At 68.9% G+C, this 115,343-nt stretch carries 92 protein-coding genes (2 of these 92 running past the window's edge); 43 read left to right on the forward strand and 49 right to left on the reverse strand.

The genetic code is table 11. The annotated features are described in order from the left end of the window. A protein-coding gene (locus tag FHS74_RS12655) for an amidohydrolase family protein (RefSeq protein WP_184800927.1) crosses the window boundary here: on the reverse strand, window positions 1-216 show its beginning. 1,179 nt of this gene lie to the left of the window's left edge; 216 of the gene's 1,395 nt are visible here — the first part of the coding sequence; the start codon lies at window positions 214-216; its stop codon lies off the left edge, out of view. Next, entirely contained in the window at window positions 216-1,517 is a 1,302-nt protein-coding gene (locus tag FHS74_RS12660) for a zinc-binding metallopeptidase family protein (protein ID WP_184800929.1), read from the reverse strand. Before FHS74_RS12660 ends, FHS74_RS12655 begins: the two co-directional genes overlap by 1 nt. Window positions 1,518-1,777: 260 nt before the next feature. Here FHS74_RS12660 and FHS74_RS12665 point away from each other — a divergent pair, with 260 nt between their 5' ends. The 4 genes from FHS74_RS12665 to FHS74_RS12680 all read left to right on the forward strand — a co-directional run bounded on the left by FHS74_RS12665 (window position 1,778) and on the right by FHS74_RS12680 (window position 5,931). Further along, window positions 1,778-2,857, forward strand: coding sequence for an acetamidase/formamidase family protein (locus FHS74_RS12665; RefSeq protein ID WP_184800931.1), 1,080 nt, complete (start codon window positions 1,778-1,780; stop codon window positions 2,855-2,857). A gap of 102 nt (window positions 2,858-2,959) precedes the next feature. After that, window positions 2,960-4,162, forward strand: a complete 1,203-nt coding sequence (locus FHS74_RS12670) for an aromatic ring-hydroxylating oxygenase subunit alpha (RefSeq protein ID WP_184800933.1) — start codon at window positions 2,960-2,962, stop codon at window positions 4,160-4,162. 2 nt (window positions 4,163-4,164) lie between these two features. Further along, window positions 4,165-4,953 (forward strand): 4,5-DOPA-extradiol-dioxygenase, encoded by a 789-nt coding sequence (ygiD, locus tag FHS74_RS12675; protein ID WP_211106261.1) that lies wholly within the window; start codon window positions 4,165-4,167, stop codon window positions 4,951-4,953. Window positions 4,954-4,968: 15 nt separating this feature from the next. After that, entirely contained in the window at window positions 4,969-5,931 is a 963-nt protein-coding gene (locus tag FHS74_RS12680) for a PDR/VanB family oxidoreductase (protein ID WP_184800936.1), read from the forward strand. A gap of 82 nt (window positions 5,932-6,013) precedes the next feature. Here FHS74_RS12680 and FHS74_RS12685 read toward each other — a convergent pair whose 3' ends face one another. From FHS74_RS12685 to FHS74_RS12745, 13 genes are all read right to left on the reverse strand, one after another. Continuing rightward, complete coding sequence (locus FHS74_RS12685) at window positions 6,014-7,045, reverse strand: AraC family transcriptional regulator (protein ID WP_184800938.1); 1,032 nt, start codon at window positions 7,043-7,045, stop codon at window positions 6,014-6,016. A 129-nt stretch (window positions 7,046-7,174) separates the two neighbouring features. Continuing rightward, the gene (locus FHS74_RS12690; protein ID WP_184800940.1) at window positions 7,175-7,948 is read right to left on the reverse strand and encodes a prepilin peptidase; all 774 of its coding nucleotides are present in this window, start codon (window positions 7,946-7,948) and stop codon (window positions 7,175-7,177) included. Then, window positions 7,948-8,805 carry a hypothetical protein gene (locus tag FHS74_RS12695; RefSeq protein ID WP_184800942.1) on the reverse strand — a complete coding sequence of 286 codons (858 nt, stop codon included), beginning with the start codon at window positions 8,803-8,805 and terminating at the stop codon, window positions 7,948-7,950. The genes FHS74_RS12690 and FHS74_RS12695 overlap by 1 nt, the downstream gene beginning before the upstream one ends. Continuing rightward, the gene (gspD, locus tag FHS74_RS12700) at window positions 8,802-11,051 is read right to left on the reverse strand and encodes a type II secretion system secretin GspD (RefSeq protein WP_184800944.1); all 2,250 of its coding nucleotides are present in this window, start codon (window positions 11,049-11,051) and stop codon (window positions 8,802-8,804) included. Before gspD ends, FHS74_RS12695 begins: the two co-directional genes overlap by 4 nt. After that, window positions 11,048-11,731: a hypothetical protein gene (locus tag FHS74_RS12705; RefSeq protein WP_184800946.1), complete on the reverse strand. Its 684-nt coding sequence runs from the start codon at window positions 11,729-11,731 to the stop codon at window positions 11,048-11,050. The genes gspD and FHS74_RS12705 overlap by 4 nt, the downstream gene beginning before the upstream one ends. Further along, window positions 11,709-12,314: a GspMb/PilO family protein gene (locus FHS74_RS12710; RefSeq protein WP_184800948.1), complete on the reverse strand. Its 606-nt coding sequence runs from the start codon at window positions 12,312-12,314 to the stop codon at window positions 11,709-11,711. The genes FHS74_RS12705 and FHS74_RS12710 overlap by 23 nt, the downstream gene beginning before the upstream one ends. Before the next feature lies 1 nt (window position 12,315). Next, on the reverse strand, window positions 12,316-13,314 hold the full coding sequence (locus FHS74_RS12715) for a PilN domain-containing protein (RefSeq protein ID WP_184800950.1): 999 nt from the start codon (window positions 13,312-13,314) through the stop codon (window positions 12,316-12,318). Beyond that, entirely contained in the window at window positions 13,311-13,979 is a 669-nt protein-coding gene (locus tag FHS74_RS12720) for a prepilin-type N-terminal cleavage/methylation domain-containing protein (protein ID WP_184800951.1), read from the reverse strand. Before FHS74_RS12720 ends, FHS74_RS12715 begins: the two co-directional genes overlap by 4 nt. Further along, window positions 13,976-14,383: a type II secretion system protein gene (locus FHS74_RS12725; RefSeq protein WP_184800953.1), complete on the reverse strand. Its 408-nt coding sequence runs from the start codon at window positions 14,381-14,383 to the stop codon at window positions 13,976-13,978. Before FHS74_RS12725 ends, FHS74_RS12720 begins: the two co-directional genes overlap by 4 nt. 12 nt (window positions 14,384-14,395) lie before the next feature. After that, complete coding sequence (locus tag FHS74_RS12730) at window positions 14,396-14,854, reverse strand: prepilin-type N-terminal cleavage/methylation domain-containing protein (protein WP_184800955.1); 459 nt, start codon at window positions 14,852-14,854, stop codon at window positions 14,396-14,398. 6 nt (window positions 14,855-14,860) lie between these two features. Further along, window positions 14,861-15,337: a type II secretion system major pseudopilin GspG gene (gspG, locus tag FHS74_RS12735; RefSeq protein WP_184800957.1), complete on the reverse strand. Its 477-nt coding sequence runs from the start codon at window positions 15,335-15,337 to the stop codon at window positions 14,861-14,863. Beyond that, a complete protein-coding gene (locus FHS74_RS12740; RefSeq protein WP_184800959.1) occupies window positions 15,321-16,529 on the reverse strand; it encodes a type II secretion system F family protein in 1,209 nt (402 codons plus the stop codon). The genes gspG and FHS74_RS12740 overlap by 17 nt, the downstream gene beginning before the upstream one ends. 65 nt (window positions 16,530-16,594) lie before the next feature. Then, entirely contained in the window at window positions 16,595-18,238 is a 1,644-nt protein-coding gene (locus tag FHS74_RS12745) for a GspE/PulE family protein (RefSeq protein WP_184800961.1), read from the reverse strand. A gap of 763 nt (window positions 18,239-19,001) precedes the next feature. Between FHS74_RS12745 and FHS74_RS12750 the strand changes: the two genes are divergently transcribed. From FHS74_RS12750 to FHS74_RS12800, 11 genes are all read left to right on the forward strand, one after another. After that, window positions 19,002-20,798 carry a hypothetical protein gene (locus FHS74_RS12750; RefSeq protein ID WP_184800963.1) on the forward strand — a complete coding sequence of 599 codons (1,797 nt, stop codon included), beginning with the start codon at window positions 19,002-19,004 and terminating at the stop codon, window positions 20,796-20,798. Window positions 20,799-20,933: 135 nt separating this feature from the next. After that, on the forward strand, window positions 20,934-21,407 hold the full coding sequence (locus tag FHS74_RS12755) for an ester cyclase (RefSeq protein WP_184800965.1): 474 nt from the start codon (window positions 20,934-20,936) through the stop codon (window positions 21,405-21,407). Next, window positions 21,404-23,029, forward strand: a complete 1,626-nt coding sequence (locus FHS74_RS12760) for an MFS transporter (protein ID WP_246463093.1) — start codon at window positions 21,404-21,406, stop codon at window positions 23,027-23,029. The genes FHS74_RS12755 and FHS74_RS12760 overlap by 4 nt, the downstream gene beginning before the upstream one ends. Next, window positions 23,026-24,111 (forward strand): HlyD family secretion protein, encoded by a 1,086-nt coding sequence (locus FHS74_RS12765; RefSeq protein WP_184800967.1) that lies wholly within the window; start codon window positions 23,026-23,028, stop codon window positions 24,109-24,111. Before FHS74_RS12760 ends, FHS74_RS12765 begins: the two co-directional genes overlap by 4 nt. Further along, window positions 24,108-25,481: an efflux transporter outer membrane subunit gene (locus FHS74_RS12770; RefSeq protein WP_184800969.1), complete on the forward strand. Its 1,374-nt coding sequence runs from the start codon at window positions 24,108-24,110 to the stop codon at window positions 25,479-25,481. Before FHS74_RS12765 ends, FHS74_RS12770 begins: the two co-directional genes overlap by 4 nt. 374 nt (window positions 25,482-25,855) lie before the next feature. Continuing rightward, complete coding sequence (locus tag FHS74_RS12775; RefSeq protein WP_184800971.1) at window positions 25,856-28,114, forward strand: DUF3141 domain-containing protein; 2,259 nt, start codon at window positions 25,856-25,858, stop codon at window positions 28,112-28,114. Window positions 28,115-28,144: 30 nt separating this feature from the next. Further along, entirely contained in the window at window positions 28,145-29,128 is a 984-nt protein-coding gene (locus FHS74_RS12780; protein WP_184800973.1) for a phosphate acetyltransferase, read from the forward strand. Window positions 29,129-29,132: 4 nt separating this feature from the next. After that, entirely contained in the window at window positions 29,133-30,350 is a 1,218-nt protein-coding gene (locus FHS74_RS12785) for an acetate/propionate family kinase (RefSeq protein ID WP_184800975.1), read from the forward strand. Then, on the forward strand, window positions 30,347-31,138 hold the full coding sequence (gene fabI, locus FHS74_RS12790; protein ID WP_184800977.1) for an enoyl-ACP reductase FabI: 792 nt from the start codon (window positions 30,347-30,349) through the stop codon (window positions 31,136-31,138). Before FHS74_RS12785 ends, fabI begins: the two co-directional genes overlap by 4 nt. A gap of 207 nt (window positions 31,139-31,345) precedes the next feature. Further along, window positions 31,346-32,764 carry a pyruvate kinase gene (gene pyk / locus FHS74_RS12795; RefSeq protein WP_184800979.1) on the forward strand — a complete coding sequence of 473 codons (1,419 nt, stop codon included), beginning with the start codon at window positions 31,346-31,348 and terminating at the stop codon, window positions 32,762-32,764. Window positions 32,765-33,051: 287 nt separating this feature from the next. After that, the gene (locus FHS74_RS12800; protein ID WP_184800981.1) at window positions 33,052-34,371 is read left to right on the forward strand and encodes a lipase family alpha/beta hydrolase; all 1,320 of its coding nucleotides are present in this window, start codon (window positions 33,052-33,054) and stop codon (window positions 34,369-34,371) included. A gap of 69 nt (window positions 34,372-34,440) precedes the next feature. On the opposite strand, the gene FHS74_RS12805 is transcribed toward FHS74_RS12800, so the two are convergent. After that, window positions 34,441-34,824 carry a VOC family protein gene (locus tag FHS74_RS12805; RefSeq protein ID WP_184800983.1) on the reverse strand — a complete coding sequence of 128 codons (384 nt, stop codon included), beginning with the start codon at window positions 34,822-34,824 and terminating at the stop codon, window positions 34,441-34,443. Between the two features lie 137 nt (window positions 34,825-34,961). After that, window positions 34,962-36,512 carry a M81 family metallopeptidase gene (locus tag FHS74_RS12810; protein ID WP_211106262.1) on the reverse strand — a complete coding sequence of 517 codons (1,551 nt, stop codon included), beginning with the start codon at window positions 36,510-36,512 and terminating at the stop codon, window positions 34,962-34,964. Window positions 36,513-36,784: 272 nt separating this feature from the next. Between FHS74_RS12810 and FHS74_RS12815 the strand changes: the two genes are divergently transcribed. The 6 genes from FHS74_RS12815 to FHS74_RS12840 all read left to right on the forward strand — a co-directional run bounded on the left by FHS74_RS12815 (window position 36,785) and on the right by FHS74_RS12840 (window position 44,470). Beyond that, window positions 36,785-37,942, forward strand: coding sequence for an NAD(P)/FAD-dependent oxidoreductase (locus tag FHS74_RS12815; RefSeq protein ID WP_246463094.1), 1,158 nt, complete (start codon window positions 36,785-36,787; stop codon window positions 37,940-37,942). A 20-nt stretch (window positions 37,943-37,962) separates the two neighbouring features. Further along, complete coding sequence (locus FHS74_RS12820; RefSeq protein WP_211106263.1) at window positions 37,963-38,625, forward strand: helix-turn-helix domain-containing protein; 663 nt, start codon at window positions 37,963-37,965, stop codon at window positions 38,623-38,625. 110 nt (window positions 38,626-38,735) lie between these two features. After that, window positions 38,736-39,371, forward strand: coding sequence for a TetR/AcrR family transcriptional regulator (locus FHS74_RS12825; protein WP_184800987.1), 636 nt, complete (start codon window positions 38,736-38,738; stop codon window positions 39,369-39,371). A 97-nt stretch (window positions 39,372-39,468) separates the two neighbouring features. After that, window positions 39,469-40,602, forward strand: coding sequence for an efflux RND transporter periplasmic adaptor subunit (locus FHS74_RS12830; RefSeq protein ID WP_184800989.1), 1,134 nt, complete (start codon window positions 39,469-39,471; stop codon window positions 40,600-40,602). Further along, the gene (locus FHS74_RS12835) at window positions 40,599-43,709 is read left to right on the forward strand and encodes an efflux RND transporter permease subunit (protein ID WP_184800991.1); all 3,111 of its coding nucleotides are present in this window, start codon (window positions 40,599-40,601) and stop codon (window positions 43,707-43,709) included. Before FHS74_RS12830 ends, FHS74_RS12835 begins: the two co-directional genes overlap by 4 nt. Window positions 43,710-43,969: 260 nt before the next feature. Next, a complete protein-coding gene (locus tag FHS74_RS12840) occupies window positions 43,970-44,470 on the forward strand; it encodes a hypothetical protein (protein ID WP_184800993.1) in 501 nt (166 codons plus the stop codon). A gap of 72 nt (window positions 44,471-44,542) precedes the next feature. Here the strand turns inward: FHS74_RS12840 and FHS74_RS12845 are convergent, their stop codons facing one another. The 4 genes from FHS74_RS12845 to FHS74_RS12860 form a co-directional block, all read right to left on the reverse strand. Then, window positions 44,543-46,645, reverse strand: coding sequence for a S9 family peptidase (locus tag FHS74_RS12845; RefSeq protein ID WP_246463095.1), 2,103 nt, complete (start codon window positions 46,643-46,645; stop codon window positions 44,543-44,545). Between the two features lie 108 nt (window positions 46,646-46,753). Then, entirely contained in the window at window positions 46,754-48,835 is a 2,082-nt protein-coding gene (locus FHS74_RS12850) for a methyl-accepting chemotaxis protein (protein ID WP_184800994.1), read from the reverse strand. A 104-nt stretch (window positions 48,836-48,939) separates the two neighbouring features. Next, window positions 48,940-50,913 carry a methyl-accepting chemotaxis protein gene (locus FHS74_RS12855; protein WP_343066909.1) on the reverse strand — a complete coding sequence of 658 codons (1,974 nt, stop codon included), beginning with the start codon at window positions 50,911-50,913 and terminating at the stop codon, window positions 48,940-48,942. 255 nt (window positions 50,914-51,168) lie between these two features. Next, window positions 51,169-52,134 (reverse strand): GlxA family transcriptional regulator, encoded by a 966-nt coding sequence (locus tag FHS74_RS12860; RefSeq protein ID WP_184800998.1) that lies wholly within the window; start codon window positions 52,132-52,134, stop codon window positions 51,169-51,171. A 106-nt stretch (window positions 52,135-52,240) separates the two neighbouring features. Here FHS74_RS12860 and FHS74_RS12865 point away from each other — a divergent pair, with 106 nt between their 5' ends. Continuing rightward, on the forward strand, window positions 52,241-52,936 hold the full coding sequence (locus FHS74_RS12865; RefSeq protein WP_246463097.1) for a DJ-1/PfpI family protein: 696 nt from the start codon (window positions 52,241-52,243) through the stop codon (window positions 52,934-52,936). 9 nt (window positions 52,937-52,945) lie between these two features. Here FHS74_RS12865 and FHS74_RS12870 read toward each other — a convergent pair whose 3' ends face one another. From FHS74_RS12870 to FHS74_RS12890, 5 genes are read right to left on the reverse strand one after another with little or no spacing between them, the layout of a single operon-like run. Then, on the reverse strand, window positions 52,946-54,313 hold the full coding sequence (locus tag FHS74_RS12870; protein WP_184801000.1) for a sensor histidine kinase: 1,368 nt from the start codon (window positions 54,311-54,313) through the stop codon (window positions 52,946-52,948). A 1-nt stretch (window position 54,314) separates the two neighbouring features. After that, entirely contained in the window at window positions 54,315-54,998 is a 684-nt protein-coding gene (locus FHS74_RS12875; protein WP_184801256.1) for a response regulator transcription factor, read from the reverse strand. A 22-nt stretch (window positions 54,999-55,020) separates the two neighbouring features. Beyond that, a complete protein-coding gene (locus FHS74_RS12880; RefSeq protein WP_184801002.1) occupies window positions 55,021-58,152 on the reverse strand; it encodes a multidrug efflux RND transporter permease subunit in 3,132 nt (1,043 codons plus the stop codon). After that, a complete protein-coding gene (locus tag FHS74_RS12885) occupies window positions 58,149-59,366 on the reverse strand; it encodes an efflux RND transporter periplasmic adaptor subunit (RefSeq protein ID WP_246463098.1) in 1,218 nt (405 codons plus the stop codon). Before FHS74_RS12885 ends, FHS74_RS12880 begins: the two co-directional genes overlap by 4 nt. A 4-nt stretch (window positions 59,367-59,370) precedes the next feature. Continuing rightward, window positions 59,371-60,774, reverse strand: a complete 1,404-nt coding sequence (locus FHS74_RS12890; protein WP_184801004.1) for an efflux transporter outer membrane subunit — start codon at window positions 60,772-60,774, stop codon at window positions 59,371-59,373. Between the two features lie 300 nt (window positions 60,775-61,074). Between FHS74_RS12890 and FHS74_RS12895 the strand changes: the two genes are divergently transcribed. Genes FHS74_RS12895 through FHS74_RS12910 form a run of 4 tightly spaced genes read left to right on the forward strand, consistent with a single transcriptional unit; the run spans window position 61,075 to window position 64,651 of the window. Further along, entirely contained in the window at window positions 61,075-62,085 is a 1,011-nt protein-coding gene (locus FHS74_RS12895) for an ABC transporter substrate-binding protein (RefSeq protein WP_211106264.1), read from the forward strand. Window positions 62,086-62,089: 4 nt separating this feature from the next. Further along, entirely contained in the window at window positions 62,090-62,914 is an 825-nt protein-coding gene (locus tag FHS74_RS12900; RefSeq protein WP_184801006.1) for an ABC transporter ATP-binding protein, read from the forward strand. Further along, complete coding sequence (locus FHS74_RS12905) at window positions 62,907-63,746, forward strand: ABC transporter permease (RefSeq protein ID WP_184801008.1); 840 nt, start codon at window positions 62,907-62,909, stop codon at window positions 63,744-63,746. The genes FHS74_RS12900 and FHS74_RS12905 overlap by 8 nt, the downstream gene beginning before the upstream one ends. After that, on the forward strand, window positions 63,743-64,651 hold the full coding sequence (locus FHS74_RS12910; RefSeq protein WP_184801010.1) for a TauD/TfdA dioxygenase family protein: 909 nt from the start codon (window positions 63,743-63,745) through the stop codon (window positions 64,649-64,651). The genes FHS74_RS12905 and FHS74_RS12910 overlap by 4 nt, the downstream gene beginning before the upstream one ends. A 20-nt stretch (window positions 64,652-64,671) precedes the next feature. On the opposite strand, the gene FHS74_RS12915 is transcribed toward FHS74_RS12910, so the two are convergent. The 5 genes from FHS74_RS12915 to FHS74_RS12935 form a co-directional block, all read right to left on the reverse strand. Next, window positions 64,672-65,595 carry a DUF2268 domain-containing putative Zn-dependent protease gene (locus FHS74_RS12915; RefSeq protein ID WP_211106265.1) on the reverse strand — a complete coding sequence of 308 codons (924 nt, stop codon included), beginning with the start codon at window positions 65,593-65,595 and terminating at the stop codon, window positions 64,672-64,674. A gap of 107 nt (window positions 65,596-65,702) precedes the next feature. Continuing rightward, window positions 65,703-66,365, reverse strand: a complete 663-nt coding sequence (locus FHS74_RS12920) for a glutathione S-transferase family protein (RefSeq protein WP_211106266.1) — start codon at window positions 66,363-66,365, stop codon at window positions 65,703-65,705. Window positions 66,366-66,500: 135 nt separating this feature from the next. Beyond that, a complete protein-coding gene (locus tag FHS74_RS12925; protein WP_184801014.1) occupies window positions 66,501-67,469 on the reverse strand; it encodes a sugar phosphate isomerase/epimerase family protein in 969 nt (322 codons plus the stop codon). Window positions 67,470-67,500: 31 nt separating this feature from the next. After that, window positions 67,501-68,556, reverse strand: a complete 1,056-nt coding sequence (locus FHS74_RS12930) for a sugar phosphate isomerase/epimerase family protein (RefSeq protein ID WP_184801016.1) — start codon at window positions 68,554-68,556, stop codon at window positions 67,501-67,503. A gap of 11 nt (window positions 68,557-68,567) precedes the next feature. Continuing rightward, entirely contained in the window at window positions 68,568-69,707 is a 1,140-nt protein-coding gene (locus FHS74_RS12935; protein WP_184801018.1) for a Gfo/Idh/MocA family protein, read from the reverse strand. A gap of 163 nt (window positions 69,708-69,870) precedes the next feature. On the opposite strand from FHS74_RS12935, the gene FHS74_RS12940 reads away from it, so the two are divergent. Beyond that, the gene (locus tag FHS74_RS12940; RefSeq protein WP_184801020.1) at window positions 69,871-70,878 is read left to right on the forward strand and encodes a LacI family DNA-binding transcriptional regulator; all 1,008 of its coding nucleotides are present in this window, start codon (window positions 69,871-69,873) and stop codon (window positions 70,876-70,878) included. Here FHS74_RS12940 and FHS74_RS12945 read toward each other — a convergent pair. From FHS74_RS12945 to FHS74_RS12975, 7 genes are all read right to left on the reverse strand, one after another. Continuing rightward, window positions 70,875-71,351 carry a hypothetical protein gene (locus tag FHS74_RS12945; RefSeq protein WP_184801022.1) on the reverse strand — a complete coding sequence of 159 codons (477 nt, stop codon included), beginning with the start codon at window positions 71,349-71,351 and terminating at the stop codon, window positions 70,875-70,877. The two genes, FHS74_RS12940 and FHS74_RS12945, sit on opposite strands and share 4 nt — an antisense overlap. After that, complete coding sequence (locus tag FHS74_RS12950) at window positions 71,348-72,199, reverse strand: FAD:protein FMN transferase (protein ID WP_184801024.1); 852 nt, start codon at window positions 72,197-72,199, stop codon at window positions 71,348-71,350. Before FHS74_RS12950 ends, FHS74_RS12945 begins: the two co-directional genes overlap by 4 nt. After that, window positions 72,180-72,701 (reverse strand): FMN-binding protein, encoded by a 522-nt coding sequence (locus FHS74_RS12955; RefSeq protein WP_184801026.1) that lies wholly within the window; start codon window positions 72,699-72,701, stop codon window positions 72,180-72,182. Before FHS74_RS12955 ends, FHS74_RS12950 begins: the two co-directional genes overlap by 20 nt. An 86-nt stretch (window positions 72,702-72,787) precedes the next feature. Beyond that, window positions 72,788-73,738 carry a DUF6662 family protein gene (locus FHS74_RS12960; protein ID WP_211106267.1) on the reverse strand — a complete coding sequence of 317 codons (951 nt, stop codon included), beginning with the start codon at window positions 73,736-73,738 and terminating at the stop codon, window positions 72,788-72,790. 361 nt (window positions 73,739-74,099) lie between these two features. Next, window positions 74,100-77,075, reverse strand: a complete 2,976-nt coding sequence (locus FHS74_RS30975) for an ATP-binding protein (protein ID WP_184801028.1) — start codon at window positions 77,073-77,075, stop codon at window positions 74,100-74,102. 122 nt (window positions 77,076-77,197) lie between these two features. Further along, window positions 77,198-77,785: a helix-turn-helix domain-containing protein gene (locus FHS74_RS12970; RefSeq protein ID WP_184801030.1), complete on the reverse strand. Its 588-nt coding sequence runs from the start codon at window positions 77,783-77,785 to the stop codon at window positions 77,198-77,200. A gap of 86 nt (window positions 77,786-77,871) precedes the next feature. Then, window positions 77,872-80,694 (reverse strand): ATP-binding protein, encoded by a 2,823-nt coding sequence (locus tag FHS74_RS12975; protein ID WP_184801032.1) that lies wholly within the window; start codon window positions 80,692-80,694, stop codon window positions 77,872-77,874. A gap of 338 nt (window positions 80,695-81,032) precedes the next feature. On the opposite strand from FHS74_RS12975, the gene FHS74_RS12980 reads away from it, so the two are divergent. The 15 genes from FHS74_RS12980 (at window position 81,033) to FHS74_RS13050 (ending at window position 100,871) form a co-directional block, all read left to right on the forward strand. Then, the gene (locus FHS74_RS12980; RefSeq protein ID WP_184801034.1) at window positions 81,033-82,313 is read left to right on the forward strand and encodes a cytochrome c; all 1,281 of its coding nucleotides are present in this window, start codon (window positions 81,033-81,035) and stop codon (window positions 82,311-82,313) included. Beyond that, window positions 82,310-82,798 carry a (2Fe-2S)-binding protein gene (locus FHS74_RS12985; protein ID WP_184801036.1) on the forward strand — a complete coding sequence of 163 codons (489 nt, stop codon included), beginning with the start codon at window positions 82,310-82,312 and terminating at the stop codon, window positions 82,796-82,798. Before FHS74_RS12980 ends, FHS74_RS12985 begins: the two co-directional genes overlap by 4 nt. Continuing rightward, the gene (locus tag FHS74_RS12990) at window positions 82,795-85,095 is read left to right on the forward strand and encodes a xanthine dehydrogenase family protein molybdopterin-binding subunit (protein WP_184801038.1); all 2,301 of its coding nucleotides are present in this window, start codon (window positions 82,795-82,797) and stop codon (window positions 85,093-85,095) included. The genes FHS74_RS12985 and FHS74_RS12990 overlap by 4 nt, the downstream gene beginning before the upstream one ends. Before the next feature lie 24 nt (window positions 85,096-85,119). Beyond that, window positions 85,120-86,349 carry an MFS transporter gene (locus FHS74_RS12995; RefSeq protein WP_246463099.1) on the forward strand — a complete coding sequence of 410 codons (1,230 nt, stop codon included), beginning with the start codon at window positions 85,120-85,122 and terminating at the stop codon, window positions 86,347-86,349. Between the two features lie 3 nt (window positions 86,350-86,352). Continuing rightward, window positions 86,353-87,468 carry an FAD binding domain-containing protein gene (locus tag FHS74_RS13000; RefSeq protein WP_184801040.1) on the forward strand — a complete coding sequence of 372 codons (1,116 nt, stop codon included), beginning with the start codon at window positions 86,353-86,355 and terminating at the stop codon, window positions 87,466-87,468. Between the two features lie 5 nt (window positions 87,469-87,473). Beyond that, complete coding sequence (locus tag FHS74_RS13005; RefSeq protein WP_184801042.1) at window positions 87,474-88,556, forward strand: HlyD family secretion protein; 1,083 nt, start codon at window positions 87,474-87,476, stop codon at window positions 88,554-88,556. Continuing rightward, window positions 88,553-90,142, forward strand: coding sequence for an MFS transporter (locus FHS74_RS13010; RefSeq protein ID WP_211106268.1), 1,590 nt, complete (start codon window positions 88,553-88,555; stop codon window positions 90,140-90,142). The genes FHS74_RS13005 and FHS74_RS13010 overlap by 4 nt, the downstream gene beginning before the upstream one ends. Before the next feature lie 48 nt (window positions 90,143-90,190). After that, entirely contained in the window at window positions 90,191-92,695 is a 2,505-nt protein-coding gene (locus FHS74_RS13015; protein ID WP_184801044.1) for an ATP-binding protein, read from the forward strand. Window positions 92,696-92,821: 126 nt separating this feature from the next. Then, window positions 92,822-93,370, forward strand: coding sequence for a helix-turn-helix domain-containing protein (locus FHS74_RS13020; protein WP_184801046.1), 549 nt, complete (start codon window positions 92,822-92,824; stop codon window positions 93,368-93,370). A gap of 31 nt (window positions 93,371-93,401) precedes the next feature. After that, window positions 93,402-94,355, forward strand: coding sequence for an alpha/beta hydrolase (locus tag FHS74_RS13025; protein WP_184801048.1), 954 nt, complete (start codon window positions 93,402-93,404; stop codon window positions 94,353-94,355). 25 nt (window positions 94,356-94,380) lie between these two features. Next, window positions 94,381-94,575 (forward strand): hypothetical protein, encoded by a 195-nt coding sequence (locus FHS74_RS13030; RefSeq protein WP_184801050.1) that lies wholly within the window; start codon window positions 94,381-94,383, stop codon window positions 94,573-94,575. A gap of 192 nt (window positions 94,576-94,767) precedes the next feature. Next, entirely contained in the window at window positions 94,768-96,504 is a 1,737-nt protein-coding gene (poxB, locus tag FHS74_RS13035) for a ubiquinone-dependent pyruvate dehydrogenase (protein ID WP_184801052.1), read from the forward strand. 120 nt (window positions 96,505-96,624) lie between these two features. Beyond that, entirely contained in the window at window positions 96,625-96,855 is a 231-nt protein-coding gene (locus FHS74_RS13040) for a tautomerase family protein (RefSeq protein ID WP_184801054.1), read from the forward strand. Between the two features lie 111 nt (window positions 96,856-96,966). Further along, window positions 96,967-99,555, forward strand: coding sequence for an excinuclease ABC subunit UvrA (locus tag FHS74_RS13045; RefSeq protein ID WP_184801056.1), 2,589 nt, complete (start codon window positions 96,967-96,969; stop codon window positions 99,553-99,555). Window positions 99,556-99,644: 89 nt separating this feature from the next. Continuing rightward, on the forward strand, window positions 99,645-100,871 hold the full coding sequence (locus FHS74_RS13050; RefSeq protein ID WP_184801058.1) for an MFS transporter: 1,227 nt from the start codon (window positions 99,645-99,647) through the stop codon (window positions 100,869-100,871). A 39-nt stretch (window positions 100,872-100,910) separates the two neighbouring features. Here FHS74_RS13050 and FHS74_RS13055 read toward each other — a convergent pair whose 3' ends face one another. From FHS74_RS13055 to FHS74_RS13110, 11 genes are all read right to left on the reverse strand, one after another. After that, window positions 100,911-101,351: a hypothetical protein gene (locus tag FHS74_RS13055; protein WP_184801060.1), complete on the reverse strand. Its 441-nt coding sequence runs from the start codon at window positions 101,349-101,351 to the stop codon at window positions 100,911-100,913. A gap of 131 nt (window positions 101,352-101,482) precedes the next feature. Continuing rightward, window positions 101,483-102,673 carry an extracellular catalytic domain type 1 short-chain-length polyhydroxyalkanoate depolymerase gene (locus FHS74_RS13060; RefSeq protein ID WP_184801062.1) on the reverse strand — a complete coding sequence of 397 codons (1,191 nt, stop codon included), beginning with the start codon at window positions 102,671-102,673 and terminating at the stop codon, window positions 101,483-101,485. A gap of 51 nt (window positions 102,674-102,724) precedes the next feature. Next, complete coding sequence (locus tag FHS74_RS13065) at window positions 102,725-103,144, reverse strand: CopG family transcriptional regulator (RefSeq protein WP_184801064.1); 420 nt, start codon at window positions 103,142-103,144, stop codon at window positions 102,725-102,727. Between the two features lie 398 nt (window positions 103,145-103,542). Then, a complete protein-coding gene (locus tag FHS74_RS13070; RefSeq protein ID WP_184801066.1) occupies window positions 103,543-104,055 on the reverse strand; it encodes a YciE/YciF ferroxidase family protein in 513 nt (170 codons plus the stop codon). A gap of 99 nt (window positions 104,056-104,154) precedes the next feature. Then, window positions 104,155-105,036, reverse strand: coding sequence for a manganese catalase family protein (locus FHS74_RS13075; protein WP_246463100.1), 882 nt, complete (start codon window positions 105,034-105,036; stop codon window positions 104,155-104,157). Window positions 105,037-105,562: 526 nt separating this feature from the next. Continuing rightward, window positions 105,563-106,129 (reverse strand): nitroreductase family protein, encoded by a 567-nt coding sequence (locus FHS74_RS13085; protein WP_184801073.1) that lies wholly within the window; start codon window positions 106,127-106,129, stop codon window positions 105,563-105,565. A 126-nt stretch (window positions 106,130-106,255) separates the two neighbouring features. After that, window positions 106,256-108,532 (reverse strand): exo-beta-N-acetylmuramidase NamZ domain-containing protein, encoded by a 2,277-nt coding sequence (locus tag FHS74_RS13090; protein ID WP_343066910.1) that lies wholly within the window; start codon window positions 108,530-108,532, stop codon window positions 106,256-106,258. Beyond that, on the reverse strand, window positions 108,529-109,803 hold the full coding sequence (locus FHS74_RS13095; protein WP_184801077.1) for a putative glycoside hydrolase: 1,275 nt from the start codon (window positions 109,801-109,803) through the stop codon (window positions 108,529-108,531). The genes FHS74_RS13090 and FHS74_RS13095 overlap by 4 nt, the downstream gene beginning before the upstream one ends. Further along, window positions 109,804-110,619 carry a polysaccharide deacetylase family protein gene (locus FHS74_RS13100; protein ID WP_343066911.1) on the reverse strand — a complete coding sequence of 272 codons (816 nt, stop codon included), beginning with the start codon at window positions 110,617-110,619 and terminating at the stop codon, window positions 109,804-109,806. It lies immediately after the preceding gene. Window positions 110,620-110,625: 6 nt separating this feature from the next. Further along, window positions 110,626-111,801, reverse strand: coding sequence for a patatin-like phospholipase family protein (locus FHS74_RS13105; protein WP_184801079.1), 1,176 nt, complete (start codon window positions 111,799-111,801; stop codon window positions 110,626-110,628). 284 nt (window positions 111,802-112,085) lie between these two features. Further along, window positions 112,086-112,778 (reverse strand): cyclic nucleotide-binding domain-containing protein, encoded by a 693-nt coding sequence (locus FHS74_RS13110; RefSeq protein WP_184801081.1) that lies wholly within the window; start codon window positions 112,776-112,778, stop codon window positions 112,086-112,088. Window positions 112,779-113,024: 246 nt separating this feature from the next. Here FHS74_RS13110 and FHS74_RS13115 point away from each other — a divergent pair, with 246 nt between their 5' ends. After that, a protein-coding gene (locus tag FHS74_RS13115) for a nitrate/nitrite transporter (protein WP_184801083.1) crosses the window boundary here: on the forward strand, window positions 113,025-115,343 show its 5' portion. The gene runs 432 nt beyond the window's last position; 2,319 of the gene's 2,751 nt are visible here — the first part of the coding sequence; its start codon is at window positions 113,025-113,027; its stop codon lies beyond the right edge, outside the window.

Here is a 115,343-nt window from a genome sequence, read left to right on the forward strand (position 1 = left end):
CAGCCCGGGGGTGATCAGTCCGCCCTCCGCCTCCAGCACCGGCACCTGGGGCCAGCGCGCCCGCAGGGTCGCCGCCTTGTCCACGGCGACGATGGCCCCGCCGGCGACGGCCACGCCGCCCTGGCGCCATACCGTGCGGCTGGCATCCATGGTGACGACATCGCCACCCAGTACCAGAAGGTCGGGGACAAGAAGGTCGGGCGTCGGCGCCGACATCAACCGGCCCGGCCGCACAGCGCCAGGGCCGCCATGGCATAGAGGCGGGTGCAGTCCACCAAATCATCGATGCTGGGCCGCCACCGGCGGGGGCCCATGGTCACCGAAGGGATGCGGTGCATGTTGAAGACGTTGTGGTCGCGCCACATGCTGGAATAGACGGAATCGCTGATGGGCTGCGGCCCCCCGCGCACCCGGCCGTGGGCATGGTCCAGCGCCGCCTGCAGCGGCTTCACCGCCACCGGGTCGGCGGTGAAGCCGTGGCGCACGGTGTAGGGCTGGATTTTGACATCACCGAACCCGGCCTCGCGGAAGGCGCGCTTCAGGTCGCGGTCCACGGCGGCGATGGTCTGCGCCGGGGTCAGGGCCACCTGGACATAGATGTTACACACCTCGCTGGCGGCACCCATGGCCTGGGGCGTGCCGCCCCGGATGGCGCCGATCTGGACCTTGGGCACGGCGGTGCCGCCCGGCCCCTCGTAGCGGTGCTTCACCTCATACTCCCGCGCCCAACGTTGGATGATCTCGATGGCGGGGGCCACCTTGACCAGGGGGCTGGGATGATCGGCCAGGGCCTCAGGATGGGTCAGCAGCGGCGTGAAAACCCCCTGGCCATAGATCGTGATGCGGAAATCGGCATAGCCGCAGGCCGTCCAGTTGATGCCGAAGTCCGTGCCCTCGGCCGAGATCACATAGTCGGGCGCCACGCCGCCATGGGACATCAGGTAACAGGCGCCCAGTTCCTTGCCCAGATAGTCGACGCCACCCCGCTCCTCCGCCGGTTCCGGCCCGATTTCCCCCGGGCAGGCGGTCAGATACATGAGGCCGCTGAGGTCGATTCCCGCCTTTTTCAGGGCCTTGGCCGCCATCAGGAAGCAGGCCATGGGCCCCCGGTCATTGCCCACCGCATGGCCGAAGAACGTCTCGCCCTCCAGCCAGGCGCCCAGCCATTGCGGGTCCGCCACCGTTTCCGGGCGATAGGTGTACTGGTCCGTCTCATCATAAAACGGGCTCTCGGTATCGAGATGGCTGGTGAACAGCAGGTTGGGGCCATCGCCCTTGCCGCCATAGCTGCCGATGACGTTGAAGCGGTGTTCCACCAGCCCGGCCTTGCGCGGTGAAAAGCCGTTCTCCGCCATCCAACCGTGGACGAACTCCCCCGCCCGGCGTTCCTGGCGCATGGGCGAGGGGATGCCGCACAGGTCCAGCACCAGCTTCACCAGCTCATCCCGGTCGATGGCGGCGGTGATAGCGGCGGCGTCCTCATCGGAAACCGCCAGTGTCCCGTCATGCATCGTCATTCACCACCCCTGCCCCATCTGTTCATGTCCCGCCGTCGCGGGCGTGTGCTTCTCGAGAGGATGATAGGGGCTGCCCCATCCCCCGCTCTTGCCGATTAACGCATGAAAGCTTGCACGCTGGGAACGGGCCGGCGGGGGCGTCGCCCCTGCGAAAGCGGCCATGCGCGTGCAGGCAAGATCGCGGCCGGCGCCGGCCCTAAGGTTTTCCCCATGAAGACGCGCCCCATCGGGCCGTCCCGGACTGTCAACCAGGGGGAAGAATGACCGTTCAATTGGATCGCGCCGCCGCGGCGGAACGGCATAGGATCCGGCCAACGCTGCACCTGCTGCCGGCCACGCCGCGCACCGTGCACTGGGGCTATTTCAACCCCACCCAGGCGCCAGCCCTGACGGTCAAGAGCGGCGACATCATCCAGGCCGAGGCCATCACCCACCATGCCGGCGACGCGCCGGACCTGATGATGGATGAGGCGGTGACCCGCATCTTCACGGAAATCCCCGAGGCCGACCGCAACCCCGGCGTCCACATCATGACCGGCCCCATCCATGTCGAGGGCGCCCAGCCTGGCGACATGCTGGAGGTGCACTACCTGCAAATGACGCCCCGCACCCGCTACGGCTCCAACCTGGCGGCCAACTGGGGCCATCTGTTCAAGGAAATGGGCGAGAAGGAGCGGGTGACGATCTATGAGATCGACGCCATGAGCCAGCAGGCCCACGCCCTCTATGCCTACGACTTCCCCGGCCGCTACGACGTGCCGGGCAAGATCACCAACTGCCCGGAATGCGACCGGCAGCCGGCCTTGTCGGGTGTCCGGGTGCCGGTGCGCCCCCACCTGGGCACGGCCGGCGTGGCGCCCGACGTGGCCGGCCGGGTCAGCACCATCCCGCCAGGCCTGCACGGCGGCAACATCGACAACTGGCGCATCGGCGCCGGGGCCACGATGTACTATCCGGTCCAGGTCGATGGCGCCCTGTTCTCCATCGGCGACCCGCACGTCTCGCAGGGCGACGGGGAACTGAGCGGCACCGCCATCGAGGCGTCGCTGAACGTCATGTTCCAAATCTACCTGCGCAAGGACTTCCGCTTCCCGTCGCCCCTGCTGGAAACGCCGGACTGCTGGATCGTCCACGGCTTCCATGAGGACCTGAACGTCGCCATGCGCAACGCCTCGGTCGACATGCTGAAGCTGTTGACCGAGCAGCAGAACCTGAGCCGCGACGACGCCTATTCGCTGATGAGCATCGCCGCCGACTTCGGCGTCACCCAGGTGGTGGACGGCACACAGGGCATCCATGTGCGCATCCCCCGCGGCGTCTTCCCGCCGCGCAAGGACTGACACGGCAACAAGCAGACAAACGAGGGGCCGGGGCGGCCCCCGGGCAGCAGAGCCCGGGGCGGCCCGCATGGGGCCCAGGGGCATGGCGTGGGGGTTCAAACGATGAAGCACTCTTTCCTGAATGACGGTTTTTTCAACGGCCTGGACAGTTCGGCCCTGGGCGTGGAGGCGGCCGAAACCCTGCCGCCGCTGTGCTACACCGACCGCGACTTCTATGAGTTCGAGAAAGAGGCGCTGTTCAATCACGAATGGCTGTGCGTCGGCCGCGAATCCTGGGTGAAGGAGGCGGGCGACTACTTCACCACCAGCATCATCGACGAACCCATCGTGGTGGCCCGTGGCCGGGATGGCGCCATCCGCGCCATGTCCAGCGTCTGCCAGCACCGGGCCATGCTGGTGGCGGAGGGCCAGGGCAACACCCGCGCCTTCCTGTGCCCCTATCACCACTGGTCCTATGGCCTGGACGGGCAACTGATCGGCGCGCCGGCCATGGAGAAGACCTGTAATTTCGACAAGAAGGACATCAAGCTTCCCCAGTTCAAGGTGGAGATCTGGCACGGCTTCATCTTCGTGAACTTCGATCTGGACGCCGCCCCCCTGGCCCCGCGCCTGGCGGCGCTGGAGGGGGTGATGGCCCCCTATGCCATGGCCGGCCTGAACGGCCCGGCGCCGGACCGGGACATCAAGTTCCCCTGGAACTGGAAGGTGATGTTCGAGAACAACAACGACGGCTACCACGCCAACCGCCTGCACGGCGGCGCCCTGCACGATTTCGTGCCGTCGCGCCTGGCGGCCTTCCCGGACGATCTGCCGGCGGACACGGCCGGCTACTACCGCACCAACGGCACCCTGCACGCCGACGCCAGCTTCAACCCCACGCAGAAGGCCATCCTGCCCATCTTCCCGGCGCTGGGCGAGGTGGAGCGCAACCGCATGCTGTTCGTAAACGTGCCGCCCACCCTGTCCCTGGTCATCACCAGCGACATGGTGATCTATCTGATCCTGCGGGCGGACGGGGCGGAGACGCACCTGATGGACCAGGGTTACCTGGTGGCGCCGGGCGCCCTGGAGGACCCGCTGTTCGACGACAAGCTGGCCATGAACAAGCACTCGACATCCGCCATCATCGCCCAGGATCTGCATGTGGATGAGATGGTGCAGGTCGGCCTGCGCTCCCGCCATGCCATCCGCGGCCGCTATTCCTGGCAGGAACAGGCGCAGCGCGAATTCAACGGCTGGCTGGTGCGCCGCTACAAGGATACCTGGGACCGCGTGAAGCCGCCGCCCGGCGTTGGAGGGAATTGATAATGACCAACCGCCTGCCCACCATCTTCTTCGGCCATGGCAGCCCCATGAACGCCCTGGAGGACAACATCTGCACCCGGGAATGGGCGCGCCTGGGGACCAAGCTGGGGGCGCCTGAGGCCATCCTGGTCATCTCCGCCCACTGGTACACCAGGGGCACGGCGGTGACGGCCATGGAACGGCCGCCCACCATCCACGACTTCGGCGCCTTCCCCCAGGCCCTGTTCGACGTGCGCTATCCGGCACCCGGCAGCCCGGCACTGGCGAAGCGGGTGGCGGAGGTGCTGGCCCCCCTGCCGGTGATCCAGGACCAGAAATGGGGCCTGGACCACGGCACCTGGTCGGTGCTGGTCAAGGCCTTTCCCAAGGCAGACGTCCCGGTGGTGCAGCTGAGCATGGACGGGACCCAGCCGGCCGCCCACCATTTCGAGGTGGGGCGGCGGCTCGCGGCCTTGCGCGATGAGGGCGTGCTGATCGTGGGCACGGGCAATGTGGTCCACAATCTGGGCCGCATGAACTGGGACCCCAGCACGCCGCCCTATCCCTGGGCCGCGCGCTTCAACGACCTGGTGAAGCACTGCATCACCACCGACACGCCCCAGCCGCTGATCGATTTCCAGAAGGCGGGGCCGGACGCGGCGGCCAGCATCCCCTCGCCCGACCACTACCTGCCGCTGCTGTACGTGCTGGGCACCCGCCAGCCGGGCGATGCCGTCACCCTGGTCAATGACCGGGTGGAACATGGCTCGCTCAGCATGCTGACCGTGGCCTTCGGCGACTTGGCCGCCTGAGGAGGAGCCTAGAGCATGACCGGCGCCGATGACTGGTTCCCCGTGCGCGTCGCCGCCAAGGTGCGGGACGGCGGGGACGTCTTCCTGTTCGACCTGGCCGATCCGGCGGGCGGCCCCCTGCCCACCTTCCAGCCCGGGGCCCACATCGACGTGGCGGTGGGGAGCCTGACCCGTCAATACTCCCTCTACGGCGCGCCGACCGAAACCGGCCGCTACAGCATCGCCGTGCAGCGGGAATCCCAAGGCCGGGGCGGGTCCAAGGCGCTCTGCGACGGCCTGGGGGTGGGCGACACGCTGCGTATCCGCCGCCCCCGCGCCCTGTTCACCCTGGCGGACGGGGCGGCAGCGCATGTCATGATCGCCGGCGGCATCGGCATCACGCCGCTGCTGTCCATGGCGGCGCACCTGGGGAACCGTGGCGGCGTCACCTTGCACTATCTGGTGCGCAGCCGCGACCGCACCGCCCTGCTGGACGCGGCATCCCAGGCCGTGGGGCAAGAGAACCTGCACCTGCACGTGACCGCCGAGACGGGGCGTCCGGATCTGGGCGCCCTGATCGGCGCGCCGGCGCCCGACCGCCACCTCTATCTCTGCGGCCCCGCCGCCCTGCTGGATGCGGCGACGTCCACGGCGCTGGGACTGGGCTGGGCCGCCAGCCATGTCCACCTGGAACGCTTCGCCGCCGAACCGATGGCCGAGGCCGGCGCCAACCGGCCCTTCCTGCTGCGCCTGCGCTCCACCGGCGCCGTCATCCCGGTGATGGCCGACCAGACGGCGGCCGACGCCCTGGCCGCCGCCAAGGTGGAGCTGCCCATTTCCTGCGCCGAGGGCGTGTGCGGCGCCTGCATCACCGGTGTGCTGGACGGCACGCCGGAGCATCGCGACTGCGTCCTGACGGATGCCGAGCATGCCGGCAACCGACTGTTCACCCCCTGCTGTTCGCGGGCGGTCAGCGAGATGCTGGTGCTGGATTTATAGGCGCCTGCCCCCACCCGCGATTTTCCGGTCCTTACAGAAAAGCCGCCCCGGTCCCCCGGGGCGGCTTTTTCGCGTCTGGATCCTATTCCGCGAACTGGCGGGTGGCGGCGACAGCTTCCGCCGTCACGCCGGGCGGCACCAGGAAATCGCCGTTGTCATTGTCCGCCAGGCCGGCGGATTGGCGGTAAGCGCGGGGCGTGGTGCCGTAGCGGTCACGGAAGGCGCGGCTGAAATGTGCCGCCTCGTTGAAGCCCCAGCGGAAGCAGATCTGGGAAATGCCCAGATGGGCGAAGGTGGGGTTGATCAGATCGTGGCGGCAACGTTCCAGCCGGCGGTTGCGGACATAGCCGCTGAAGGTCTGGTCGACCTCCTTGAACAGCTTCTGCAGATAGCGGGCGGAGCCGCCATATTCGTTGGCCACATCCTCCAGCGTCAGGTCGGGATCGCAGAGCCGCGTCTCGATGATCTGGCAGATGCGCTGCAGGGCCATGGAGCGGATGCCGGCGGCGCCGCGCGCCGTCTGCACATGCGGATTGTCGGCCAGCGCCGTCATCAGGAATTCCGACAGCGCCATGTCGATGGGCCGCAGCGGCCCCTCCTCGGTTAGGGTGCCGAATGTTTCTGCCAAAGCCTTGAGCATTCCCGCAAGCACGTGCCCAATTCCTGACCGCCCCGGCAAATGCAGAACACCAAAGGACAGCGGCGTTATCAATCTTGGGTTGACCGCAGACTTGGGAATTAAAGCGTAAAGCACCTGGAATTTGGTGCTGAAAGACAGCGAGGCGGGAATTCCCGTCTGGCCATAGATGATATCCTGCGGCGCCAACTCCAGCTTGCCGCCGGGATGGGTCAAGGTGGCGCCGCCTTCGATCAAGACGATCAGCCACACCGCGTCCACCTTCTTCATCAACCGGCCGGATATTTCCTGCGGTGAGGAAGTGATACGGGCGAATTCGATGCCCAAAGGCGACTTCAGGCACGATAATTTGGCGAAGAAATCTTCATCTTCCGGCAGATGGTCCAGCGGAAGCTTCAGCTTCTCCAGCGCGTCGCGCCATACGTCCCGACGTTGTTCGACGGGGAACTGATCGGTGATCAAGTGCCATGCGGTCATCGGAACCCTCGCGCCCCCGTGTTTGTCAGGCGACAGGCCGCCCCTGTTCGGCGGCCGCGACTACCGGAATAAGCGCAAACTCCGTACCATTAAGAATCAAAATCATTTACCCGCCAGGACTTGGCGGCCTCACAGGCTGAAGCAGGCCAAGGCGTAAAGGGCCAGCGCGATCGCGGGGCCGAACGGCATCTCAGCCGGGTCCCCCTCATCGGCGCGATTTCGTCGCACCAATCCCCACAGCGGATAGGCGGCCAACCCCAGGCCGGCCGACAGCAGCACCAGCCAGGGCATGCCCTGCACCCCGATCCACCACCCCGCCGCCGCGAACAGCTTCACGTCGCCCAGGCCCAAGGCCGCCCGATGCAGGCGGCGGCTGAGCGCCCAGCGCACCACCAGCAGCATCCCAGCGACCAGCAGGGCCGCCACCAGCCCCTGGAGGGGCGGCACCGTCCAGCCGGCCAGGCTGCACCCCAGGCCCAGGACGGCCGCGCCCAGGGTCAGGCCGTCAGGCAGGTAACGGTGGCGCAGGTCGACGACAGCGCTGGCCAGCAACAGCGTCGCCAGCAGGAACAGGGCCGCCGTTTCCGGCACCCAGTCCAGCCGCGCCACCGCCGCCATGAAGGCCAGGGCGGCCAGCGCCTCCCCCGCCGGATAGGCGGCCGAAATGCGGGCGCCGCAGCAGCGCGCCCGTCCGCCCAGCACTAGCCAGGAAAACACCGGCACCATGGTCAGCGGGGCCAGCGGCGTGCCGCAGGCGGGGCAGCGGGAGCGGTCGAGCGCCCAGGGCACCCCACGGGGCAGGCGCCACGCCAACGCCATGGCGAAACTGCCGGCCACCAGGCCCAGCAGGGCCGCCGCCATCAGCGAGATCCCCATCCACAGGCTGTCGCCCCGCATATCCATCAACCCGCCTCTCCAGCCGTCACCGTGCAGGCATCCCGCCCCGCCAGAACCGGCCGCTGCCATTCCAGGGGCAGCCAAGGTGTCTCCACCCCACTGCCGGCCCCCGCCGCCTGCCGCCCCACGCCGCGATAGAGCAGGACGCTGCGCCGCACCTGGCTGCGCCCCTCCTCCGCCACCACCACCCGTAGCATGCCGCCGGCCACCAGGCCCAGGGGACCGTTCCCGCCTTCCGCCGTTGGCCCGGCTCCCGGCCGGCGAGTCAGGGGCGCCAAGCCCCGGAAGGGACCGCGGGCGTAGACGGTGCCCCAGCGGCGCAGGCAGGCGGCGATGTCTGGGTCCAAGCCGGGGATGACATCCAGATCCTCCAGCGACCACAGGGCGCGCAGGGGGTCGATGACAAGGTCCAGGCCGTTGGCGCCCGGCGGGTCCATGCCGCGCCACGACGCGATGGCGTCGGCCGCCTTCACCGACTGGCTTTCGGCAAAGCCCAGGGCATGGATGGCCTGGGTCAAGGCCTTGCGCGACAAGCCGTTCAGGTCGATGCGGCCACTTTCGGGCAGCGCGGTGACGGTCACCGCCTGGCCGTCCATCACCAGGCGGCGGGGCGGCGGCAGGTCCGTCCCCCCCTCCTCAAGCAAGGCGTCCAGGGCCACCCAGGTGGCGGCGGCGGCCCGTTGGTCCTGGCCGGCGGCGACGGAGGCGACGCGCGCCAGCCTGCGGGCGGTCAGGCCGTTGCCCATGACAACCAGTCCCACCGCCGTGGCCATGGCCAACAGGAACAACACCAGCAGCAGGGCATAGCCCTCCCGGCCCCGCCGCTGGGGGCCGGACAGACCGCCGGTGGACGCCCGCCTCATTGCCCCTGCGGCCGGGGGGGGCCGGCGGGCGGCGGGCTCAGGGCGCCGCCGGTGGCGCCGGCGAAGATTTCCAGCCGCCCCATGCTGGCGCGCAGCGCCTCCGTCACCTCGCGCGCCCGGGTGGCGTCACGCACGATGACGGGCCGCAGGAAGACCAGCAGTTCCGTCCGGCCCTTGGAATGGCTGTCGGTGCCGAACAGCTTGCCCAGCACGGGGATGTCGCGCAGATAGGGGATGCCGGAGCCATTGCGGCTGGACGTGTCGCTGATCAACCCGCCCAGGGCCACCGTCTCCCCATCCTGCACATTCACCACGCTGGTGATTTTGCGCTGCTGGATGGTGGGGCTGTCGATGCCCGAGGTGGTGGTGGTGGTCACGGAACTGACCTCCTGGTTGACGTCCAGCACCACCGCACCGCTGCGGTTGATGCGGGGCGTCACCTCCAGGATCACGCCGGTGTCGTGATATTCGACGGAGTTGACCACGGCGCTGTCGCTGGTCAGGGTGCTGGTGGCCGATTGCACCACCACCGGCACCTCGTCACCCACCTGCAATCGCGCCGTTTCATTGTTCAGCACCATCAGGCGGGGGGCCGACAACACCTGCACGTCCGTCACGCTGGCCAACGCGCTCAGCACCACCCGCGTGCTGGGCGTGAGGAAGGTGTAGTTGAAGTTGGGATACGTGGCCCCCACCGTGGCGCCATTGGTGGTGGAGAAGCCGGCCGTGCTGCTGCCCCGGTCCAGGAACCATTGGACCCCGAAGTTCAGATCGTCGTTCAGCGTCACCTCGGCGATCGTCGCCTCGATCAACACCTGTTCGCGCGGCGCGTCCAGGCGGGTCAGCACCTGCTCCAACAAGGCGTATTGCGCGCCGGAGCCGAAGATCAGCAGGGCGTTGCGCCGTTCATCCGCCACCACCCGCACGCCCTTTAGTTCCGACAGGCCGTCATCAGCCGCCCCCTCCCCGCCACCACCCGAAAGTGGAAGGTTGGCGCCGGTGTCAGCCGGGCTAAGCGGCGCGCTGGCGGCGGAGCCGGAGGCGCCCGTGGCGGCCCCGCCGCCGGCCGGGGTGCCGCCCGTGCCCGACGCGCTGGTCCCCCGGCTGGCGGTGGACATCGCGGTTGAGCGACCGGTCCGGCCACCCCGCTGCTGGTCCGCCGGCCGTTGTTGATCCGCCCCGGTGGAGCGTCCGACCAGGCGGTTCAGCGCGGTGGCCAGTTCCACCGCCGACCCGTTCTGCACCTCATAGAAATGCACGACCTTGCCGCCATCCGGGCCCGGCCGGTCCAGCCGCTCGATCCAGGTGCCAACGGTGGGCAACAGTTCGGGGCGTTTGGCCACCACCAGCAGGGCGTTCAGGCGGCTGATGGGCACGAAGTCGATCATGCCCTGCAAGGGGCCGCTGTCCAGTTGCAGCACGCGGCGCAGCTCCGCCTCCAGCCGGGCCGGGTCCACCGCCTGCAAGGTGTGAAGGGAGAAGGACAAGCCGGCCAGCCAATCGACGTCGAAACTGGCCACCAGTTGGGTGAAGGAGTCGATCTCATGCGCCGTGCCGTTGACGATGAAGATGTTACGGCCGGCGTCCGCCGCCTGGATGAAGCCCTGGCGGGTCAAAGGATGGACGATCTTGTCCAGTTCCGCCGCCGAGACATGGCGCACCGGCACGATGGCCGTGCTGAACCCGGCCGCCCGTTCCGCCGCGGCCGTGGTCTGCAGGGGCGCCTGGCCGGCCGCCTCGGTCGCCGGAATCACCTGATAGAAGCCGTCGCCACCGACGATGGCGAAGCCCTGGGTGCGCAGGGCCGCGTCCACCGCCGCCAGGGCCTGGGCACGGGGCAACGGCCGGGTGGTGCGGATGGTGACCTGGCCCTGGACCTTGGGATCAATGGTGTAGGTCAGGCCCAGCATGCCGCCCAGCACCGCATCCAGGACGGAGCGGACGTCGGCGTTGACGAAATTCATCTCCACCGGCTCCCCACCACCCTCACCCGCCGCCGGCGCCATGCCGGTCACCGCTCGGGCGGGGCGCACCAGCTGACCGGTGCCGGGCAGGGTCTGCGCCGCCGCGCGCGCGGGCGGGACGCCGGGGCCGATGACACTGCTGGCCGGGGCCGGCGTCGCCGATGGTGTCATCGGCAAGGGCGTGCCCGGCCCATGCGTCACCGCGCTTTCCGAACAGCCGCCAAGGACCAGGCAGCCCGTGACCAGCAAACGGAAGGGGGCATTGGGACGGTGGTGTTTCATGGCGGGGGCCTGGGGGGGCGAGAGGGCGGATGACTGGGCGGGGGTTCCAATTGCTGGGGATCCACCTGCTGCGGGGCCGCCTGCTGGGGGGGCGCCTGTTGGGGGGCCAGCGGGGGCGGATTTGGCGGTGACTGAACCGGCGACGCCCGGCTGGGCACGGGGCTGCTGGAGGGGGAAGGTGCGGACGGCATGAGGGGTGCGCCCACGGTGGGCGGCGGCGGCAGGGAAAGGGAATAGTCCCGCACGGCCGCCCCCCGGCGCAGGCGCAGGGTGGCGCGGCCGACGCTTTCCACCGTCCACCCTTGCAGGTCGTCACCCAGGCGCACGCTGAAGGGCTTCTGCGCCCTGCGGTCCAGGCCGGTGGCGGCCCCGCCGCCCGGGCCGGTGACCACGCCCGTCACCTGCAGATCCGGCCCGTCCGGCGCGCCCTGTCCCCCGGTGCTCGGCGGTGGCCGCCGGTCGGGCGTGAACAACGGGCGGCGGACCGCCTCCCCCGGTTCGGCGGAGAGGCCCATGGGCGTCGGCCCGGCCAGAGGCGGCAGCGACGGCAAGGGTGCCAGCGCGCGCGCCGGCTGGTCGGACGCGGCGAGCGCGACGGCGAGTGCCAGGCCGGTACCGGCCACCAGCCCGGCCGCCGCCAGCGCCAGGGCGGAGCGCTCAGGAAGCGGCCAGGGCGGCATAGACGTCGATCTCCAACTCCAGGGTGGCCGATGCGGCCGGCGCGGCGCCCAGGTCACCACGAGCGGCCCGGCCGAAAGACGGGCCGCCGGGGCCGGACGCCGGCGGCCCGGCGGCGTGCACCCGCACCAGGCGCAACAGCAACCGGGGGCGGACGGCATCCAGCGCCGCGACGGCGTTGGTCACGGCGACGGCGTCGCCCGCGGCATGGGCCGTGAGGTGGATACGGCGATAGGAGCCCTGCCCGGGTCCCGCCTCGGCCTTGAGGTCCAGGATGCTGGCACCCGCCTGTTGCAGGGCATGGCGCACGTCATCCTCGGCCGCCGCCTGCACCGCCGCGACGTCCGCCCCCATCCGCAACAGGGTTGGGACACCCAGGGCCTGATCGACCGTCGCGGCCCGGCGGCTGAGATCGTCCCGCTGCGCCAGCAGGGCGCGCGCCGCCTCCAGTTGCGTGAGGCGGGCGACCCGTCGGGCCGCCGCCGCCTCCACCGTGTCCATCAGCGGCGACAGGTAGAGGTAGGGCGGCAGGGCCAGCAGGCATAGGGCGATGGCCAGGATGAAGGCCGGACGCGGGGCCGTCATGTCATGGCCGTCCCACGGCCAACACCGCCGTCAGCGTGAAGTCCCGCGCCGTGCCGTTGGGTGGGGGGATGTCGGACGGCGCGGTGAAGCGCACGTCGATGAAGGGGCCGGCGGCGCGGACACGGGCCAGGACGTCGGCCAGATCAGGGCCCCGGCCCTGCAGGACCACCGCCTCGGGCATCAGGGACACGTCAGTCAACCAGACGGTATCGGGAAAGGCCAGCGCCAGCTCATCCAGCACCTGGCCCCGGCCAGGCTGGGCCAGAAGCACGGCCGTGCCGGAAGCGTCGACGCTGAGGAAGAGGATGCGGTCGCGCATGTCCTGGACGGCCCGCGCCTCCTTGACCAGGGCGGCCAGCTCCCGCTCCACATTGGCGGTCTGCTGGTCCAGGACCCAGATGGCGATGGCGAACGGGATGGGCAGAGCCAGCCAGAACAGGCCGGCGGCCACCGCCATGCCCATGGCCCGGCGCCGTACCCGGCCGGGATCGAAGCGCAGGAATTCCGGGGCCGGCCCCTGGCCGGGCGCCACCGCCACGGTGATGCCGGTCAGGCTCAGCCCCGCCTGGGCGGCGGTGGCGAGGGCGGCCGACAGCACCGTCCGGCGGACCATGTAGACGCGGGCCGCGGCGGGGGCCGTCCCCGCCCCCTCGGCGCCTGTCAGCGTCACCACATCCCATGCCAGCAAATCGGGGCGCAACGGCATGAAGCGATGGGCCTGCATCTCCACGAAGCCGCGGGCATCCACCATGCCGCCCAGCAGCGCCCCTTTCGGCAGGGGCACGTCCACGGTGTGCACATCCACCGGAGAAAGTGCCAGGCGGACGGGCCCCCGCCCCACCGCCCCCACCAGGCCGCCGCCACCCGGCGGCAGGGCCAAGACCGGTACCCGCAGCCCCAAGGGCCGGTGCCAACGTCGGGGCAGGACGGCGGCGACCCCATTGGCGAGGCCGTCCAGGGCCAGGATGGCCAGCCGCGCGAGGCGGCGGGCGGGGGTCATCCGGCACCGCCGGGGCGGCAACCGCCGCGCAGCGGATCGAAGGCGCACAAGACCCCGCCCCGCACCAGAGGTGCCGCGATCATGGGCGGCCAAGGATCCTGCCCCGGCAAGGCCACCTCCAGACGCACCAGGGCCGGCGCCGTGGCGCCATCCGCCCAGCGGTCGGTCCACGCGTGGACCTTGCCGTCGAAATAGGACCAGGCGATGTGCGACGCCCCCTCGATCAGCACCCCATCGGCGGGCGCCGGCCCATCCGGACGCAGGGGCGCCACGTGCAGGCGGAGTGACAGATGGCCGGCCGGCCCCTCCACCGTCAACGCCATGCGATAGAGCCCCCCTTTACCCAATCCGGCCGGCAGGGGCGCCAGCACGTCAAAATGGCGGGCGTCACGTTCCAGGGGCGCCATGTCGCCCGCCGCCGCGCCCAGATCGTCGAGGGTCAACGCCGCGACGACGATGGCGCGGGTGAAATCATGGACGCGACCGACATCGGCGGCGGCGCGTTGCAGGGCGCCGCTGCGGTCGGCCGTACGGTTCATCAGGGGCAAGAGGCCTACGGCGGCGACAGCCAGCATGCCCAGCAGGGCCAGCGCCACCAGGGCCTCCACCAGGGTCATGCCCCGGCACGGATACGGTGCCGCCATGGACCGGATGGCTATGGTCATCGCGTGTCTTCCGCCAGGGAGCGGTTGGTGACGGCCGCCAGCACGGGGCCCTCCGTCCCCCGCGCCATCCCGGGCGCACCTGTATCGGCAGTCTCGGGGGCCATGCCGCGGACTTCTACCCGATAGTCCCGGTCGCCGGTCGGGGAAACGGCCAGCGGCACAATTTTGACACGGTAGGGCAGGCCCTGGACCGGCATGTCCACCGCGCGGTCGGCCAACGGCACGGCCACGCCGGCCTCCGCCGCCACCGACTGGGCCAGACGCAGGGCCACCGTCTCGCCCCACGCCTGCCGTGCCGCCCAGGCACCCGACCAGGCCGACTGCATCAGCAGGGCCGTGCCCAGCCCGAAGATCGCCAGCGCGATCAACATTTCCAACAGGGTGAATCCGGCGGTGCTGCGCATGGAGTCCCTCCCCTAATCCAGATGAACGGTGCCCAGCGGCCAGTCGACCCGGAGGGTGACGGCACGCGCCCCCTCGCTAAGGCGGATCCGGGCCCCCGGCGACCAGCCGCCGGGAAGGAAGATCACGGCCTCCGGCTGATAGGGGTCGGCGCCAGCGATCGCCAAATCCACCGCCGCGATACGCCGCAGCCGCCGGCCGGCGGCGCCGGCCCGGGGATTCCTGAGGTCAGCGAGCGAGAAAGCCACCGGCTGACCGGTGACCATCGCCTCCACCTGCCGGCCCCGCAGCTCATCCTCCAGCGCGGCGACGGCAGCACTGAGGCGTAGGCCCGGCAGCCGGTTCTGGATGCCCACCGCCAAGGCCGTTCCCAGGATTCCCAGGATGACCAGCACCACCAGCATCTCGACCAGGGTGAAGCCCGCCCCATGCCGCGAAATGGGGTCCCGGATGGGAGGTCCGGCGGGGGACATGGTGGCCTACCAGCTGGTGACGTCGCGGGCGTCACCCTCGCCGCCCGGGGCGTTGTCGCTGCCGAAGGAGAAGATGTCATAGGCGCCGTGGTCCCCCGGGGCCTTGTAATGGTAGGCGTTGCCCCAGGGGTCGATCAGGGCCTGGCGTTTGCGCAAATAGGGGCCGCGCCAGTTGGCGTCGCCGGCGGGTGCCGCCAACAGCCCCTCCAGCCCCTCCTGGCTGGAGGGGTAGCGGCCGACATCGACGTAGAACAGGTCCACCGCCGCCACCAGGGTGTTGATCTGCGCCTGGGCCGCCTCGCCCTTGGCCTTTCCCAGGCGGGCCACCAGGTTGGGCGCGACCAGCAGGCCCAGCAGGCCGATGATCACCAGCACCACCAACACCTCGACCAGGGTGAAGCCCGCCTGCGCACGCCCCCCCGGCCCGCCGCGTCGATAACGGTGGGAAGGCACCCGGTCCCGGCTGTCAGATGGCGATGTCATTCAGGCTGAGGATCCCCGCGATGAGGGCGGCGAAAATGCCACCGACCATGCCGCCGAGAACAAGGGTTAGGACGGGCGTCACCAAAGACAAGGCCCTATCCAGCGCTACGCCCCTTTCGCGCTCCAGAACTTTGGACAGATCCAGCAGCCCCTGGGGCAGGCTGGCCGTCTGTTCCGCCAGGGCCAGCATGCGCGACAGGCGGCGGGGGAACAGGGGTTCGGCCTGGATCGCGCGGCTGAGGTCCGACCCACCGCGCACGGCGACGCGGACCCGGTCGGCCGCGCCCGCCAGCGCCCGGTTGGCCAGACAGCCGCCGGCCGTGGTCAGCGCCGCGGCCAGGGGCACGCCACCGCTGAGCAGGCTGGCCAGGGTGCGGGTGTAGAGCACCAGCTGGGCGTCACCGATCAGCCGGCCCAAGGGGCCGGTGGCCACCAAAAGCGCGCGGTCCATGCGCAGCCGCAGGTCGGGCTGGCGGTAGGCGCGCAGGATGGCCAGGACGGCCAAGCCGCCACCGGCGAGGACACCAGGGCCGAACCGGCCCAGGAAATCGCCGATGGCCAGCACGGCCGCGGTGGCGGCGGGCAGCTTGGCCTTGCTGCCGGCGAACAGGTCCTGGAACTGGGGCAGGACATAGCCGGCCATGAGGGCGAGCGCGGCCAGGGTCAGCAACGCGATCAGCGCCGGATAGGTCATGGCGCTAATCAGGCGCTGACGGAAGCGGGCACGATCTTCCTCCAGCGCCGCCAGGTGGCCGAGTGCTACGGCCAGGGACCCGCCCTGCTCCCCCGCCGCGACCAGGCCGACGAATTCCGGCGGGAACAGGGCCCCTTGCGCCGCCAGGGCCGCCGCCAGGCTGTCGCCGGCGCGCACCCGGGCACGGACGCGGCCCACCAAGGCACCGGCGGCCGCGCGCTGCATCTGGTCGCCCACCAGGCCCAAGGCCGGTTCCAGGGCGAAGCCGGCGGAGACGAGGTTGGCCAGATCGCGGATGAAGGACAGACGCTCCGGCGCCTTGAAGCCGCCGGCCCGGCCCCCACCGGCTCCGCGCTTGCCCCCCTCCTCCCGCACCGACAGCGGCGTCAGGCCGCGCTGCATCAGCTGGTCCACGGCGGCGCGGCGGTCGGCCGCCTCAATGGTGCCGCGGCTGGCGCGACCATCGGCATCGACGGATCGGTAAGAAAAATTGGTCATGGCCATGGTCGTCACTGTTCAATCCCCCGTCTCACGTCGCCGTCCCGGCGTCCCAATCCGTGTGGTCAGTCCGCCTTCGTCACGCGCAGGATTTCCTCCGGCGTGGTGATGCCCTCCAGCACCCGCCGCAACCCGTCCCGGTACAGCGGCACCATGCCGCCCATTTCCACCGCCGCCGCCTCGATCTCCGCAGACGACGCCCCCTGGCGCACCAGCGCCCGTATCGGGTCGTTGATGGGCAGCCACTCGGCGATGGCCTGGCGGCCGCGATATCCCGTGCCGTTGCAGGCGGGGCAGCCCACGGCACGGTAAACGGTGGTGGGATGGGCCGGCAGGCCCAGGGCCGCCGCCGCGTCCGCCGCCAACTCGTAGGGCTGGCGGCAGTGGGGGCACAGCGTGCGCACCAGGCGCTGCGCCAACACGCCGTTGAGGGTGGAGGCCAACAGATAGGGATCCACCCCCATGTCCATCAGGCGCGGCACGGCACCGGCGGCGTCGTTGGTGTGCAGGGTGGACAGCACCAGATGACCGGTCAGGGCCGCCTGCACCGCCACCTTGGTGGTCTCGCCATCCCGCATCTCGCCCACCAGGATGACGTCCGGGTCCTGGCGCAGGAAGCTGCGCAGCGCATGGGCGAAGGTCAGGCCGATGCCCGGCTTCACCTGCGTCTGGTTGACGCCGTCCAGCAAATATTCCACCGGATCCTCGACGGTGAGGATCTTGCGGCGGGCGGCGTCCATGCCGCGCAGGCCGGCGTAGAGGGTGGTGGTCTTGCCGCTGCCGGTGGGGCCGGTGACCAACACGATGCCGTGCGGCCGCTCCAACTCGGCGGCCAAGGGCTCCGCCACCCAGGCGGGCAGGCCCAGGCTGTCCAGCGTGCCGCCCGCCGTTTCCTGGTCCAGGATGCGCATCACCACATCCTCACCATGCACCGTGGGCGTGGTGGAAACACGGAAGTCGATCTCCCGGCCCTGCAGGGTCTGGCGGATGCGCCCGTCCTGGGGCAGACGCCGCTCACCGATGTCCAGCCCCGCCATGACCTTGACGCGGGTGACGAAGCCGGCCGTCATGCGGCGGGGCAGAACCTCCGCCTCGCGCAGGATGCCGTCGACGCGGTGACGGATGACCAGGCGGTCGGCCATGGGCTCGACATGGATGTCGGTGGCGCCGGCCGCCAGCGCCGACTGGATGGCGTTGGTGACCAGGCGCACCACCGGCCCCTCGCTGGCCAAATCCCGCAGGCGCTCGGCATCGCCTTCCAGCAGGTCCGGCATCTCATCCTGATTGGCGGCGGGCGGGGCGATTTCATAAAGGCGATCCAGCGCCGCGGCGATGGCGGTGCCGGTCATGACCACGGGGCGCACCGGCCGCCCGGCCAGGAAGGCGGCGGCGCCCAGCGACCGGGCATCCAGCGGGTCGGCCATGGCGAACACCGCCTGGGCGCCGTCATTGCTCAAGGGCAGCATCAGCTTGGACTTGAGGAAGGCCAGATTGGCCGTGTCCATCATCACCGGCGCCTCGGGCAGGTGGTCGGCCGGCCACAGCGCCAGGCCCAGCGCCCGGGCGTAGGCCGCGGCCATATGCTCTTCCGACACCAGGCCCAGATCCACCAGCCGCCGGTCCACCCGACCGCCCGCCGCCTGCGCCCGCCCCAGTGCGCCGTTGGCCAACTGTCCCTGGGCCGATAGGGCCGCCAGGACACGGGTCAATCCATCCTCGCCCTGAAAGATGGGATCGGTAACAACGCGGATAGCTGAGTGATGATCGGGCGTCACGGAGTGTACCCTCTAAAACTTGAGTGCCGACTATGTTGAGTGCGTCCCTTGGAATAGTTCTAGGCCGTAAAGGTTAATATATCGCGAATTGCCTAGTGCACATTGTCTATCTCTGAAGAGTTAAGCCATACCCACCTCATCGTTCAACAGACGTTTAATCCATTGAATTATATGAATGTTCAACCGGTGACGACCGGCAATCGGGTCTGGAGAGGGGACAATTCGCCGACTGGCCTACCCCTTTCATCTAGTCACGGCCTATGCCTGGGCAAGGGAACACACCCATCAAGAATAAGTCAATACTGCTAAAATTTTATATTTATTTATCAACAGATCATCCTGATATTATTTGTCAACGACCTGATACCCAACAGTTTTTCTTTAAAAGACCAGTTTTCACCTGCACCAATACAGGGAAAGCCGGACCGCAATAGACAACGAAACGTCGATGCCACCCGCCCCAGGAAGACCACCCCTGAGCCGGACGCATTGCGGAACGCGACGGGGCGCGGTTCTGAGGACATCCGCAACGACATTGGCCTGCCTGGAAAGGTGTCGGCGATGGCGATGCGCGTACGCCGTTAGCGGCGGATCGCTAACCGTTATGCCAACCTGTGACACCGCCCCCTCTCCTTGACCCAACCCGGCGCAGACCCGCATAAATTGCGGGACACCCACCCTTTGAGGAACCATCCGCGTGGCTTCCGCCTCAACGCCTTCGCCCTGGGCCGTGCGTGAACAGGTCGACCGGCTAGGGGCCAGCCCCCGGTTCGCCGGGTCGGAACGACTGCTGGCCTTCCTGCATTTCATCGTGGAGGAGACGCTGGCGGGTCGCGGTGCCACGTTGAAGGAGGCGGTGATCGGCAACGCCGTCTACGGGCGGGAGCCACCCTACGATCCCCGTATCGACAGCACCGTGCGCGTGGAGGCGCGGCGCCTGCGCCGCAAGCTGGAAGACCATTATGCCGGGCCTGGGCGGCAAGATCCTGTGATCATCACTTTGCCCACCGGTGGCTATGTCCCGCTGTTCACCCCGGCCCCGATCCCGACGGAACCGGCGGAACCGGACGCGGAAGCGGGGGATGGCGCCCTCTTCACCCAGGGTTTCGGTGCCGCGGTGGCGGTCATGCCCTTCCGCGCCCTGAACCGGGATGGCGACGACGAAAGCTTCGCGGATGGCCTCACGGATGAGCTGATCTACGCCCTGGGCCGGGCGCAGGGCATGCGCGTCACCTCGCGCAGTGTCGCCTTCCAGTACAAGGACCGGGGCTGGCCCGTGCCGACGCTGGCGCGGGAACTGGGTGTGGACGTCGTGCTACAGGGTACGGTACGCCGCCAGGACGGCCTGCTGCGCGTGACGGTGGAGCTGTCGGACCCCCAGGGCTTCGTCCTCTGGTCCGACCGCATCGATGCCCCCGACCATGAGCGCCTGCGCCTGCAGGAACGGATCGCCGCCACGGTGCTGAGCCGCGCGCGTCTGGACAACAGCGGGGTCCGCGCCTCCCGCCTCAGCCCGGGGCCGGTGGCGCTGGAAGCCCATGCCCGCATCTACCGCGCCCGGCAATTGATGGGCCAGCAGACGCCGCGGGCCCTGCGTGAGGCGCAGGAGCTTTTCCAACGGGTGGCCAGCGCCGCGCCTGACTATGCCCGCGGCCATTCCGGCATCGCCGATTGCCAGTGCGACCTGTTCCGCCTGGGCATGGTCGACCATGCCACGGCCGAAGCGGTGGCCAAGCCGGCCGTGCGGCGGGCGCTGGAGATCGATCCCCAGTCGGTGGAGGCGCACACGTCCCGCGCCACCATCGCCGCCTGGCTGGACCGCGATGCCGTCGCGGCGGAAGCCGACTTCGGCCACGCCCTGCGCCTGGGCGGCCACGCCCGCGCCGCCCGCCTGTACGGCGTCTTCCTCACCATCTTCGAACGGCATGAGGAGGCGGAACGCCTGTTCCGCGAGGCCCGCGCCATCGAGCCCTTCTCCGCCCAGCAGGACATCGCGGAGGCCACCTGCCACTATCAGGCGCGGCGCTTCGCCCTGCTGACCGGGCAGCTGGACGCGGCAGGGGATGATGCCATGCCCGCCGAAGTGCTGGTCTACCGCGCCCTGTCCCACGTTTTCGCCAGGGAGCCTGATGCCGCCCGCGCCCTGGTCGGCCCCGTGGAGCGGGCCACGGGCACGCATCGCGACCTGGCCTATGCCCGGGCGGAAATCGAGGCCTGGCTGGGCGCGCCAGAGCGGGGCTGGCGCTTGCTGGCCACGGCGGATGCCATCCCGGCCACAGCCTTCGCCCGCGCCACCCTGGCGGCGGCCCTGAATGACGAGGCCAGCGGCCTGGCGGCATTGGAACGCGCCATCGATAGGCGGGAGCTGTCCACCGTCTGGCTGCCCACCGACCCCCGCTTTGACGCTTGGCGCGGCCGGCCTGGATTCCAGGCGCTGCTGGACCGGCTGCGCCCGTCCCGAGCGCCAGCGTCGACCGACGCCCAGGCCGGCTAACGGTAAGCGCCAGCCCGCTCACTCCATCCCCATCACCCCCTGCCCTAGGCTCCATCTCCCAGACGACGGGCCGATTGGCGGGGACAAGGATGGAGCGGGAACTTGGGGCACCACAGCGCAGTCCGCGGGTTTGACATGGCCGTGCGCCGCACCCTGGACCGGATGCGCGCCCTGGACCGCGCCTGGAACGATAGGCGCTGGCACGACTATGCCGAATTCCTGGACGACGGCATGATGGCCCATGGCGATGGCGGCACAGCCCCGCAGGACAAGGGGAGCCACATCGAGCAGGCCCTGCGCTTCTGCGCCGCCTTCCCCGACGCCCATGTCCACACCAACCCCTATGTGGAACTGTTCGCCAGCCATGATGGGCGGCACAGCTGCTCCGTCGCCCATCTGAGCGGCACCGCCACCGGCGGCTTGACCCTGCCGGCCGGCCTGCCGGGCATCGAGGACGCGGTCCCGTTGCGCCGCGCCTTCAATGTCTTGCGCTTGGCCGTCTGCCGATGGGAACGGGGCTGGATCGTCGACTACCGGGTGCACCTCGATACCGCCCTCATGGTGCGGCAATTGCACGATCCCCTGTCCTCAGGCGGCGTCCCGACATGACCGCATCGACACAAGACGGGTACGAATTCAAGCCGGAAGAACGGCCAACCTTCCCCGGATCGCCGGCCGCCCCCACTCATCCCTGGGGCCGCCGCCTGGGCTATGCCGCCGTGGCCGTGCTGGTGGGCGTGGCCTCCACCCTGGGCAACGCCCTGGTCAATGTGAACCTGGCCAGCCTGGCCGGCGCGCTGGGCGTCTACATCGACCAGGCCAGCTGGCTGCCGGCCCTGTACGTCGCCTTCAACGCCGGCGCCAACCTGATGCTGGTGAAGGCCCGCATCCAGTTCGGCATTCCGGCCGTCACCGGCGGATTGCTGGTGGCCTACCTGCTGGCGGGGCTGCTGCAGTTCGTCCATCCCGGCTTCGCCGCCGCCGTGGTCATCCGGGCCGTCAGCGGCATGACGGCGGCGGGCCTGACCACCATGACCGTCTACAACCTGCTGCAGGTCTTCCCCGGCCGCCTGCGGCCCCTGGCGCTGGTCATCGGCATCGGCCTGACCCAGCTGGGCACGCCGCTGGCCCGCCTGGTGCCGGTGGAGATGCTGGCACTGGGCGAATGGCAGGGCCTGCATCTGATGGAGATCGGCATCGCGCTGGCGGTGCTGGCGGCCATCACCGCCCTGCCGCTGCCACCGAGCCAGCGCGGCCCCGCCTTCCAGCCGCTGGATTTCGTCGTCATCGGCCTGATGCTGCCCTGCCTGGTGCTGGTCTGTGGCGTGCTGGGCCAGGGCCGCCTGCTGTGGTGGGTGGACACGCCCTGGCTGGGCGGCGCCCTGGCGGCGGCCATACCATTGTTCGCCCTGGCCTGGCTGATCGAGCGGCATCGGGCCCGACCGCTGATGCAGGTGCGCTGGCTGACCACCCTGGACATGGCGCGCTTCGCCGCCGCAGCCCTGCTGGTGCGCGTATCGCTGGCAGAACAGACTTATGGCGCCGTGGGCCTGCTGACGGCCGGCGGCCTGATCAACGACCAGCTGCGCATGCTGTTCGCCCTGGTCCTCCTGGCCATGGTGGGCGGCACCCTGACGGCGGCGGCGACCCTGTCGGAAAAGCGCCTGCCCTTCCAGGTCATGGTGGCATCACTGCTGATCGCCGCCGGCGCCTGGCTTGACAGCGACGCCACCAGCCTGGTCCGCCCCCCGCAATTGTACATCAGCCAGATGCTGATCGCCTTCGGCACCACCCTGTTCATCGGGCCGGCCCTGGTGCTGGGATTCCTGCGCATGGTGGCCAAGGGGCCGGACCATCTGGTCACCTTCATGGTGCTGTTCAGCATCACCCAGAATGTGGGCGGGCTGGCGGGATCGGCCCTGCTGGGCAGCCTGCAGGTGGCCTCGACCCACGGGCATCTCCAGACTTTGTCGGAGCATCTGGTCGCGGCCGACCCGCTGGTGGCGCAACGGCTGCAGGCCGGCGGCGGCGCCGTCGCGGGCACCATCCTGGACCCCGTGCTACGTGCGGCGCAGGGCGGCGGCCTGCTGGGCCAGACCATGGCGCGCGAGGCCACCGTCCTGGCCTTCAACGATGTCTTCCGGTTCGTGGCCGGACTGGCGCTGATGACGGCGCTGTATGTCGGCTACCTCGTCCTGTTCAACCACTTACACCGGAGACGCGGCCCATGAGCGCCCCCGACAGCCTTCCCCATCACTGGCATCCCCCGCGCCATGGATGGCTTGCCCTTGTGGCCATCGTGGGGATGGCCGTGGCCGCCCTCCTGGCCCTGCTGGCGGCCTGGCGGCTGCCGCCCTTCGCCGGAACGCTCCAGGCGACGGAGAACGCCTACGTCCGGGGCCGCACCACGGTGATCGCCCCGCAGGTCAGCGGCTATGTCGTGGCCGTGGAGGTCGGCGACTATGCCCATGTCAAGGCCGGCCAGGTGCTGGTCCGTATCGACGACCGCCTCTACCGCGCCCGGGTGGATCAGGCCAGGGCCGCCCTGGCGGCTCAACACGCGGCGCTGGCCAACAGCCAGCAGGCCCACGCCGCCCGCAGTGCCAGCCTGGCCGGCCAGATGGCCAACCTGGCCAACGCCCGCGCCCAGCTGGCCCGCGCCAAAGCCGACATGGCGCGCGTGACCGATCTGGTGCGCGACGGCTCCGTCTCCATCCGCGAGCGCGACCAGACCATGGCGGCGCTGGCCCAAGCGGAAGCCCAGGTGCGCCAGGCGGAATCGGGCGGGGAGATCGCCCGCCAGGACATCCGCACCGTGGATGTGGGCCGCGACGGCCTGCAGGCCCAGGTCGAGGCGGCGGAGGCGCAGCTGACCCTGGCGGAGATCGACCTGGAACACACGGTGATCCATGCCCCGGAAGACGGCCAGGTGGGCGAGGTCGGCGTGCGCCTGGGCCAGTACGTCACCAATGGCACCCAGTTCCTGTCCCTGGTGCCGGAGGAACGCTGGATCATCGCCAACTATAAGGAAGCGCAAACCGCCCGCATGGCCCCGGGCCAACCGGCGCGCTTCACCGTCGACGCCCTGGACGGGGCGGAGCTGACGGGCACGGTGGAGACGCTGTCGCCGGCCGCCGGGTCGGAATTCGCCGTGCTGAAGCCCGACAACGCCACCGGCAACTTCATCAAGGTGCCCCAGCGCATCGGCGTGCGCATCGCCATCACCACCGGCCAGCCCCTGGCCGACCGCCTGCGGCCCGGCATGTCGGTGGAAACGCGCGTGGACACCGCCGGCGGCGGGGCCAAGCCATGAGGCGGCTGATCGGCCCCGTCCTTCTGGTCACGCTCGCCGCCTGCACCGGACCCCGGCCGGAAGCGCCGCTGACCGCCGCCGTGGAGCCGCCGCCCGCATGGCGGGGCGCCGGGGCGCCAGGGCACGCTGCCGATGCCGTCTGGTGGCAGGCCTTCGGCGACACGGCCCTCACCCGCATCGTCGACCGCGCATTGGCCAACAACACCGACATCATGGTCGCGGCGGCCCGCGTGGCCGAGGCCCGCGCCCAGTACCGGCTGGCGGAGGCCCAGCGCCTGCCCAACGTCATGGCCGCCGCTGGCGGCGGCCGGCAGCGCGATGTCAGCCCCTTCGGCCAGCCGCGCCAGCAGACGGCGGGACAGTGGCAGGCCACCGCCTCCTATGACCTGGACCTGTTCGGCCGCCTGGCCGACACCAGCGAGGCCGCCCGCGCGGCCCTGCTGGCGACGGAGGCCGCGCGCGATAATGTCCGCCTGGCGGTCGCGGCCTCAGCCGCCGCCGGCTATATCGGCTTGCGCGCGCTGGACGCCCGGCTGGAGGTGGTCAAGCGCACGCTGGCGGCGCGCGAGGCCTCGCTGCACTTGGCCCGCCGCCGGGCGGAGACGGGCTATGCCGCCCAGCTGGACCTGGCCCAGGCCCAGGCGGAGTACGAGGCCACCGCCCAGCTGATCCCCGCCACCCTGCTGGCCATCACCCGGCAGGAGAACGGCCTGAGTCTGCTGCTGGGCGAAAACCCACGCGCCATCGAGCGGGGGGCGGAACTGGCCGACATCGCGCCGCCGGCCGTGCCCGCGGGCCTGCCGGCCGATCTGCTGCGCCGACGGCCCGACATCGCCCAGGCGGAACAGCAGGTGGCGGCGGCGGATCATGGCCTGGACGCGGCCCGCGCCGCCTTCATGCCCGATGTGCAACTGAGTGCCGCTGGCGGCACCGTCGTCTCCAGCCTGATCGACCCGGTCAACGTCTTCAGCCTGGGCGGCAGCATCCTGGCCCCCCTGTTTGACAGTGGGCGCCTGCGGGCCCAGCAGGACGCGGCGACGGCCCGGCGGGACGCGGCCGCCTTCGGCTATCGCAAGGCGGCCCTGACCGCCTTGCGCGAGGTGGAGGACGGGCTGGCCACCGTGCAGCGTAGCGCGGAACAGGAAGAGGCGCTGCTGCGCCAACGCGACGCCCTGGCCCGCACGCTGGCCATCGCCACCAGCCGCTATCGCGCCGGATACTCCCCCTACCTGGAACAGCTGGATGCGGAGCGTGGCCTGCTGTCCGTGGAACTGGCCCTGGTGCAGTCGCGCGCCGACCGTCTGGCCACCGCCATCAGCCTGGTGCAGGCCCTGGGCGGAGGTTGGTCTCCGCCCGCCGGCCCACCGTGAACGATCGTCCCGCCGATGAGGGCTGAAGGTGCGAACGCAGCCACACGTTGATGGATGTGGAGCCAGAAGCCCGTATGTCGTCAGCGATGGAAACTTCCCGCCAGGACGCTGATATGTTTCGAAAATACACTATCGCCGCAGGCTCGCGGCCGTAGCCTGCATGGTGAATATTACCGAACATAAACCAATCTATACTGCGAATATTGACTGATATACGGCTTGGCGCCAGGCAACAAGACCAGTAACAAGGGCACGCCACAATGATTTTCCCGGCGAACTAACGGATAGGATCGAATAATTCACTTATTTTTTACGCCTCCCACCTATAAATGCTGCCCTGCAGCATTTACCGGAAAATGAGGATCGTCATGGATATGGCAAGGGCAGTCGCCGGGGTCGAACCTTCCAGGCCGGGGGCGGCGTCCCCCGCCGCGTCGCCGTTCGCGACCCTGCCCTGGTTGGCGCCGTGGGCGTCAGCCCTGGCCTTGGCGCGGAAGGCGCAGGAATATTATGTGGATGCGGGCCAGCGCTCACTGATGTTCCTCGATGTCCTGCGGCAGCGGGGCAATGACCATTTCCGGCATATGGCGGATCCCTGGCCCAACGTCCTGAGCTTCCCCTATGAACTGGTGATGGATGGACGCGCGCTGGACCGTCCCGTCAACTACTGCCTGGTCCGCATCCTGCCGCCGGCCGGCACCCCCACCGATCCGCGCCAGCGACCCTTCGTCGTGTTCGATCCCCGCGCCGGCCACGGCCCCGGCATAGGCGGCATGAAGCACGACAGCGAGATCGGCGTGGCCCTGGATGAGGGGCATCCCTGCTATTTCGTCGGCTTCCTGCCCACGCCGGTGCCAGGCCAGACGGTGGAGGATGTCTGCCGCGCGGAGGTCACCTTCGTGGAGAGGGTGGCGGCCCTGCACCCCGAGGCTGACGGCAAGCCCTGCCTCATCGGCAATTGCCAGGCGGGCTGGCAGGTCATGATGATGGCGGCCATCCGGCCGGATCTGGTGGGGCCCATCGTGCTGGCGGGCGCGCCGCTGTCCTATTGGGCCGGGGTGCATGAGAAGAACCCACTGCGCTATCTGGGGGGCCTGCTGGGCGGCACCTGGTTGACGACACTCAGCGGGGATCTGGGCCACGGCATCTTCGACGGCGCCGCCCTGATCGCCAATTTCGAAAACATGAATCCCGCCAACACCCTGTGGAAAAAGAACTACGCCGTCTATTCCAAGGTGGACACCGAAGCCCAGCGCTTCCTGGAGTTCGAGCGCTGGTGGGGCAGCCCCATCCTGCTGAACGCGGAGGAGATGCAGTACATCACCGACGAGCTGTTCCTGGGCAACCGGCTATCGCACGGCGGCATGGCGCTGTCGGACGGAACCCGGGTGGACCTGCGCTCGGTCACCTCGCCCATCGTCGTCTTCTGTTCCTGGGGCGACGACATCACCCCGCCGCAGCAGGCGCTGGACTGGATCCTGGACCTGTACGCCAGCGATGAGGCCCTGGCCGCCAGTGGCCAGACCATCGTCTACACCCTGCACCCGAGCGTCGGGCACCTGGGCATCTTCGTCTCCGCCAAGGTGGCGACCAAGGAACATGACGAATTCGCCCGGACCATGGACCTGATCGACGTCCTGCCACCGGGACTGTATGAAGCCGTGTTCACGGAGAAGGCCGGGGTGGCCCATGCCGACCTGGTTTCCGGCCAATACCTGACCCGGTTCGAGCGGCGCGGCCTGGCCGACATCCGGGCGCTGGGCGGCAATGATTCCCGCGACGACCGCCGCTTCGCCACCGTTGCCCGCGTGTCGGACCTCAACCGGGATCTGTACCGCGCCACCGCACGACCGGTGGTCCAGCGCCTCGCAACCAAGGAAAGCGCCGAATGGCTGCGCCGGCTACATCCCAACCGCCTGCGATTCGAGGTCTTTTCCGACAAGAACCCGCTGATGCGACCCATCGCCGGGCTGGCGGAGGCGGCACGGGCGCACCGCCAGCCGGCCGATCCCGACAATCCCTTCCTGAAGGTGCAGGACGCGGTGTCGGACAGCATCGTCCACATGCTGGACACCTGGCGGGATCTGCGTGACCAGGCGACCGAATCCCTTTTCCTGACGGTCTACGGATCCGCGTTGCTGCAGGCCGCCGTTGGCGTGGATGGCCCCACACCGGCGCCGCTGACGCCGACAGACGGCGGCGATGCCAATACGGCCCCTGAGGACGACGTCGCCAGCCGCCTGCGCCGGGGCGGACCGGCGGCGGCCCTGACCCGTGCCCTGCTGTACATCGCCGATGCCGACGCGCGGACCGTGGCGGACGAGCGGCGCTTCGCCGTGCTGCGCCGCCTGCGTGACCAGGCCCCGCCGGAGGAGCGCCTGACCCTGGCGCAATTCAAGGCCATGGTGCGGGAACAGTCCGACCTGCTGCACAGGGATGAGGCCGCGACCCTGGCCACCCTGCCCGACCTGCTGCCGGCCGGTGCGACGGCGCGCGCGCGCATGGCCGACGCCCTGCGCCAGATCATGGCGGCGGGTGACCCGCCCACCCCTACAATGGCGGCGCGGCTGGAACGGACGATACTGCTCATACAGCCACCAGCCCCTGCAACTCCCCCCGGCGCCACCGCCTGACACACCCCACCCGGATCGACAGAGACAGCCATGGACAGCCCCACCGCCGCCGCCCCGCCCACGGTCTCGGCCGACATCGCCCGGCATAAGAAGTATCAGCGCCTGATCGCCGCCGCGCACCTGGCCGGACCGCCGCCCACCGCCGTGGCCCACCCCTGCGACCAGAGTTCATTGGAAGGCGCGGTGGACGCCGCCAGGCTGGGCCTGATCAACCCCATCCTGGTGGGACCGGAGGCCCGCATCCGCGCCGTCGCCGCCCAGGCCGGCCTGGACATCAGCGCCCTGCCCATCATCGATACACCCCACAGCGTGGCCTCGGCCCAGCGGGCGGTGGAACTGGTGCGCGAGGGCAAGGCGGAAGCCCTGATGAAGGGTAGCCTGCACACCGATGAACTGATGGGCGCGGTGGTCAAGACGGACACGGGCCTGCGCACCGCCCGGCGCCTCAGCCATTGTTTCGTCATGGATATCCCCGGCCACGACGACCCCCTGATCATCACTGACGCCGCCGTCAATATCACCCCCACCCTGGCGGAGAAGGTGGACATCGTGCAGAACGCCATCGACCTGGCCCTGATCCTGGGCTTCGGCGAGGTGCGGGTGGCCATCCTGTCGGCGGTGGAAACGGTGAACCCCAAGATCCCCTCCACCATCGAGGCGGCGGCGCTGTGCAAAATGGCGGAGCGTGGACAGATCACCGGCGCCATCCTGGACGGCCCCCTGGCCCTGGACAACGCCATCAGCCCGGAAGCCGCCACCATCAAGCACCTGACCTCCCCCGTCGCGGGACACGCCAACGTCATCCTGGTGCCAGACCTGGAGGCCGGCAACATGCTGGCCAAGAGCCTGACCTTCCTGGCGGGCGCCGACGCGGCCGGCATCGTGCTGGGCGCCCGGGTGCCCATCATCCTGACCAGCAGGGCCGACAGCGTGCCCGCCCGTCTGGCCTCCTGCGCGGTGGCGGCGCTGATCGCCCAGCACCGCCGCACCGTCGCCGCCAAGGCCGTGGGGTGAGCGCATGCGCCGGAGAAAAATCAGCAACGCGATCATCGTCATCAACGCCGGCTCCTCCAGCATCAAGTTCTCGCTGTTCGCGGATGAAACCCGGCAGCTGGAACTGTTCCTGAAGGGGCAGATCGAGGGACTGCGGACCGACAACGCCCACTTCATCGCCCGGCACCCTGCCGGCGACGTGGTGGGTGAACGGCATTGGACCGGCCCGGAGGCCGGCGCCTTCGACCACGACGCCGCCACGCGCTTCCTGATGGCGTTCATCAACACGCATCTGGAAGGCCATGTGGTGGAGGCGGTGGGCCATCGCATCGTCCACGGCGGCGGCGACTTCACCGCCCCGGCGGCGCTCAACGCCGCCGCGCTGGACCGGCTGGCGACCCTGGTGCCCCTGGCCCCCTTGCACCAGGCGCACAACCTGGCCCCGGCGCGCAGCATCCTGGCCACCACGCCCGGCCTGTTCCAGGTAGGCTGCTTCGACACCGCCTTCCACGCCACCCAGCCACCGTTGGCCCAGGCCTTCGCCCTGCCGGCGGAGATCACGGACCGGGGCGTGCGCCGCTACGGTTTCCACGGCCTGTCCTACGAATACATCGCCAGTCAGCTGCCCACGCTGGGCCTGGGCGACGCCAAGGTCATCGTCGCCCACCTGGGCAACGGCGCCAGCCTGTGCGCCATGGACCATGGCCGCAGCATGGCCAGCACCATGGGATTCACCGCGGTTGAGGGGCTGCCCATGGGCACCCGCAGCGGCACCCTGGATCCCGGCGTGCTGCTGTACCTGATGGATGAGATGCACATGGGCCCGCGTGACCTGGAGAAGCTGCTCTACCAGCGCTCCGGCCTGCTGGGCGTATCGGGCATTTCCAGCGACATGCGCACCCTGGAAACCAGCGGGGAGCCCCGCGCCCGGCTGGCTGTGGACCTGTTCACCTACCGCATCGGGCGCGAGATCGGATCGCTGGCGGCGGCGATGGGCGGGCTGGACGCCCTGGTCTTCACCGCCGGCATCGGCGAGAACAGCGCCGGCGTGCGCGCCGCCGTTTGCGGCCATGCCGCCTGGCTGGGGCTGGAGATGGACGACGGGGCCAACGCCCACCCGCAACCGGGCGCGCACCGCCTCAGCACGCCATCCAGCCGGGTATCCGCCTGGATCGTGCCCACGGACGAGGAACTGATGATCGCCCGCCACACGCGGCGCCTGCTGACGGGAGCGACCCCATGACCGAGACCCCGCTGCCTCCCCCCCACCGCATCCTGGCCGGACGCCGCGCGCTGGTGGTGGGCATCGCCAACGACCAGTCCATCGCCTATGGCTGCGCCAAGGCCTTTCACGAGGTCGGGGCGGAGTTGGCCCTGACCTATCTGAACGACAAGGCCAAGCCGCACGTCGAGCCGCTGGCGGAACAGCTGGGCGCCCAGCTGTTCCTGCCGCTGGACGTCAGCGCCCCCGGCCAGCTGGACGCGGTGTTCGATGCCGTGCGCGAGCGGTGGGGCGGGCTGGATATCCTGGTCCACTCCATCGCCTACGCCCCCAAGGAGGATTTGAAGGGCGGCCTGCTGGACTGTTCGGCCGAGGGCTTCGCCCGGGCCATGGACATCTCCTGCCATTCCTTCATCCGCATGGCCAAGCTGGCGGCACCCTTGATGGCCCACGGCGGAGCCATGTTCGCCATGAGCTATCACGGGGCCGATCGCGTGGTACCCAATTACAACGTCATGGGGCCGGTCAAGGCGGCGCTGGAAGCGGCTTGCCGTTATCTGGCCTATGAGCTGGGTCCCCAGCACATCCGGGTGCACGCCCTGTCGCCCGGCCCGCTGATGACCCGGGCGGCGTCCGGCCTCAAGGACTTCGACCGCCTGTTGAATGACGCCATAAGCCGCGCGCCGGTTGGGGAATTGGTCGACATCATGGATGTGGGCTACACCTGCGCCTATCTGGCCAGTCCCTTCGCCCGCCGGCTGACCGGCAGTACCCTCTACATCGACGGCGGCATGAACATCGTGGCCTGAGCCGCCGCCGCTTCAGGCCTGCCATGTAGTAAAATTACCGTCCTTAACGGGAATTTCGCATATCCCCATGTTGTTGTCGGCGGGCGAAGCGGTTACCATCGCCGCCAACCGGGCCCGGAACCGTTGGCGGTGCCGACGGTTCCCCCGGGCACCGATTTCCGACCGGCTTTCACTTCTGGGGCGGCCCGTCAGGGGCCGAAAACAACAATGCGTCGCCACCGTCGTGCCAAGATCGTCGCCACCGTCGGCCCCGCCAGCAACTCTCCGGAGATGCTGAAGGCGCTGTTCCTGGCGGGCGTCGATACCTTTCGCCTGAACTTCAGCCATGGCACCCATGAGGACCATGCCAAGGTCCACGCCGCGATCCGCGCGCTGGAGAAGGAGGTGGGCCGCCCCATCGGCATCCTGCAGGATCTGCAGGGCCCCAAGATCCGCGTCGGCACCATCAAGGACGGCAAGATCACGGTGGCCAAGGGCGACACCATCCGCTTCGTGCTGAAGGGCCAGGATGGCGACCGCGACGCCATTCCCCTGCCCCATCCGGAGATTTTCGCCGCCGTCCTGCCCGGCCACCACCTGCTGATCGATGATGGCCGGGTGCGGGTGAAGGTCACCAGCCTGGGCGACGACGTCATGACCGCCGAGGTCGTGGTGGGGGGCGTCATCTCCAACCGCAAGGGCGTGAACCTGCCGGGCACGCTGCTGAACATGTCGCCGCTGACCGCCAAGGACCGCGCCGACCTGGAATTCGGCCTCAGCCTGGGCATGGACTGGGTGGCCCTGTCCTTCGTGCAGAAGCCCAGCGACATGATCGAGGCGCGCGGCCTGATCGGCGACCGCGCCGGGCTGATGGCCAAGATCGAAAAGCCGCAGGCGCTGGAACAGATCGACGACATCATCCGCCTGTCGGACGGCATCATGGTGGCCCGTGGCGACCTGGGCGTAGAAATCCCCCAGGAAGAGGTGCCCGGCCGTCAGAAGGAACTGGTACGCGCCTGCCGCCTGGCGGTGAAGCCGGTCATCGTCGCCACCCAGATGCTGGATAGCATGGTGTCCGCCCCCACCCCCACCCGGGCCGAGGCGTCGGACGTGGCCACCGCCATCTATGACGGCGCCGACGCCGTCATGCTGTCGGCCGAATCGGCCAGTGGTTCCTATCCGCTGGAAGCGGTGTCGATGATGGACCGCATCATCGGCACCACCGAACGGCACAAGCTGTACCACTCCCTCATCCGCGCCTCGGATCCGGCCGAGGAGCAGACCCCGCCGCACGCCGTGGCCGCGGCGGCCGCCGACCTGGCGGAGGCCGTGCGCGCGCCGGTGATCGTGGCCTTCACCTCCAGCGGCACCACCGCCGCCCGTATCGCCCGCAAGCGGCCGGAGGTCGCCATCCTGGCCATCACCGCCGACCAGACGGTGTCGCGCCGCCTGTGCCTGTTGTGGGGCACCCACAGCATCCTGTCGGAAGACATCCATTCCTACGAGCAGATGGTGCAGGTGGCCTCCACCGTGTCGCAAAGTGCCGAGTTCGCCAAGCTGCACGACCAGATCATCGTCGTGGCCGGCATCCCCTTCGCCCAGGCCGGCACCACCAACAACCTGCGCATGCTGCAGATCGGCGGTTGATCCTTGAATCGCGGGACCGACCACCGCGGGACCGAACCGTAGATTTGGTGTCATTCCGGCGTTTCACCGCATACCGGATTGTCGCCAGCATCCCTGTTCTTTCGCCAGAAAGCCCCGCCGTACCCCGGCGGGGCTTTTTGCTGCCAGCGGCGGACATTGGCACGACTTCAGCGTTTAGAATACTTTGTGATTAACCCCTGAGAGTAGTATCATACAGTTGTATGAGTCAGGCGCTCATGCAATTTCGTCAAGCAAGATGATCATCGATACGAATGGGGGTAACAGCCATGGGTTCAAACCACGCCATCATCGTGCTGCCCGGCACCACCGGCACCAGCCTGGTCAAGTCCCAGGACAAAGAGACGTCAACGACGCCACTCTGGGAATATTGGGCACTGCGCGAGGCCATCGCGCCATTCTCCGCCGACACGGTCGCGACGGAACTGTCGCAGCCCCTCTATGCCGGCCGCCCCGGGGGCTTCGCCAAGGGCACAGGCTATATCGCGCTGATCAACACGCTGGTCACCCAGGCAAACCTCAAGTACGGCGCCGGCACATACCAGGCCGCTTACACCAACTGGCCCACCAACGACCCGGCCTCGGTCAACATCGATACCTCGCTGGCCTGGCTCAGCACCGACCTGACGGGGAACGCCGTCATCGGCTGGGGTTATGACTGGCGCCAGGACAACGTGATCAGCGGCACGATGCTGCAAAACTTCATCAGCTATCTGGTGAAGAGCCAGGGCATCGGGAAGATCACGCTGATCGGTCACAGCATGGGCGGCTTGGTGTCGCGCAGCTACCTGGAATATGTCGGCCCCAACACTCAGGACGCCAACGTGGCCTTGGTGGACCAGTTGATCACCCTGGGCACACCGCATCTGGGGGCCCCCCTCGCGCTGGCACCCATGACCTCAACCATGAAGATCAACGTCGCCGGTAAAGGCAACAGCAACTGGTTCATCAAGGAACTGGACGATCTGCTGGTAGACCCGCTGAAGCAGGCGGCCGTCGACAACGTGCTGGCCATGATTCACGACGTCGTCAACCGGCCGGCCGGCGCCAGCACTTACCAGTTGCTGCCACCGGCGCTACTGACCCAATCGACCGACGCGACGGTCCAAGCCTATGCCAGTTTCATCAAGGACACGAAGACGGACAAATCCTTCAACATCGACCCGACGGACAGCTTGCCGACAGACCTGAATGCCTTGCTTCAACAACAGAATTTCAGCGCCGCCAACCTTCAGCTGGCCGACACGTTCTTCAAACACCTGAGCTACACGGCCAATCCGAACCCCGCCATCCCGTACAACTGCATTTACGGGGTGGTCAGCACCCAAACACCCAGCGCCGCCATCTCCCAGACAACGACCACGACCGGCTTCACCTACACGCCGTCGGCCTCGGAACCGCTGGTCACCGTCGATACCGACGGCGGTGGCGACACGGTGGTGCCAATCCCCAGCGCCATGTTCGCCGGCAATAGCAGCGTGCAGACCTTCGAGGTGCCAGGCGCCGACCATTTGTCGATGGCGTCGAACCCCGACATCTGGGCAGCCGTCCTGCCGCTGCTGGGCCTGCCGCTTCCCGCCGCGGGCTGACCCCATGGGAAAAGGGGGGCGCCCAACGGCACCCCCCGATCCTGGATCAACGTTCCTGGCAAGAACGAACTATTCGGGCTTGAAGCAATAGGCCGCGAGCTTATTGCCATCCAGGTCGCGGGCATACGCCGCATAGGCGTTGGGCGCCCAGCCACGGGGGCCGGGCTTGCCCTCGCACACACCACCCTTGGCCAGCGCCTCGGCATGGAACGCGTCAACGGCGGCGCGGTTGGGCGCCTCAAAACTGACGGTGACACCGTTGCCCACCGTGGCGGGCTGACCGTTGGCCGGCTTCAGCACGAAGAAGGACGGCTTGTCCTGCCCCCAGATGGAGCCGTTGTCGCCCAGGTCGGCAACCCGCTTCAGGCCCAGCTTGCCCAGCACATCGTCATAAAAGCCACGCGCCTTGGCCAGATCGTTGGTGCCAACGGTAACATGGGTATAGATCGCCATGGTCATCCTCCCCTTCAAGTTCTTCGGAATCGGGTGTGGCTGACTATAAGCGGGTGGCAAACAACAACAATGCTGCCATATGACGATTGACTTTTGCCGCTGAAAAACAATTCAGAGGGTTACCGGCGGCCGGCCGCTCACGGCCCCGTCACGTCGTCAATGGGATCCAACGGCCAGATGGGCCGACGCAGGTCGCGGTACGGCAGGGCGGCCAAGTTCAGGTTCAGGGAACCGGGCGCGTCGCAATAAACCGTCGCCTTGGCGATGGTGTCGAAGGTGGCGCGGAAATGCTGGGTTGACTTGACCACCACCAGCGCCTTGCCCGTCAGGTCTATGCCCAGCTCCGTGAAGCAATCAGGTGAGAAGGTCTGCTGCCGGATGCTGTTCAGCACGATGTCGACACCACCGGCCCGCACGGCCACGGCCAAGCCGATGGGATCGCCGCCTTCCGTCGACAGTCCCCGCTGACGGATATCCTCGCGCACCGCCAGCACCGTCACGTCCAGGTCCACCGGGTCACCCGACAAGGGCCCCACCTTGCCACCGATACGCAACGGCAGCTGGGCGCCGACGCCGGCGTCGGCGGCGATCAGGGCCGCCTGCGGATCCCAGATCATGCCCAGCGCCACATCCTGGACACCGCGATCCAACAGCGCGCGCAACACGAAGGTGCTGTCGCAGGCCGCGCCGCCGCCGGGGTTGTCGGAGCTGTCGGCCAGCACGACGGGCCCACCCAGCGCGGCCAGGGACAGCGCGCGATCCACCGCCTGATCCAGCGGCAGACGGCTTTGCAACGGCGTGCCGGTGACGATCGCCCGGAAATCGGCGGCGATGGCCGCCAGCGTCCGCTCCAACGCCACCGGATCACCACCGTCCGACACCGCCAGGACGGACGCCCCGGTGTGTTCGGTGTCGGACCAGATGAAGCCGTGCATCATGGAGACGGACAGCACGCCGTCCCGCCCCTCATAGCCGGCCAGCCGGTCGACGAAGCCGCGCATCGGCTGTTCGGTGGTGCCGAACAGGCCCATGACCGGCACCTTGCGCAGATGGGTGCGGGCCTTCAGGGCACCGCGCGCCATCGCCGACAGGATGACATACAGTTCCCCCATCCGTGCCAGGAAGTCGGTGTGGGGATATTCCTTGCAGGCGATGATGATCGCGCCGCTGTCCACCATGGCGGGGCTGGCGTTGCCATGCAGATCCAGCATCGCCCCCAGCGGCATGTACGGCCCCACCAGCGCCCGCACATGGGTCAGCAGGTCGCCCTCGCAATCGGGATAGTCCCGCGCCACCATGGCCCCGTGCAGAGCCAGCACCACCATGTCCACCGGCCCCGCCGCCATGGCCGCCGCCAAATCCGCCAGCAGCTCGTCGCGCAGCGCCTCGTATACCCGGCGCGGCACGGGACCCGAGGGCTGAGCCTCCGCGGCCGGGCCGTCGAGCACCCTGTCGCCATGATCCTCCGCCACGGTGAACAGGTCGCCATAGGCCGGCAGCTGGCGCGCCCGGTCCAGGGTCGCGGGGTCGCCCGCCCGATGCCGCTGGTCGTTGGTGAAGGAGCGCAGGCTGGTCGGCAGGGGGGAGAAGCTGTTGGTCTCATGCACCAGCCCGGCGACGAAGACCGTCAGCGGACCCGTCTTCCCGGCCGAGCGCCCTTGCCCGCCCACCCCCATGTCCGGCCCCATCGCAACCCTCCCAGCTTTTGTTTTCCGCTTGAGGGACATTCCCCACCGGGCGGCATTTCCCGTCAAGGAAAAATTTCTCTAAATCCTAGGTTAGTCCTTGATATCAGGCGGAGATTTGACATTAATAAATTGATATATAACGGAATATAATGTTTCTTTCCATGAAACATCAACGTTTGCAGAGCGAAAAAAGGACGCTTTTGCGCTCGATGCGCGGGAGATCGTGTGGAATAATTTCTCTAATTAGAGAACTGTGTCTCTGGGAGTGGAAATTGGATCGGTACGACGTCATCGTCATTGGCGCTGGCATGGCGGGAGCCGCCATCGCGGCGGAGCTGGCGGCCCATATGCGGGTGTTGGTGCTGGAGGCGGAGGCGCGGCCCGGCCTGCACTCCACCGGCCGATCCGCCGCCCTCTACGCCGCAGCCTATGGCGGACCGGACGTGCGGGCCTTGACCCGGGCCAGCCGCGCCTTTTTCGATGCCCCGCCGCCAGGCTTCACCGACCATGCCCTTCTGTCGCCCCGTGGCCTCTTGTATATCGCCACGGCGGAGCAGGCGCCCCGGCTGGCGGAATTCCTGGACGTGATCGGGGACGGCGTGCGGCCGGTGGACGTGGCCACCGCCATCGCGCTGGTCCCCATCCTGCGGCCGGCCTATGTGGCGACCTGCGCCCTGGCCCGGGACGGCAGCGCCATGGACATCGACGTCGACGCCCTGCACCAGGGCTATCTGCGGCTGGCCCGGCGACAGGGTGCCAGCCTGCTGACCGACGCGCCCGCAACCGATCCGCGCCGGGCGGGCGATCTATGGGTTCTGGACGCGGGTGGGCGGGAGGTGGCGGCGCCCGTCGTGGTGAACGCCGCCGGCGCCTGGGCGGAACGGGTGGGACGGGCCTTCGGCGCCGCCGCCCTGGGCCTTGCCCCGCTGCGACGCACCGCCCTGCTGGTGGACCCGCCCCCGGGCCACGATACCGACCGCTGGCCCGGCGTTTTTGACATCGACGAGGAATTCTATGTGAAGCCCGATGCCGGCAAGCTGCTGCTGTCCCCGGCGGACGAGACCCCCAGCGAACCCTGCGACGCCCAGCCGGAGGAGTTGGACGTGGCCATCGCCGTCGACCGCGTGCAGCGGGCGATGGCCCTGCCCGTGCGCCGGGTCAGCCACAGCTGGGCGGGCCTGCGCACCTTCGTGCCCGACCGCCAGCCGGTCGTGGGCTTCGACGCCGCCGTGCCGGGCCTGTTCTGGTGCGCGGGCCAGGGAGGGTATGGCATCCAGATGGCGCCGGCCCTGGCCCGGCTGGCGGCGGCCCTGATACGGGGCCAAGCCGTCCCGGAAGACATCCTGGAGGAAGGTCTGGCGCTGGCCAACGTCCTGCCCGGCCGCTTGTCCGCCGCCACCGCTTGCGCCCCGGCGGCACCGCTGAAATAAAGAGGCGGAGCCGACGCCGCATGGACAGCAGGATGAAGAAGAACGCCACCTTGGGCCAGTTGATCGGCGCGCTGCGTCGGCGCAACGGCTGGACCCTGAAGCAGATGAGCGACACGGTGGGCATTCCGCTGTCCACCCTGGCCAAGGTGGAAGGCGACAAGCTGTCGCTGAGCTATGACAAGCTGGAGCGGTTCACCGCCCGCCTAGGCTTGAGCATGGCCGAGTTCCTGGCCCAGGGAGAGGGGCCGGGCGGCACGCCCGGCGACGGCCCGCCCGTCATCACCGGCCGGCGTAGCCTGACCAGCGACAGCAATTCCGTCCGCATCCATACCGGCAGCTACGACTACGAATATCTATGCACCGACCTGCGGCGGAAGCGCATGGTGCCGATACTGACCCACGTGCTGGCCCACACCCTGGAGGAATTCGGCGATCTGGTGCGCCATGCGGGGGAGGAATTCATCTACGTGGTGCAGGGCACCATCGAGGTGCATCTGGAGTTCTACGCCCCCGTGACCCTGCGCCAGGGCCAGGGCATCTACATCGACAGCATGATGGGCCACGCCTATCTGGCCAAGGAGGGCGAGCGCGCCCTGGTGCTGGGCGTTTGTTCCAGTGATGACACCAATCTGCAGGGCGATCTGATCCATCTGGCGGAGGAATCGGCCGAGCGCCCGGCCTGAGACGTTCGCGCGCACCCCATCCCCGTGGTGACGATATTGTTAATTCATCACCTGAGGGCTACCTTGCAGGGTGACGCGTATGTCGCCCCTTGCCCACAGGTATCATCGAAATGACCGCCCCCGCAGTCCGCCCCATCACCGCCACCACCGGCGCCGGCCAGCGCGGCCCGGTGGATCATGAGCGCCGTGCCCAGATCATCGCCGCCGCCGATCAGCATTTCCGCCACTATGGCTTCAACAAGACCACGGTGGCCGATCTGGCCAAGGCCATCGGCCTGTCCACCGCCTACATCTACAAGTTCTTCGACAGCAAGAAAGCCATTGGCGAAGCCATTTGCACCCGGTGCCTGGATGCCATTTCCGAGCAATTGCGCATCATCGTGGCGGAGCCCACCTCCGCCGCCGACCGCCTGCGCCGCATCTACCCCACCCTGGCCCGGGCGGGCGCTGAACTGTTCTTCGAGGAGCGCAAGCTGCACGACATCGTCGTGACCGCCGTGGCCGAGAATTGGCATTCCGGCACCAATTATGAAGAGGAATTACGCCGCGTCGTCCGCGAACTGGTGGTCAGCGGTCGTGAGGCGGGTGAGTTCGAGACGGAGACCCCGCTGGAGGAGGTCTGCCTGGGCATCGAGGAGACGCTATGGCCCTTCGCCCATCCCCTGATGCTGGAGGAAAAACTGGACAAGCTGGACACGGCGACAGCCGCCGTGGCCGGTCTGGTGCTGCGCAGCCTGCGCCCCTGATATGTGACGAGTGATGGATGGTGTGTAACGAGTGACGGATTGACTATTTCGTCACCACGCCATAAAGTCGGGGCTCCTCTCGGGATGGAGTTCCCCCATGCGGCTGATCGCGTCTTCCCGCCTGCTGGCCTTGGCCCTGCTGGCCGGCACCACCCTTACCGCCTGCGACAAGGCGGCCCCCGACCCGCGCACGGCCGAACGCCTGGTGCGGGCGACCACGGCCCAACCGGCCACCCAGGGGGAGCGCGCCTTCGTCGGCGTCATCACCGCCCGGGTGCAGAGCGGCCTGGGCTTCCGCGTGGCCGGCAAGGTCACGCAGCGCCTGGTGGATCCGGGCCAGACGGTAAAGGCCGGCCAGCCGCTGATGCGGATGGACAACACCGATTACCTGCACGCCATCACCACCCAGCAGGGCCAGGTGGCCATGGCCAAGGCCACGCTGACCCAGGCCCGGGCGGACGAGGCGCGCTACCGCGCCCTGGTCGGCAGCGGTGCCGTATCCCCCTCCGCCTACGATCAGAAGAAGGCCGCCGCTGACAGCGCCCAGGCCCAGTTGGATGCCGCGCAGGCCCAGTTGCGGGTGGCGCAGGACGACAGCGCCTATACCACGCTGGTGGCGGATGCCGATGGCACGGTCATGGATACCCTGGCCGAACCGGGCCAAGTGGTCGCCGCCGGCCAGATCGTGGTGCACCTGGCCCATGCCGGCCCGCGCGAGGCGGCGGTGAACCTGCCGGAAACGATGCGCCCCGCCGTGGGCTCCACCGCCAGCGCCACGCTGTACGGCGGCACGGCGCGGGTCAAGGCGACCCTGCGCCAACTGTCGGACGCGGCCGATACCCAGACCCGAACCTATGAGGCCCGATACGTCCTGGACGGTCCCGCCGCGCTGGCCCCGCTGGGCGCCACGGTGACGGTGCGCCTGGCCCAGGGGAGCGATGACACGGCGCCCGTTTCCATACCGCTGGGCGCCCTGGTTGACGAGGGGAAGGGCCCCGGCGTCTGGGTGCTGGTGCCGGAGGCCGGTGGCGACCACGCCAGCGGTGAACGGGCCACCCTCGCCTTCCGCCCGGTCAAGGTTGGCCAATTGGGCGCCGAGGATGCCACCCTGCTGGGCGGCGTGACGGCGGGTGAGCGGGTGGTGGCCCTGGGCGGCCATTTCCTGCATGAGGGCGAGACGGTGCGCGTGGCCCAGACCAGCGGGGCTTCGGCCCAGGCGGTGTTGAAATGAGCGGCTTCAATCTCTCCGCCCTGGCGGTGCGCGAGCGGGCCATCACCCTGTTCCTGCTGGTGGCCATCACCCTGTCCGGCGTCTATGCCTTCCTGAAGCTGGGGCGGGCGGAAGACCCGGCCTTCACCATCAAGGTGCTGACGGTCAGCGCCGTCTGGCCCGGCGCCACGGCGCGGGAGATGCAGGACCTGGTGGCCGAACCCCTGGAAAAGCGGCTGCAGGAACTGCGCTGGTACGACAAGGTGGAGACCTTCACCCGTCCGGGCCAGGTGCTGATGACCCTGTCCCTGCAAGATAAGACCCCACCCTCGGCCGTGGCCGACCAGTTCTACCAGGCGCGCAAGAAGCTGGGGGACCAGGCCCGCAGCCTGCCGTCAGGCGCGCTCGGCCCCTTCGTCAACGATGAATATGCCGACACCGACTTCGCCGTGTACGCGGTGAAGGCGCCGGGCATGCCGGCCCGCCAGTTGACCCGCGAAGCGGAAGCCCTGCGCCAGCGCCTGCTGCATGTGCCGGGCGTGAAGAAGGTGGACATCCTGGGCGAAAGGCCGGAACGCATCTTCGTCGACTTCACCTACGCCCGCCTGGCCACCCTGGGCGTCAGCGCCCGCGACATCTTCGACGCCCTGGCGCGGCAGAACACGGTGACGCCCGCCGGATCCATCGACACCGACGGCCCGCAGGTCTTCATTCGCCTGGATGGCGCCTATGACGACCTGGAAAAGATCCGCGAAACCCCCGTCGTCGCCAACGGCCGCACCTTCAAGCTGTCGGACGTGGCGGACGTGAAGCGCGGGTATGAGGACCCGCCCACCTACCTGATCCGCCATGACGGCGACCCGGCGCTGGCCCTGGGTGTCGTCATGCAGGACGGCTGGAACGGGCTGGAACTGGGCAAGGCCCTGGACAATGAGGAGAAGAAGATCGCCGCCGAGCTGCCGGTGGGCCTGACGCTCAGCAAGGTCAGTGACCAGGCGGTCAACATCCACGAGTCGGTGGATGAGTTCATGCTGAAGTTCTTCGTCGCCCTGGGCGTGGTCATGTTCGTCAGCCTGGCCAGCCTGGGCTGGCGCGTGGGCATCGTCGTGGCCGCCGCCGTGCCCCTGACGCTGGCCGCCGTCTTCGTCATCATGCAGCTGACGGGGCGCGCCTTCGACCGCGTGACCCTGGGCGCGCTGATCATCTCGCTGGGCCTGCTGGTCGACGACGCCATCATCGCCATCGAGATCATGGTGGTGAAGCTGGAGGAAGGCTACGACCGGCTGAAGGCCGCCGCCTATGCCTGGAGCCACACGGCGGCCCCCATGCTGTCCGGCACGCTGGTCACCATCATCGGCTTCACGCCGGTGGGTTTCGCCAAGTCCACCGCCGGCGAATACGCCGGCAACATCTTCTGGATCGTCGGCTTCGCCCTGATCACCTCCTGGGTGGTGGCCGTCGTCTTCACCCCCTATCTAGGCGTGAAGCTGCTGCCCGCCATCCGGCCGGTGGCGGGCGGGCATGCCGCCATCTACGCGACACCGCGCTATCGGCAACTGCGCCGGCTGATCACCTGGGCGGTGGACCATCGCGGCCGGGTGGCCCTGGCCGTGGTCGGCGTCTTCCTGTTGGCGGGCGTCGGCATGGGCTTCGTCAAGCAGCAGTTCTTCCCCACCTCCGACCGGCCGGAGATCATGGCCGAGGTGCAGATGCCCGAGGGCACCAGCATCGAGGCCACCAGCGCCGCCGCCAAGACGGTGGAGGACTGGCTGCGCCGCCAGCCCGAGGCGAAGATCGTCTCCACCTATGTCGGCCAGGGGGCGCCGCGCTTCTTCCTGTCCTACAACCCCGAACTGCCCGACCCGTCCTTCGCCAAGCTGATCGTCCTGACCCCGGACGCCGGGGCGCGCGACCGGCTGAAGCAGAACCTGCGCCAGGCGATCGCCGACGGCCTGGCGCCGGAGGCCCGGGTGCGCGTCTCACAACTGGTGTTCGGCCCGCCCTCGCGCTTCCCCGTCATGTTCCGCGTAACAGGCCCCGACGTCGACGTGCTGCGCGGCATCGCCGACCAAGTGCAGGCCGTCATGCGCGCCAACCCCGACACCCGGCAGGTGAGCCAGGATTGGGGCGAACGGGCACCCACCCTGCACTTCGTGCTGGACCAGGACCGCCTGCGCCTGATCGGCCTGAACCCCAGCGACGCGGCACAGCAGCTGCAATTCCTGCTGACCGGCGCCCCGGTGACCGAGGTGCGCGAGGACATCCGCGTGGTGCAGGTGACGGCGCGCAGCGCCGGCCCCGACCGCCTGGACCCCGCCCGCCTGGGGGACATGACCCTGACCAGCGCCGATGGCCGCCTGGTGCCCCTGAGCCAGATCGGCCACGTGGAAGTGCGGGCGGAGGATCCCATCCTGCGCCGTCGCGACCGGGTACCCACCATCACCGTGCAGGCCGACATCGATGACGCGCTGCAGCCGCCCCAGGTGTCGACCGCCATCCAGAAGGCGCTGGCCCCGGTCATCGCCGCACTGCCGGCCGGCTATCGCATCGACATGGGCGGCAATATCGAGGAAGCGGGCAAGGCCAACGCGGCCCTGGCCCCCATCTTCCCGGTCATGGCGGCCCTGATCCTGCTGGTGCTGGTGGTGCAGACCCGGTCCCTGTCGGCCATGGCCATGGTGTTCCTGACGGGGCCGCTGGGCCTGGTGGGGGCGGTGCCCGTGCTGCTGATCTTCCACCAGCCCTTCGGCTTCAACGCCATCTTAGGGTTGATCGGCCTGTCCGGCATCCTGATGCGCAACACCCTGATCCTGATCGGCCAGATCCATACCAACCAGGAGGAAGGCCTGTCGCCCTACCACGCGGTGATCGAGGCCACGGTGCAGCGGGCGCGGCCCGTCATCCTGACGGCGCTGGCCGCCGTGCTGGCCTTCATCCCGCTCACCCAGTCGGTGTTCTGGGGCTCCATGGCCTACGTGCTGATCGGTGGCACCGCCGTGGGCACGGTGCTGATCCTGGTGTTCCTGCCGGCGCTGTACGCCCTGTGGTTCCGGGTGAAGGCCGGAGACCAGACGGCGGCGCGAGACGAAACGCCGCCCCGCTATCCCCGGGCGGTACTGGCGGAGTGAGTTGATATCCCACACTACGTAATACCATCAATAGTTCTGAATTCAGACGCTCTCCTAGCTCACTAGGAGAGCGTTTCTTTTGAGTGTCTTAAACGTCAACACCCAAGCGCTATCACCGCAGCAGAGTTTGGACAGGCCGGTTAAAATACACCTCTATGAGATGCAATACGCTTGCTTTGTCACCTTTTAGAGTTCAACAGTCCCGTGAGGCAGCTTAAAAGCATCGCCGAGGCTGAAGCGCTTCTGGAAGCGAGACGTCAGTGGCTCATCCCGTCTTTACCAAACACTCAATTATCATTGTTGCATTCTTTTTTGCAGTGCCAAGCTGTGGCTTCGCCGCCATCCGCTCCGATGAACCTCCTCCGACCAAATGTGTTCCCATTGAAGGAGCCGAGTATGTCTTCGGCACCAATGGGCATATTCAAGACAATAAAGGTCGACTAAGCCCTCCAAAAGCACACTCGCCCACAAAGCCAAAAATAGAGCTTCGAATTACCGAAAGCGGCACACCCGATTTATTATTCGATGATGGATACGAAACATATAGCACTCAAGAGAGAGACGAGGACACCAAAATAGCCAATTACATTCCTGGAACTCGCATGTTTAATGTGATTCTAAAATCCAGCTACGAGAACATATCTATTCTTACATTTCAATTAGACAAAAACGGAAATGGCGCCATGACGATTTTCAACGCGGTCACGGGCGAAAGCCAACAAAGAACGTCTCTGCAAACCTATCTGTGCCAGGGGACCTAGCCGCCCGCCACCTCTGCCAAAGAAGCCCCGGCCAGAGCGAGCTGGCCGGGATTTCGCGTTGTGTATTGTGTCCTACTTCGCCTCAGCATCCGTGCGGTACTTCTTGAACCAGGCCAGGATGGCGTTGGTCTCGCCCACCAGCTGCGACGGGCGTTCGGCCAGGCCGCCGTGGCTGGCGCCCGGCACGCGGATCAGCGCCGTGGGGACAGAGCGCAGTTGCAGGGCGGCGTAGTACTGCTCCGCCTCGCTGGGCGGCGTGCGGTGGTCTTCCTCGCCCACCATCACGGCGGTGGGCGTCTTGACGTTGCCCACCAGGCTGAGCGGGGAGCGGCGCCAGTATTGCTCCGGATCCTCCCACGGCATCTTGCCGAACCAGTACTTGGCCATGAAGGTGTAGCCGTCGACCGTCAACACCTCGCTGGTCCAGTTGATCACCGGCTTCTGCGTCACCGCCGCCTTGAAGCGGTCGGTCTTGCCCACGATCCAGGCCGTCAGCACGCCACCGCCGGACCCGCCGGTGACGAACAGGTTGTCGGGATCGACCGAGCCCTTGGCGATGGCGGCGTCCACCCCGCTCATCAGGTCGTCGAAATCATTGCTGGGGTAGTTGTGGTGGATCTCATTGGCGAAGCTTTCGCCGTAGGAGGTGGAGCCGCGCGGGTTGACGTAGACGACGATGTAGCCGGCGGCGGCGTACAGCTGGTCCTGTGTCGACCAGACCGGGCCGTAGCTGGCGAAGGGCCCGCCGTGGATCTCCAGGATCAGCGGGTACTTCCTGGCCGGGTCGAAGTCCGGCGGCGTCACCATCCAGGCGTCCACCGCCAGGCCGCCGGCGGAGGATTTCACCGGCAGCGGCCGCACCGCCGCCAGGGTCTTGCCGGCGAACAGGCTGGCATTGAGATTGGTCAGGCGCTTCTGTTCCCCCGGCCCGGTGGCCAGGCCGACATCGGCCGGATGGGTGGGGTCGCCCCAGGTGAAAGCCACCGCCCCGTCCTTGGACACGGTGAAGCCGCCGCCGGAATAGGGGCGGTCCAGCTCCCCACCCGCCAGCCCTTCGGCCACGGTGGTGATCTTGCCATCCAGGGTGACGCGGGCCACCTTGGTGACGCCATGGTCGGTGTAGCTGGCGTAGAGGGAACGGCCGTCCGCCGCCCAGCGTGGGCTGTTCAGGTCGCGGTCGAAGCCGGAGGTGAGCGCCCGCACCTCCGTCCCGTCGGCGTTCATCACCGACAGCACGCCGTTCTGATAGCCCAGTTCCTTGTCGTCGAAGCCGACGAAGGCGATGTGCTTGCCGTCCGGCGAGGCCACCGGCTCCTGGTCAGGGCCATGGCGTGTGGTCAGCTGGGTCAGCCCGCCCGTGGTGGTGTCGACGGAGAACACGTCCGAATTCAGCGGGTCGCGTTCCCAGTCCTTGCCATGGTTGGTGCTGAACAGGATGTGGTGGCCGTCCGGCATCCACGACAGGGCGCCGCCGTCATCATACTGGCCGTTGGTCAGCTGGCGCGGGGCGCCGCCGTCGGCGGGCACCACGAAGATGTGGTTGAAGCCGGGGCGGATATAGCCCTCGCCATCGCCGCGATAGTTGATGCGGGTGATGACCTTGATGGGGTCGGCCCACTTGGCGCCCTCCGGGGCGGCCAGGGGGGAGCCCAGGCTGGCGCCCTCCTCCGGCACGAACATGGTGAAGCCGATCTGCCTGCCGTCCGGCGACCAGGCGACGTCGGACGGGCCTTCCGGCAAGGCCGTGATGGCGGCGCTGCTCCCCGCGCCGGGACCGGCCAGCCAGCGCACCCAGATTTGCGGCTTGTCGCCCGGCCCCTTGGCGACATAGGCCAGGCGCGTACCGTCCGGTGACCAGCGCGCCCGGCCGCTGCCCGGCACGCCCAGCGGCGCCTGCTGGCCGCTGGCCACATCCACCAGCCAGACCTCGCTGCGGGCGTTGTCGGTCATGATGTCTTCGGTGGAACGGGTATAGGCGATGCGCCTGCCGTCCGGGCTGATCTGCACGTCCTTGGCCTGGGCCAAGGCGAAGGCGTCCCGCGGGGTCAGCGTATGGGCGGGGGCCACCGCGTCCGGTGTCACGGCTCCGGGGGAAGGGGGTGCGGCCAGCGCGCCAGGGGCGGCGCCAAGCGTCAGGGCCAGCGCGAACGCCGCCCGGTGCAAACGTGAGGTCATCGAAGTCCCATCTGCATTGTTCTTCTGTCGGCACCGGGCCCCGCTCCCGGCACGGTCGCCAGCCTGTCACGTTTGGGGCCGGCCTGTCACGTCCGGGAATGGGCGCTGTCAGCCGTCGGCGCGGATGGCGGCCAGGAAGTGTTCCACCTGCCGGTCCAGGCCCCGTGTGTCACGCGACAGATCGTGGGCCGCCCGCAGGACCTGCCCGGCGCCGCCGCCAGCCTCCGCCATCGCGCCGCTGACCACGGTGATGCGCTCACTGACCGCCGCCGTGCCCATGGAGACCTGCTGAATGTTGCGGCTGATCTCCAGCGTGGCGGCGCCCTGCTGCTGTACCGCGCCGGCGATGCGGCCGGCGATCTCGCTGATGGTGCGGACGGTGGCGATGACGGCGTCGATGGCGGCCACCGCCTCCACCGTCGCGGCCTGAACGTCCCCCACCTGTGCGGCGATGTCGCCCGTGGCCTGGGCCGTCTGGGTCGCCAAGGCCTTGACCTCCCCCGCCACGATGGCGAAGCCCTTGCCCGCAGCACCCGCCCGCGCCGCCTCGATGGTGGCGTTCAGCGCCAGCAGGTTGGTCTGTCCCGCCACGGCGCTGATCAGCCCGACGATTTCACCGATGCGCTGGGCCGCCCGGTCCAGGCGGCGCATGCGCTCGCCATTGCGTTCCGCCTGGCCCACCGCCTCGGCCGCGATCCCCGCCGCCTTCACCGCCTGGGCCGCGATCTCGTCGCTGGCGGCGGACAGTTCCTCGGTGGCGGCGGCGATGGTCTGCACGTTGGCGGAGGCCTGGCGCGCCTCCCCCCGCATCTCATCGGTTTCACGCACCACCCCCGCCGCCGTGCGGTTCAGCCCGTCGGCCACGCCGGTCATGGTGTCCACGGCCTGCCCCAGGGCACGCACCAGGGTGGCGACCTCGCTCTCGAAATCGCCGGCGACACCCAGCAGGACCTGGCGCCGCTCCGCCGCCGCGCGGGCCTCAAGCGCCTGCTGTCGCGCCCGTATCTCCGCCATGTGCAGGGCCTGTTCCTTGAACACTTGCACGGCGCGGGACATGGCGCCGATCTCATCACCCCGGTCGCGCGCCGGCACCGTCACCCCCGTGTCGCCGCCCGCCAGACGCTCCATCACCGCCGTCATGACCTGCAGGGGCCGCGACAGGCTGGTGCCGATCAAGGCCCCCAGGGCGCAGACCACGGCCAGGACCAGGCCCGCCACCCCCATCAGCCGATCGCGGGTCGCCCAGACACCGGCCAGGATGGTGGCGCGGGGGGCGGTCACGGCGAAGCCCCAGGTTTCTTTCGCCCGCCCAAAACGCACCGGCACCATGACCCCGATCATCTCCACCCCCTTGGCCGGGTCGGTGAAGGCGGCGGCATGCGGCTGGCCATCGGCAATGGCCGCCAGCAGGTCCCGCGCCCACCCGTCCCGCGCCGGTTTGCCCAGCACGGCGGCATCGGGGCTGGCGATCCATTGGCCGTCACCCGACAGCAACACGGCGTGGCCATCGCCCCAGGGGTGCAAGGCGCCGACATCGGCCTGGATACGCTTCAAGCTGAGGTCGGCGGTGGCCACACCCAGGGCACGGCCGTCCGCCACGATGGGCGCCACCACGGTGGTCATCAGCACCTGGGTCCCGCTGACCTCATAGAAATAAGGTGGGGTCACCGTCTCCCGCCGCTCGCGCACGGGACGGTGGTACCAGTTCTCCTCCGCCGGGTCGCCCGTCATGGGCGTCGTCTCCACCGCCGTGCCGCCATCGGCCCGGCGGTAGGCGTAGAGCATCAGCCGGCCGTCCTTGTCACCCAGGGCCGTGCCCTTGTAGCGGGCATCGCCGCCGTCCGCATCCGGCTCCAGCCCGGCATAGACGCCGGTGATGGCGGGGTTGGTGTCCAGCACCTGGTTCAGGGCGCGGCCATAGGCGGCGCGATCCAAGGCGCCCCCCTTGATCAGGGAGGCCGTCCAGGCGGCATCGGTGCGGGCGGTGGCCAGCGCCTCGTCGATCACACCCACGATCTGGCGGGACTGGCTGGCCGCCAGTTCCGTCATCAGGCGGCGCGCGGCGTCCTCGCTGGCGGTCATCTGCACATGGACGGCATAGCCAATCAGGCCGGCGACGCCCAGGATGGTGACGGCCAGCAGCGGCAGCAGGATGCGCAGCCGCAGGGAAAGGCTCTTGAAAACCGACACGGCTGGCAACTCCCACACATCCCCGGCCTTAAGGCTTGGAGTGTGCCAAATCGCCAGCCGCGCCCCGAGTTAACTTTTAAAAACAGCGCCCTTCATGACCGGCCTCACGCCGCCCGCACGGCGGTGACGAACAGGCTGACCTGCTCATCCAGTGCCTTCAACTGCTGGGCCAGTTCACCGGCCGTGCCCAGCACGTGGCTGGCGCGGTCGGCGCTGTCCACCACCACGTCGCTGACGGCATGGATGTTGGTGGTGACGGCCCGGGTGCCACGGGCGACGATGGTGGCGTTCTGGGAAATCTCCCGCGTCGCCGCCCCCTGCTGCTCCACCGCCGAAGCGATGCCGGCCGCCACCTCCTGCGCCTTCGCCGACACCTCCGCGATGGTGCGCACCTCGGCCACCGCCCGGCCGCTGGCCTGCTGCGTCGCCTCGATCTGGGCGGTGATGTCCTCGGTGGCCTTGGCCGTCTGGTTGGCCAGGTTCTTCACCTCCGAGGCCACGATGGCGAAGCCCCGGCCCGCATCCCCGGCGCGGGCCGCCTCGATGGTGGCGTTCAGGGCCAGCAGGTTGGTCTGGCTGGCGATCTGGGTGATCAGGTTCACGATCTCCGTGATCTTCTCCATCTGGTGGGCCAGGTGCTCGATGGTGCGGCGGGCGGTTTCCGCCCGGGTGGCGGTATCGGTCGCGATCTCGGCACTTTGGGTCACCCGGGTGGCGATCTCCCCGATGGAGGCGGACAGCTGTTCCGCCGCCACCGCCACCGTTTCCACGCTGGTGGAGGTCTCGTCCGTGGCCAGCCGCACGGCATCGCTGCTCTTGCGGGCGTCGGCCAGGCCGGCCGCCAGATGGTTGCTCTGCGAGTCCACCTGGCCGCTGGCCTGGGTCACCCGTTTCAGGACGGAGGAGACGTTGGCCTCGAAATCGCTGGCCAGCCGTTCGGCCAGCGCGCGACGCTTGCGCTCCGCCTCCTCCTGCATCTGGGTGCGTTCCAGGTGCAGCTTGGCCACCTCCGCCGCGTTGCGCTTGAACACCTCCAGCGCACGGGCCATGGCGCCGATCTCGTCCCGCCGGTCCAGCGCCGGCATGACGACATTGATGGCGCCCTCGCTGAGGGCGATCATGGTGTCGGTGATCTCATCGATGGGCCGCGCCACCATGCGGTAGGTCAGGAAGCCCAGCAGCAGCACCAGAACCGCCACCGTGATCCCCGTCGCCAGCAGGATCAGCATGCCCAGCGAGCGCAAGGGCCCGTAGGCCTTGGTCGCGTCCATGGTCACGCCCACGTACCACCGGGCCGAGGGTAGATCCTTGATGGGATAGAAGGAGGTGAGCGTATCGCCGGCCTGCTCCGGCGCATGGCCCAGATATTTCAGGATGTCGAAGCCGTCGGCCAGCTTCTTCATCACCCGGTCCTTGTCGGCATGGACCAGCACGGTGCCATCGCCGTCGATCAGGAACACCTGGCCGTTGCCCCCCAGATCGAAGGATTTGAGGAAGGTCTTGACCATGTCCAGGTCCAGATCGCCGGCGGCCACCCCCATCAGGGTGCCGCCCTTGATCACCGGCGTGGCGATGGTCAGCACCAGGTTGCCGCCCGAGGCGCTGACATAGGGCTGGGTCATGAAGGTCTGGCGCGCGGCGTCGGCCCCCTTGTACCAGCCGCGCTGGCGCGGATCGTAGCCGGGCGGCAGGTCCATGGCCGGGAACATGGTGAAGACGCCCGCCGTGTCCCCCAGATAGACCGGGCTGAAGGTGCCGCTGAGCGTGGCGCCGGCCAGCAAATCCTTCACATGCCCGCCATCGGTGACGGCGATGTTGTCGGCCAGGTTGCGGACCAGCGACACGCGGCCCATCAGCCATTTCTGGATACCGTCGGCCGCCGACTCGCCAGTCGACTTTATCTGTGTATTGATTTGCGTCGTTAAAGTATCACTTGAGACAGAATAGATGATGTAACCCAGTGCACTGAACGCAAGCGCCACAAACACCGCGGTGAAAGCGACAATCCTATAGACAAACTTCGTTCGTTTGCCCGACTGTTCAATTGGGCGCATGCCAGCATACGGTATGGAGTTCATTGCCCCCTCGCACTGTCATGTCTGTTTATAGGGACGGTCAAGGCCAGCCCCGTTAAGGAACAGACTAGATCAGATCGCCCTGCGGTTAAACGCCAAATTTTTGCATGTGCGAGAAGTTTTCCGCATCTGCACTTTTAAGCGGCAACCGCCTTCCCTGGGGCAGGGAACGCCCATTAATTCCACCAAATCAGGCGCGCGGTCGGTTTCCCTGGCCCGGCCTCGACCCCGCAAGGGAAACGGGCGCCGCCCCCTTCGCTATGCCGGCTGGGAAATGGCGTCGCCCTGGGCCATCCGGCGGATCGCCTGGGGCGGGGCGCCGTAGGTGCGGATGAAGGCGCGGCGCATCCGTTCGGTATCGCCGAAGCCGGTTTGGGCGGCGATCTGGTCCAACGCGGCCGCGTCCTCCTCCACCAACGCCCGCGCCGTCTCCAGCCGCAGCCGCTCCACCGCCTTGGCCGGGGTCATTCCCATTTCCGCCGCGAAGGCGCGGGCGAAATTGCGCGGGCTCATCGCCGCCTGATGGGCCAGCTGATCCACCGTCAAGGGTTGCGCCAGGTTGCCCCCCACCCAGGCCAGCAGGCCGGCGAAGCGGTGGCTGGCGCCCTGCAGGTCCAGCAGGGTGGAAAACTGCGATTGCCCGCCCTGCCGGCGGTAAGGAATCACCAGCTGGCGGGCGGTGCGGCGGGCGACATCCTCGCCATGGTCCTCCGCCACCAGGGCCAGCGCCAGGTCGATGCCGGCGGTGATGCCGGCGGAGGTCCAGAAGGCGCCGTCGCGGATGAAGATGCGGTCGGCCTCCAGCCTCACCCGGGGGAAGCGCCGGGTGAACGCGGCGGTGCGATACCAGTGGGTGGTGGCGCGCCGGCCATCCAGCAGACTGGCCGCGGCCAGCAGGAAGGTGCCGGAGCACACGCTGGTGACCCGCCGCGCTCCCGCCGCCACCGTACGGGCGTAGTCCAGCAAGGCCGGCATGGCCATCGCCTGGACGACGCCCTCACCCCCCGACACCACCAGCGTGTCCACCCGCGCCGGGTCCACCAGCCCCTCCGCCATCAGCCGGGCCCCCGATGAACTGACGACCGGGCCGGGATCAAGGGCCATGACGCGGATGTCGTATGCCTGGCGGCCAAATCGGCCGGCGATCTCGAACGCCGCCAGGGGACCGGTGACGTCCAGGATCTGGAAGTCGGGAAAGGCCAGGAAGGCGATGGTGCGAACCATGGGCGCGTCGTCAATGGCAGGAAAGGAGGGATTAATGGCATTGCCGCCAGGCCGTGTCCAGGGCACCGTCGGGCCGTGACCGACGCCCCCAACCCCGGAGAGCCCCTTGACCGGCCAGCCCCTCAGCATCGTGGAAGTCGTCTTCCCCCTGATGACCCAACTGGATTTCACCGCGCCGCACCAGGTGTTCAGCCGCCTCAAGGGTGTCGCTGTCCGGGTGGCGTCGGCCACCGGCGGCGCCATTTCCTCGCACGAGGGGTTGACCTTCGCGGGCACGGAGCGGCTGGCCGATATCGAGGCTTGCGATGTGCTGTTCATCCCCGGCGGCATGGGCATCGCCGCCGTGATGAACGATGCGGAGACCATGGGCCAGGTGCGCCGCCTGGCGGGAACCGCCCGCTATCTCACCTCCGTCTGCACCGGTTCGCTGGTCCTGGCCGCCGCCGGCCTGCTGCGGGGGCGGCGGGCGGCCTGCCATTGGGCTTGGCGCGATACACTGGCCCTGTTCGGCGCCATCCCGGAGGCGGGGCGCATGGTGCGCGACGGCGACATCCTCACCGGCGGCGGTGTCACCGCCGGCCTGGACTTCGCCTTCACCGTGGCGGCGGAGCTGGTGGGCCAGGACGCGGCGGAGGCCCTGCTGCTGATGCTGGAATACGCGCCGGAACCGCCGTTTCCCGGCGGCCGTCCCGAACTGGCCCGACCGGAGGTGCGCCGACGGGTGGAGGAAATCTACGCCACCCTCCTGGCGCCGCGCCATGCTGAGGTGGCGGCGTTCGCGGCCCAAGCCGGGTTTCACTGAGGGGAAACGTTAAACCAGCCGCATGCGGGCCCTCAAGCCCGGCTGGTTGTCCGCCAGGTCGAAGGCGCCGCCGTGCAGCTTGGCCACGGCGCTGACCAGGCTGAGGCCCAGGCCGACGCCGGGGGTGCCCCGGCCGGCATCGCCGCGATAGAAACGCTCCGTCACCTGGGGCTTTTCCGCGTCGGGGATGCCGGGGCCGTCGTCCACCACCGACATCTCCACCGCCCCGTCCCCGCCGCTGACCACCTCGACGGAGATGGCCCCGCCCTCGGGCGTGAACTTCAGGGCGTTGTCGATCAGATTGCCCACCGCTTGGGCCAGCAGGATGGGATCGCCCAGGATGGTCATCATCCCCGGCTGTCCGTGAAAGGTGAGGCCCACACCCTTCAACTCAGCGGCCGGCAGGTAGAAATCCACAGCACCGGCCGCCACCTCCGCCACATTGACCTCGACGAAGCCGGAGCGGCGGGCGCCGGTGTCGATCTCCGCCAGGCGCAGCAGGGCGTTGAAGATGCCGATCACCCGGTCGACATCGGCCACGGCGCCGTCCACCTCGGCATAGGTTTCCGCCAGGGGCGGGCGGGTGACGCTCACCTCTTCCAGGCGGGAGCGCAGCTCCGCCAGCGGTGTGCGCAGATCGTGGGCGATGGCGTTGGAAACGTTGCGCACCCCGTGCACCAGTTGCTCGATCTGGTCCAGCATGCCGTTGATGGTGAGGGTCAGGGTGTTGAACTCATCCTTGCCCCGGCTGGTGGGCAGGCGGCGCGACAGGTCGCCCTGCACGATGCCGGTGGCGGCCCGGCTCAACTCATCGATGCGGCGCAGGACCGCGCGGCGGATGAGGAAGCCGCCCAGCACACCCAGCAGCAGCAACACGCACATGGCCACCAGCAGGCTGTACCAGAAGCGCTGTTCCAGGGGACGGAAGTGGGCCATGTCGCGCGCCACCATCAGGTGATAGCCGCCGGGCAGCACCATGTGGACCAGCCGCGCCTGAATCGTTTTGCCGTTGAGCGTAAGGGGGGCGGTGTAGGCGCCCTGGCGCTCGGGCACGTCGGCGGGCCAGGCCGGCAGGTTGCCGGCCAGTACGGTGTGCGCCGGGTCGGTCAGCAGCAGGATACGCTCCGCCGCGATCTGCATGCTCATGCGTTCATTGAGGAAGGCCACCAGCCCGTCGGGGCCACGCTGGCGGAACACTTCGGCGAAGCGCTGCGCATCCTCCTGCAAGATCTCGGTGCGGCCATCGTCGATGGTGACCCGCCAGGCATAGCCCAGGGGTGCCGCGAACAGCACCAGGGTCACCAGCCCCAGCAGCACGTAGCTGAGCGCCAGGGTGAAGGCGGAGGAGCGCAGCGGCAGCGTGGGGGCCGGCGCCATCTCAGCCGCCCGCCGTCATCATATAGCCGGCATTGCGCACGGTGCGCAGCAACGGCGGCTCCCCCTCCCCCTCGATCTTCTGGCGCAGCTTGCTGATGTGGACGTCGACCACATTGGTCTGCGGATCGAAGTGATAGCCCCAGACCCCTTCCAGCAGCATGGTGCGGGTCACCACCTGGTCGACATGCCGCATCAGATATTCCAGCAGCTTGAACTCCTGGTTCTGCAGGGCGATGGTCCGCTCGCCCCGCGTCACCTTGCGCGACAGCAGGTTCATGCGCAGATCACCCGCCGCCAGGATGGTTTCCGGCACGGCGCCGGTGGGGGCGCGGCGCATGAGCGCGTCCAGCCGGGCCAGCAGTTCCCCAAAGGCGAAGGGCTTGGTCAGATAATCGTCGCCGCCGCTGCGCAGGCCCTTGATGCGCTCATCCACGCTGCTGAGCGCGCTCAGGATCAGCACGGGGGTTTGCGTGCCCATCTTGCGCAGGGTCTCGATGATGGTCAGGCCGTCCATGTCGCCGGGCAGCATGCGGTCCATGACGATGGCGTCGAAACGTTCACCCGTGGCCTGGAACAGGCCGTCGCGGCCGTTGTCGACATGCTCCACGGTGTGCCCCGCCTCGCGCAGGCCCTTCACGACGAAGCGCGACACCCGTTCGTTATCCTCGACCAGCAGCACCTTCATGGCCATTCCCCCCGCGCTTCCATCAGTCGCCCGTCCCCAGGGCCACCTGTGGCGCGGCATGCGCCTCTTCCGTCCGCCCCCGGCCCCGCCGGGTCAGCCAATCGTTCACCCGGTCCAGGTAAAGATAGACCACGGGCGTGGTGAACAGGGTCAGGATTTGGCTGAGGATCAGGCCACCCACCATGGTGACGCCCAGGGGCTTGCGCAGTTCCGACCCCGTGCCGTTTTCCAGCATCAGCGGCAGGGCTCCCAGCAGGGCCGCCATGGTGGTCATCATGATGGGGCGGAAGCGCAGCAAACAGGCCTGACGGATGGACTCGATGGGCGCCAGATGGCGTTCCCGTTCCGCCTGGATGGCGAAGTCCACCATCATGATGCCGTTCTTCTTCACGATGCCGATCAGCAGGATGATGCCGATCAGGGCGATGACCGACAGGTCATAGTGGAAGATGATCAGCATCAACAGCGCCCCGACACCCGCCGACGGCAGGGTGGAGAGGATGGTCAGCGGGTGGATGTAGCTTTCATACAGCATGCCCAGGATGATGTAGACCGCCACCAGGGCCGCCGCGATCAGGTAGGGCTGGGTCTTCAGCGACGCCTGGAAGGCCTGCGCTGTGCCCTGGAAGGTGCCGCTGACGGAGGACGGCATGCCCATCTCGGTCTGGGCCTGCTGGATGACCTGCACCGCCTCGCCCAATGAGACGCCGGGCGCCAGGTTGAATGACAGGGTGACGGCCGGGAACTGGCCCAGATGGTTGATGGACAGGAAGTTGACGTGGTTGGTGTCGTACTTGACGAAGGTGGACAGCGGCACCTGCTGACCCGTCACCGGCGACTTGATGTACAGCTTGTTCAGGGTGTCGGGATTGGACTGCAGGTCCGGCGTGATCTCCAGCACCACGTGATAGCTGTTCAGCTGGGTGAAATACTGGGTCACCTGGCGCTGGCCGAAGGCATCGTACAGCGTGCTGTCGATCAGTGAGGGCTGGATGCCGAAGCGGGCGGCCTGGTCACGGTCGATCACCAGGTTCAACGTCGTGCCGTTGGTCTGCTGGTCGGTGGCGACGTCGCGCAGCTGCGGCAGGCCCTGCAGCTTGGCCAGCAGCTTGGGCGCCCACTCGTTCAGTTCGCCCAGGTCGGCGTCCTGCAGGGTGTACTGGTACTGGGTGCGGGCCAGGCGGCCGCCCACGTTCAGGTCCTGCGCCGCCTGCAGGAACAGGGTGGCGCCCTTGACCTTGGCCAGCTTGGGCCGCAGCCGGGCGATGATCTGGTCGGCGGTGGCGGTGCGCTGGTCGCGCGGCTTCAGGCCGATGACGATGAAGCCGTTGTTGATGGGGCGCCCCCCGCCGCCGACGGAGGTGGCCCAGGCGGCCACGTCCGGATCCTGGGCGACGATGTCGGTCAGCTGGTGCTGCAGGCGCACCATCTCGGTGAAGGACACGTCCTGCGAGGCGTCGGCCAGGCCGGAAATGATGCCGGTGTCCTGCTGCGGGAAGAAGCCCTTGGGGATGTAGATATACAGCCCCACCGTGGCCGCCACCGTGGCGAAGAACACCATCAGGGTCAGGCGCTGGTGGCGCAGCACGAAGTCTAGGCCCCGGCCATAGCTGTTCACCAGCCATTCGAAGCCGCGTTCGATGAACAGATAGGCCCGGCCGTGGCGGGCGTGCTTCTCATCCTTCAGGAACAGCGCGCTCATCATCGGCGACAGAGTCAGCGAGACGAAGGCCGAGACGGCGATGGTCATGGTGACGGTGATGGCGAATTCGCGCATCAGGCGGCCGACGATGCCGCCCATCAGCAGCAGGGGGATGAACACGGCCACCAGCGACACGCTGATGGACATGATGGTGAAGCCGATCTCACCGGCACCCTTCAGCGCGGCCTCCTTCGGCGACATCCCCTCCTCGATATGGCGGTAGATGTTCTCCACCATCACGATGGCGTCGTCGACGACGAAGCCCACGGCGATGGTCAGGCCCATCAGCGACAGGTTGTCCAGGCTGAAGCCCAGCAGGTACATGAGGCCGGCGGTGCCGAACAGGGCCAACGGCACGGTCACGCCAGGGATCAGCGTGGCCCACAGGTTGCGCAGGAACAGGAAGATGACCATGACCACCAGGAAGATGGTCAGCAGCAGGGTGAACTGCACATCCTCCACCGAGGCCTTGATGGTGGTGGTGCGGTCGATCACCTTGTCCATCTTCACGCCCGGCGGCACGGCGGCCATCACGGTGGACAGCATGTCCTCCACCTTCGACACGATGTCGATGATGTTGGCGCCGGGCTGCTTGAACACCTGCAGGATGATGCCAGGGCCCTTGTTCTGCCAGGCCAGCAACTGGGTGTTCTCCGGCCCGTCCACCGCCACGCCGATGTCGCGGATGCGCACGGGCGCCCCGTTCTTGTAGGCAACGATGACGTCGTTCCAGGGCTCCGCCTTCAGCAACTGGTCGTTGTTGTAGATGACGAAGTTGTGGGCGATGCCGTTGATGGACCCCTTGGGCGCGTTGATCGTGGCGGTGGGGATGACGGTGGCCACGTCCTCAAGCTGGATGCCCAAGGCGGCGATCTTGGCCGGATCCACCTGCACCCGCACGGCCGGCTTCTGCTGGCCACCGATGGATACCTGGCCCACGCCTGGGATCTGCGACAGGCGCTGGGCGATGACGTTCTCGGCGAAGTCGTCCACCGTGGTCAGCGGCAGGTTATCGGAATGGACGGAATAGACCAGGATGGAGCTGTCGGCCGGGTTGATCTTGCGGTAGGTCGGCGGCGACGGCAGGTTCTTGGGCAGCTGCCCCCCGGCGGCGTCGATGGCGGTCTGCACGTCCTGCGCCGCCGCGTCGATATTGCGGTTCAGGTCGAACTGCAGCGTCACCTGGGTGCTGCCCAGCGTGCTGCTGGAGGTCATCTGGCTGACGCCGGGTATGGCGGCGAACTGGGTTTCCAGCGGCTGGGCCACGCTGGACGCCATGGTTTCCGGGCTGGCGCCCGGCAGGTTGGCCGACACCTGGATGGTGGGGAAGTCCACCTGCGGCAGCGGTGCCACCGGCAGCAGCGGGTAGGCCACCATGCCCACCAGCAGGATGCCCAGCATCAGCAGCGAGGTGGCGATGGGCCGGGTGATGAAGGGGCTGGAGAGGCTCATGGCTGCTTGCCTTCCGCATGGGCTGGGGTCGCGTCGGCCGTCCTGGCCATTCCAGCCACCGCCACCTTGGCGCCCGGTTGCAGGCGATAGGCGTTGCTGGTGGTCACCCGCTCACCGGGCTGGAGGCCCTTGGTCACCACGACGGCGTCACCGGTGGTTTCCGCCGTCTCGATGGGCCGCATCTCCACCGTGTCGTCCGGCTTGACGACATAGGCGTAGACGCCGTTGGGTCCGCGCTGCAAGGCGGCGGTGGGGATGGTCAGCGCGCCGCGCCGGGTCTGCCTCAGCAGCTTCACGTTCACGAACTGGCCCGGCCACAGATGCTCATCCGCGTTGGCGAACTGGGCCTTCAGGCGCACGGTGCCGGTGGTCGGGTCGATCTGGTTGTCGACCAGCATGACGGTGCCGGAGGCGAGATCCGTCTTGCCGTCGCGCGACAGGGCGGTGACGGTCAGCGGCCCCTGCGCCATCGCCTGGCTGACGGCCAGGCGGTCCTCCTCCGGCAGGGTGAAGATGACGGAGATGGGCTGCATCTGCGTCACCACCACGATGCCGGTGGTGCTGGAGGCATGCAGGTTGTTGCCGGGGTCGACCATGCGGATGCCCGTCCGCCCCTGGATGGGGGAGGTGATACGGGTGTAATCCAACTGGGTCCTGGCGTTGTCGATAGCGGCCTGGTCGCCCTTCACCTGGGCCACCAGCTGATCCACCTGGGCCTTGGCCGCGTCCACCGTCTGCTTGCTGGCCAGGTTCTGCGGCGCCAGGCGGGTGTAGCGTTCCAGGTCGGCGCGGGCGTTGGCCAGCTGGGCCTCGTCCTTGGCCTTGGTCGCCAGCGCCTGGTCGTACGCCGCCTGGTAGAGGCGCGGGTCGATCTGCGCCAGCAGGTCGCCGGGCTTCACCGTCTGGCCTTCGGTGAAGGCGATCTTGTCCAGGGCGCCGTCCACCCGGGTGGTGACCGTCACCGTGTTCAGCGACTGTACCGAACCCAGGCCCGCCAGATAGATGGGCGCGTCGGCCGGGGCCGCCAGGGCGGTGTCGACCTCCACCGCGCCGCCACCCTTGGCGGTGGGGGGCGCCGCCTTGGACGAGGTGGACGGCAGAAGCCCGGCACCCGCCGCGGCCAGGATGAAAAGGCCGCCCAGTCCCGCCATGACGGCGCGGGTGCGGCTGATGTGCAGGGGTTTCATGGGGGGCGTCATCGGGTTCTTGCTCATGATGTCAGCTCTGCCTCCAGCCGCCGCCCAGCGCGTTGTACAGACCCACCAGGGCCTGCAGGCGACTGAACCGGGCCTGGACCAGGGCGTCGTTGGCACTGAACAGGGCGGTTTCGGTGTTGAGGACCGTCAGGACGGTGATGGTGCCGGCCGCCATCTGGGCCTGCGCCAGCTCATAGGCATGGCGCGCCGTGGCCGTGGCCTGTTCCTGGCGGGCCACCTGGTCCGTCGTCTCCTTCACGGCGGTCAGCGCGTCCTCCACATTGGCGAAGGCCGAGCGGACGGACTTGCGGTACGTGGCCACCAACTCGTCATAGCGGGCCTGGGCGTTGGCGTATTGCCCCTCCAGCGCGCCGCCCTGGAAGATGGGCTGGGTCAGGCCGGCGGCCAATGAGAAGAGGGCGCTGCCCGGATCGAACAGGTGGGACAGGGCCGTGCTGGCGTAGCCGCCGGACGCGGTCAGGTCGATGCTGGGGAAGAAGGCGGCGCGGGCCACGGTGATGTTGGCGTTGGCGGCCTTCAGCTGCGCCTCGGCCTCCGCCACGTCCGGCCGGCGGGCCAGCAGATCCGACGGCAGGCCCGGCGCCACCGCGGGCAGCGACAGGCCGGCCAGGGTGTCGCCCTCCGCCAGGTCGACAGCCTCCGGCATCTGGCCCAGCAGGATGGCCAGGGCGTTGACCGACTGGCGGTACTGCTGGCGCAGGGGCGGCAAGGCGGCGTTCAGGGTGGCGACGGTGGTTTCCTGCTGCGCCACGTCCAGCGCCGTGACCGTGCCCGCGTCGGCCTGGCGGCGCAGGCCCTCCAGCACGGCAGTGGCGTTGGCCAGGTTGTCCTCCGCCACCCGCACCCGCTCGCGCAGTTCCAGGGACTGGAAATAGCTGGTGGCGACGCTGCTCAGCACCGTCAGGCGTACCGTTTCCAGATCATAGCGGCTGGCATCCGCCGTGGCCACGGCGGCGGCGGCCGACGCCCGGTTCTTGCCCCAGAAGTCCAGCTCATAACTGGCGTTCAGGCCCACGCTGTGGGCGGTGGACGTCTGGGCCACGCCGGAATTCTTGGTGCGCTCATGGTTCAGGTCGGCGGAGGCCCCCACGGTGGGCAGCAGGGCCGCACCCGCCACCTGGGCCTGGGCATCGGCCTCGCGCACCCGCGCCATGGCGGCGGCCAGGTCGTCATTGGCGCCCTGCGCCTGGGCGATGTAGCGGTCCAGCTGGGCCGAGCCGAAACCCGTCCACCAGTCCGCCGCCGGCCAGGCGGCCGTGGGGGCGGCGGGGGCTTCCTTCCAGGCCGGCGGCGCGGCCAGGTCGGGGGGCTGGTAGTCCGGCCCGACGGAGCAGCCGACCAAGGCCAGCAAGGCCACGCCGGCCAGCCAGCGGCCCCGGGGGCGAAGAGGGGGAAGGGGAGACATCGGCAGCATCATCGTCCAGAGAGCGGGTTCCCCTGGTGAGGGGAATGGTCACCTTGGACGGCACGCTAACGCCGGGCAGGTTTAGCCAGCGTGGGCGATTCATTAACTCCGCTTAATCTGGAAGGGTCGCTGGACGCATCATATTTTACATTTATCTTATGTTCTTGTCCGTGTTTTACACTTGACTGCCGCTTTGTCGCCGCATCACCATCCCACAGCCGAATACGATCGGCTGTGGAATATCCGCACCGGCACCAGCCAATCCGATCCCGGCCCATCCTGTCGAGGCAGACCATCGCCATGTCCCATTCAGCCCACCGCCTGTTGATCGTCGCCCTGTCGCTGATGGCCTTTCTGCCCCTGGCGCCGCAAGCGCAGGCTGAAACGAAGGAGTTGCGCATCGCGCAGCAGTTCGGCATCGGCTATCTGCCCTTCATCGTCGCCAAGGAACGCAGGTTGATCGAAGGGGAGGCGGTCAGGGCGGGCCTGCCGGCGCCGCAGGTGGAGTGGATCACGCTTTCCGGCGCCGCCGCGATGAATGAGGCGCTGATCGCCGGCAGCCTGGACATCGCCAGCGCCGGCATCGCCCCCATGATCCTGACGTGGGACAAGACGCGGGGCACGGCCGACATCATCGGCGTGGCGGCGCTGGGCTCCATGCCCAACGTGCTGACCAGCAACAATCCCGCCGTCAAAAGCCTGCGCGATTTCACCGACAAGGACCGTATCGCCCTACCCTCGGTGAAGGTGGGCTTCCAGCCCATCGTGCTGCAGATGGCGGCCGAGCAGACCTTCGGCCAATACGACAAGCTGGACAACCTGACGGTCAGCCTGCCCCACCCCGACGCCACAGCCCAGCTGCTGTCCGGCCAGTCAGAGATCACGGCCCACTTCACCGCCCCGCCCTTCATCCAGCAGCAGTTGGCCAGCGGCAAGGCGCACGCGGTGCTGAACAGCTACGACGTGCTGGGGGGACCGCACACCTTCAACGCCGCCTATTCCACCAAGCGCTTCGTCGAAGCCAACCCCAAGACCATCGCCGTCCTGGTGGCGGCCCTGGACGCGGCCAACGCCTGGATCACCGCCAACCCGGCGGAGGCCGCCAAGCTGTACATCGCGGCGGAGAAGTCCAAGCTGGACCCCGCCTTCGTCGAGGCCATCATCCGCGATCCGCAGGTGCGCTTCACCACCGCGCCGGAGCGGGCGACCGTCTTCTCCGCCTTTCTGTTCAAGATCGGCCTGATCAAGCGGAACCCCGCCAGCTGGACCGAGTTGTTCCAGGCGGGCCTATGGACCAAGGCCGGGAGCTGACACCATGGGCGTGACCTTGCGGGTGGCGGAACCCGACCCGCTGCTGAGCCTGGACGGTGTCACCCTGCGCTATGGCAGTGGGGCCAGCGCCGTCACGGCGGTGCAGGACATCACGGTCGACCTGGCCGTCGGCGACCGTCTGGTGCTGCTGGGCCCGTCCGGCTGCGGTAAATCCAGCCTGCTGCGCGCCGTGGGTGGCTTCCAGCCGGTGGATGGGGGCCGCATCCATCTGCGCGGCAAGCCGGTGGGCAAACCCGGGCCCGACCGCATGGCGGTGTTCCAGGAATTCGACCAGTTGCTGCCATGGCGCACCGTGCTCGGCAATGTGCGTTACGCCCTGCAACGCGGGCGCGGGCTGGACCGGGCCACGGCCGGGAAGCGGGCCCGTGACTGGATTGGCCGCGTCGGCCTGACCCGCGTCCTGGACGCCTATCCCCATACACTGTCCGGCGGCATGAAGCAGCGCGTGGCCATCGCCCGCGCCTTCGCCCTGGAACCCGACCTGCTGCTGATGGATGAGCCGTTCGCGGCGCTTGACGCGCTCACCCGCCGGCAGATGCAGGACGAATTGCTGGCCTTGTGCGAGCAGACGGGCGCCAGCGTCCTGTTCGTCACCCACGGCATTGATGAGGCCATCCGCGTCGGGACCCACGTCCTGTCCCTGTCCCCCCATCCCGGCCGCATGAAGGCCCTGATCCCCGTCCCCCTTGCCGCCCGCCAGCGCGGCACCACGGCCTTCGCCCAGTTGGAGGCCAGCCTGCAGGCCGACCTGCTGGGGGAGGCTGACCAGGACACCGCCCCGCCGTCGGGGGAGCGCCGCCATGGCTGACGCCACCCTTGCCGCCCCCGCTGCAACCGCCCCTGCCGCCGCCCCCGCCGACCAGGCGAGCCGCCTGCGCTTCAACGGCTGGCGCAAGGTGGTCTTGCTGCTGGGCCTGGCCCTGCTGTGGGAAGGTTATGCCCGCCATCTGGGCAACGCCCTGCTGCTGCCCACCTTCAGCGCCACGGTGCGCGCCCTGGTGGAGGGGTTCGCGTCGGGCGAGCTGCTGGCCCGCACCGCCACCTCGCTGGAACTACTGCTGATGGGGTATGGCGCCGGGTTGGTGCTGGCGGCGCTATTGACGGCACTGGCCAGCCTGTCGCGCTGGGGGGCGGAGTTGCTGGAGCTGCTGACCGCCATGCTGAACCCGCTGCCGGCGGTGGCCCTGCTGCCCGTGGCGCTGCTGTGGTTCGGCATCGGCGCGCCCAGCCTGGTCTTCGTCATCACCCACGCCGTGCTGTGGCCGGTTGCCCTGTCGTCCTACGCCGGGTTCCGGTCGGTGCCGCGCACCCTGCGCATGACCGGGCGCAACCTGGGCCTATCGGCCCCCCGCTTCATCATCGAGATCCTGATGCCGGCTGCCTTGCCGCAAATCCTGGCGGGCCTGCGCCTGGGCTGGGCCTTCGCCTGGCGCACCCTGATCGCGGCCGAGCTGGTGTTCGGCGTCAGCGCCCGGTCGGGCGGCATCGGCTGGTTCATCTACACCAATCGCGCCCAGCTTGAGACGGCCAACGTCTTCGCCGGGCTTCTGACCATCATTCTGGTGGGCCTGATCGTGGAAGCGCTGCTGTTCCGCGGCGCCGCCCGGGCCACCATCCAACGCTGGGGACAGGAACAATGACCGCCGCCGCGCGCACTGTGCCGCAAACTGACGCCACTTTCGAAATCCGTGAAATCCCCGGGGTGCTGGGGGCGGAAATCATCGGTCTGGATTTGGGGCGGCCGTTGTCGGAGGCGGACTTCCTGCGCATCCGCCGCACCTTGGCCGAACACCAGGTGGTGGTGGTCCGGGATCAGGCCGCCCTGACGCCGGACCAGCACATCGCCTTCAGCCGGCGCTTCGGCCCGCTGGACATCCACATCCAGCACCATTTCCACCTGCCCGGCCATCCGGAGATCCTGGTGGTATCCAACGTCATCGAGGATGGCCGCCCCATCGGCCTGGCCGACGCCGGCCGCTACTGGCATTCCGACCTGTCATACATGGCCCTGCCCAGCCTAGGGTCGCTGCTGCATGCCCGCGAGATTCCGGCCGATGCCGGCGACACCCTGTTCGCCAGCCTGGCCGCCGCCTATGAGGCCCTGCCGATTGAAACCCAACGTCGGCTGCACGGCCTGACGGCCGTGCACAGCTATGCCGCCCGCAACCGCGCCCAGCAGGCGGTGACCGGCGACCTGCGCCCCGGCCTGACGGCGGAGCAGGAGGCGAAGGTGCCGCCCGTCATCCACCCGGTGGTGCGGGTCCACCCGGAAACCGGCCGGCCGTCCCTTTTCATCAGCGAGGGCTTCACCACCCGCATCGTGGAATTGCCGGAGAAGGAGAGCAGAACCCTGCTGGCGGAGCTGTTCGCCCACAGCGTCCAGGACCGCTTCATCTATCGCCACCGCTGGCGGCCGGACGATCTGGTCATCTGGGATAACCGCCAGGGCATTCATCTCGCCACTGGCGTCCCGCCGGACGTGCGCCGCACCCTCTATCGCACCACCGTGCGCGGCGACACGCCGCGGGGCGTCGCCACGTCCTGAAGGGTCAGGGTCCTGAAGGGTCAGGGGGCGGGCGGCTCCACCCGGTCCGGCAAGGCCATGCCCGGCGTCCAGCCGCTGTCGGCCAGCAAGGCCTTGGCGGTGTCGGCGTTGACGGTCAGGATGCGGGCGACGGCCTGGCGTTTGTCCTTGGTATGGACGTAGAAGGCCTTGGTGATGCGGTAGCCCACCCAGTAGGCGAGGTCGCCCGGCCGTTCGTCCGTGCCGATGCCGTTGTAGAGCCATGGCTTCATGTTGGTCGTATCCATGTCGGCGGCGAACTGGGTCTCAACCTCCCGTTCCCGCCCCCTGGCCCAGGCCTTCAGGCGGACATAGCCGACATCGCCAGCGATTAGCTCCGCCATGAATTCGGCCCCGCCTTCGATCAAGGCCGGGAACAGCAGCACGGGGTGGGCGGGATCATGCTCCGCCGCCGGCTGCTGCACATGGACGTATTCGTGGGCCACCAGATGGACGAAGCGGTCTTCCGGATCGGGGTCCATCCAGCTGGCGCCGCACAGCGCCTCCAGCCCGATCAGCACGCCGGACGGGCTGGTGGTGCCGCCGGTGTTGCCCTGGCCCACCAGGATGGTGATGGGCGGGAATTTGGCCGCGGGATAGAGCTGCCCCAGGCGGGGCAAGGCCTGCGCCAGCCGCCGCTTCACCGCCGGCAGCACGTCGAGGCAGGTCTTGGCGTCGGCGAACAGGCGGGGCTGCCTGGCCATGGCCGTGGCGATGGACTCGCCACTCAGATGACGCAGGCCCGTGAACTGGCGCAGGCCGTCGCTGCCATGGTCGAGATAACCTTGAAGCGCCGCCGCCGTCGGGGCGCCCCCACCGGCATCATAGACGCGGTAGAAGTCGATGACGTCCTGGATGCGGATTTCCGGCGCCGCCGCCCGCGCCGACCCCAGGGAGGCCAACAGCCCCAGCGCAGCGCCAAGCATCGCCATCGTCCCACACCGCATGCCCGTCCCCCATACTGTTATCGGTCGGGATGATGGGCGGCGCCGGCCCGGTGCGCAAGACCGCCATGCCTCAGGGCCCCCACGCCTCAGGGCACATCGGGCCCGACATGCTGGGTGAAGCCGGGCCGGTCGGCCAGACGGTCCAGCCAGGCGGCCACCGCCGGGCAGTCGGCCCGACCGGCCGACCCCTCCAGCGGCGTAAGCCGCCAGCGGTTGGCGGACAGCGCCAGCACGATATCGGCCAGGGTGAAGGTGTCGCCGGTGACATAGGCGGCGGTGCGATCCAGCTGCCGGTCCAGGATGGTCATGGCCCGGTTCCAGGCGGCCACACTGGCCGCGATGTCGGCCGGCCGGTCGTAGCCGGGCACCCCTTTCGCCAAGGCGAAATAGGCGTAGCGCCAAGCGCCGTTCAGGTCGCTGACCTGCCAATCCATCCATTGTTCCACCAGGGCGCGGGCGCGCAGGGGCATGGGCAGCAGATCATGCCGCCCGGCCGCCGCCGCCAGATGGCGGCAAATGGCGTTGGACTGCCACAGCGGCCCGTCGTCATCGATCCACACGGGGAATTCGCCGTTGGGGTTGACCGCCAGCAGTTCGGCCCGCCGGCGCACCGCCGCCTCCCCCACCCAATCGCTATCGAAATGATAGTCCAGGCCGATCTCGGCACAGGTCCACACCACCTTGCGCACGTTGATGGAGGTGGCGCGGCCGATGAGGGTGGGGCCGGTGGGGGCGGGCATGCCGGACATGGACAGTCTCCAGGAAAGGGGGCGGGCGCCCCATTCTCTCCCGGAAAGCCGCCGCCGACATGCGCCATCCTGTCTGGGCACAATCTTGATTCACGCGATGGTCGGCGTCTTCGGGCCCGTGCCGCCGTGGCCGGCCTATGCCGCCAGCCGATCCAGGTAACGGAAGCTCACCCGCGCCGCCTCCAGCCGAGGCCGGGCGAACGGCGGTTCCTGTTCCACATAGAAGTGCCGGATGCCGGCGGCGTGGGCGGCGGGCAGGATGCGGTGCCACTCCAGGATGCCGCCGCCAACTTCCGTCGGGTCCATCTTCAGTCCCGTGTTGGGGGCGGTGCCAGCCTTCAGATCCTTCACATGCATCAGGCGGAAACGCCCGGGGTGCGCCTCCAACAAGGCCACCGGGTCGTGGCCGGCCGCCGCCACCCAGCCGGCATCCATTTCCATCTTCACCAGCTCGGGATCGGTCTCCGCCAGCAGGATGTCATAGCCGGTGGCGCCCCCCACCGCGGCGAATTCCGGATTGTGGTTGTGATAGGCCAGCTGCAAGCCCGCCTTCTTCAGCACCGCGCCCTTCTCATTGAGGAAGGCGGCCTGGGCCTTCCAGTCGTCGGCGGTGAACTGCGCCGCCACCCGCGCCAGGGTGACGCCGAAATCTTCACCGTCGCGTGGCTTCATCTCCGGCCGGTCCGGAATGTTGAACATCGGCATGACGATGAATTTCAGGCCAAGGGTGTGCGCGTCCCGCGCCAGCGCATCCAGATTACCCGACAGGCTGGGGCCCTGCCCCGGCGCCCAGGGGTGGCCGGGGACGTGGGCGCTTTCGCACACCAGGCCGGCGGCCTTGAACGCCGCCGCCAGTTCACCGGCCGTGCGGCCATAGAAGCCCGGCAGTTCCACCGCGCCATACCCGATGTCCGCCACCGCCTTCAGCGTGCCGGCCAGGTCCTTCCCCACCACGTCACCCAGGGTGTAGAGCTGCAGGCCGACGGGCAGGCCCGCCCCCTTGAAGAAGGGCGCGGGGGCGGCCGTCGACAAGCGCGTCAGGCCCAAGCCCGCAAGGGCGGCGGCGCCACCCAGCAGGGCACGGCGGCTCGGGAATGGGGTCATGGCGGGTTTCCTCTCGGAGCTTTGCGTGGTTTCAGCCCAGGCCCAGCAGGGCCCGGTTGCGGGCGGTGTCCACCCCGCTGGCCGCGAAATCGTCAAAGGCGCGTTCGGTCACGCGGATGATGTGGTCGCGGATGAAGGGCGCACCCTCGCGCGCGCCATCCTCCGGATGCTTCAGGGCGCATTCCCATTCCAGCACGGCCCAGCCAGGATAGTCGTACCGCGCCAGCCTGGCGAAGATGGCGCCGAAATCCACCTGGCCATCGCCCAGGGAGCGAAAGCGGCCGGGCCGCTCCACCCAAGGCAGATAGCCGCCGTAGACACCGGCCCGGCCATCGGGCCGGAACTCCGCATCCTTCACGTGAAAGGCGCGGATACGCTCATGATAGCGGTCGATGAAGGCCAGGTAGTCCAGCTGTTGCAGGACGAAATGGCTGGGATCATAGAGGATGGTGGCGCGGGGATGCTGGCCCACCTGATCCAGGAAGCGTTCGAAGGTGGCGCCGTCGAACAGATCCTCCCCCGGATGCAGTTCGAAGCACACATCCACCCCAGCGGCATCGAACGCGTCCAGGATGGGGCGCCAGCGGCGGCCGAGTTCGGCGAAGGCCTCCTCCACCAGGCCGGCGGGGCGCTGCGGCCACGGGTACATGTAAGGCCAGGCGAGCGCGCCGGAGAAAGTCGCGTGGGCCGTCAGGCCCAGGTTACGGCTGACCCGGGCGGCCAGCATCAGCTGGTTCACCGCCCATTCCTGGCGCGCCTGCGGCCGGCCACGCACCGCCGCCGGGGCGAAGCCGTCGAACAGGGCGTCATAGGCCGGGTGCACCGCCACCAACTGGCCTTGCAGGTGGGTGGACAGCTCCGTCACCGCCAAGCCGTGATCGGCCAGGGTGCCGGCGAATTCCTGGGCATAGTCCACGCTGCCCGCCGCCAGTTCCAGGTCCAGCAGGCCGGTGGGGCCGGTCGGGACCTGCACGCCCTGGTAACCCAGGGAAGCGGCCCAGCCGGCCAGGCCGTCCAAGGTGTCGAAGGGCGGCTCCGCCCCCATGAACTGCGCCAGGAAGATGCCGGGGCCCTTGATCGTCTTCATGATGTGCGTCCTTACAGGTCAACCCAACCGGTGCCGTTCGCGGCCACGGCGCGCGCGACGAAGGCCATGCCCCGCACCCCGTCCTGGATGGTGGGCACCACCGTGCCCGACAGGCCACCGCCAGTCAGGCAGCCATGGCTGATGGCGCCAGCGAAATCGCGGTAGATGTTGGCGAAGGCCTCGATGAAGCCTTCCGGATGGCCGGTGGGCAGACGCGCCGGTCCTCGCCCCGCCGGGCCGAGGTAGGGGGCCGCCGCGTGCAGGGTCTGGGTCGGCCGGTCCAGCCAATTGAGCGTCAGCACATCCGGCCGTTCATGACACCAGTCCAACCCGCCCTTTTCGCCATAGACGCGCAGGCGCAGGCCGTTGCGGTCGCCCGCCGCCACCTGGCTGGCCACCAGCACACCGGGCACAGTGTCGTTGAAGCGCAGCAGGATGTTGCAGTCGTCATCCAACCGGCGACCGGGCACCACACTGTTGAGATCGGCGTTCAGGCGGGTGACGGCCAGGCCGCTGACGAACTCCGCCGCGTTGAAGGCGTGCACGCCGATGTCGCCGATGCAGCCGCCCAGGCCGGACCGCGCCGGATCCGCCCGCCAGGCGGCCTGGACATTGTCGGTCTTCTCCACCGCGTCCGACATCCAGCCCTGGGAATACTCCACCACCACCTTGCGCACGGCGCCCAGATCCCCCCGCCGCACCAGGGCCCGGGCCTCGCGCACCAGGGCGTAGCCGGTGTAGGTGTAGGTCAGGCCATAGAGGCGTCCGGTGGCCGCCACCACCCGCGCCAGGCTTTCCGCCTCCTCCAGCGTCGCCGTCGCCGGCTTGTCGCTCAGCACATGAAAGCCCGCCTCCAGCGCCGCCTTGGCCACCGGGAAGTGCAGATGGTTGGGCGTGACGATGGCGACGAACTGGGCGCCGTCGGGCCGCGCCGCCTCCGCCGCCAGCATCCGGCGGTAGTCGCCATGGGCGCGGGACGGATCGATGCCATAGCCCTCGGCCGCCGTTCTGGACCTCCCCTCATCCCGGCTGAAGGCGCCGGCCACCAGGCGGATGCGCCCATCCAGTTCGGCCGCCATGCGGTGCACCGGCCCGATGAAGGAACCGGGCCCGCCACCCACCATGGCCATGCGGATCACACCGTCAGACATCGTCCATCCTCCCATTGGCCCCATTCGGGCCTTTTCGCAGGGCCTGCGGGCGCTTGGCGGCCCCGGCGCCCGGCGTTATATGAAATCGATTACATGACCCTAGCAGCCCTGACCCGCCCTCGCAACCCTTGCAGGCGGGGCGGATCGAAAGCACGCTCCCCCCATGCCGACCATTCAAGATGTCGCCCGCCGGGCCCGCGTATCCACCGCCACCGTGTCGCGCGTGCTGAGCACCCCCGAGGTGGTCAGCGAAACCACGCGTGAGCGGGTGATGAGTGCCGTCGAGTCCTTGGGCTATGAGCCCAACCACGCGGCCAAAAGCCTGCGCACTCTGCGCACGGCCAAGATCGTCGTGACGGTGCCCGACATCTCCAACCCCTTCTTCTCCAGCGTCATCCGCGGGGCCGAGGAGGCGGCGCAGGCCGCGGGCTATTCCGTCCTGCTGGGCGATACCCGCGACAGCGCCGCGCGGGAGGACCAGTACGCCGGGATGCTGCGCCGGAAAGAGGCGGACGGCCTGATCTTCCTGGGCCACCGCCTGCCCGCCACCCTGGCCGACCTGATCGCCCGCCAGGGTGCCAAGGCGCCGGTGGTCAACGGCTGTGAATTCAGCCCAGGGCTGGGCGTGTCCAGCGCCCATATCGACAACACGGCGGCGGCGGCGGAGGCCATGGATCTGCTGTATGGCCTGGGCCATCGCGCCATCGGCGTCATCACCGGCCCGCTGATCAGCCCCATCAGCCGTGACCGGCTGGCCGGTGTCCGGGCCGCCGCCGCGCGCCACGGCGCGGAAGCGCGACTGCGCGTCGCCACCGGTGACTTCTCCGTTGAATCGGGGGAGCGGGAGGCCAAGGCCCTGCTGTCCGACCCCAATGGCCCAAGCGCCCTGTTCTGCTTCAGCGATGAGATGGCCATGGGCGCCTTGGCGGCGATACGCCAGGCCGGGCGGCGCTGCCCGGATGACATCTCGCTGGTCGGATTCGACGACATCCGTTTCGCCCGCTATCTGGACCCGGCGCTGACCACCGTGAGCCAGCCGATGGAGGAGATCGGACGGACGGCGGTGGGGCTGTTGCTGGAAATCCTGCGGGGCGCGCAAGCCGGGCCCCGCTCCGTCACCCTGCCCCACCGTTTGGTGGTGCGCGGCAGCACAGGCCCCGCGCGACGTTAACGGATACGGCCTTTGCGGCTGGAGCGCACATGGATCAGGCAGGCGGCCACGGCAAGGGCCGCCACCGCCTGGTGGCTCCAGCTGGCATAGTCATGCCAATCCTCATCACCGAGGTAGTAGAGACCATAACCGGTCAGGACCATGGCCAGCACGGCGGAAATCAGGCCAGCGCCCGACCGGCGATGACGTCCTGCCCGCCAAGCCAGGCGCACATGATGCGGCAGGACCGAGCCGAAAGCGACCAGGGCGGCCATGACCGCGGCGCCGTGCAGCTTCATGCACCAGGCCTCGGCCGACCGGGCGGCGTGGCCGTCCACCCCGATCAGGCCATGGCCATAATGCAGAACCATCCACACCAGGCCGGTCAGGGCCACAGCCAGCATGGCACGGTACAGCCAATGCCGGTGTCCGCGGCTGAGGCCGAAGGACGCTCCCCGCACCGTATGGGCCGGCGTTCCGGACTGCGCCGTCATGCCGCCGCCTGCCCGTCCAGGCGCACCGCCTGGGCCCCCAGGTCCTCAAGCCAGGCCGGGGAGTCCCCACCGTCCAGCATCACCGCCTTGGTCAGCGCGTCCGCTGTGGCGCAGTCGCCGGCCAGCACGGTGACGCTGGGGCCCACCGGCACGGCGTGGCCGTTGCGCGGGTCGACGATGGGCATGACAGGGCCACCCGCCGCCGGCCGCGCCGCGTAATAACCGGCGCTGGTGGCGATGGCGATGTCCTGGAACTCACCCAGGAGCCAGTGCCGGCCGGGATCGGCGGGATCGCGCACCACCACTGGCTGGGGCGCGTCGCCGAACAGGCGCAGGTCACCGCCGGCGTTCACCGCCCCGGCCCGCGCGCCGGCGCGGCGTAGCGCAGCCACCGCCTGGTCGACGGCGAATCCCTTGGCGATGCCGCCGAGATCCAGACACAACGGCCGGCCGCTGCTGGCCATGCCATCGCCCACCACCAAATCGGCGATACTGCCGCCCGTGGCGCCTGCCGCTACCGGCACCGGCAGGAAGTCCAACGCCGACAGGACGGGCGCCACCGCCGGATCGAACAGACCGCCGGTGGCCTGGTGCAGGGCCTGCGCCCGGCGCAACACCTCCGCCGTCCAGGGATGCAGGCGGATCGGCTGGTGATGGCCCAGCCGGTTCAGGCGCGACAGCTCGCTGGCCGGGTCATGGACGCTCATCAGCGCCTGCACCTGGGCGACCGCCGCGAAGGCGGTCGCCAACGCCGCCTCGATATCTCCGTCGCAAGCGTCGACGCGCAGTTCGACCAGGGTGCCCAGCAGGGGGCGGGCGCGGCGCGCCTCAGGGCTTGAGGGCGACATTCCAGGTGGCCAACAGGCGGCGCACGCCGTCCGTCACATGCTTGGACGACAGGGTGGCGCCGGAGATGTTGGTGATGTCCTTGTCCAGCTTGACGGGACTGGCGGCCGTCTTGCCGGTGAACTGCGCCCGCCAGTCGTCGCCGCGCACCTCATGGCCATAGCTTTCCTTGTACTCCAGGATCTCCAGCCCCTGCACCGCGCCCACCTTGCTGATGGCCAGGGCGATGGTGATGTACTCATGCTTGCCCAGCACCTCATCGACGATGAAGGTGCCGCCATCGGCGGCCCGCCAGGCCTGCACCGCCTTGTTGCGCACATCGACACCGCTCTGGCTTTCGATGGCATCGGCCTGGGCGCTGGTCAGGGTGACCGGCAGCGGCGCCAGCGCCTGGCCGGGAAACAGCGCCGCCTGGGCCTGTTCCGTGGTGAGGTAGACGGTGGCCGCCGCCGGCTGGGTCAGGACCAGGGCCGGCGCCGCCAGGGCCAGAAGAGGGGCACGCATGGGCACGAACACTCCCGCAACGGAAAATGAGACCGGCCCCGGCAACGACTCAGTTCCCGGGGCCGGCGAATAATGGAACGGCGCGGTCAGAAGGTCACGCCGACCTTGAGGCGAAGGCGGCGCTTTTCAAAGTCATCGGCATAGGTCCGGCCGCTCTTCACAAAACCCGGCGACGGGTTGGCCAGGTCCTGGGCGAAAGGCAGCTGTTCCAGGTAGGTCAGATTCACGAAGAAGCGCTCGCCCCCATAATGGATGGTGGGGCCGGCGTAGTAGGCTACGTTAGTGGCCGAGCCCGAGGTCCAGAAATGGAAGTTGGAGAACTCCCGCTCATTTTGAAATTCAACGCCGGCGTACCAATTGGGCGCGAAGCGGTAAGAGGCGGCGAGACCGAAATTGACGTCGGTCTCATGGTCCCAGTGCTCCGACGCGTCGTTGGAGAGGGGGTCGGCGTCCGGGTCGCCGTTCAGGCGGCGTAATTCCTGTTCGACCGTGACATTCGCGGCCACCACCAGCTGATCGTCCAGGAAATTCTTCTGCACGATCAGGCGGGATTCCAGTTCGCGCGTTTTGGGTCCCACCAGAGGTTCCACATAGAGCGCAAGGCCGATAGGATCCGTGTAGGGGCTGAGCAAGCGCCAGATCAGCTCAACCGAGGTGCCCTCATACTTCGTGCCGTGGAAACTGGCGGTGTCGCTGGCGGGGGTGTACTCGGCGAAGGTCTCGGGCACGGCGGTATTGCCATCCACACCGTCCTGGCGGGCATGGGTCCAGGCATAGTTGGCATAGGCCGCGATTTGCAAATTGTCGGTCAGGCCGTACTCAACCTCCGTCCGGCCCTGCCAGAGACTGAAGTCGCCCCCAGCTTTACCCAGCCGGCCGGTCAGCCATTGCTCGGCCTCCACCTTGCCGGCCGGCAGCAGGTCGGTGGTGTATATGTAGCCAAACAGCGGCTCCCCGGCCCGAGCCGGCACCGACAAGAGCGGCCAGCCCATCACCACCATGGCGGCCAGCCCCCGGATCTTTACCCGTCGCGACATTCCCCAGATACCCCACCTGCGAATGATTCTTAAACGCGATTAGCGGTGGCGGAGCGGGCCTGTCAATCCCTATCTGGCATGCGCGGCGTATTGTCACGGGCCGCGTCACCGCCTGGGGCGGGATGCGGTCGTCGATGAGCCCCACTGGGCCCCCCTGGGAGCCCCACCGGGCGACAAAAGGATGGAAAGCGCCAAGACGGTCGGGTCCGGCGCGGCGATGCTGGGCGCGGTTTCGACTGCCTGGTGAAACGACGATGACCGTTTTCCCACCACGCCCTGGTGTCAGCCGCCGTCCTGGTGTTCGCCGCCGCATGAAAGCACCGGCCCGATTATCGAGGCCGCCCACTTTTCAAATGGCGATTTACGCCGTCAGCAGGCCACCCTCCGCCGCCCCCAACGGGCCGGCCAGCAGGCCCGCGGGTGCCATTCCGCCACCGAAATGAGCAAGGAAAGCGCGAGCGGCCCTGATATCCGTCGTTCCCTCACCCCCGGAGAAGCGGGCCAGCAGGCCAGCCAGCAGATCCGGCGCGTCCCCCATGGCACCGCCGCGCATGTGCAGTCGGGCGAGGCTGACGGCGGCGCGCAACTGCCAGGACAGCGCGCCTTGCTCCCCCGCCATTTCCAGGGCCTGCCGAAACAATGCCTCCGGCTCCCGCCTTTCGCCCCGTTGCGCCAGCAGCTCACCGCGCACACGGATCAGTTCCGGCAGGCACCAGCCCTCCTCGTTGCGACGGGACCGTTCCACGCTGGTGGTGATCAGGTCCAGCGCTTTGGCCGTTTCCCCCGCCCGGCCCAGGGCCAGCGCCACCTCACGCAGCAGCGCGTTGTAGCGGGGGTGCGACAGGTCGGTGATGGCGGTGAGCGCGCGCAGCACGGGTTCAGGATCGGCCTGGCGGCCGGCCCGCTTGGCTTGGATCAGCAGCTCGAAGCACCCCGCCCAGTGCCGCCACATCACCATGCCGTGGCGCTCGGACAAGGCCAGCAATAGCTGGCCATGCCTTTGCGCCGCCGACACATCCCCCATCAGCAGCGCCAGGGGACAGGTGGATTGGCCGAAGGCGACACAGGTGGTCAAAGCGTGACCAAGGGCGGCGGCCTCTTCCAAATAGGCCCGCTGTTCCACCTCCGCCCGATCGATCTGCCCCAGCAGCCAAAGGAGACCAGCCAGGGTGCTCTGCGCCAGGACCCGCTGGTTGGCGTGGAAACGCAGGGTCTGTCCCGGAGGTGCCGCCACCCGGGACAGCCGGATGGCGGCCTCGGTATGCCGGGCGCCCCCCAGCTGGTCCCCCATGATGTGCAGCGACGCGCCCATCATCCGTTCCGCCAGGGCCGGTGCCGCCCGGTCGGGATGGGCCGCGGCCAAGGCCTGAAAGCGCCGGGCCAGACCCAGGGTGTCGCGCAACCGGCCAAGGTCGAAATAGATCATCCAGATGCCCATCAGGGCCTGGAGCTGGCAGGAATCGTCCCCCAGCCGTTCAGCCATGGCCAGCACCGTTTCCCAAATCCCGACCGCTTCCTCGCCCTGCATCTCGGTGATGGTATAGGCCATGCCCTTCAGGGTCAGCAGTTGCAGTTGTTGGCGTTCGTCGGCGAAGGGCTGGGGCAGGGCCAAGGCCTGACTGGTCCGCTGGGCGGCCTCCATCCATAAGGACAGGCGAACCCACAAGGGGGACGCCGCCAGCGTCAGGGTCCGCGCTGCCGCCGCGTTCGACCCGTCTTCGGCGAAGAGCCCCCCGTGGCACCAGTCAAGCGCGTGGCGGATATTGTCGAGCTCCGGGGTGTAGCGTGCCAGCATCTCCTGCGCCGGCTGCGCCTCCCATTGCGGGGCGGCCGCTCCCAGAAGGGCCAGGTAGTGGGCCGCATGGCGCCGGCAGACAGCATCCATCTCCCCGCTGGCGGCCAACTGTTCGCGGGCATAGGTCCGGATGGTATCCAGCAAACGCAGCCGGGGCTGGTCGCCGCCGGCCGGGGCCGCCACTACCAGGGACTTGGTCACCAGGCCGGCGATATGGAGGTCCGCCGCCGTCGTATCGCCCTCTTCCAGGGCCACGGCCTGAACCGCGGCCAGGTCAAAGCCGCCGGCGAACACCCCCAAGCGGTTCAGCACCCGCCGTTCCGCCGGCGACAACAGCGCGTAACTCCAATCAAAGGCGGCGCGCAATGTCTGGTGCCGGACGGCGGCGGTGCGGCGGCCCCGCACCAGCAGGCGAAAGCGGTCATCCAGCCGGGCGGCCATGCCGGCGACGCCATGGGCGGCGGCCGGGCCCGCCGCCAGTTCCAGGCCCAAGGGAATACCGTCCAGCCGGCGGCAGATTTCCGCCACCGCCGGCGCGTCGGCGTCCGTCAACTCAAAGCCGCCCCGGCAGGCGGCCACACGGTCGACGAACAGCTGCACCGCGGCATGATCCAGGGCCTGGGCCGCCGTCAGCCCGCCGGCGGCGGGGGGAACGGCCAGGCCATTCAGGCGCTGGATCACCTCCCCCTCCGCCCCCAGGGACTCGCGGCTGGTGGCCAGAATGTCGATACCGGGCGCGCCCGCCAGGATGGCCTCCACCAACGGGGCCAAGGCGCCCACCACCGGCTCGCAACTGTCGAGGATCAACAGCATACGTCGCGGCCTGAGATAGGCGACCAGCGGTGGCAGCGGGTCCTGCGCCTGGATGTGCGGCGCCAGGCGCGCCGCCAGCGCGGCCGGCACCAGCGCGCCATCGGTCAGGAAGGACAGGTCGATGAAGCCGACGCCATCAGGGTAGCGGCCAGCCACCTCGGGCGCCAGGGCCAAGGCGACCGTGGTCTTGCCGATGCCCCCGGGGCCGACGATGGTGAGCAGGCGCGAGCGGCCCAGACGGGCGGCCAGGGCGGCGATGACGTCCGCCCGTCCCACCGGTCGCGACAGATGCTGGGGCAAGGGGGGGGCCACCAGCGGCGGCGCCGGCTGAGCCGCGGGCAGAACCTGGCGATGCACCGGCCGGGCGAACCGGTATCCCTGGCCTGGCACGAACAAGATATGGGGCTGGTCACCCCGCCCGCCTTCCTGTTCATAAAGAGCCAGCGCTTGGCGCACCTTCGCCACCTGGACCCGCAGGTTGTTTTCCCCCACGTGGGTGGTGGGCCAGGTGCGGGACACCAGTTCCTCCTTGGTGACGACGGCGCCCGCCCGCTCCACCAGCGCGGTCAGGATGTCCAGCGCCCGCCCGCCGATGGCGATGGGCCGGTCAGCCGTCAGCAGCTGGCGCGCGGGATAGAGGTTGAACGACCCGAAGCGGTAAACGACCTCATCCGGAGCGGACGCCTCGGGTGTCGGCATGGATGGGGATGGATCGGGGGAAGGCGACATGGGAACGGTCGTACCGCAAGAGACCAGCTGGCCGCAATCTGCCAGAACCATTAATCCGGAAAACCAAGCCTGCGGGCAAGTGACAGAAATATCTGAATTTTAGGCGCGCGGCCGCCTTCCCGTCAGGCGCCTGGGGGACCGCTTTGGCGCAGGCGACGCCATCGGCTGGGCGTCTCCCCCCGCGATCGGCGGAAAAGACGGGAGAAATGGGCCTGGTCGCTGAAGCCGCAGGCCCTAGCGATATCGGCCAGCGACCCGTCGCTCCGCAGCATGAGGTGCGTGGCCGCGGCAAGGCGGCGCTCAATGATGAAATTGCGCGGCGACGCGCCCAGACTGCGACGGAAGACGGCGCAGAAATGACTGCGGCTCAGTTGCAAGAGGTCCGCCAGCGCCTCATTCGACAGATCGGCGGCCAAATTGGCATCGATATGGGCGATGACCCGGCGCTCCTGCCAAGGCGCCAGGCCGCCCATGCTTCGGGCCGCCCCCTTCTCCGCCTCCTGCTCCGTCGCACCCGCCGGCCCCGGTGTCAGCACCCCTGGCCCCGATGCCTCTGGGGGTGACATCAGCACCAGGATCCGGGCGATACAGTCGCGGGTGGTGTCCAGGTCCTGGTCAAACGCCTGCCGCGCCCGGCGCAGGAGGTCGGCGACCGTCGACGACACATCGTCGCCAGGATGGACGGGGGACCGGAGGGGGGATGGGGGCATGACCTCACCTGGGGGGCAACGACGCATGGCCCCGGCGGACAGGCCTGGCCACCCCCATCATGCCGGCGACGCCGGATGGCTTCGAGTTAACCGGTGCGAAGCACCGTTAAGTTTGCCACCGGTCCGCCCGCCCTGCCGCCAAGGTGCGGGGCCAGTTGGGGGACCGCCCCCCGCAAGGTTTCCAGCAGGTCGTCGGCGATCTTCAGATCGCCGGCCCTGTCGCCAGCCCCGAACCGTCCGCGCACGTCGCGCAGTTGCGCCAGCGCCGCGTCCGTCCGCTGGCGGTCATGCCACAGCCGGGCCTGGGAAATGGCGATGCGCAGGGACCAGGACAGGGCCCCCTGCCGATCCGCCAACTGGGCGGCCCTCTGCAGCAGAGCATCGGCCTCCGCCACGGCCCCCTCGGCCGCCCGCGCCAGGGCAAGGTGGCGCATCAGTTCAGGCTGGCACCAGGCGCCCCCGCGCGACGCCGCCAGATGCAGGGCCGGCTGCCAGCCCAGGGTGGCCAGCATGTCCACCTGCTTGCCCGTCGTCGCCGACGACAGCGCCGTCTCCTGCCCCAATACACAGGCATAGCCTTGCGCCCACGCGTCCCAATGGCGGAGCGCGCCACCGGCGGTGCGCTGGCGCAAAACCCCGTTCAGATGGGCGGCCCAATCATGATCGCCCAGCCACAGGGCCACCGGTATGGCGCCGAGCGCCAAGCCGAAGCAGGCGGTCAGATCATGTTCCAGCCGCTGGGATTCCGCCGCGCAATAGCGCGCCGCCTCCGCCGCCCTCGCCAGGTCGCCCCGCAGCCAGTGGATGCGCGCCAGTGAGGTCATCAGGGTCAGCCGGCTGTCGACCCGGGCATGGTTGACGCGGCCACCGCCCAGGAAGGCCTGGTCGCGCCGCAGGATTCCCTCCACGAGGGCCTGCGCCTGCGGCTGGTCGCCCAGGAAATGCAGGGACAGGGCCCGCATATGGTCGGCGGACTGCACACTGGTCATGTCGCCCATACGTCGGGCCGGGTCGGCGAACCGGTCGGCCAGCGCCAGGCTGTCGGCGTAGTCCCCCGCCTCCAGCTTCTGGGCCCAGCGCCCCCAGAGGGCCCGCATCTCCAGCGGACGTTCCTGCAGCCGGCGGCCCAGCGCCTCGGCTTGCTCAAAGGCCTGCGCCATGGCAGGGGTGGGCCCCCGGGCGTGCCATACGGCATGGCCATAAGCCACCAGCAGTTCGCCATGCTGCGCCGTCTCGCCCCATTCCTGCCCGGCCGCCGCTTCCACCGCGCGCTGGGCGAGGTCCAGGATTTCGCCCTGCAGCGACAGGTGGAACCACAGCGGCGCTATGGCGATGATCAGCGACAGGCTGATGGCCGGATCGCCCTCCGACCCCAATGCCCAGTCCAGCGCGGCGCGAATGTCATCCACATGACGGGACTGACGTTCCAGATAGTCGATCGGAGCCTTGCCGCTCCACGCCGGTTCCAGGTCGGCGAACAGCCGCCGGCAATAGAGGGCGTGGGCGCGGTGCACCGCCTGGTGACCCGGCTGGTCCGCCAGGCGGTCGTGGGCGTACTGGCGGGTGACGGCCAGCAGGGCGTAGCGGCTCTCGCCGTTCACCGTTTCCATGGTGATCATGGACTTGGCCACCAGCTCACTGACGGCATCCATGACGGCCAGTTCGTCGATCTCCTCCGAGGCGGCGATGGCCATGGCGGCGCGGATGTCGAAGCTGGATCGGAAGACGGAGAGCCGGATCAGCACCGTCTGCTCCTCTGGCCGCAGCAGGTCGAAGCTCCAGTCCAGGGTGGCGCGCAATGTCTCCTGCCGCGGGGGGGCGGTACGGCGCCCCCGGCCCAGGATGGTGAAGCGTTCGTTCAGCGCGGTCATCAGCGCCCGCGCCTCCAGCCGCCCGATGCGGGCGGCGGCCAGCTCGATGGCCAGCGGGATGCCATCCAGCCGGCGGCAGATGGCCGCCACCGCCATGAGGGCGTCCACCCCCGTCTCCAGCCCGTCACCGGCCGCCGCCCGGTCCAGGAACATGGCCACGGCCGAATGACGGCGGATCGCGTCGGGGTCGGTGACCGTGACCGGCGGAACGGATAGGCTGGCCAGGCGGTGCACCCATTCGCCTTCCGCGCGCAGCGGCTCGCGGCTGGTCGCCAGGATGGTCAGGTCCGGGCAGCCTTTCAGCAACTGCTCCACCAAGGCCGCCGCTGCCTCGACCACATGTTCGCAATTGTCCAGCACCAGCAGTTGGCGCCCATCGCGCAGCGCCTGGAACACCTCGTCAAGGCTGTCATCCGTGGGTGACGGGGCCAACCCCAGACCGGCAGCCAGGGCGGCGGGCAGGCGCTGGGCATCGGTGACCGGGGAGAAATCGACAAAGCTGGCGCCCATGTCCCCATCGGCCGCCAGGCGGCGCGACAGGGCCAGCGCCACGGTCGTCTTGCCGATGCCGCCGGGGCCCACCACGGTGACCAGGCGGCGAACGGCGACACGGGCGGCCAACTGTTCGACCACCTCCGCCCGGCCGATGACACGGTCCAGGGAAACCGGCAGGGCCGGCGTCAGGCCCGCCGCCGGCTTGGCGGCATCGCCTACGGCGCGCCAGGAAACGGGGGCCACCAGCCGATAGCCCCGCCCCACATGGTTCACGATGTAGCGGGCGCCCGCCTGACCGTCGCCCAAGGCGCGGCGCAGGCCGGACATGTGCACGCGCAGCGCGCCGTCATCCACCGTCGTGTTGGGCCACACCTCCGCCAGCAGCTCGTCACGACCCACCAGTTGGCCCGCGCGCAGGACCAGTGCCACCAGGATGTCCAGCGCCCTGTCACCCAAGCGGACAGGCGCACCGCCCCTCAGCAGCACACGCCCGGGAAGGTGCAGCTCACAGTCGCCGAATGAGAAGATCTGCCGGTGTGGCATCGTCACATCCAGGTTGGGGGGGGGCAAAATGGGAGCACGGGATTCGCCCGAAGCAGTCAAAAGCGCGGAATCACCACCCAAGCTAGGTACCGACCCCATCCGCAATCTTGTCGATTATGCGCATTTTTGAAGATGGGTGCGCGACGAATTAGGTAGGGGCGTACACCCTCTTGGCAGGGCAGGGCGCGGATACGGCCCCGGGGGCATCGCCGTCCTAAGCATATTCAAAATCAGGTTGAGGCATCCAATCGGCCCTGGAGGATTTCGGGCATGGTCCTGTCACCCGGCGGAGATGCGCCCATCAGCATCGGCCGGGCAGCGGAATAAGGGATGCCGGAATGAGACGCAAGCATTGGGTGGGGGCCGCGGCTGCCTGCATTGCCCTGGGCGGACTGGCCGCCCTGGCCGTGGCCTATCGCGCGCCCCTGCCGGCCATCGCCCGACCTGACGCCGCCAGTTTCGATCGGGCGCGGGTGGCGCGGGGCGCCGTTCTGGCGGCCATCGGCGACTGCGCCGTCTGCCACACGGCGGACAGGGGGGCGGCCTATGCCGGTGGCCGGCCGCTGCCCACGCCATTCGGCACCCTGTACACCACCAACATCACGCCGGACATCGCCACGGGCATCGGCACCTGGTCGCTGGACGCCTTCACCCGCGCCCTGCGCGAGGGTGTGGCCCGCGACGGCCATCACCTCTATCCGGCATTGCCCTATGAACACTATACCCATGTCACTGATGGCGACGTGGAGGCGCTGTACGCCTTCCTCATGACGCGCCCAGCCGTGTCGGCGCCGCCGCAGCCCAACCATATGATTTTTCCCCTGGGGTTCCGACCGCTACTCGCGGGCTGGAAGCTCCTGTTCCTGCATAGAGGCGCCCTTCCACCGCGAACCGACCGGGACGCCCAGTGGAACCGCGGCGCCTATCTGGTGGAAGGACTGGGCCATTGCGGGGGCTGCCACACCCCGCGCAATCCCCTGGGCGGGGAAGAGACCGGCCGCGCCTATGCCGGCGGCGTGGCCGAGGGCTGGGTCGCACCGCCCCTGGATGGCAGCAGTCCGGCCCCCATCCCCTGGACCGCCGACGGCCTCTACCGCTATTTGCGCACGGGCATGGACGGAGAGCACGGCGCGGCCGCCGGCCCCATGGGGCCCGTGACGCATGACCTGTCGGCCATCCCGGAAGATGAGGTCCGGGCCATCGCCGTCTACGTCGCCTCGCTGCGGATGGACGGCCGGCCCGGGCCGGGGCCGGGGCCGGTGGACCACGCGGATGCCGCGGCGCAGGCGCACCCCGCCGGCGCGGCACTGTTCGCCGGCGCGTGCGGCGGCTGCCATGAGGCGGGCGCCCCCATGCTGACGGGCGGCCGCCCAGGATTGGGCCTGGCCAGCGGCCTGCAATTGGAGGAGCCGGCGAATGTGGTTCGCGCCATCCTGGAAGGGCTGCGCCCCCCCGTCGGCGCCGCCGGCCCGTTCATGCCGCCCTTCGCCAATTCCCTGACCGACGGCCAGGTGGCGGAGGTGGCGGCCTATCTGCGCGCCCGCTACAGCGACCGGCCCGCCTGGACGAACCTGACGCGCGAGAGCGCCACCGCCCGCAAGGAGGGCCAGCAGCCATGACCATCACCCTGACCGTGAACGGCGTGGACCACGCGGTGGACGCCCCCCCCGATACCCCGTTGCTTTATGTGCTGCGCGATGACCTGGCGCTGAACGGCGCCAAGTACGGCTGCGGCCTGGGCCAGTGCGGCGCCTGCACCGTGCATGTGGATGGCAAGCCCGTCTTCTCCTGCGTCACCCCGGTGGCCGCCGTGGCGGGCCGGCGCGTGCGGACGGTGGAGGGGCTGGGAACCGTCGACACCCCCGGCATCCTGCAACAGGCCTTCATCGCGGAACAGGCGGCCCAGTGCGGGTATTGCATTTCCGGAATGATCATGAGGGCTCAGGCCCTGCTGGATGGCGTGCGCAGGCCCACCGACGCCCAGATCCGCGCCCACATGCAGCCCAACCTGTGCCGCTGCGGCACCCACGGCCGCATCCTGAAGGCGGTGCGCCGGGCGGCCGACATGATGGGCGGCACCGTTCCGCAGGCGGTGCGGTCATGAGCATGAGCCCGCTGGACCATGCCAAGGCGCCGTCGCGCCGCGCCTTCCTGGGGGGTGGCGGCGCGCTGGTGGTGGCCTTCTCCCTGGCGCCCCGGGCGCTGGCCCAGTTGGCGGGCGGGGGGGAGGGCGGTGCCGGTCCCGCCGTCATCGCCCCCGACCTGAAGGGCAGCCTGAAGAACCATCCGTGGCTGGACGCGTGGATCCGCGTCGATGGCGATGGCCGCGTCACCGTCTTCACCGGCAAGGTGGAACTGGGCCAGGGCATCCGCACGGCCCTGATCCAGGTGGCGGCGGAGGAACTGGACCTGCCGCCAGGGGCCATCACCCTGGTGACGGCCGATACCCGGCGCACGCCGGACGAAGGGCTGACCGCCGGCAGCCATTCCATGCAGGATAGCGGCACCGCCATCCTGAACGCCGCCGCCAACGTGCGCATGCTGCTGACCAACGCCGCCGCCGCGCTGTGGCGGGTCCCGGCCGGCGGCCTGGCCACCACCGGGGACGGCCATGTGCGGGGCCCCGACGGTCGCCTGGCGGCCTATGGCGACCTGGCCGCCGGCCTGTCCCTGCATGTCGCGGCCGTGCCGGACGCCCCCCTACGCAACCCCGCCGACTACCGCACCCTGGGCAAGCCCCTACCCCGGGTGGACATTCCCGCCAAGCTGACGGGCGGGGCGGCCTACCTGCACGACATGCGCCTGCCCGGCATGCTGCATGCCCGCGTGGTGCGGGGCCCGGCGGAGGGTACGCGCCTGGTCGAGCCCGACATCCAGGCGGTGGAGGCCATGCCCGGCGTGGTCAAGGTGGTGCGCCGGGGCGCCTTTCTGGCCGTCGTGGCGGAGCGGCAGTGGACCGCCATCCAGGCCCTGCGCCATCTGCAGCGGGCGGCGCACGCCCGTGTGACTGCACCGCTCCCCGCCGGTGCTGCCACCGGCGCGCCCCTGTCTGGCGACGCCGTCGAGGCGGTGCTGAACACCCTGACACCCCGTGACATCGCGATCGAGGACACCCGGACGCCCACCGGGCCCGCCGTGCACACGGTGCAGGCGCGTTACACCCGGCCTTGGATCAGCCACGGCTCGATCGGCCCGTCCTGCGCGCTGGCCCGGTTCCAGGATGGGGAGATGACGATCTGGACCCACAGCCAAGGCACCTTCGACGTCGCCCGGGTGGTGACGGAACTGCTGGGCCTGCCGGCGGAAAAGGTGCACGCCATCCATGCCGAGGGCGCCGGCTGCTACGGCCAGAACGGCGCCGACGACGTGGCGGCGGACGCCGCCGTCATCGCCTTCGCCGTGCCCGGACGGCCCATCCGCCTGCAATGGATGCGGGAACAGGAATTCGGGTGGGAGCCGCTGGGCCCCGGCATGGTGACCCGGCTGGCGGCATCGCTGGACGCCGACAACCGCATCGTCGCCTGGCGCCACGAGGTATGGAGCAACCCGCACAACAACCGGCCCGTGGGGGCCGGCGGCGTGTTGGCCGGGGCGGAGGTCGATCCGCCCTTCGCCGCACCCGAGGGCAAGCCCATCCCCATGCCGGAGGGCGACGGCAGCCGCAATTCCAACCCGCTGTACACCTTCGCCAACACCCACGTCCTGTATCACTTCCTGAAGGACATGCCCGTCCGCGTCTCCGCCCTGCGGTCCCTGGGGGCGCACCTGAACGTCTTTTCCATCGAAAGCATGCTGGATGAGCTGGCCGCCGCCGCCGGCATCGACCCCCTGGCCCTGCGTCTTGCCCATATGGAGGACCCGCGCGCCCGCGACGTGATGCAGGCCATGGCCGCGGGCTTCGACTGGGCGGGACGGCCCCGGGGCGACGGCCGCCGGGGCTGCGGCATGGCGTTCGCCCGCTACAAGAACCTGGGCGCCTATTGCGCCGTGGCGCTGGAGGTCGAGATTGACCGGGAAACCGGCCGTGCCTGGGTGCGCCGGGCCTTCGCCGCCGTCGATTGCGGCCAGCCCGCCAACCCCGATGGCGTGCGCAACCAGATCGAAGGCGGCCTGATCCAGTCCCTGAGCTGGACCGGCCATGAGGCCATGGCCTTCAGCCCGGAGCGCCGCGCCGCTTTCGATTGGAGCGGCTATCCCATCCTGCGCTTCCAGGATGTGCCGGGCACCATCGACGTGCGGGTCGTGGACCGCCCGGGCCTGCCCTTCCTGGGCACCGCCGAAGCGGCGCAGGGCCCCACCGCCGCCGCCCTGGCCAACGCCATCGCCGATGCCACGGGTGTGCGCCTGCGCGACATGCCCCTGGCCCCCGACCGCCTCAAGGCCGCCCTGGGCCCCGTCTGAGCCCGTTTCCCTGAAAGCCCCGTCATGACCAAGGTTTCCATGACCCAAGCCTCCCCCCTGCCGGAGCCCCAGGCGCCGGACTTGACCGGCGCGCTGACCGTGGCCATGGCCCTGGCCTGCGGCATCGCCGTGGCCAACATCTATTACAACCAGCCCATGCTGGGCATTCTGGAGCGGGAGTTCGGGGGCGCCGCCCTGGCGGGCTTCGTACCCACGGCCACCCAGCTGGGCTATGCCGCCGGCCTGGTGCTGCTGGTGCCCCTGGGTGACCTGGTGGACCGGCGACGGCTGATCGTCTTGCAGCTGCTGGCCATCGGGCTGGCGCTGGCCGCCGCCGCCGTGGCGCCCACCGCCAGCGCGCTGGCCGTCGCCTCGCTGTTCATCGGCGTGCTGTCCACCGTCGCCCAGCAGATCGTCCCCTTCGCCGCCACCCTGGCGGCACCGGAGCGTCGCGGCCGCGTCATCGGCATGGTGATGAGCGGCCTGCTATGCGGCGTGCTGTTCAGTCGCACACTGGGCGGCTTCGTGGCCACCCATCACGGGTGGCGGGCCATGTTCTGGCTGGCGGTGCCGTTGGCCTGGGGCACGGCGGCCCTGATGGCGGCCACCCTGCCCCGCCATGCCCCCGCCAGCCCGCTGCGCTATGGCCAGGCCCTGGCCTCGCTGGCCCATCTGTGGCGGCGGCACCCGGCCCTGCGCGCCGCCGCCCTGACCCAGGGCGCCCTGTTCGCCGCCTTCACCGCCTTCTGGACCATCCTGTCGCTACGCCTGGAACAGCCGGCCTTCGGCCTCGGCGCCGACATCGCCGGCCTGTTTGGCGTCATCGGCGCCGCCGGCGTGGTGGCCGCCCCCATCGCCGGCCGCCTGGCGGACCAGCGTGGCCCGCATCTGGTGGTGATCCTGGGCTCCGTCGTCACCCTGCTGGCCTGGCTGCTGTTCGGGTCCTGGGCCAACATCTGGGCCATGGTCGTCGGCGTCGTCATCCTGGATTTCGGCATGCAGGGCGCCCTGGTCTCCAACCAGGCCATCGTCTTCGCCCTGGACCCCCAGGCCCGCAGCCGCCTGAACACCGTGTTCATGGGCTGCATGTTCCTGGGCGGCGCCCTGGGCTCCGCCGCCGCCACCGCCGCCTGGAAGCTGGGCGCCTGGCCCGCCGTCTGCACCTTGGGCGGGGGCCTGTCGGTCCTGGCCTTTGGCATCCAGGTCCTGCTGGGCCTGCGCCGCCGCCGGGCGGCCACGACGACGGGGGCTTGAGCCATGGCCGGTTTGCGCATTCGCATCGTCGGTGGCTCCCTGGGCGGGCTGTTCGCCGCCGCCTTGCTGCGCCAGGATGGACACGACGTCCGCGTCTATGAACGGTCGATCGGTGGCCTGGGCGGCCGGGGCGCCGGCCTCGTCAGCCAGCGGGAACTGTTCGCCCTCTTGCGGGCCGTGGGCTGCGAGCATGTGGCCCATATTGGGGTCGTGGCCCGAGAGCGCATCTTCCTGGACCGGGACGGGGGCATCGCGGAACGCCACGCCACGCCACAGACACAGATCTCGTGGGACCATCTGTACCGCACCATCCGGGAAAAGCTGCGCGATGACGACTACCGGCTGGGTCGTCCCGTCCGCGCCGTGTTCCAGGATGCGGACGGGGCCCGCCTGTCGTTCGCCGACGGCGGGCAGGAGGAAGCCGACCTGGTCATCGGCGCCGACGGCCTGGGCTCCGTCGTGCGGGAGGCGGTGACCGGCGTGCCGTCACCCAACAGCTATGCCGGCTATGTCGCCTGGCGCGGCCTGATCCCGGAAGACCGGGTGCCGCCGGAGGCCGCCCTGCTGCGCGACCGCTTCGCCTTCTACATGATGCCCCGGTCGCACGCCCTGGGCTATCTGGTGCCAGGGCCGAGCGGGGAGACCGCCGCCGGCGCCCGGCGCTATAACTGGGTGTGGTATCGGCCGGTGCCGGCGGCGGCCCTGCCCGCCACCCTGACGGACGCCGACGGCCGTTTCCACCCCCATTCCCTGGCGCCAGGCCTGCTGCCGGCGCCGGTGGCGGACACCCTGCGGGCGGACGCGGCGCGCCTGCTGCCCCCGCCCTTCGCCGCCGTGGTGGCGGCGGAACCGCGACCCTTCATCCAGGCCATCTTCGATTACGAGGCGCCGGTGATGGCCGCTGGCCGCATCGCCCTGCTGGGCGACGCCGCCTTCGTCGTGCGTCCGCATACCGCCATGGGCGTGGCCAAGGCCGCCGGCGACGCCCTGGCCCTGCGGCGATACCTTGCCGAAACGCCCCACCTGGCCGACGCGCTGGCCCTGTACAGCCATGACCGCTGCACGGCCGGATCCGCCATCGCCGCCTATGGCCGCCGCCTGGGCGCGGCGCTGGAGTGACTCCCATGGACACGCCAACCGCCCCCCTCACCCCGACGGGCAGCCGATGGCTGGCCCCCCTGCTGCGCACCGCCGCGCTGGTGGCGGCCGGACTCCTGGTCTGGATCGTGGCCGGGCACTGGGATCGCTGGGTGGGATCCGCCCGGCACCAATCCTCTTCCGACGCCTATGTCACCGGTGACCTGACCCCCCTGTCGGCCAAGGTGTCCGGCTATGTCCAGACGGTCGCGGTGGATGACTTCCAGGCGGTGCGCAAGGGCGACCTGATCGCCCAGATCGAACCGTCGGACTATCAGGCCCAACTGGATCTGGCGGATGCCAGCCTGACCGCGGCCCGCGCCGCCCTGGCCAACCTGGGCAACCAGCGCGACGTGCAGCGGGCCCTGGTGCGCCAGGCGGAGGCGGCCATCGCCAGCGCGGCGGCGGACGTCACCCGTACGCGGGCCGAGGCGGCGCGCCAGCGCGACCTGCAGCGCACCGGCATCGCCGGCACGGCGCAGAAGGTGGAACAGGCCGACGCCGACGCCGCCAAGGCCGTGGCGCAGTCGCAGCTGGCCGCCGCCCAGCTGGCGCAGCAGCAGGCCCAACTGGCCAGCCTGGACGTGCAGGAGCGGCAGCTGGCCGCCCAGGCGCGCGCGGGCGAGGCGCAGCTGGCCCTGGCCCGCAACAACCTGGCCTATACCCGCATCACGGCGCCGGCCGACGGCATGGTGGGCCAACGCCAGGTGCGGCCGGGCCAGTTCGTCAATGTCGGCACCCAGATCATCGGGGTCATGGCCCTGCCCAAGGTTTGGGTGGTGGCCAACTACAAGGAAACCCAGATGACCCAGGTGCGGGTGGGCGACCCGGCGACAGTGACGGTCGACGCCTTCCCGGATCTGACCCTGCACGGCCATGTCGACAGCTGGGCGCCGGGCACCGGCAGCGTCTTCACCCTGCTGCCGCCCGACAACGCCACCGGCAACTTCACCAAGGTGGTGCAACGCATGCCGGTGAAGATCCTGCTGGACCCGGTGCCGGCGCTGGGCACCCTGGTGCGTCCCGGCATGTCGGTGGTGGCCACCATCGACGTCGGCGGCAGCCCGTGATCGCGACAGCCGTGACCACAACGGCCGCGCTACCGCCGCCCGCTCGCCCGTGGCCGGGACTGGACGGCCTGCGCCCCTACATCGGCATCCTGGGGGTGCTGCTGGGCGCGCTGGCCTCCACCCTCGGTGCCCGCGCCACCACCTTCGGCCTGACCGATCTGCGCGGCGCCCTGCACGTCGGCTTTGACGAGGGCGCCTGGATCACCACCGCCTATGGCGTGGGGCAGATGGTGGTGGGCGTGGCCTGCCCGTACCTTGGCATCCTGTTCGGCGCGCGGCGGGTGCTGTTCACCGGTATCGGCCTGTTCTTCCTGGCCAGCCTGCTGGCGCCGCTGTCGCCCAACCTGGCGGCGTACCTGGCGATGCAGTTCCTGTCCGGCCTGGGGGCCGGCACCTTCATCCCGCTGACCATCCGCTTCATCGTCCTGAACCTGCCGGCGCGGCTGGTGGTCTTCGGCCTCGCGGCCTACGCCATGAATTCGGAATTCTCGCAGAACATCGGCGCGGCGCTGGAGGGGTGGTACGCCGAGACCTGGTCCATCGCCTGGCTGAACTGGCAATATTGCCTGGTCCTGCCCCTGATGTTCCTCTGCGTGTGGATCGGGGTTCCGCGGGAACCGCTGAACACCAGCCTGTTGAAGGATCATGACGGCCCCGGCGTCGTCTACGCGGCGGTGGGCTTCGGCCTGCTCTATGCCGCGCTGGACCAGGGCAACCGCCTGGATTGGACGCGCAGCGGCCTGGTGGTAGGGCTGCTGGTGGCGGGCGGCCTGGTCACCGCCCTGTTCGTGGTGCGCGAGCTGTTCGTCAGCCGCCGCCCCTTCCTGAACCTGCGCCTGATGCTGCGCGGCAACCTGCTGCTGCTCATGCTGCTGCTGGCGGGCTTCCGCTTCATCATCCTGTCCACGGCCTACATCATCCCGCTGTACCTGCAGGTGGTGCAGAATTTCCGCGAGCTGCAGGTGGGGCCGGTGCTGCTGTTCATCGCCTTGCCCCAGTTCGCCCTGATCCTGCCCTTGGGCTATCTGCTGGCGCGGGTGGACGGGCGGTGGGTGCTAGCGGCCGGCGCGCTGCTGATCGCCGTCGCCTGCTGGCAGGCCACGGCCCTGACCAGCCTATGGGCCACCTGGGATTTCCTGCCCTCGCAGGCCCTGCAGGCGGTGGGGCAGTGCCTGGCGCTGACCGCCCTGGTGGTGCTGGTGGTGCGCGCCATCACCCCGGCGGACGCCATTTCCATTGGCGCCCTGATGCAGACCAGCCGCCTGTTCGGCGGCGAGATCGGCGTCGCCTTCATGCAGACCTTCGTGCGCCAGCGCGAGCAGCTGCATTCCAACCTGCTGGGCCTGCATGTCGACCCGTTGGCCGGCGCCACCGCCAGCCGCCTGGCCCAGTACCAGGCCGCCCTGGCCAGCCATGGCACCGACACCGGCACCGCCGCCCTGGGTGCGGCCAAGCTGCTGGCCAACGCCGTGGCGCAGCAATCCTCCGTCCTGGCCTATATTGACGGGTTCGCGGCCGCGGGCGTGGGCGCGCTGGGCTGCGTCCTGCTGGCGGCCTGGCTGCGACCGGAAACGCCCAAGACTTGAAGCCATCGGCGCGCCGGGTGCACAAAGCGCGGAACTCAAAGGACGATCATGGACCAGGGCGTACGCTACACCTTCGGCGCTTTCACCTTCGACGTGCCGCAGCTGACCCTCACGAAGGGCGGGCTGCCAGTGAAGTTGGGCGGGCGGGCCGCCAACCTGCTGGCCGTCCTGGCCGCCGCCGGCGGCGAACTGGTGACCCGCGACCGCCTGCTGGCCGAGGTCTGGCCCGGCCAGTCCATCGATGAAAGCGCCGTGCGCGTCCACCTGTCGGGCCTGCGCAAGGCCCTGGGCGACGATGGCCTGGTGGTGAACGAGGCTGGGCGCGGCTATCGCCTGACCCTCCCCGTTTCCCGCGTTTCCCCGATCCAGGCCCAGGTGCCGGAGGCGCCCGTCCGACTGGTGGTGGAATCCCCCACCCCCCGCCCCCTGGTGCGGCTGCTGGGCCGGTCCGACATCGTGGCCGCCCTGGCGGATGAATTGCCCGACCGCCGCTTTCTGACCTTGGCCGGCCCGGGCGGCATCGGCAAAACCTCGGTGGCCCTGGCCACGGTGGCGGAGTTGGCGCGGCGACAGGCCACGATGGTCCGCTTCGTGGATTTCGCGCCCGTGTCCGACGCCGCCTGGGTGGAAGGCACCCTGGCCACCGTCCTGGGCCTGCCGGCATCAGGCGCCGACCGCTTCGCCGCCATCGCCGCCACCCTGGGCGCCACAACCTCGAACACGACCCCGACCCTGCTGCTGCTGGACAATTGCGAGCATCTGGTGGACGCCGTGGCCGATTTGGCCGAACGGCTGCTGAGCGCGGTGCCGGACCTGATGATTCTGGCCACCAGCCGGGAGCCCCTGCGGGCGGCGGGCGAATGGGTGCACCGCCTGCCGGCACTGCCCACCCCCGATGAGCGGGCCCAGGATGCCGCCGCCGTGCTGGCCTATCCCGCCGCCGCCCTGTTCCACGAGCGGGCGCGGGCGGTGCGGGCGGATTTCGCCGTCGACGACGCCACCGCCCCGGCGCTGGCGGAGATCTGCCGCCGCCTGGACGGCATTCCCCTGGCCATCGAACTGGCGGCCGCCCGCGTGGACCTGATGGACCTGACGGAGCTGGCGGGCCGCCTGCATGACCGGCTGAACCTGCTGACCCGCGGCCGGCGCACCGCCCTGCCCCGCCACCGCACCCTGCGCGCCGCCCTGGACTGGAGCTATGAGCTACTGGCGCCGAATGAGAAGACCCTGCTGATCCGCCTGTCGGTCTTCCGCGCCGGATTCGACGCGGCGGATGCCCAAGGGGTGACCGGCGGCGATGAAATCGACGTGCTGGACGGCCTGGCCGACCTGGTGGCCAAGTCCTTGGTGGTCAGCAGCCGGGAGCCTGGCGGCATGCGCTATCGCCTGCTGGACACCACCCGCCACTATGGGCATGAGCGCCTGGCCGACAGCGGCCTGGACAGGTCCGTCCGCGCCGCCCACGCCCGCCACATGATCTCACTGTTCGGCGACGCCCAGGCGGCCTGGGAAGGCAAGGCGCCGCGCGACTGGCTGGCCATCCACAGCCGCCGCATCGACGACATCCGCGGCGCCTTGGACTGGGCGGTGGGGGAGGAGGGCGATGTCGGCCTGGGCCTGGGCCTGATGGTCGCCAGCGCGTCCCTATGGTTCCATCTGTCGCTGGCGCATGAGTTCCTGGGCCGGGCCGAGCGCGTGCTGGCAGTGCTGGACCAGGGCGGCACGGCCGATCCGGCGCAGCGGGTGGAATTGCTGGCGGCCTATGGGCACGCCCTGTGGCACACGCGGGGCCCCGTCCCCGAAATGGCCCAGGCTTTCCAGCGGGCGTTGGCCATCGCCGAAGACATCAGGGACGAGGGTCTGGCCCGCCGCGCCCTGTGGGGGCTGTGGGCCCATCGCATCCTGGCGGGCGGCTATGCCGAAAGCCTGGCGCTGGCCGAGGCATTCACGGACCGCATCGGTCCCGGTGCCGGCCTGGCCGACCGCCAGACCGCCCTGCACATGCGGGCCCTGTCGCATCACTTCATGGGTGACCACGCCCCGGCGCTGGAACTGCTGCAGGCCGTCATCGCCGCCGATGCCGATCCGGTGCGGGTCAACCACGCCAACCACGCGCAGGTGGACGGGAAGGTGGCGGCCCTGAGCCTGCTGATGCGTCTGCAATGGCAAATGGGCGACGTGGGCGGCGCCCTGGACCTGGCCCGGCTCTGCGCCGAGGACGCGGTGGGCACCGACCACGCCCTGTCCATCTGCTACGGCCTTGCCATCGGCTGCATCCCCGTGGCCATCGCCGCCGGCGAGACGGCATTGGCCGGCGCCTGGATCGACCTGTTGGCCCAGCGCACCACCCGGCATGCCCTGGACCATTGGCACGCCTTCGTCCACGGCTATGGCCGCGTCCTTGGCCGGCCCGGGGCGCCACCCGCCGACATCAGCGCCATGCAGGAGGAGATGTTCGCGGTCGCCGGCTGCCCGCTGGCAAGGGCAAGGGTCGCGGCGCGGCCCGATCCCACTGCGGGGTGGCACGGCCCCTGGCTTCGCGGCCTGGCTTAACGCCCCCCGCTACCCAACGCTTCACATCGCTTAACTCCCTGTCTGGCGGTCATCCGGCCGACACTGCCTTCATCGACGGTCCCCCATCGGCAAGCACCTTGGGGGCACCTAACCCGGATGGAGGATATGATGACCGCCCCTGCCGCCACCCTGAACGCTTTCGATGCCCTGGCCGGCCTGCCCCCAGCCAACCACTTGGCCATCGTCACCCGCCTGCTGGAAGAGGCGGCGCAGGCCGTGGAGCATGACGTGGCCCAGGCCCGCGACCGCATCGTCAAGGTGCGCGACCTGCTGCTGAACCGCGCCCCGGCGGAGGCGCCCCGCGGCGGCCTGGCGCCCTGGCAGGCGCGCCGCGTGGCGGCCCTGGTTGAGCGCCGCCTGGACGGCACGCTGAGCAATGAGGAGCTGGCGACCGAGGCCAAGCTGAGCACCAGCCATTTCTGCACCGCCTTCCGCCAGACCTTCGGCATGTCACCGCACGCCTTCGTCATCGCCCGGCGGGTGGAGAGGGCCAAGGCCCTGATGCTGGACACCGACGACGGCCTGGCCGACATCGCCGACGCCTGCGGCTTCGCCGACCAGGCGCACCTCAGCCGCGTCTTCCGCCAGGTGACGGGCAGCAGCCCGGCCAGCTGGCGCCGGGCGAACGCCATCGACGTCTCGCTGATCGCCTGATCCCCTCCCGGACCCCGCCAGGATGATTCCCATGACATTGGACAAGACCGCCCGCCTGGCCCCCGCCGCCCACTGCCCCATTCTGGACCCGGGCGTGCAGGGCTTCCTGGATCGGGTGACGGAGGCCGGCCTGCTGCCGTATGGCGCGGACACCCCGGCCGAACGGCAAGACATCGCCCGGCTGCTGCAGGACGGGGCGGCAGCGGTACCGGCCACCACTATCCTGGTACCGGCCGTGGGCGGGACGGGTTCGGTCGCCATCCGCATCGTCTCGCCCCCCGGCGCGGCGGGGACCAGGCCCCCGGTGCTGTTCTATCTGCCAGGGGGCCTGTGGACCTTGGGGGGCTGGACGACCCACAGGGCCGCCGCGACCGCGCTTGCGGCCAGCTGCGGGGCCGCCCTGGTCTTCGTGGACCTGGGCCCAGGCCCGGCCCTGCCCGCGCTGAAACGGGCCCGCGCCGCCCTGGACTGGACCCTGGTCCATGGCGGGGGGCGGGGGCTGGACACGGCGCGCGTCGCCATCGCCGGTGACGGCAGCGGCGGCGCCCTGGCAGTCCAGCTGGCCGCCACCCCGCCCCAGCACGGTTGCCTCCGCCTGCAGCTGCTGTTCCACCCGGTGGTGGGTGCCATCGCCCAGGGTGCGCCCGCGTCGCCCTGGCTGGCCCCTGACCGCTGCCAGGCGTTGGCGGCGGAGGCCTTTCCGGATCAGGTGCCGTGGGCTGGGCTGTCACCACTGGAGCTGCCGCTGGATCGCCTGCGGCGCCTGCCGCCCACCGTGATCCTGACGGCGGAGGCCGATCCCGCCCGCGATGGCGGCGAGGCGTTGGCGCGCCGGCTCATGGCGGCGGAGGTGGAGACCACCGCCCTGCGCCTGATGGGCACCATTCCCGATTTCTTCTGGCTGGACGGCCTGGCGGAGACGGTGCCCACCCTGGCCGCCCAGGCCGTGGCCCGCCGCGCGCTGACCGCCGCCTTGCACCGCTGAGCCGACCAAGCTGGAGACCTGGCCCATGGCGACCACCATCCCATCCCTGCGCGTCCTGCTGACCCTGGCCGGCAACTACTGCACCGGGCCGGGCGGCGGCGCCCTGCTGCTGGCCCAGCTGGATTGGCTGGTGCTGCGCCTGACAACGCGCGCCCTTCCCCAGCCGCGCTGGCGCCGCACCTGGCGGGCGCCCCATGCCGAGGTCAGCATCGGGAACTGAAAGCGCCCCGCTTCGTTTGGTTCCGGCCATCGGCGCGTCAGGCCCAACGGCGGTCCCTTGACCGGCAAATGTTCAAAGCATCTTCGCGACCGACAAGAATGGCCGGCGGCCTGGGGGAATAATCACCCCCGGATCCGCGCGCAAGCGACGGATCGCCGGCCGGCCAACACCACCCCGAATTGAGGTGTCCCCATGTCCATCACCGTCGCCGATCAATTCATCGCCACCCTGGCCGCCGCCGGGGTCAAACGCATCTACGGGGTCGTGGGCGACAGCCTGAACGGCCTGACCGACGCCCTGCGCCGCCGGGGCGACATCGCGTGGATCCCCGTGCGCCATGAGGAGGTGGCGGCCTTCGCCGCCAGCGCCGACGCCCACCTGACCGGCAGCATCGCCGTGTGCGCCGGCAGCTGCGGCCCAGGCAACCTGCACCTGATCAACGGACTGTTCGATTGCCACCGCTCGCGCGTGCCGGTGCTGGCCATCGCCGCCCACATCCCTTCGCCCGAGATCGGTTCCGGCTATTTCCAGGAGACCCGTCCCCAGGACCTGTTCCGGGAGTGCAGCCATTATTGCGAGCTGGTGTCCGACCCGGCGCAGATGCCCCGCACCCTGGAGATTGCCATCCGTACCGCCATCGGCCAGCAGGGCGTGTCGGTGGTGGTCATCCCCGGCGACGTCGCCCTGAGGGAAGCGGCGGCCGGGCCGGCGCCCAAGCCCGCCGGCCTCGTGCCCAAACCGCCGGTGGTGGTGCCGGCAGAGGCGGAACTGGACGCCCTGGCCGCCCTGGTGAACGACGCCGACCGCATCACCCTGCTCTGCGGCTCCGGCTGCGCCGGCGCGCATGACGCTGTGGTGGCGCTGGCCGAAACGCTGAAGGCGCCCATCGTCCATGCCCTGAAGGGCAAGGAGCATGTGGAGTATGACAACCCCTATGACGTGGGCATGACCGGCCTGATCGGCTTTTCCTCGGGCTATTACGCCATGAAGGATACCGACCTGCTGCTGATGCTGGGCACCGACTTCCCCTATCGTCAGTTCTATCCCGAGGGCGCCGGCGTGCGGACCGCCCAGATCGACATCCGCCCCGGCCAGCTGGGCCGCCGCACGGCGCTGGATTTGGGCGTGGTGGGCGATGTCGGCGCCACCGTCCGCGCCCTGCTGCCCCGCCTGGCGGCCAGGACGGACGGCGCCCATCTGGATCAGGCGGTGCGCCACTACCGCAGCACCCGCCAGGACCTGGACGCGCTGGCCGCACCCAACGCCGGCAACCACGTGATCCACCCGCAGCAGGTGGCCAAGGCCATCAGCGACCTGGCTGATGACGACGCCGTGTTCACCTTTGACGTCGGCCTGCCCACGGTGTGGGCGGCGCGGTATCTGGCCATGAACGGCCGGCGGCGCCTTGCGGGCTCGCTCTGGCACGGCTCCATGGCCAACGCCATGCCCATGGCGCTGGGCGCCCAGGCGGCCTTTCCCGGGCGCCAAGTCATCTCCCTGTCCGGCGACGGCGGCTTCACCATGCTGATGGGCGACCTGCTGACCTTCAAGCAGCAGGGGCTGCCGGCCAAGATCATCGTCTTCAACAACGGCGCCCTGGGCTTCATCGAGGTGGAGCAGAAGTCGACCGGCTTCCTGCCCTTCGGCACCACGCTGGAGAATCCCAACTTCGCCGCGCTGGCCGAGGCGGTGGGCATCAAAGGCATACGCCTGGAAGCCCCCCATGAGGTGGAGCCGGGCCTGCGCGAGGCCTTCGCCCATGACGGCCCGGTGCTGGTCGACGCCGTGGTGGCGCGGACCGAACTGCCCATCCCGCCCGCCATCAACCTACAGATGGCCAAAGGCTTCACCCTGTACATGCTGAAGGCGGTGATGAGCGGCCGGGGGGACGAACTGGTCGATCTGGCCCGCACCAACCTGTGGCGCTGACCGGACGCGCCGACCCAAAGCGGGGCGGATTGGGGCGGGATGGCCGACTGATTTCCCGCCCCGCTGGTGGTAAAGGAAAAGTTCCGTGATGGGTGCCGCGCCCATCCGAAAGGAGAAACCATGCCTCACGTGATCATGAAACTCTACGCCGGGCAGTCTGATGAGAAAAAGGCCGCTCTGGCCGAGGCCCTGGCCCAGGCCGTCATCGCGGTGCTGGGATCGCGCGAGGGTGCGGTTTCCGTGGGCGTCGAGGATGTGGCGCCAGCGGATTGGGCGGAAGCGGTCTACCGCCCCGACATCGTCGACAAGGCCGCGACGCTGTTCAAGAAGCCCGACTACAACCCGCTTTGACCGCCACAACACGCCGACGGTCAGCCCCACCATCGTTCAATGCCATAGGGCGGCGGCCTGTGGCACCTTGGCCCCGGCCAGGACGCCTGTCCCGGCGCAGGAGGCAGACCCATGCACGAACGCCGTGATCCCGCCGATGCCGATCCTTTGGACCCAGGCGCGAAGCCTGGCTTCGTCCGTGTCCGCGGCGCGCGGGAACATAACCTGAAGAATGTCGACGTGGACATCCCGCGCGACGCGCTGGTGGTGTTCACCGGTGTCTCCGGCTCCGGCAAGTCCTCGCTGGCCTTCAGCACCCTGTATGCCGAGGCGCAGCGCCGTTATCTGGAATCGGTCTCGCCCTACGCCCGCCGCCTGTTCCATCAGATGAGCGTGCCGGACGTGGACGCGATCGACGGCCTGCCCCCCGCCGTGGCCCTGCAGCAGCAACGCGGATCACCCACCGCGCGCTCCTCGGTCGGCAGCGTCACCACCCTGTCCAACCTGCTGCGCATGCTCTATTCCCGCGCGGGCGACTATCCCGCTGGCCAGCCCCACCTGGAGGCGGAGGCCTTCTCCGCCAACACGCCGGAGGGGGCCTGCCCCACCTGCCACGGCCTGGGCCGGGTGCATGAGGTCACCGAGGATTCCATGGTGCCCGACCCGTCGCTGACCATCCGCGAACGGGCGGTGGCGGCCTGGCCCACCGCCTGGGGCGGACAGAACCTGCGCGACATCCTGATCACCCTGGGTATCGACGTCGACACCCCCTGGCGCGACCTGCCGCAGCAGACCCGCGACTGGATTCTTTTCACGGACGAACAACCGGAGGTGCCGGTCTACCCGGGATTCACGGCATCCGAAGTCAAGGAGGCCATCCGCCGCAAGCTGGAGCCCAACTATATGGGCACCTTCTCCAGCGCCCGGCGTCACGTGCTGCACAGTTTCGCCACCACCCAGAGCGCGATGATGAAAAAGCGCGCCGCCAGCTTCATGGTCAGCAGCGCCTGCCCCACCTGTGCCGGCAAGCGGCTGCGGCGGGAAGCGCTGTCGGTGACGTTCGAGGGGCTGGACATCGCCGACATGGGCCGGTTGCCCATCAAGCGCTTCGCCGCGATTTTCGGCGCCTATGCCGACGACGGCTCGGACAGGCTGGCCCGCCTGCGCCAGACCCGCCCGGAAACGGCCCTGGTCATCACCCGCATCGCGGCCGATTTGTGCAAGCGTCTGGCCGTGCTGCTGGATCTGGGCCTGGGGTATCTGACGCTGGAACGGAGCACGCCCACCCTGTCGCCGGGGGAACTGCAGCGCCTGCGGCTGGCGACACAGGTTGTGTCCAGCCTGTTCGGCGTCGTCTATGTGATGGACGAACCATCGGCGGGCCTGCACCCGGCCGACACCCAGGCGCTGCTGCGGGCGCTGGACGGACTGAAGGCGGTGGGCAATTCCCTGTTCGTGGTCGAGCATGACCAGGACGTGGTGCGCCACGCCGACTGGATCGTCGATGTCGGCCCCGCCGCCGGCGAGGGCGGTGGCACCATCCTCTACAGCGGCCCGCCGGAAGGGCTGCGGCGGGTGGCCGCCTCGCAGACCGCCCGCCACCTGTTCGCGGACGCCGGGGACGGGCGGGCGCGGACGCGGCGGGACCCGCAAGGCTGGCTGCGGCTGGCGGGCGTCACCCGCAACAACCTGAACGACCTGGATTGCGCCTTCCCCCTGGGCGTCATGACCACCGTCACCGGCATCTCCGGATCCGGCAAGTCCAGCCTGGTCAGCCAGGCGCTGGTGGAACTGGTGGCCCAGGCCCTGGGCGCCCCGGTCATCGTGGAGGGGGAACCCGCCGACGCCGAGGCGATGCTGGAGCAGGAACCGGAGGCCGCCACCCAGGGCCGGATCGAGGGCGGCCTGGGCGGCATCAGGCGGCTGATCCAGGTGGACCAGAAGCCCATCGGCCGAACCCCACGCTCCAACCTCGCCACCTACACCGGCCTGCTGGATCATGTGCGCGCCCTGTTCGCCGCGACGCCGGAGGCCCGGCGACGGCACTACGACGCCGGCCGCTTCTCCTTCAACGTGGCCAAGGGCCGCTGTCCCCGCTGCGAGGGCGAGGGGTTCGTCATGGTGGAGCTGCTGTTCCTGCCCAGCGTCTACGCCCCCTGCCCTCTCTGCCACGGCACCCGCTACAACGCCGAGACGCTGGAGATCACCTATCGCGGCAAGACCATCGCCGGCGTCCTGGACCTGACAGTGGAGGCCGCCTGGGACTTCTTCGCCGACGTGGCCACCATCCGCCGCTCCCTCAAGGTGCTGCGCGAGGTCGGCCTGAACTACTTGCGGCTGGGCCAGCCGGCCACCGAGTTTTCCGGCGGGGAGGCGCAGCGCATCAAGTTGGCGACCGAACTGCAACGGGCGCAGAAGGGCGGCGCGCTGTACGTGCTGGACGAGCCCACCACCGGCCTGCACCCGTCCGACGTGGAGCGGCTGGTGGCCCAGCTGGACGCCCTGGTGGCGGCTGGCAACACGGTGGTGGTGGTGGACCACGACATGAGCGTGGCGGCGGCCAGCGACTGGGTGATCGACATCGGCCCTGGCGCCGGGGACGAAGGTGGCCGCGTGGTGGCCAGCGGCGCGCCACGCCTGGTGGCGAACACCCCCGACAGCCGTACCGCCATCCACTTGCGACGATGTCTTGACCGTGGCGCGGGGCGAGACGGCCTATGACCCCCGCTCGTGAAACGGTCGACGAGCGACCCATCCCCGCCACCTCCGGGCATGCCGGCCTGTCCCACACGGGCATGTCCCGTCGCTCGATGGTGATCGCGGCCTTGTCCACGATCGTGGAGTGGTACGACTTCACGCTCTATCTCTATTTCGCGACGGTGCTCGCCCGTGTCTTCTTCGGCGGCACCGCGAGTTCGCTGCTGATCACCCTGGGCGGGTTCGCCGTCGCCTATCTGCTGCGGCCGCTCGGTGCCTTGGTGTTCGGGCACATCGGGGATCGCTTTGGGCGACGTCCCATGATGCTGTTGTCCATGGCCTTGATGAGCCTCGCCATGCTGGCCACCGCCCTGCTGCCCTCCTACAAGGCGGTGGGCCCGATCGCGGGCGGGCTGCTCCTTCTGCTCCGGTGTGTCATGGGGTTTTCGGTGGGCGGCGAGTACACCGGCGTCGTCGCCTATCTGCTGGAAGGTGCCCCTGCCCGCCGACGGGGCCTGGTCACCTCCTGCGCCTCGGCGGCAAGCGAGGTCGGCGGCCTGCTTGCCGTGGCGGTGTCCGCGTCCACCGTGCATCTGCTGGACGCGGCGGACCTGGAATCATGGGGTTGGCGCATCCCCTTCCTGGCCGGCGCGGCCCTGGCCGGGACGGTCTGGATCGCCCGTGCCGGCATGCAGGAATCACCGGATTTCGAACGACAGGCGGCGACGGGCGCGATGCCCACGCGGCCATTGCGCCACGCCTTGGCCCATCACCGGACCGGTATCCTGCGATCGTTCGCGATCTCCGCCCTGGGGTCGATCACCTACTATGTCGGCATCACCTATGTGCCCGCCTTCCTGACCTCGGCCGGATCATTGAGCGAAGGGATGTCGCTCTGGCTGTCCACCGGCGCCGCTCTGGTGGTCATCGCGGTCACGCCGATCATCGGCGCGCTTTCGGATCAATGGGGGCGAAAGCCGGTATTGCTTGCCCTCGCCCTTTGCGGGGTCCTGATGCCGATCCCGCTTTTCCAGCTCATGGCCAGCGGATCGGCCGGCTTGGCGATGGTTGGCGCCGCGCTTCTCGCCGCGGTGGCCGGCGGGGTCAGCGCGGTCGGCGCGGTGGCCACGGCTGAACAGTTCCCCGGCGAAGGGCGCTTGACCGGCCTGGCCCTGGGCGCCACGGGAGCCACCGCCCTGTTCGGTGGCCTTACACCGTTTGTCGCCCAGGCCTTGGTCGCCCGCACCGAATGGCCGCCCGTTCCCGGCGCGATGATAGCCCTGGTGGCACTGGCGGTGCTGCCGGTGCTGGCGCGGGCACCGGAGACGCGACCGCGCTGAACAGCTGCCGTCACCGGGCGGATGATCATTCCCACGTCACTATCGTGTAGAAATCGCCAGCTGAAGAATGATCAGCGCCACCGTCGCGCATACCAAAAGCCATTTCAGGCCAGGGGAGGATGAGACCGGGCCGCCGTCCCGGTGACCGGGACGCAGGACAGTGACGCCACGGACATGGGGCTCATTTGCCCTGCGGGGCAGAAGGGCGGCCAGCCGAAACGCCGATTGCGTCGCCTCGTCCGGGCTGAACGACCATGTCGGCGACGCCAGGATCAGCGAGGCGAGCCGTGCCGCGGCCAGATCCCACGGCAGCCGCGACAGGGACGCCGCCTCCTGCCACGGGTCCAAATCGAGACGCGCCAGGGCCGACAGAACCGTGACCGGGACGCCTTTGCCATCGACGCCCACGAAGGCGAAGAGGAAGGCATCCAGCGCAACGTCAAGCAGCGGGTTCCCTGACAAGGGTTCTGCAGCCGTCATGACACCACCGAACTTGCCGTGGCGCTGAGATCTTCATGCGCCTCAAGGCAGCCTATCGGTCGCCGCCACCGTGGACGAGGCTCGGAAACTACCCATCACGCGGGCCATCACCCGACCCCTCACCCGGCCCCTCACCCGGGGCGTCGATGGTCGAAGAAAAAGCGCACCATCTCCCGCGTGGCGTCCGGTCCCCGCGGGTTGGTGTAGGAACCTGCGGGGCTGCCCCCGGCCCAGGCATGGCCGGCACCGTGGATCGTCCAATGTTCGCACAATGCCCGGCCGGACGGATCGGCGTGGACGGTGCGCGTGTAGGCCTGTCCACCGGGCGCCTCCTCGCGCCGCGTGGTGGAGCGCAAGCCGTCCGTGGTCGCAAGGGCCTGGGCGACCACCGCCGCGCCGTTGCTGGGGTGAACGGTGGTGTCCTGGTCACCATGGAAGACGATGGTGGGAACCAGCCCTCCGGCCTGGCCCGCGGCCCCGTGGCGCATGGCGGCGAAGGCGGAGGGAAGGTCGCGCGCGGCCCCCAACGGCAGGCCGGAATGCACGCCCACCGCGGCGAACAGCTCGGGATACGCCGCCGCCACGATCACCGCCGCAGCACCACCGGCCGATAGCCCGGCGACGTAGACGCGGCCGGGATCCACCGGATGGTCGCGCATGATCCGGCGGGTGATCCCGGCGATCAGCGCAGGCTCACCGCGGTCGCGCCGCTGGTCCCCTGGACTGAACCAGTTCCAGCACTTGTTGGCGTTGGCCGAGTTGGGCTGTTCCGGGTAAGCGACCAGGAAGCCATGCTCCTCCGCCGCCAGATTCATCCGGGTACCGGCGGCGAAATCATCGGGGGACTGGGTGCAGCCATGCAGCATGACGACCAACGGAAGCCGCCGGCCGCTGGGACGGTTGGCGGGAATGTAAAGCTTGTAGGCGCGTGTTCCGCCCGCTTCGCTGTGGGACGCGGTGGCGAAGGAGGCCCCTTCCGGCATGGGGTGGGCCGGCATGGGGTGGGCCGGCACGGGTTGGGGTGCCGGGCGCCCCAACCCATCCGCCACGCCGCCGGGGATCGCCCGGGCGGCCAGACGACGGAGCGTTTCGCCCAAGCCGGTTCTGGCCCCCCGCGACGGAATCCCGAAGGGGGGCGCCACCGGGGGGGCCGGTTCCAGGACGGTGAATTCCCCATCGATGACCGAAGGGTCAGGCCCCTTGGCGGGGGCCGCCTTTCCGCCCTGCAGCAGTTGCTGGATCAGGGCGGTCGCCTCGACAAGCTTGCCGGCGCCCGTGAGGCGCGCCGCCTGGGTCATGCCCTCAAGAGGTTTGAAAATCATGTCGGTGCTTTCTGTCATTTCGGAAAGGGTGATCGCGCGGGATCAGACCGGTCACCGGATCCGGTCGGCGAGGATGGATTTGACGGCGACGCTGGCGTGCAGCCCGCCCAGCACGGTCAGCGAGGCGATGGTGGCGTGCGCAAGCTCAGGCGTGATGTCCTGGGCGAGGCTGGCCAGCCCCAGGACGCGGACGTCGAGCATTTCCCCCGCGTCCCGCGCCGCTTCCAACTCCCGTCGGCTGATGTGGCGCAGGCCAAGGTCGACGCTCTTGCGTGTCACCGCCTGCCGGACGGCGTCGCCGTGGCGCTCGATCTGATTGCGGATCGCCGTGCGGATGAAGTCGGTGCGGTTGGCGTAGAACCCCTCCTGCACCAGCAGGTCGATATGGCCGAGGTCGACAAAGCCGAGGTTGATCGTGATCTTCTCGCTGTCGGGAACCCGGGGCCGGAGTTCATGCACATTGTTCACCATCTCTACACCATCTCAATACCATCCACATGGATGGTGAAATGGGGCCTGGGCATGGGTGTTTCAAGAGGGGATGGTTGTTCGGCGCGGGGCCCGCGCAGAGGCCGAACGCCTGAGCGATCGTCGCCTCCATAGAGTCTTGGCCACACCAGCGGGGGGAACGCCGATGTGGCCAAGACATGTCGCCAGTCGCAGTGCCCAATGCGGCCGGCCATCCGGACAGCGCCACGGTGCGCCGCCCGAACCGCTATGGACTGGCCTCGCCCGGGAGCGTTTGGGCGCCTTCCCCGGCCCGCCTTGGAGACCAGCCCCAAAAGCTCAGGCCCCGCCGGCGTTCCCGCCGACGGGGCCAAACGTACGACCTGATAGGGGGCATCATCGCCCCAGCGCCTGACCTGCCTTCAGGCGGCCTGCGCCTGGCCCGCGGCCGTGCTGTTGACCTTGGCCGACACCTTGTTCAGCAACGCGTCGGCCTTCTTTTCCTCCTCCAAGGTTTGCGTCAGGATTTCCGCCACCTCGGTCCGCTCCAAGGCTTTGGCCCACGCGATCGCGGAGCCATAGCTGGCGATCTCGTAATGTTCGACCTTTTGGGCCGCCGCGATGATGGCGCTGTCCAGGGCTTCCGGGGAAAGGCCGGAGTCCAGCAACTCATTGGCCTCCGCCAGCATGCCTTCCATCGCCTCGCACTTTTTGCCCCGGCTGCGTCCGCCGGTGTCCAGCGCCTCGAATGCCTTGTCCAGCCGCTCGACTTGACCGCGCGTCTCTTCAAGATGCTCTTCCAGCGCTTGCTTCAGCTCAGGGGAAGAGGCGGCTTTCACCAGCTTGGGAACGGCGCGGATAATCTGGCGCTCGGCGCTGTAAATATCGCGCAGTTCCTCGATAAACATGCTGTGCAGGTTCTTCTGGGTGGCCATGATGTCAACCTTCTGAATTGGGTTCGGGTCAGCACGCGCCCATCAGACGCGCCCGTCGGGGGAATGGCGACGGCGTTCACCGTCGTCGCCATCCGATAGTCAGGCGTCTTCCAGCACGATCGCCCCTGAACCGAGGTCGGCACCGGTGATCGGATTGCTGGAGGGGTTGGATTGGGTCCGCTTCCTCAACTCCATGGCGGCCTGTTCCTGGGCCCTGGTCATGGTGACGGAAGCCAGGCCATCGCCGTCGTCAAGGGGCAGGTTGCCCTCAACGTCGTCAAGACGTTCCCAATGATCGCCCGTATTCCACGGACCTTCGGCGTCGCCATCGCCCTGCGAGGCGTTGACGTAGAGATCGGCATATTCCGGCAGCCCGGGCAGCTTGCCGGGCGGGAAGTTCGGCTCGATGGCGTACAGCGCCTTCTCAAACGATTTCTGATGCGCGATCTCGCGCGTCATCAGGAAGGTCAGCGCGTCCTTGATGCCGGCGTCGTCGGTGACGTTGATCAGCCGCTCATACACGATCTTGGCCCGGCTCTCCGCCGCGATGTTCGAGCGCAGGTCACAGGTGGGATCACCGATGGTGTCGATGTACGCGGCACTCCACGGCACGCCGGAGGAATTGGTCAGCGCGGGGCCGCCGCCGTACAGCAAAGACTGGGTGTGGCTGTTACCCCCCTGGTTCAGGGCGGCGTACAGGTCGGCCTCAGCCATATTGGCCTCGGCCAGTTCACCCTTGATGCCCTTGTTCAGCATGGCGACGATGCTGCCGATGATTTCCAGATGGCTCAGTTCCTCGGTGGCGATATCAAACAGCATGTCCTTGCGGCCACTGTCCGATTCGGCGATCGCCTGCGTGAAATAGCGCATGGCGGCGGCCAATTCGCCCTGCGGACCGCCGAATTGCTCCAGCATCAGGCTGGCCAACACCGGGTTCGGCTCCGCCACCCGGACGGTATATTGCAGACACTTGTTGTGCATAAACATATGTGATCTCCGCATTTCCCGATGGATTGATCCATCAATCTGGTCATTGCGAATAATGAACACGAGGAAATCACAAAGGTTCCAAAAATAAGATTTGAACCGATATATTATACGCCATCCATATTAGTTCCTTTTATCCCTGCCTTTATCCGGACAAATCATTGACATATACGATAAAATCACTCTTTTCGGCCTCCATCCATTGCTGGTTTCGCAATTTTTCGGCCAAAGGCGCATAGAGGGAGCGCCGACCGATGCCGTCGGGGGCGGAGAGCAGGCCCGCGGCGCAGCATCTTTCATCATCCCAGCCTGGATAGTCGGTCACCGGATAGAGGCAAATCCCCTCGATCGGAACCCCCCGCCTCCGCGCGGCCCGCGCTTCGCCGCAGACATAATGCAACCACGACGCCAAAGCGCGAGCTACACCGCCTCCAGGGACACGATCCAAGACCTTGGTGGGTCCCTACCCGGTCAACCCCGAACTGGTGTGAAGGCACGGCAGCCCGCAGGGGCGGGTCGTTCAATGGCCGATCCAGGTGATGCTGGCCGGATTGCGCTGCGGCTTCGGCGGGGCGCCTTCCCGGGCGTGGCCAATGATGATGGGCGCCACGACCTGCAGGGTCGGGGGCAGGCCAAGCGCCTCCTTGCCAGCGGCACTGTTCAGCCAGGCGTGGGACAGGCCGATCCAGCAGGTCGCCAGGCCATGGCCGTAGGCGGCCAACATCAGGTTCTCGGCCGCCAGGCAGCAGTCTTGCTGGGCCATGGCGTCGGCTTGGGTGGCGCAAACCACGATCAGGGCAGGGGCGTCATAAAATATGTTGAAGGCGGGATCGGCCAGGTGGCTTTCCATCGGCTTCAGTTCCGGCTGGCCGTCGAGAGCCTTCAGCAGGAAGGCCTTGGCGTGGGTCGACCACAGATGCAGGCGGGAACGGTCCATCACCACGACGAAAGACCAGGGCTGGCGGTTCATGCCGCTGGGGGCGTCGATGGCGGCGTCGATCACCGAGCGGATTTGGCTCGCGGCGACACCGGATTCACTATAGGCGCGGATGGCGCGGCGGTTATGCAGGGCGTCGAAGAGATCCATCGTCCCCTCCCGTGCGATAGGCCCGCCCTCTTCACCGGCCGGCACGCCGGGCCCGACGCGCGCCGATGGGGTGGAGTGTCGTATGGAGTGGCGTGGCGCGCCTTGAGATGGATCACGTCGGCGCGCCTATGGATACAGCAGGTACTTGGCCCGCAACGCCTTGAAGGCCGCCAGGTCCGTCTCCCATCCGGCGGCGATGGCGCGCGGGTCGATGCCGGAGCGGATGGCCTCCACCGTCGCCTTGGATCCGATCAGGCCAAGCGTGTCGTCCAGGTGGAAGCGTTCAGGATAAAGCCGGTACAGCGCCGCCGCCAGTTCGATGCCCAGCAGGGGGCTGTCCAGCGCCGCCCGGTCGGTCACCATCAGGCGCACGCCATGGCAGGGTACGCCGGCATGGCGATCCGCCGTGGGAATGAAGGTCGTGGCCGCGAACCGTACGCCGGGAATCGCCCTGGCCCCCAGCAGGTCGGCCAGGGCCGCGCCGTCGATCCATGGTGCGCCCACCACCTCGAACGGGGTGGGCGTCCCACGCCCGACGCTGACGGCGCTGCCCTCGACCAGCGCCACGCCGGGGTAGAGCGCGGCCTCATCCACCGATCGCAAGTTGGGGGAAGGGTTGACCCAGCGGAGGCCGGTTTCGTCGTACCAGCTGTCGCGGCGGTAGCCATTCACGGGAGTGACCGTCAGCGCCGCGCCGATGCCGTTCTCGCCATTGAACAGCAAGGCCAGTTCCCCCAGCGTCATGCCGTGCCGTACAGGCAGAGGGAAATAGCCGGTGAAGGACAGCCGGTCCGCATCCAGCACGGGCCCCTGCACCGCTGTGGCGGTGATGGGGTTGGGCCGGTCCAGCACATGGACCGGGATGCGGGCGGTGGCCGCAGCCTCCAGGACATAGGCCATGGTGGTGGCGTAGGTGTAGAACCGCACGCCCGCGTCCTGGATATCGATGACGATCGCGTCCAGGCCGGCCAGTGCCTCCGGGGGCGGGCGGCGGTTGGCGCCATACAGGCTGAGGATGGGCACGCCGGTGGACGCGTCCACTCCCGAGGCGATCCGTCCCTCGCGGTCACCCTGCGGGCCATGCTCCGGGCTGAGCAGCAGGGCCAGGCGTACGTCTGGGGCCCGCGCCAGCAGATCGGCGGTCCGGCGGCCGTGCCGGTCCACGCCCGTCTGGTTGGTCAGCAACGCCACCCGCTTGCCCGCCAGCGGGGCGAAGCCTTGGCCCGCCAGCACGTCGATGCCGGTACGCACCGGTGGCGCCCAGGCGGCGGCCACCGCCTCGGCAAGCCGTCGGCGCAGCGGCCGGGCGTCGCCTTGGTCGGCAGGGTGCAGGCGGCTGGTCAGGATGATGAGGTAGCAGCCCCGTTCCGGATCGATCCATAGCGAGGTGCCGGTGTAGCCGGTGTGCCCGTAAGAGGCCGGCCCGAACGCGGTGTCCTGGCCGCCCGCGTAAGGTGACGCCATGTCCCAGCCCAGGCCCCGCACCACCCCGCCCGGCAGGACATGCGGGCTGGTCATGAGGGCGACCGAACTGGCTTTCAACAGGCGCCGTTTCTCCAGCGCGCCGCCGTTCAACAGCATGCGGGCGAAACGGGCAAGGTCATCCGCCGTGCCGAAGACGCCGGCATGACCGGCGACGCCGCCCATGCGATAGGCGGTGGGGTCGTTGACCTGGCCCCACCGCAGGCGTCCCTCCTGCACGTTGGTGGGGGCGATGCGGGATCGAAGATCCGGGCGGGGCAGGAAGCCGGTATCGGCCATGCGCAAGGGCCGGAAGATGTGCCGCGCGGCATAAGGCGCCAAGGACAGGCCGCTGACACGCTGCACGACCTCACCCAGCACCATGAAATCCAGGTCGCTGTAGCGGAAGCGTTCTCCCGGCGCGCTGGTCGGCGTCTCCATCAGCAGCCGGGCCCGCGCGGCGGCGGCCCCGGTCCAGCTGTGCGTCAAGTCCAGGTCGGCGCGCAGCCCGGAGGTGTGGGTCAGCAGCATCCCGATGGTGATACCGGCCTTGCCATGGGTGGCGAAGGCGGGCCAATAGCGGGAAACGGGCGCCTCCAGCCGCAGCGTCCCTTTTTCCACCAGTTGCATCACCGCCGTCGTGGTCACCAGCACCTTGGTGAGGGAGGCGAGGTCGAACACCGTGTCGACCGTCATCGGCGCCGTGTCCGGCTGAACCCGGCGCAACCCCCAGGCATTGCGGTAGAACGTGCCGTCGCGCCCCCCGACCAACACCACGGCCCCCGGCATGTGTCGGGCGGCGATCTCTTCCTGCACGGCGGCGTCGATGGCGGCGGTCATTGGCGCCAGGGCCGGTCCCGCGGCGCGCGCCTGGACCGGCACCGCCGCCAGCAGCAGGACGCAGAGCAGCGCTCGCGCCCCGTGACGCAACCAGACGATCACCTTGCCGCCTGGCGGGCGGGCGGCGGCTTCATCTCCAGGTCGCCATAGACATTCCGGGGGTTCCACAGCATCCATCCATCCACCCCCACATCGTCGGCCGCCTTCGTCTGCAGGCGCACTTCGCTGGCGCCGAAGGCGCGACGGTCAAAGGCATAGTCCTTGAACGCCTGCAGCCAGGGACGGAACCGCTTCGGCGATATTTTCAGCCGGGACAGCGCGTTTTCCAGCGATAGGCGCACGATCTCATAGGAATGGTTGACCGGGTTGCGATATCCGGGAATGCCGTACTGGAAGCCTGACGGGTAGAGCATGGGGGACAGGTAGTCCACCTGCGGCGCCAGCTCTTCCAGGCGCTGGCCGATGCCGGTGTCGTCCAGGTTCCAGCAGACGTAGCCGAAGATGTCCGCCGCGATATAGACGTTGTAGGGCTGGAGGCGGTGGCGCACCTCCGCCAGGAAGCCGGAGATGGCGGCCACCCTGTCCTTTTCCGCCGTGGGTCCCGCGAACCGAAGCCGCTGGGCGGAATCCGGAAAGCGCAGATAGTCGAACTGTATCTCATCAAAGCCGGCGCGCGCCGCCTCGATGGCGATGGCGATGTTGTAGTCGCGCACCGCCGGCTGCAGGGGATCGGTCCAGGCGAGTTTCTCCTTGTCGCGGAAAAGCTCGCCATCGCTGCGTTTCACCGCCAGCTCAGGGTGGCTGGCGGCCAGCAGCGGGTCCTTGAAGGTGACGATGCGGGCGATGGCGTAAATACCCTGGGCGTGCAGCATGGCCGTCAGCGCCGTGAGGTCGGGGATGGTCGTCACCTGTCGGGCCCCCGCCACGGCCGCCGCCGTGGCGCTGGGATAGGGGACCAGGCCCCTGTCGCCCTTGATGTCGATGACCAGGGCGTTCAGCCCCTTTTCGTGGATCAGGGCGAGAACGGGTTCCCGCAGGCTGCTGGCGCCGATGCCGTAGACGGTGAGGTAAAGCGCCTTGGGCGTGAAGGGTTCAAGGCGGAGAACGGCATTGGCCGCCGGCAGCGCCGCAATCGGGAAGCTGCCGGCCCGGTAGCCGGGCGCGCGGGCAAACACGGTGCCGGTGGCCTGGAACTGGAAGCGGCCCCCGTCGTCCACCGGCACGGCATGTCCATCGGCCACCAAGGTGGCACCGGCGATGGGTATGCCGGTGGCGGCATCGACGACCCTGCCCTCCGTCGCCATGGCGGACTGGACCAGGGCCGGCAGCAGGCAAGCCGCGAGGGCGATGCTATGAAGGATCCGTCGGAACATTCAGGGTGGGGGCTTTCTCGCGGAGGCGGGCGCCAGCAGCGCGCCGAACGCGGCGCCGGCCTGATTGGAAACCGGGATGCGGGGAAGGGCGTAGGGTGGGGATCCAGGCACCGCGCACCCGCCCTCGTAAGCGAAGGCCGCGCGATACCCGGCGCGCTCCGCCGCCGATTGCAGGTCCGCGTCGATGATGCCGAACGGCCAGGCCAACATGTCGACCCGCGCGCCAAGGCGGCGTTCCAGCGTCGACCTCGACCGGACGAGCTGGGAATTGACGAAGGCGCGGTAGTCATCGGACGTGCGGCGGGCACGTTCCTTGCGGAAATCCGGATGCCAGAAGGTATGGGACTGCACCTCCACCAACCCGGACTTGACCATCTCCGCCAGTTGCTCCCACGTCAGCGCGTAGGAGGCGTTGGAGATCGCCGAGGGATAGATGAACAGGGTGACGGGGACGTTCCGCCGCAGGATGATAGGATAGAGTTGGGTGTAGACGGAGACATGGCCATCATCGACCGTGATGGCGACGGCATGCCCGGTGTCGGCCCGCAGCATATCCCGCCCGCCGCCGCGCAGGGCGTCCACCACCTGGCTTAGCGGCACGACCTGATACTGGTGCGTCTCAAGCCAGTCGAGTTGCCGTTCAAGGACCGGCGTCCTGACGGTCGTCGGGCCGGTGGTCGACGGGTCGAACCGGTGGTAGGCCAGGATGGGAATGCCCGGCTCAACCGGGGTCTGCGCCACGCACGCGAGCGGGGCCAGGATCAGAGCGACGATGGCCAGGCAAATCGTGCGGCATCGCGTGAGGTTCCGCTTCACCCGAACCTACTCCCTGCCATCGACGGCCACGTCGAAGGTGAAGACCCCGTCCAGGGAGTCCGGACGGCGGATCACTTCGGGATGGCGCAGGGTCCGCACCGTGTCCTGATAGCCGGCCGCCCAGTGCTCACCAATGTTCAGCCGTGAGAACTCAAAGTCCTTGGTGCTGCCCTGATGGTGCTTGGCGTGATAAATCAGATGGATGATGTTGAAGACCTTGTGGTCGGCCTCGGCGGCCAATCGGTGGGCCGCGGGCAGGTCGCGCGCCGGTGCCGGCAGATCATCCAGCAGGGCGGCGATCGCGTAACGCAGCCGTTGCTTACGCCGGAATTCATCGGTAACCGCGCGCGTGCGGCTGGAATATTGGATCTCTTTCTGCCGGGTCACGGCCTCGGCGAGATCCGTGGGCAGGTCTCCCCGCGCGTTCCACAAATCCACCTGGAATGTCAGGGTGTCCTCGTGCACGTCCCCTTCCAGAACCCATTGCAGGGGGGTGTTGGACACCAACCCGCCATCCCAATAGAACTCGCCCTCCACCTCCACGGCCGGAAAGCCCGGCGGCAGGGCGGCGCTGGCCATCACATGCTCCGGCCCGATGGTGTGGGTCCTGGTATCGAAGTAGACGAAGTTGCCGGTCTCGACGTTAACGGCGCCGACGCTGAAACGCATGGGACCCGCGTTGATGCGGTCGAAATCCACCAAGCGTTCCAGCGTTCGGCGCAACGGCGTGGTGTCATAGAAACTGGTCGCCCACGCCCCGCCCGGCAAGGATGCCCAAGGGGGAATGGGCCGGGGAGCGCACATCCCGGAAACGCCGGCCATGGTGGCGGTCACGGCGCTCAGATGGTTCAGCAGGGTGCGCTGGATCTCACCGTCCATGCCGGATGACATAAGTCTTTCCACCCAGCCCGGGGGTTGCGGCGCCCCTGTCACCTCATCCCAGAACGACCGTAACCGGGTAATGCGGTCTTCGGGCCGGTTGCCGGCGATGAGGGCCGCGTTGATGGCACCGATGGACATGCCGGCGACCCAGTCGGGGTGAAGGTCCGCTTCCGCCAGGGCTTCATACGCGCCAGCCTGGTAGGACCCCAGGGCCCCACCCCCCTGAAGGACCAAGGCGATGCGCTGGAACGGGGGGCGCGCGCTGGCGCGATGGGTCTTGAGGAGTGCCGTGTCGGGCATGGATCTCAACGGGGCTGGAGTATCCGGGGCGCCCCCCTTCGGGAAGAGGAGGGCCGCGCCGCTCCAGCCGGCCCCTCGCCAGCCACAGCCTCCGCAAATCAGGGGGGATTGTCGTTGATGTGTCTCAACCCTTGCCCCCCAAACATTTCATGCCGCGATTTCTGGCTTTCCGGCGTTCCATTCACGTCGTCGCCCGATCCACGCCAGCGTCACGTTTCAACGTTGGCATGAATAGCCGGCTGGTCAGCCCCATGGCGACGACCAGCCAGACAGCGGCGCGTGCTTCACTCCTCGTGGTCGATCAAAGGGTCTGGCTGGGCGAAACGGGTGAGCAGAACGACATCCTTGATTTCGATGTGGCTTCCTGTCACATCCACCCCCTGGGTGCGCAAGGTCGCGAAGGCTCTGGACAGGTTTTCGGGCGTCATGCCCAAGCGTGAGGCCAGGACCCGTTTCTCGAAGGGCAGGGTCACGGTCAAGCCGCCCTGTATGTCGGCCTCGCGCAGGATCCAGTTGGCCAGGCGTTCGGCACTGGTGCGCAGCTTCAGGTTCTTGACGTCCTTGATGGCGCGGCGGTAGCCGCGGGCCAGTTCCATGATGACGGCCCGCATGAACGCGGGATCCGTCTCCACGCACTCGCGGACCTTGGCGGCGGGGATCATCACGATGCGTGACTTTTCCAGCGTGCGGGCCGACTGCAGATAAACCTGATCGTTCAGGACGGCGGCGAGAATGAAGGCGCCCAACGGCTGGACCACTTCTATCGTCGTCTCCCGGCCGGATGAGGCGGCATACATTTCCACCAGGCCATCCGCCACAACATGAAGGAAGTCCGCAGGGTCGTGCTCATGGATCAGTGTGACCCCCGGTGGGAAGCGCTGCAGGAAGCCGGTCGCCACCAGCTCAGCGAAAGTCTCCTCCCGAATCCCACGGAAGAGGGGCAAAGCCCGGATTTCAATCGCGTCGTCAGGCCGCATGCGGCGTCCCCTTTTTAAGGTTGGGCCAGTAAACAGCGGCGCTTGATATTTGTCAAGTGGCAGTATAAAATCCATCAAAGAATAGTATTAAAAACAGCAATTGCCGGATCAATACTTTCAATTCGCAGAAATTCCTCGTTGGGATCCCAATAATTGTTGATTCAAATCAAGGCTCATCTTTCGGTCAATTCATAGCCTTTGACCGGCGCGGATACGATCGCGCCTTCCAACGGCCGGGGACCATTGATGTCTGCCCATCCTGACGCAGTTGCCGCTGACCGGCGCATTTCGCTGGCCATGAGCACGCTCGCCTTCACCGTCTGCTTCGCTGTCTGGACGATCTTTTCCATCATCGGCATCCGCATCCGGCAGGAACTGGGGTTGTCCGAGACCCAGTTCGGCCTGCTGGTCGGCACCCCCATCCTCACAGGCTCACTGATCCGCATCGCGCTGGGGGTGTGGACGGACCAGTATGGCGGCCGGCTGGTGCTGGTGGGGACCATGCTGTCGGCGGCCGTCGCCACCTTCCTGCTGTCCTATGCCCATACCTATCCGCAGATGCTGCTCGCGGCATTGGGCGTGGGCATCGCCGGCGGTTCCTTCGCCGCGGGCGTGGCCTATGTTTCGCGCTGGTTCCCACCGGGGCGGCAGGGCACGGCGCTGGGCATCTTCGGTGCCGGCAACGTGGGCGCCGCCGTCACCAAGTTCCTGGCACCCTTCGTCCTCATCGCCTACGGCTGGCAGATGGTGGCCCAAGTGTGGGCGGCGGGGCTGGTGCTCATGGCCGTGGTGTTCTGGTTCACGACAAAGGACGATCCGGTGCTGGTGGCCCGCCGGCGGGAGGGACGCAAGGCCCCCGCCGCGTGGCTGGAGATGGAGCCGCTGAGGAACGTTCAGGTTTGGCGCTTCGCCCTCTATTACTTCTTCGTCTTCGGCGCCTTCGTGGCCCTGGCCCTGTGGCTGCCGCAATACCTGATCAAGGTTTACGGGGTGGACATCCGCGCCGCCGGCATGATCGCCGCCGCCTTCTCGGTCCCAGCCAGCCTGTTCCGCGCCTATGGCGGGCACCTGTCCGACACCTATGGCGCCCGGCGCGTCCTCTACTGGACCTTCCTGGTGTCGATCGTGGCCACGTTCATCCTGTCCTACCCGCCGACCGACTATGTCGTGCACGGCGCCCGGGGGCCCGTCGCCTTCCATCTGGAAATGGGCCTGATCCCCTTCACCGTCACCGTCTTTGTGCTGGGCTTCTTCATGGCGCTGGGCAAGGCCGCCGTCTACAAGCACATCCCTGTCTACTACCCGCAGCATGTGGGTGCGGTGGGCGGCCTGGTGGGCATGATCGGCGGCCTGGGCGGCTTCGTCCTGCCCATCCTGTTCGGCACGCTGCTGGACGTCACCGGCTTGTGGACCAGCTGCTTCATGGCGCTGTTCCTGCTGGTCGGCGTGGCGCTGGCGTGGATGCACCTGTCCGTCCGCCGCATGGAGCAGGCGGCGGCGGGCCCTGTGCTGGACGCGCTGCCGCCCTTCCCGGAGATGCAGGGCATGCCGGCACCTGTGCCGACGGCGAAGAAGGAAGGGGCGGTCCTGACCGACTGGCGGCCGGAAGACCCGGATTTCTGGGCGGCCAAGGGCCGGCGCATCGCCCGCCGCAACCTGTGGATCTCCATCCCCGCCCTGCTGTTGTCCTTCGCCATTTGGCAGGTCTGGTCGGTGGTGGTGGCCAAGCTGCCCCTGGTGGGCTTCCGCTTCACCACGGACCAGCTGTTTTGGCTGGCGGCGCTGCCGGGGCTGTCGGGTGCCACGTTGCGCATCTTCTATTCCTTCATGGTGCCCATCTTCGGCGGGCGGCTGTGGACGACGCTGGCCACCTGGTCGCTCATGATCCCGGCATTGGGTATCGGCTACGCCGTGCAAAGCCCGGACACGCCTTACGCCGTGTTCCTCATCCTGGCGCTGTTCTGCGGTTTCGGCGGCGGCAACTTCGCCTCCTCCATGGCCAACATCTCGTTCTTCTTCCCCAAGGCGGAGAAGGGCAACGCGCTGGCCCTGAACGCGGGCCTGGGCAACCTGGGCGTCAGCGTCGTCCAGTTCGTCGTGCCGCTGGTGATCACCGCCGGCATCTTCGGCTGGGTGGGCGGCGATCCGGCCCTGGTGAAGGGGCCGGCGGGCCCGACGCCGATGTGGATGCAGAACGCCGGCTTCGTCTTCGTGCCCTTCATCGCCCTGTCGGCCTTCGCCGCCTGGTTCGGCATGAACGACATCGCCTCGGCCAAGGCCTCCTTCGCCGATCAGGCGGTGATCTTCCGCCGCCGGCACAACTGGATCATGTGCTGGCTCTACACCGGCACCTTTGGTTCCTTCATCGGCTATTCGGCGGGCTTCCCCCTGCTGGCCAAGACCCTGTTCCCGGACGTGAACGCCCTGCAGTTCGCCTTCCTGGGGCCGTTGGTCGGGGCGTTGTCCCGCTCCGGCACCGGGTGGCTGGCCGACCGCCATGGCGGCGGCCGGGTCACGGTCGGGGCCTTCCTGCTGATGATGGCGGGCGTCGGCGGTGTGCTGTGG

Source organism: Nitrospirillum iridis, assembly GCF_014205765.1.
GTDB classification, from domain to species: Bacteria; Pseudomonadota; Alphaproteobacteria; order Azospirillales; family Azospirillaceae; genus Nitrospirillum; species Nitrospirillum iridis.

Bases quoted from the DNA above. Each gene is read 5' to 3' on its own strand.
- FHS74_RS12720 (WP_184800951.1), bottom strand. From the start codon at position 13,979: ATGACCATAGCCATCCGGTCCATGGCGGCACCGTATCCGTGCCGGGGC.
- FHS74_RS12725 (WP_184800953.1), bottom strand. From the start codon at position 14,383: ATGCGCAGCACCGCCGGATTCACCCTGTTGGAAATGTTGATCGCGCTG.
- FHS74_RS12800 (WP_184800981.1), top strand. From the start codon at position 33,052: ATGGGTTCAAACCACGCCATCATCGTGCTGCCCGGCACCACCGGCACC.
- FHS74_RS12770 (WP_184800969.1), top strand. From the start codon at position 24,108: ATGAGGCGGCTGATCGGCCCCGTCCTTCTGGTCACGCTCGCCGCCTGC.
- FHS74_RS12760 (WP_246463093.1), top strand. From the start codon at position 21,404: ATGACCGCATCGACACAAGACGGGTACGAATTCAAGCCGGAAGAACGG.
- FHS74_RS12845 (WP_246463095.1), bottom strand. From the start codon at position 46,645: ATGACCTCACGTTTGCACCGGGCGGCGTTCGCGCTGGCCCTGACGCTT.
- FHS74_RS12985 (WP_184801036.1), top strand. From the start codon at position 82,310: ATGACCATCACCCTGACCGTGAACGGCGTGGACCACGCGGTGGACGCC.
- FHS74_RS13005 (WP_184801042.1), top strand. From the start codon at position 87,474: ATGGACACGCCAACCGCCCCCCTCACCCCGACGGGCAGCCGATGGCTG.
- FHS74_RS13020 (WP_184801046.1), top strand. From the start codon at position 92,822: ATGATGACCGCCCCTGCCGCCACCCTGAACGCTTTCGATGCCCTGGCC.
- FHS74_RS12715 (WP_184800950.1), bottom strand. From the start codon at position 13,314: ATGACCCCCGCCCGCCGCCTCGCGCGGCTGGCCATCCTGGCCCTGGAC.
- FHS74_RS13075 (WP_246463100.1), bottom strand. From the start codon at position 105,036: ATGCACAACAAGTGTCTGCAATATACCGTCCGGGTGGCGGAGCCGAAC.
- FHS74_RS13070 (WP_184801066.1), bottom strand. From the start codon at position 104,055: ATGGCCACCCAGAAGAACCTGCACAGCATGTTTATCGAGGAACTGCGC.
- FHS74_RS12660 (WP_184800929.1), bottom strand. From the start codon at position 1,517: ATGACGATGCATGACGGGACACTGGCGGTTTCCGATGAGGACGCCGCC.
- FHS74_RS12950 (WP_184801024.1), bottom strand. From the start codon at position 72,199: ATGTCGCCCTCAAGCCCTGAGGCGCGCCGCGCCCGCCCCCTGCTGGGC.
- FHS74_RS12995 (WP_246463099.1), top strand. From the start codon at position 85,120: ATGACCAAGGTTTCCATGACCCAAGCCTCCCCCCTGCCGGAGCCCCAG.
- FHS74_RS12825 (WP_184800987.1), top strand. From the start codon at position 38,736: ATGACCGCCCCCGCAGTCCGCCCCATCACCGCCACCACCGGCGCCGGC.
- FHS74_RS12685 (WP_184800938.1), bottom strand. From the start codon at position 7,045: ATGACCGCATGGCACTTGATCACCGATCAGTTCCCCGTCGAACAACGT.
- FHS74_RS13025 (WP_184801048.1), top strand. From the start codon at position 93,402: ATGACATTGGACAAGACCGCCCGCCTGGCCCCCGCCGCCCACTGCCCC.
- FHS74_RS13065 (WP_184801064.1), bottom strand. From the start codon at position 103,144: ATGGTGAACAATGTGCATGAACTCCGGCCCCGGGTTCCCGACAGCGAG.
- FHS74_RS13050 (WP_184801058.1), top strand. From the start codon at position 99,645: ATGGTGATCGCGGCCTTGTCCACGATCGTGGAGTGGTACGACTTCACG.
- FHS74_RS13085 (WP_184801073.1), bottom strand. From the start codon at position 106,129: ATGGATCTCTTCGACGCCCTGCATAACCGCCGCGCCATCCGCGCCTAT.
- FHS74_RS12730 (WP_184800955.1), bottom strand. From the start codon at position 14,854: ATGTCCCCCGCCGGACCTCCCATCCGGGACCCCATTTCGCGGCATGGG.
- FHS74_RS12885 (WP_246463098.1), bottom strand. From the start codon at position 59,366: ATGAGCAAGAACCCGATGACGCCCCCCATGAAACCCCTGCACATCAGC.
- gspD (WP_184800944.1), bottom strand. From the start codon at position 11,051: ATGAAACACCACCGTCCCAATGCCCCCTTCCGTTTGCTGGTCACGGGC.
- FHS74_RS12755 (WP_184800965.1), top strand. From the start codon at position 20,934: ATGGCCGTGCGCCGCACCCTGGACCGGATGCGCGCCCTGGACCGCGCC.
- FHS74_RS30975 (WP_184801028.1), bottom strand. From the start codon at position 77,075: ATGTCGCCTTCCCCCGATCCATCCCCATCCATGCCGACACCCGAGGCG.
- FHS74_RS13040 (WP_184801054.1), top strand. From the start codon at position 96,625: ATGCCTCACGTGATCATGAAACTCTACGCCGGGCAGTCTGATGAGAAA.
- FHS74_RS12695 (WP_184800942.1), bottom strand. From the start codon at position 8,805: ATGAGGCGGGCGTCCACCGGCGGTCTGTCCGGCCCCCAGCGGCGGGGC.
- FHS74_RS12820 (WP_211106263.1), top strand. From the start codon at position 37,963: ATGGACAGCAGGATGAAGAAGAACGCCACCTTGGGCCAGTTGATCGGC.
- FHS74_RS12940 (WP_184801020.1), top strand. From the start codon at position 69,871: ATGCCGACCATTCAAGATGTCGCCCGCCGGGCCCGCGTATCCACCGCC.
- FHS74_RS13105 (WP_184801079.1), bottom strand. From the start codon at position 111,801: ATGCCCGACACGGCACTCCTCAAGACCCATCGCGCCAGCGCGCGCCCC.
- FHS74_RS13110 (WP_184801081.1), bottom strand. From the start codon at position 112,778: ATGCGGCCTGACGACGCGATTGAAATCCGGGCTTTGCCCCTCTTCCGT.
- FHS74_RS13045 (WP_184801056.1), top strand. From the start codon at position 96,967: ATGCACGAACGCCGTGATCCCGCCGATGCCGATCCTTTGGACCCAGGC.
- FHS74_RS12835 (WP_184800991.1), top strand. From the start codon at position 40,599: ATGAGCGGCTTCAATCTCTCCGCCCTGGCGGTGCGCGAGCGGGCCATC.
- FHS74_RS12925 (WP_184801014.1), bottom strand. From the start codon at position 67,469: ATGACCCCATTCCCGAGCCGCCGTGCCCTGCTGGGTGGCGCCGCCGCC.
- FHS74_RS12935 (WP_184801018.1), bottom strand. From the start codon at position 69,707: ATGTCTGACGGTGTGATCCGCATGGCCATGGTGGGTGGCGGGCCCGGT.
- FHS74_RS12945 (WP_184801022.1), bottom strand. From the start codon at position 71,351: ATGACGGCGCAGTCCGGAACGCCGGCCCATACGGTGCGGGGAGCGTCC.
- FHS74_RS12920 (WP_211106266.1), bottom strand. From the start codon at position 66,365: ATGTCCGGCATGCCCGCCCCCACCGGCCCCACCCTCATCGGCCGCGCC.
- FHS74_RS13000 (WP_184801040.1), top strand. From the start codon at position 86,353: ATGGCCGGTTTGCGCATTCGCATCGTCGGTGGCTCCCTGGGCGGGCTG.
- FHS74_RS12690 (WP_184800940.1), bottom strand. From the start codon at position 7,948: ATGGATATGCGGGGCGACAGCCTGTGGATGGGGATCTCGCTGATGGCG.
- FHS74_RS12970 (WP_184801030.1), bottom strand. From the start codon at position 77,785: ATGCCCCCATCCCCCCTCCGGTCCCCCGTCCATCCTGGCGACGATGTG.
- FHS74_RS12980 (WP_184801034.1), top strand. From the start codon at position 81,033: ATGAGACGCAAGCATTGGGTGGGGGCCGCGGCTGCCTGCATTGCCCTG.
- FHS74_RS12960 (WP_211106267.1), bottom strand. From the start codon at position 73,738: ATGTCGCGACGGGTAAAGATCCGGGGGCTGGCCGCCATGGTGGTGATG.
- poxB (WP_184801052.1), top strand. From the start codon at position 94,768: ATGTCCATCACCGTCGCCGATCAATTCATCGCCACCCTGGCCGCCGCC.
- FHS74_RS12705 (WP_184800946.1), bottom strand. From the start codon at position 11,731: ATGCCGCCCTGGCCGCTTCCTGAGCGCTCCGCCCTGGCGCTGGCGGCG.
- FHS74_RS13095 (WP_184801077.1), bottom strand. From the start codon at position 109,803: ATGTTCCGACGGATCCTTCATAGCATCGCCCTCGCGGCTTGCCTGCTG.
- FHS74_RS12910 (WP_184801010.1), top strand. From the start codon at position 63,743: ATGACCGCCGCCGCGCGCACTGTGCCGCAAACTGACGCCACTTTCGAA.
- FHS74_RS12880 (WP_184801002.1), bottom strand. From the start codon at position 58,152: ATGAGCCTCTCCAGCCCCTTCATCACCCGGCCCATCGCCACCTCGCTG.
- FHS74_RS12855 (WP_343066909.1), bottom strand. From the start codon at position 50,913: ATGAACTCCATACCGTATGCTGGCATGCGCCCAATTGAACAGTCGGGC.
- FHS74_RS12765 (WP_184800967.1), top strand. From the start codon at position 23,026: ATGAGCGCCCCCGACAGCCTTCCCCATCACTGGCATCCCCCGCGCCAT.
- FHS74_RS12670 (WP_184800933.1), top strand. From the start codon at position 2,960: ATGAAGCACTCTTTCCTGAATGACGGTTTTTTCAACGGCCTGGACAGT.
- FHS74_RS12955 (WP_184801026.1), bottom strand. From the start codon at position 72,701: ATGCGTGCCCCTCTTCTGGCCCTGGCGGCGCCGGCCCTGGTCCTGACC.
- FHS74_RS12775 (WP_184800971.1), top strand. From the start codon at position 25,856: ATGGCAAGGGCAGTCGCCGGGGTCGAACCTTCCAGGCCGGGGGCGGCG.
- FHS74_RS13030 (WP_184801050.1), top strand. From the start codon at position 94,381: ATGGCGACCACCATCCCATCCCTGCGCGTCCTGCTGACCCTGGCCGGC.
- FHS74_RS12915 (WP_211106265.1), bottom strand. From the start codon at position 65,595: ATGCTTGGCGCTGCGCTGGGGCTGTTGGCCTCCCTGGGGTCGGCGCGG.
- FHS74_RS13015 (WP_184801044.1), top strand. From the start codon at position 90,191: ATGGACCAGGGCGTACGCTACACCTTCGGCGCTTTCACCTTCGACGTG.
- FHS74_RS12895 (WP_211106264.1), top strand. From the start codon at position 61,075: ATGTCCCATTCAGCCCACCGCCTGTTGATCGTCGCCCTGTCGCTGATG.
- FHS74_RS13055 (WP_184801060.1), bottom strand. From the start codon at position 101,351: ATGACGGCTGCAGAACCCTTGTCAGGGAACCCGCTGCTTGACGTTGCG.
- FHS74_RS12665 (WP_184800931.1), top strand. From the start codon at position 1,778: ATGACCGTTCAATTGGATCGCGCCGCCGCGGCGGAACGGCATAGGATC.
- FHS74_RS12810 (WP_211106262.1), bottom strand. From the start codon at position 36,512: ATGGGGCCGGACATGGGGGTGGGCGGGCAAGGGCGCTCGGCCGGGAAG.
- FHS74_RS12930 (WP_184801016.1), bottom strand. From the start codon at position 68,556: ATGAAGACGATCAAGGGCCCCGGCATCTTCCTGGCGCAGTTCATGGGG.
- FHS74_RS12905 (WP_184801008.1), top strand. From the start codon at position 62,907: ATGGCTGACGCCACCCTTGCCGCCCCCGCTGCAACCGCCCCTGCCGCC.
- FHS74_RS12805 (WP_184800983.1), bottom strand. From the start codon at position 34,824: ATGGCGATCTATACCCATGTTACCGTTGGCACCAACGATCTGGCCAAG.
- FHS74_RS12680 (WP_184800936.1), top strand. From the start codon at position 4,969: ATGACCGGCGCCGATGACTGGTTCCCCGTGCGCGTCGCCGCCAAGGTG.
- FHS74_RS12710 (WP_184800948.1), bottom strand. From the start codon at position 12,314: ATGACGGCCCCGCGTCCGGCCTTCATCCTGGCCATCGCCCTATGCCTG.
- pyk (WP_184800979.1), top strand. From the start codon at position 31,346: ATGCGTCGCCACCGTCGTGCCAAGATCGTCGCCACCGTCGGCCCCGCC.
- gspG (WP_184800957.1), bottom strand. From the start codon at position 15,337: ATGACATCGCCATCTGACAGCCGGGACCGGGTGCCTTCCCACCGTTAT.
- FHS74_RS12740 (WP_184800959.1), bottom strand. From the start codon at position 16,529: ATGACCAATTTTTCTTACCGATCCGTCGATGCCGATGGTCGCGCCAGC.
- FHS74_RS12785 (WP_184800975.1), top strand. From the start codon at position 29,133: ATGCGCCGGAGAAAAATCAGCAACGCGATCATCGTCATCAACGCCGGC.
- FHS74_RS12830 (WP_184800989.1), top strand. From the start codon at position 39,469: ATGCGGCTGATCGCGTCTTCCCGCCTGCTGGCCTTGGCCCTGCTGGCC.
- ygiD (WP_211106261.1), top strand. From the start codon at position 4,165: ATGACCAACCGCCTGCCCACCATCTTCTTCGGCCATGGCAGCCCCATG.
- FHS74_RS12860 (WP_184800998.1), bottom strand. From the start codon at position 52,134: ATGGTTCGCACCATCGCCTTCCTGGCCTTTCCCGACTTCCAGATCCTG.
- FHS74_RS12900 (WP_184801006.1), top strand. From the start codon at position 62,090: ATGGGCGTGACCTTGCGGGTGGCGGAACCCGACCCGCTGCTGAGCCTG.
- FHS74_RS12890 (WP_184801004.1), bottom strand. From the start codon at position 60,774: ATGTCTCCCCTTCCCCCTCTTCGCCCCCGGGGCCGCTGGCTGGCCGGC.
- FHS74_RS12780 (WP_184800973.1), top strand. From the start codon at position 28,145: ATGGACAGCCCCACCGCCGCCGCCCCGCCCACGGTCTCGGCCGACATC.
- FHS74_RS12990 (WP_184801038.1), top strand. From the start codon at position 82,795: ATGAGCATGAGCCCGCTGGACCATGCCAAGGCGCCGTCGCGCCGCGCC.
- fabI (WP_184800977.1), top strand. From the start codon at position 30,347: ATGACCGAGACCCCGCTGCCTCCCCCCCACCGCATCCTGGCCGGACGC.
- FHS74_RS12875 (WP_184801256.1), bottom strand. From the start codon at position 54,998: ATGAAGGTGCTGCTGGTCGAGGATAACGAACGGGTGTCGCGCTTCGTC.
- FHS74_RS12975 (WP_184801032.1), bottom strand. From the start codon at position 80,694: ATGCCACACCGGCAGATCTTCTCATTCGGCGACTGTGAGCTGCACCTT.
- FHS74_RS13060 (WP_184801062.1), bottom strand. From the start codon at position 102,673: ATGATTTTCAAACCTCTTGAGGGCATGACCCAGGCGGCGCGCCTCACG.
- FHS74_RS12870 (WP_184801000.1), bottom strand. From the start codon at position 54,313: ATGGCGCCGGCCCCCACGCTGCCGCTGCGCTCCTCCGCCTTCACCCTG.